Raw genomic sequence first — 97,294 nt, 5'->3', positions numbered from 1 at the left:
GCCACTTGACCATCCCCGCACCGCGGGAAACTATCCTACAGGCGGGTCACTTCTCAATGACAACCCCGGGTCAGTTCCAGGCGACAATCAACACTTTCAGATTGGGCCACGTCCAAGAATAGATCTTATCGGCAGGTTTTGCCGCGGTTGGTTTTACGCAGGCAACATCTTTGTAACCGTTTAACAGAAAATAGGGTTTTCCCTCTGCCTGAGCAATCTGAACCTCAGCGCTTACGCCGGTGGCGGTATTTGTGTGCCGGCCGCAGATCACGGCAACCACATCCACCGAGCGAATGCGGGTTGCGGCTTTCGCCTTCCAGTTCCCGTCTATGTGCTCCTTGATCGACCAGTCCGCCAATTCGAACGGACTGTCGGGAAGTTTCGCTTGTCCAACGAGGAAATTCTTCAGAATTTCATCGTGATCATAATCAAAACTAATAAAAACTCGCTTCACCGTGTCATTCCTCCCAGAGCACTGAAATCTATAAACGATAATTTGGTATAGTTCTGACGTTTCACAACACGCCGTCGTGTGGCTGAACGTTATTCCATCTCTGGCACCTCGCCTGTTCGAACAGCACCTCAGGCGGCACAAGTTCTCCAAGGTTAGATGTCGCGGTGCTCATCCACATAATCATGCCTGAATAGGACTTGGACAGGGGCAACGTCAGTCGCGACTTATTGTGGCCAACTGAAATGGCATTGTTGAGCTTCGAATGCTGCCCTGATTTCGCGATCTTTGCCTCTCGCGAAGGCTGCAAGCACGAATCGGTCGACGCTTGCCGCCGAGGTTTTGCATGGGCGACAACTCTCTTCGATGGAATCTAACCCAAATGACATTTAGAACAAAAAATGAACGCGGGCAATTTCTGCTATGAGAATGTACCCTAGAATCGTGAAGCTTGACGCGTTCAGACCCCAGTTTTTCCGGTGCATTGCCCGCGCTACAATCCTAGCGCTGAAATCGGTAAGGCAGGGATGCGGCGCTACTCTGACCAAGCTACCCTCCACGACGTCGCGCAACGGATCGCCGGAAGCGCAGGTGTATGGTTTCGGTCGGCAAACCAATGTGCACGTCGGATTCGCATAATATGTGGCCTGGAACCATGCCGGGGTAGAGGGGACTATGGGTGGCCGTCGCGCATCCCTGGCAATTAGATGATCGCGTTTCCGACGGTCGCCATGTCCTTTCGACACCATTGGCAAATGAGCTCACAAGGATAAGCTTTGCCGCCTGCAACCATACATCGAGCTTGGTCGCTGTCTTGGGCAATGGACAACGCTACCTAGCAATCACATCTACCGGCGACTAGTCGTGGTTTTGTGGGTTGATACAAAACGGTTCACGTTGTTCAATATCGCTCTCAGTTTGGCAGAGCGAGGGTGGTTCACATGCATCAGGCAAGGCTGGCGAACGGCCAATGTGCAGTTGTTGGAAAAGGTCAATCGCCTGACGCCCCGGTGGCCCCGGTGGGCCTTAGCGGTTCGGTGGGCGCGGGCGGGCAGAACCGTGCTCCTGACGTTCTGGCGGTGCAGAGCAGATTGAATTCGATCAGCGCTGAGGCCGGCGGGCCTCTGCGGCCCCTGGCGGAAGACGGAATCAGCGGGAGCAACACCAGGGCCGCGATTCTGAAGTTTCAGCGGCGCTACAGTCCGGAGCTGGTTAGCGACGGGCGCGTCGATCCTGACAAGAATACCTGGAAAAAGCTCATTTCGCTAACAGATGGTTCTGAGGCGGCTGGCGCAGGTGGGGCGCTGCCTAAGGTCGCTGCACCGGGCGCCGGACGGCGCCCTAATACCCCCGCGCGCGATTCTGCTGCAGTGCAAACGTTTCTAACCGCCGCAATGCACTTCGCGCAGTACCGAGTCATCGCAGCGATCCAGTCACTGGATCAGGCAGGGGTGGAACTGGTGCAAGTTCAGCAATTTCAAATCTTGAACTCCGGCATTAGGCCAATGACGCTGCACGCCGCGTACACCGCGCGGCTATCATCGCTGGTGGAGTTGCCCGAAGTCGACAGGTGCTTCCATTTGGTGCACCCCAGGATGACCATAGCTGGAGTTAAAGACGTCCTTCGCCGACTTCAAAAAGTGTACCGGGATATGCTCGACGTGATCGTGAAGACGATTATCACCACCCCGAAGGCGGAGAAATCGGATGTCAGGCGTTTTGTGCGCACTGCTTCCGATGCTTCGCTAAGGAGAACGCATCCACCAAGTGGGGCGATAGCCGACGCCGAAGTCGGGGGCTGGTGGAAGAAGAACGCCAATGAGGCTCATATCCGGTACAATGATACTTATATGTCCGCACCGGACATCTGTACTACGCTGCTTCACGAGATGTCACACTTCGTATCGCACGCGAGTTCTTACGAAATCGGCCCGCACCACAACTCCGGTCTCTATCAAGGTGCGTTCAACGACACCCATCATCAAGCCGTCAGGAACTCATTTTGCTACGAGTGGTTCGCCATGCTCGCGCAGTTCAAATTTCTCAGGTCAAAGCCAAACGCGGCACTTCCTAATCCGCTCTAGCTATTGTCGCTTGGCCAGCATGCGATCCGAATAAGCTCATCATTGGCCTGCGAAACGCCGTGCGACATTGGAAATGCGGCTCGATTCGCTGCCTCGGCGCTTTCGACGATAGCCCGAGCTGTTCCTTTTTGACGAGGGGTTTGCGCCTGCCGAGCAGTCCGAGCGGCGATCATCAGACGAAAGCCTTCGGTCAGGCTTAGCTCGCCGAAGTCTGAAGCTGGATGCCTTCAGTGAGCCCAGCTAGAAGACAGAACCGCCGCGGGCAATGAAATCTGCATGGCCTTGGGGGTCTTTCTCCTTGGCGAATAGGTTCATCGAAATAATGGTCCAGGTTCCGCCGCCGTAAGAGCCGGCATGGGCCGGCGAAATACTGCCATCAATGATATTTGAGGGCATCTTTTTGTGGTCGAGGTCCTGAAAGCGGTAAATCCAAAACCCGGTTGCGGCGTCGAACCGGCCAGTAATCGCGGGCAAGCCTATCTCTGAGGCGAACTCCGAGCCTTTTGAGCACAGTTGCAGCAATTTCTGAACGACCTTGACGTCGTCAACGCTATTGACCTGTTTTGTACCGACGCGGTCCAGAACATTGACCGCGCCGGTCAGACCGCGGAAAGGCGGATTGAGGGCTAGGATACGTGGCACTGACGCCTCCTGCATGCTCGTGGTAAAGTATCGCCGGCAAACACGTCGGCCTTGTCACAAGTTTAGCGCGACTTGCCGTAAAAAGTGAATAGTCCGCCCGCTGAACCTGCTGTTCCTTCTCACGACACCAAAAGCTCGCGGCTAGCCGTGCCGGGTTTGACATGATAAGCGCCGATGGCCTCTGAACGGCAACCTAGATTTGGCAGTCAGAAGGCGCTTGCGTCTTTTCTTGCAGGAGCACCTTCGCCGCGGAAGTAGTCAATGGTTCGCGCCAAGCCTTCATTGAGGGATATTGTTGGCGACCAGTTCAAGACCGTGAGCGCGAGGTTGATATCGGGGCGTCGGCGACGAGGGTCGTCCTCCGGCAGAGGACGCAGGTCGAGGCTCGACGAGCTTGCGATCGCGGCCACGATCATTTCCGCGATGCCGCGGACAGTGTGCTCCTCGGGATTGCCGATATTGATTGGCCCCGTCACCCCCTTCGGCGTGTCCATCAGGGCGATCAGGGCGGCAACCGTGTCATCGACATAGCAGAAGGAGCGGGTCTGGCTGCCCGTACCATGAATGGTAAGGGGATTGCCCGAGAGCGCCTGGACGATGAAGTTGGAGACGACGCGCCCATCGTCCGGCGCCATGTTGGGGCCGTAGGTGTTGAAAATACGAGCGATTTTGATTTTGGTGTCATATTGGCGGTGGTAGTCGAAAAACAGGGTTTCAGCGCAGCGCTTACCTTCGTCATAGCAGGCGCGGGGGCCGATCGGGTTGACATGGCCGACATAGGTCTCGATCTGTGGATGCACTTCGGGGTCGCCATAGATTTCCGAAGTCGAGGCCTGGAGGACGGGGACGCCCAATTTGCGGGCCAGCTCGAGGACGCTGATGGCGCCAAGGACGCAGGTGCGGGTGGTCTGGACCGGGTCGCGCTGGTAGTGAACCGGGGACGCCGGGCACGCGAGATTATAGATCTCGTCGACCTCGACAGTGATGGGCTCGGCCACGTCCTGAACCAGCACGCTGAAGTTCTTGTTGTCCAGCAGGTGAGCAATATTGGCGCGGTCGCCGGTCGAGAAATTATCGAGGCAGACCACCCCGTCGCCGCGATCGATCAGTGCCTGGCAAAGGTGGGACCCGATGAAGCCCGCGCCGCCGGTGACGAGGATCGTCCGGCTCATGAGGTGATCTCGCGATTGTCTTCGATGGGGGTGACCGCGGGGCGAGGACTGGCCCCGATCATCGTCGTGTAGAAGTCCCGAGGTGGCAGGCCGGCAAAGGTCGTGGGGCCGGATTGGCCCAATTGCCACCAGGTGCTCATGCCAACGGGTTCGGACGCCGGCGAGGTTCCGCTGGCGAGGGTCTCCCGCAGGGTGTTGAGCGCGTTGGCATCGTCGGACGCGAGGACGACCAGCATTTCGGCTTGCAGCCGGTCGTGCCAATCGGCTGCTATCGCGCCCGCGGCGCCATCGGGGGACCAGCCAAACACGGTGAGCGGAAATAGGCGGCCGACGGCATCGACCGAGGACATGATGGCGCCGCGGCAGGCAAAACCGAAAACCGCCTCGCCGAAGTGGAAATGCCAGATCGGGGCGATGAGATAGACGTCCCGCCAGCTTTCACCCAAGGCCGAGCGGCTCGCGGCCATGGCGGCCTCCAGCCACTGCTCGTAGGGACGCAGAATCGGCAAAGGCAGGTTAGCGGTGACGAAGTCTGCTTTTTGCGGGACCTTGCCGAAGATGCCGACCTGCATTGCTAGAGCCCGCCTGGGCATGAGAATTCCGAGAGCGCCGGCAGGAAGAAGGGATTGAAGATGGTGCCAACGCGAATGCCGTATTCGACGTCACGACCGTCGAGCACGATGCGCAGACGCAGCTCGTCGCCGCGGCGGGCCACAGTGTTCCGGTCGATCAGCCGCATCAGCGCCCAGGGTCCCGAAATGGTGACGGTCGAGCTGCGGCCGGGCAGTTCAGGGAGCATGCTCAGAGTCACCGCGCCGCTGCCCTGGCTGGTCGGCCATTGTACGGTGATTGGCGTGCTGCCCACCTGCTGGGATTGCAGTACCGTGCCATTGATATCGAGCATGGCCATATCTGCGGCAGGATTGAGCATGGTCTGGCCGATGGTCAGGCTGACCGATGGTTCGGCCGCGTTAGGCGGGAAGAAGGCGTCGCGGATCTGGGCGGCGCGCTGGAATTCCTTGATCGCATTGTTGGAAAGTTCCCGGCCAAGAGCGGTGTCGTCTCGCCATTTCCAATCGTCGCCGCTGAGGTCGGCGAGGTTGATGAGATTATCGGCGAAGAATTTGTCGAGCACACCGCCGGGCCGGAACAGCCGGGAAAAATCTGCCATAGGCACATCACGCGGACTACCGGGCGAGAATGGATAGAAGTCGGATGTGACCTGTTCGCACACCCGGGTGACTTCGCCGGCCAGCTTCTGGTTGAGCTGGGCCAATGACGTGCCGGCGGCATCGCCCTCCAGATCTTCGGCTGCGGCGCTCAGCATGCGGCGCATGGCGTTGGGCAGGCGCGAGGCATTGACTGTCAGGTTCGAGACCGCAAGTTGCGCGGCGGCGGCGCCTGCGGGCTGCGTCGGATTGCGGGCGGCGATGACGAGGTTCTGGTATATTTCGTTCAGGTTGGCGATGACGGCATCGATGGGCCGGGGCGTGCCCGAGACCAGGGCAGCATAATCGGCAAACTGGGCCTCAATATCGCCGCCGGGCAAGCTGGGCTGTTCGCCGGGGCGCAAGTTGGATTTATCCAGCGCCATGGCGATGCCGATCTTGGCGAGGCCCGAGGTGCGCGAGGCCAGCAGGTTGGTCGCGGCCGTGGCCAGGGGATCGGTGCCAGATGCAGCCGACGCCGGCTCTTCCGGCGCCACGTCCTTGGTCAGTGCCGATTCCGACGCCACCAGTTCGACCAGAGATCGGATGGGCGAGGTCGCCGGGTTGGAGACGATGGACATTACGGTGTAGTCGGGTTTTTCGCCCGGCAGGGTCCGCAACTTGAGATTGTTGAGCATGTTCGCCCAAGTGGCAACGAAGTCCTTGGAATAGATGCTGATGAGCTGCGGGCCGAGATGGGCGAAAGCATCGTCGCTCACCATGTCGCGGCCGGCTTCACCGCGCACCCAAAGTTCGCCCTGCAGGCGATCGGCGATGGAGGACAGCTCGTTGAGCAGGTGATCGTGGAAGCCGGAATAGGTGAAAAAGCCCGGAATGGTCATGGCGGAGAAATCGCTGGCATCAACCGTTTCGAAGATGGTTCTGGAATCGGGCCCCAGCCGGTCGGCCACGACGATATCGGGCACTTGCACAGTCGAGCGCAGATAGGAATAGGCCTGATCGGCGAGCGACAGCCGGGTGAGCGTGGTCCGCGCGGAGTCGATCAGCGTGCCATTGGGCTCGAACGATGGCGGCCTTGTGCGGGCCAGCGTCAGCATGGCGCGGAGGTGCCGTTCGAGGTCCTCGCGTAACGGGCGGTAGTTTGGACCCTGGTAGAGGTTCTGCTCCCAGTCGTGCTTCATCCACGCGACGATATAGTCGTCGTCGACAGTGTCGGCGGTCCCGCAGAGCATGAGGTAAACCTTGAGCGCCTCATAGACGGCCATGGGATCATCCATGATCTGGCCGAGTTGGGCCTCGAGGCGCAGGATCAGGCGCGACCGCAGCATGCGCTCGAGTGCGCGGTAATAGGTGGATTCCGCCGCTGCGGTCAGTTGCGAGCGCTGGCTGAGACCAAAGGTTTCTCCTACTGGGGTGGCAGCTTCGCGATTATCGTAGCCGACCGGCATGCTGGCCAGCAGGTCGAGAGCGGGGGTGACAGATTCCAGATCGAAATCGTTGACCGTGGCGGCGTTGAGCAGGTCGCCGGCCGCAACGCGGTAATTGGCAACCGACTGGTCCGTGACCGAAAGCAGCGCGTCATTGTTGAAATAGCTCCAACCCCAGGCGGCCATGGCGACGACCAGGCCCAGTCCGATCAAGCTCAGCACTGCGGTGCGCAGCAGGAACTGCGCCCGTACGGCGGCGCGATCGATCGACACCCAGCCGCTTTCGCCGAAAATAACCTGCGTCAGCAGGTCGTGCAGGAAGAAGCTCTTGCCGCCGCCGGAGAGCTGCCGTTGCCCGCCAGGACCGAAGGCCCGGCCCATTGCGCCCAGCACCTGGTCAATCGGGGTGCCTTCCTGGGTGCCGGAAGTGAAGTAGAAGCCGCGCAGCGTGGCAGGAGCCTGAAAACGGTTGGGCTCGAAAATCTGCGCCAGGGTCGTGGCAATCTTTTCGCGCAGCAAGGCGAACTGGCCGGGGAAGCCATAGATCGCAATGCGAGAGGCAGCGTCAGGTTCTTCCTGCAGGCGGTCGGCCAGTTCTTCGGTCAGGCGGCGGACGAGATCGTCCATTTCGCCCGGGACGGAGCCAACCATATTGGCGCGGCGATCCTCGGTCTGGAAGGTGGCACCCCAGACCTTACGGCGGCGGCTCTCGGTGAAATTGCCGAAATACTCGGTGAAGCCTGCCACCAGATCGGCCATGGTGAACATCATATAGACCGGAAAATCGATCTTGAGCTGATCGTGCAATTCGGCCAGCCGCTTGCGGATGGCGGTAGTCTGCTCGGCCAGCTCGGTGGGCGATTTCTGCATCAGCTCGACAAGGCTGATGGCGACGATGGCGCCGTTGATCGGCTGCTTGGGGCGGTTTTTCTTCAAGAGGCCAAGGAAGGACAGCCAGCTCTCGGCATCGGCATGCTGGTCGGAATCCTGGGTGGTATAACGGCCGGCGGTATCGATCAGCACCGCATCCTCGGTGAACCACCAGTCGCAATAGCGGGTGCCGCCAATGCCGGCGATGGGCGCGGGCTTGCCGGCGGGGCCGACGAATTTGAGCCCGGAATTGACCAGGGCGGTGGTCTTGCCGGTGCCGGGCGCGCCGATGATGATGTACCAGGGCAGCGAATAGACGGCGGCGCCCTTGCCGGACGAGGTGCGCAGCATGGCCAGCGCCTCAGTCATGCGCTCGCCCAGCACCTTCTCGTCGCTGTCGGCGCCGGTTGCCATGGCCGCTTCCAGCCGCCTGGCCGCGCGGCGGCGCAGCAGGAAACGGATCAGATAGATCACGCCGACGATACCCCAACCGACGGCGATGATGAGAATGCGGATCCATTCCGGCTCGAACGGCGCCACGCCGCCCCAGGCGATCAAGGGCAGGCCGAACCACACCAGCGCGGCGAAGGCGACGAGTCCAAGGGCGAGCAGGGCCAGGAAGAGCCAGAATTTCATAGGGGTTTCAAGGTCTCTTCGCGCGAGATCATGACCTCGACGCGGCGGTTCTGCGCCCGGCCCTCCGGAGTTGCATTGTCGCCGATGGGCTCGAATTCGCCGCGGCCCTCGACCTGCAACCGGCTCGGATCGGCGATGGTCGTCGCCAGCAGTTCCTTGACGCCGTCGGCGCGGGCGACCGACAACTCTTCATTGGATTTGAAGCGGCCCGTGCCCGAGACCTTGACGTTATCGGTATGACCCACGACCAGGATCGGGCCGGGCTCCTTGTCGAGCGCGGCGGCGATGCGCGTGGCGATCGGCTCGAAGTCCTTCTTGACGTCTGCCTTGCCGGAATCGAACAGCACGAGATTGTTGATCCGCACCACGATCATGTCGCCCACCATTTCTACCGCCATGCCGCCTGCGGCGATATCGTCGGCCAAAGCCGCGCGGATGCGCTCGAGCTGGGTCTGGTCGCGAAAGTCTTCTTTTGGCAGCGGGGAGTAGGAGGCGCGCTCCAGCGTGATCTGTACCGGCGGGCTCAGCGCCAGCAGCCGCGTGGTGACGGCGTCGGCATTGCCGGCCAGCAGGAACCGCAGCAGCAGGAAGAGAGCAAGGCCGAGTGCCGCGGCGATCGCTCCCAGAACCCAGATCGGCACGCGGCCGGTCAGCTTGGGCATGGCGAGATCAAGCCCGCGCCAGCGCACGGAGACGTCGTCATTGCTGCGGGCATTGAGTTGGCGCAGCGTCTGGTAGGTATCGCGCCGGGTGCGCTGCAGGTCATTCTGGCCATTGGGGGCAGTGCGATACTGGCCCTCGAAGCCCAGTGACAAGCAGGCATGCATCAGTTCGAGCAGGTTATAGTGCTGCGCGGGGTTCTGCAGGATGCGGTTGAGCTCGGTGTAGAAACCCACGCCCGACGTGCGGCGCTGGAAGAACTGCGCCACCATCGAATATTGCAGCCAGACATGGGTGTCGGTGCCAGGAAGGTTCTGCACGATATCATCAGCCGTGCCGCAAAGCGCGTATTTGGCCACGGCCACGTCATGTTGGTCAGCGCCGGCGGCGAGCGCATTGCGCTCAAACTCCATGATCTGGCTGGCGACCTTTTCCATCAGCGGCCTTGCCTGCACGTCGATGATCATCAGACGCAGGCGGCCGAGCAGGATGAGCAGCGGGCTCGCCGCGGCGGTCAGCGGATTGGAGGAGGCGATAGGGACGCTGTCTGGCGCGTTGAGCGCTACCTCCAGCGGGATTTTGGGGCGTTCGGGCTCGGGCGCGGCGCGCTGTTGCGGCGGCGGTGCAATGGGGCCGCGCAGCCAGTCGTCGCCACCGCGCGGCATCTGGTTGGACGACTGATCGAAGGGCGAATCATAGCCGGAGGTGACGCGCGGATTGTAGCCGGGCGAGGAATCGGCGGGCGGCCAATTGGGCGAGGAGGGCGGCTGTGGCTGGCCCGGAGACGGCCACGCCGGGCCTGGCTGGCCGGGCGGGCTGGCCGGCTGGCGGCCGCCCGGATTGGGCCGGATGACGGTCTTTCCGCCGCGCGAGAAAGGATCGTCATCCGAGCCGCTCATTGGCGGTCTTCCTGAATGGCCCACAGATCGAGGGCGAGGTCCGGCCAGTCGCCGGCGAAGTGCAGGCCGAGCGAGCTGGCGGTACTGAATTCGGGCCACAGGCTCGAGGAGCGGTCGAGATAGAAATAGACGTTCCGCGCAATGGTGCGGATCTGGCGCGGCGGCGTCGGCATGTGCACCAGGCGCACGCCGGGCAGATTGTTGGCGACGATCTCCTGCATACGGGTGCCGGGACCGATCTTGCACAACTCGGGGAATTGCTGCTGGATCAAGGTCGGCGGCATGCCTGCGGCCACCTCGATAACGAAGGTGGCATTGCGGAACAGGGTGCGATCGGTGACGGCAGCGACATAGGCGCTGGGGCCGCGCTGGATCAGCTCCAAATGCACGGCGCGGGCAATGTCGAGGCTCAGGAGGCGCTGGATATCAGCCAGCAAGGGCTCGATGGTGTCGGCCAGGTTGTCATGGTCGTAGGCGCCATATTCTGGCGCGCGGCGGCTCGGCGAAATGGTCCACAGCTCGCCGGAAAAGCGCAGCAACTCCTCGTAGACCTTGACCGGGTGAACGAATTTGGACGAACGCAGGTGCTTGAAGACGTTGATCTGCCGGTTGAGCGCCTGGAGCATATAGTAATCCAGCGCCTGCAGGCCCCCACCGGCGCCGGGGTCGGAGGCATAGCGAGCCAGCGTATCGAGCTTGGTATCGACCCAGCCGATGACGCGGTCGAGCCAGCCCGCCGCGACGCCGTGCCCGGTGGTGACCAGAACGGGGGGCGCGAAGACGGGGTCGAACTTGACCGACTTGTCGCGCACTTCGATGATTTTAGCGATCTTGAGGCAGTGGAAGCCCGGCTTGGGCGTGGCCCTGATATCGAGCGAGACGCGCAGGTCGGCGATCTCGATTTCCTGTTCGACATGCATCGCCGAGGTGCCGTCGACCACGGTCTCGATTTCGCGCACATAGCGGCTGCCGCTGGTGCCTTCGGCCATGTCGATTTCGCGTGCGCCGGGCGTGGCAATCGGCGCCACCAGCCAGATGAAGAGACGCTCGGCATCCTCCGGCACGTCGATGGGCTCGGGCAGGGGCGAGACCCCCGGCATGTCGAAGGGCGTGCCATCCTGGAAAATGCCACTGGCGCGGCGTAGGCCGAACTTGTGCCGTTCGGACAGGTCGGTATCGAAGACGAGCTCGGAAAAGCCCCATGGATAGGGCGTGACGTGACTGGTACGCCCTTCCAGCAGTCGCTCGACATACCGGTCAGACTGCTGGAAGTGGTGCTGGCGAAGGAACAGTCCCTCGGACCAGGTCACTTTGCTAAACCGGGACATTGGGACGAACACCCCCACAACGAAACGAGCGTATGCAGACCGTGTAAGTCTTTGGTCCATGCCCATGATAGCCGCTTCGGCCCGGCTCGCAAGGACAATCGCCTTGCCAAACCGTGATCGCTATGGTCGCTTGATTGCAAAATTGGCGAGGGTCTGAATTGTGAGCGTGGCGATTGTGACCGGCGCAGGCGGCCTGATCGGGTCGGAAACCACTGCTTTCCTGCTGGATCAAGGCTATGAGGTGGTCGGGATCGACAACGACATGCGGGCCCAGTTCTTCGGGCCCGAAGCGTCGACCCGCTGGAGGCTGGGCCAATTGTCGAGCCGGCGGGGCTTTGCCAATCTGGCCGCGGATATCCGTGACGCAAGCGCGATCGAGGCGATCTTTGCGCGACACGGAAGGGCCATTACGGCGGTGATCCACACCGCGGCGCAACCCTCTCACGATTGGGCGGCCAACGATCCGGCTACCGATTTCGCCGTCAACGCCGTGGGCACGCTGAACCTGCTGGAGGCAACGCGAAAGCATGCGCCGGAGGCGGCTTTCGTTTTTACCTCGACCAACAAGGTCTATGGCGACCGGCCCAATGGCCTGCCGATGGTCGAACTGGAGACGCGCTACGAACTGGCGCCCGAAAGCCCCTTTGCCGCGCAGGGGATCGACGAGACGATGAGCATCGATCAGTCGACCCATTCAATTTTTGGTGTGTCAAAGGCGTCGGCTGACCTGATGGTGCAGGAATATGGCCGCTATTTCGGTATGAAGACCGTGTGCTTTCGCGGCGGCTGCCTGACTGGGGGCGGTCATTCGGCTACCGAACTGCATGGGTTCCTCGCCTATCTGATGCGCTGCACCTTCACGGGGCGGCCGTATAAAATCTACGGCCATTCGGGCAAGCAGGTGCGCGATAATATCCACGCCAGCGATTTCGTCGCCGCGCTGTGGGCCTTCATGGCGGCTCCGACCAGCGGAAAAGCCTACAATATCGGGGGCGGGCGCTTTGCCAACTGCTCCATGATCGAAGCAATCGCGCTGTGTGAAGCATTGTGCGGCAGGGCGCTGGAACGCAGTTATGTGCCGACCGAGCGCATCGGCGATCATCGCTGGTGGATCAGTGACATGAGCCGGTTCGTGGCCGACTATCCCGGCTTTCGCATCACCTGGAGCATTGAGGACATCCTGGCCGATATCCTCGCGTCGGGGCGCCCGCGTTGGGCGGCGGAAAGCGCGGACTGACCGCATGGCAAATTGACGGGGACGGGCAGCCGGGGCATGCTGCTGCTGCAGCCGTCGAGCAAGGGTGGATGTCGTGTTCCGTTTGGCCGTCTACGCATTTTCCTTAGCATTGATGCTTGTCGCCGCGCCTATTGCGGCGCTCGCGCAAGGCGATACGGCGCGCGAGGCATTGACCGCATGCGTCGACTGCCCCGAATTAGTGCCTCTCGCAGCGGGCGTGGAAATCGGGAAATACCTCGTCACCGTCGACCAGTTCGCCGCTTTTGTTAAGGCGACGAATTACGAGACGGACGACGCCTGTACGCAAATCACCAAGACGCCCATCGAGAATTCCGGCAACTGGCGCGATCCCGGCTTTCCGCAGAAAGGCAATTATCCTGTCGTCTGCGTCAGCTGGCTGGATGCGACCGCCTATGTGGATTGGTTGAGCGAAACCACCGGTGACGCTTATCGCCTGCCCACGGTGGAGGAATCGCAGGAGGCGGCAGCGGGCGGCGCAAAAACCAAATTTCCCTGGGGCGACGATGTGGCTGTCGTCTGCGGCCATGCCAACGTGGCTGACGCCAATTTCAAGGCGACGTTTCCCAACGATCCCCGCCAAATCCTGACCTGCGACGACGGTTATGCCTATACCTCGCCGGTGGATGCGTTTCCGCCCAACGGGTTGGGCGTCTATGACGGCGTGGGCAATGCCTGGCAGTGGACCAATAGCTGCCTCAACGGCGATTGCGCCAATGCCGTATTCCGAGGCGCTAGCTGGACAGTGCCAAACCCGAAATTCTTCGCTTTGGACGGCACGTTCGGCGACCGGATACAGTTGCGCAATACGGCCATCGGCTTCCGAGTCTTGCGCGACTGATTGGCCTTACGGCGCCTCGTCGGCGACGACACGCAGACCATAGGTATAGAACGGAACTGGGTTGTCGTTGAAGATGAGCTTGCTCAGACGCAGGTCGGCCGGCGGGCTCGACCAGCTGCCGCCAATCAGGGCGTGACGCTGGCAATTGGTGCCGTCGCAGTCGCTGGTCCATTGCCAGGCATTACCGACAGCGTCGTCGATGCCATAGGCATTGGGGGTGAAACTGCCGACCGGCGAGGTCCCGTTGCCATCGAATGGCGATTTGCAGCCCAGGCAGTTGGCGCGGTTTTCGCCGATATCTTCGCCCCACCAGTAGTTGGTTGGCGCGCCAGTGCCGGCCGCCTCGCGATATTCATCGGCCGTCGGCAGGCGATAGGTCTGGCCGGCGCGGGCGCTCAGCCAGGCAATATAGGCCAGCGCATCATCATAGCTGATGCACACCGCAGGGTCCTCGTCAGTCTGCTTGATGTTGGGATAGTTCCAGGCGCAGCCCCAGCCATTGCGCTTGAAGCCGACATCCTTGGCAAAGACCGCAAACTGAGCCTTGGTCACGTGGTGCTGGCTCATCCGCAGCCCGGTGGGCAACGTCACCATATCAGGGCAGTCCTGGCAGTCGTTGCTGATCTGCAGTTCGGCGCGCGGCAGGCTGAAGCCCTGGGCATGGGCAGACAATGGGGCAAGCAGCAGCAAGGCGCACAGCGCCAGAAGACGCACAGGCATCATGTCAAATCCATCCCACGCAGGATTGTCGTCGCGTCGTCCGAACCCAGTACGACGGCGCGCTTGAGCAGAATTCTGGCACGGTCTTCGTCGGGTGGCGTGCCCAGCCCGTCACGATAGATCAGGGCCAGGTTGGTCATGGCATAGGGATTTTCCTGATTGGCCGAACGGGTCAACCACATGCGGGCAAAGGAATAGTTCTTCTGCCAGAAGATGCCATCGGCGAGCATGACGCCAACGGTCATCTGCGCGTATTGATCGCCCACAGCCGCCGCGGCGAGCAGCAGGTCGACGGTCTGTTGATCACTTAGACGTCCGGTCTGCGGTGCATCGATGCTGGCCTGATAGGCGCGCACGGCCTTGCGGGTGGGGCTATCGAACACGCCATTGATATTGTCGACGTTGAAGCCAAGCGCGACGAGGCCATATTGCACCATGTTGAATGGAATACGGTCGAGTTGCGCGGTCGCAGCGCGGCGGAGGCTCGCCTCGTTAGCCGTGCCTGTCCCCACCAGTTGCTGGACCACCTGACCCGCACGGTCCAGCGCGGTGATCCGCGCCCGCGCTAGATCGGCGTAGCTGCCATTGGGATAGCGCCGCAAATAGGCCTGGAAGTCCTCGGCCTTGTCGCTGTCCTTGATGGTCAGCCAATAGATCTCGTCGAGCGGCGCCGTTTCGAGCGCACGCTCCTGCTGGACCATATCGATGCTAGCGATGCGCTCCTTGGCAAGCGAATTGTAGAAATCGTCCTTGAACTCGCTCATGAACGCCTGATAGCCCGCAGTGGTATCGACGCTGAGTGCATGTTCATAGGCAACGCGAACCAGATTTTCGCTCGACTGGGGAGCAGCGTCGGTACTTGGCGCGCCGCTGAGATAGATTTCCTGGTCTGACAGCGTGCCGTAATAGACCGGCTGCTGCGCGTCGCCCGTCAGGGTGCGCACCTCGGCATTGACCCGGCGGAAGACGTAGTTGACCTCAAGGCCGGGGGTAGAGAGATGTCGCAGCAAGGCATCGGTATAGGGGCTGTGGTCGCCGACACCGTCATAGGCTGTGTTGCCGGCAGTCGCGGCAAAGGACACCAGGGTTGAGCCCTTGGGCTCGATGCGCGCAAGGCCCTTGCCGACGCTGTTTTCGCCCAATGTCCGCTTGATATCGAGCAAGAACGGGTTATTGCGGCAGGCGTCGAGCATGATCAGTTGCAGGCGGGTAGCGCCCTGCGTCGCCTCCAGTACGCGTTCCAGGGGAACCGCTTCGGTTTCGATATCGACGTCGCGCGATAGCACGGCATCGACGGGGATCAGGTAGTTGACGCCTTCAAGCTCGATGCCGTGGCCGGCATAGTAGACGGCGGCATAATCGGCGCCCTTGGCGTCTTCCGCAAAGGCCTGCAGCTCCGAAATCATGCCGGCCTGATCGAGGTTCAGCCGCACCCGGGTTTCAAAACCCAGGTCAATCAGGCTATTGGCGACGGCGCGAGCGTCGTTCTCCGGATTGGGCAAAGCGGGAACGGAGCGGTAGGCGCCGTTGCCGATCACCAAGGCCACCTGGCGCGCGTAGGCTGCCTCCGTGCCGCCCATGACCAGCACGACCAGCGACAGGACCACCCAACCGAGTTTCGTCAGAATGTTCGGCAATCGCGCCTCCGGTCCAAAAGGCCGGCCGGCGCCTAGGCGACCGGCCAGAACAGTAGTGTGCCGCGAAAGCTTAGCAAGTCGGTTCGTCATCGACCAGCCACAAGTCTTCAACTCTATGTTGATTGGTCCGGCAGAAGTTGACAGACAATAGGCCGGCTGGTCTATTGACGCTGCGGCGGAGGTCGAGATGACGAAAATGTTGACAGAACGGCGTGGCTCGGCGTTGCGGGCGCTGGTTTTGGGATCGTCTCTCGGCGCGCTCACCATCGTGGGTACGCCGATGGCCAGCCTGGCCCAGGACAGTTCGGCGGCGGAGGCGTGCGCGGCAGTTCTCACCTTGCGCAGCCCCGCTGCTATCGAGGGCATGCTCACCCAATACGCCTATAGCCCGTGCGTGCCGCTCCTGCTGGCGGCGCTCAATGCACGCCAGTTGTCGCGCATTTCGCCTGAACTGGTCGCAGAACTACCGCGCTCGCAGTTGCGGCGCATTCCCAGTATCGTGCTCGAGCAGTTGGGCCTGAATGGACGGTTGGGCGATCCAGACGGTGTTTCGGTGCTGCAGCGGCACGGCTCCAATGGGGCGCCGAGGGCGGTTCCGCGTAATTCGAGCCCATACGGAAATTGATCTACCGGTGAACTGGCCTGATGGTCCCCAATGAATGTGATGGCGCGGAACGCCTTTTCATGACGTGTCGGACCTAGGCCATTACCATGATCGCCGACCTGCCGACTGTCTCCATTATCATTACCAATTGGAACTATGCATCCTATCTGGCCGCCGCCATCGATAGCGTGCTGGCCCAGACGAGTGCGGTGCAGCAATGTATCGTCGTCGATGACGGTTCGACCGACGGCTCACGCGGTATCATTCAATCCTACGGCGACCGCATTGTGCCGGTATTGCGGGAAAATGGCGGACAAGCCGCGGCGTTCAATGCCGGCTTCGCGCTTGCCACCGGCACCGTCATCATGTTCCTCGACGCCGACGACGTGCTCAAGCCGGAAGCGGTCGCGACGATCCTGACCGCATGGCATGCTGATCTGGCGGCCATATGCTTCGGCATGGAAGTGATCGATCGCAGGGGCGTGCCCAGCGGGCTGTTACCGATATTGACGCGCGATATCGACAATCGGCCGCTGCTGACCGAGGTGGGCGCGTTCACCTTCATGCCGACCAGCGGCAATGCCTTTGCCCGCCACGTGATCGAGTTGGCGCTGCCGATGCCCGAGACACGCTGGAAGATCAGTGCCGACGCTTATCTGCTGCGGATCGCAGCACTCAGTGGGCGCATCATGCCGCTGAACCAGATCCTGGCGCAGTATCGGGTGCACGAGGCCAATAATTATTATCGGATTGGCGCGGCCCAGCTTTGGGCCAACCGCCGCGACGTGCGCGATATCGTCGATCTGGCGCGGTTTCTGGCCAGCGATGAGAGGGTGGCGCAGCGGATGGGCCTCAGCAAAGCCGAGCAGCTGGCGCTGCAGACCGCGGCCTTGCGCTTTGGCGCGCACCTCGTGCGCATGCGTGATCCCTCGGCCGACCTTGGCCACGATTTGCGGCGGCTGGCCCGGCTGGCCATGAGCATGCCGGCGCCAGTCGTGTCCAGGCTGCTGACCAGTGCCGGGCTGATGCTGACGGCGACGGGGTTTTGGCGCAAACCAAGCGTTGCTAACTGGCTACAACGGCGACAGGATCGACCCGCATGGCTGCAGGCGCTGGTCACGCTTTCGGGACGGTCGCGCATTTGGGACGCACGCCGCGCCGACCGGCAACCGCGCTGGCGCAGTCCGACGCCAGTTGGAAAGGCCCTGTCCACCGATGCCGACACGGCGGCCGACGAGGCGCTGGGAGGCGATATTCGCCGGCCACGTTTTGACGGGCCGCCGGTGATCATGGGGCGACACGGATCGATCGATCTCCAATTGGCTCCGACGCCGCTGCCGTTGAGCGTTGAAATCGGCCTGGTAGCGGAGGACTATACGGAAGCAGACGTCGAAGACGAGGCTGAGCCAGGCGAGCGGCAAGAAACGATCGGCATCGACGCCATGCTCGGCGATGAACTGTTGGAGCGGGTGTTCATCACCGGACGGGGTGTGGTAGCGGTGCAATTGCCACGCAATAGCGCGGCATGGGGCGGGCCGATCAGCATTGGCCTGGTGCCGCACATCCAGGGGGGCGGGCCATCGCTGTTCCGACCACGGTCGTGGTGGCAAGCGCCCCCGCGGTTGGCGGTGGAGACCATCACGGTCAGGCCGTTGGCGGGGGCGCTCGACCCCCCGGCGGCGCTGCCGGAGAGGCGCTTGCCGGCTGCTCATTTCATGCCCGCGGAAAATTCCGGTTGGGATGAACATGACGACGGCTCGATCGAAATGATCGGCAGCACGGCCAGACTGCGCTTCACCGGCATCGAGCAGGGCGCGAATCTGACCGTCGCCATGGACCTTTCCGATGAGCAGCCGAGCGGCTGGATGCGCATCCTGATGGCAGAGTTGTCGCTGTTTGAGGGGCGGTGGGAAACACCGGGACAGATCGTCCTGTCCCTGCCATCGGAGGCTGATGCCTATTGGATGACGGAGCTCGAATTTCGCTTCGCTGCCGACGATCCGATGGAGACACTGGGACCGCAGATTGCTTCCGTCGGTTTTCATAAGCAGGACGCCGACCCGGTGCGCTATCCAAAGGAGCAGGGGCATGGGCCGATCATAAATGCCGGGCAGCAACTGAGATTCGTGGAAGATGGAATCGGCGCAGGGGCGCTGGGGCATCAATTCACCACCGACGACCGTGGAGCCGCGGCTTTTGCCGGCAAAGGCGATCTCAACCTGCGCATTGCCGAGGGCACAAGCGGGGCGGTGCTGGTTCTCGATATCGAGCAGCCATTTCAACCACAAGAGGGATGGGTCCAGGTGGTGACAGTGCTTGCGGGCGAGCGGGTGCTGGCGCAGGTGGGTCTCAATGGATCGGCGAGCCTTACCGTGCCGATCGAGCACCAATGGGCGGGCGGTGCGTTGGTAATGGGTCTGGCGCTGATCTCGGTTTATGTCGAGCGCGGCGCGCTTGCCAATCCTGACGCGGAGACCATCCCCCCAGGCACTGCACCATTGGTGTTGAACGCTATCACCCTGGAAGGCAAACGGCCACGTCCGGTGCGGGATTTTCCACGCCCGGCCGCCAACTCTATCGATGGATTGCTGTCCTCGGCGCGTGAAAAGCTTGCGGCAGAGAATGGCGATCCTTGGGCCGGGCCGTTGCGGACCCGGCTGGTGGAGGCCATTTTGGCCACCGATCTGCGTGCCATGTTGTCGGTCCTTGCTGGCAAGGACACGGTTGAGCTGCTTGCCCGTGTGGGCCGCGCTGCGGGGCCGCTCGAGCAGGACGATCCGGTTGCCTTGCAGCTATCGACACAGCCTGCGCTGCCTGAGAATCGCGAAGCTGCTGTGCGGCACGTGCTGCTGGCCCTGGTCGGGCTGCCGGCATCCGCCGTACCCGCCCTGGCGGACCTGAGCACAATCCCCGCACCGTTCCATTGGTATCCCGAGGCGATAGCCGCCTATCTCGGAAATGATCCGGCGCTGCTGGTCGATATCGACAATTCGGGTTACGAGCGCTTCATCGGACGGCTGGTCGCCAGCGTGGATGCGGGATTATGCCGGCCGCCTGGTCAGCCGCACCGCGACCTAGCCCCGGCTGTCCTCAAGACCCTGCGGCCGCATTATCTGCTGTTCGGGTCCACCAATTGCCGAGCGGTGCTGCAAGCGCTGGGCCGGACGATCGAACGGCATCTGGTGCTATCGGGCAGGACGCTGGAGCATGCGTTCAATCGCGGCCCGCGCAGTGGGCCACGCAGGGTCGGCATCATTCTGCGCCATGACGGGGCCGGTCCCGAGGGTATGATCGTGGCGGCGATGATTAGGGGGCTCGACCCGGGCCAGTTCGCGCCGGTGCTCATCCTCATGGCGCGCGGGCCGAAAGGCACGGACAGGCTCGATGTCGATTGCGAAACCATCGTGCTGGGCGACCGAGGGCTCGACGCCAGCGTTGCCCTGATCCGCGATGCCGGCCTTGATATTTTCATGCTCGGTTCGTTCTTCATTGGGCTCGATCACCTGGCCGCCATCGTTGCCCATCGGCTGGCGCCGGTGCAGTTGGCGACGACCGCGATATCACCCGTAACGACGGGTCTATCCAGTTTCGATGCGATCATCTCATCCCCACTGATCGATACGGCTGATGCGGACGACTATGTCGAGCCGCTTCTGCTGGCAAAGGGCCAGATCCAAGGGTTCGACCGGCCCCTGCCCGCATCGTCCGACGCGGTTGTCAACCTGACGCGGCGGCGCCTCAACTTGCCTCTGGATGCGACGCTGTTCGTCAGCGGGGCGATGATGCGCAAGATCGGGACCCCGCTCATGACGGCCTGGGCGCAATGTCTGGCTGGCGTGCCGCGTTCGGCGCTGGTGCTCTATCCCTTCGCCGCCAATTGGCATCTCGACTTCGCGCCGGCCGAGTTCCGGCACTGGGCGGAGAGGATCCTGCTGGCCCATGGCGTGGCGGCTGATCGGCTGATCATCCGCACGGATCTGGGTTCCGGGGAGGTATCCCGGCTGCTGTCGGCTTGCGATGTCTATCTCGACAGCTTTCCCTATGCGGGTGCGACGACCGTGAGTGAGGCGCTCGACGCCAGCCTGCCCGTAGTGGCGCTGAAAGGCCAGCACCAGCGCGGCCGGCAGGGGGCGGGATGGTTGGAAGCCTGGGGAACGCGCGCCGATATCGTGCACTCGGTGCCGGCCTATATTCGCCGCGCCATTGCGCTCGGAACCGACGGAGCATTGCGCGCCGAGCGGCGGCGCGAGATTGCGGCGGTGGCCACGCCGCCGCACCGCGACCTGGCGGCGCTCGGCAAGGCCTTGGGCGATGTGCTCATTTTGGCCGATGGCGGCGAGCCGGCGGCGGAGCCGGTGGTCACGCCGGACTACCGCTATCTGTTCCACCACATGCCCAAGACGGCCGGTACCAGCAGCAGCAGGATTTTCCGCCAGTGGTTCGACGAGCTTCACTTGGACTACCGCGAAGGCTGGACCACGACGAACTTGCCGCCGCCGCTCGACCTCGACGCAATCGGGCCCAACGATCTGATCCTGGGCCATTTCGAACTTCCCGAACTGCGGCTCAGCCATCGCTATCCCCGGGTATGGTCCGGCAAGGAGTGGCGAATGTTCTCGATCGTGCGCGATCCGTTCGAACTGGCCCTGTCCAACTATTTCTTCGAGCACGTCCGGCGGGCCGATGACCCGACCTTTACGCCCATGACGCTGTCGGCCAGCCTGAGGCGGGAGAACGAATCCCTCTATTGCCTGCATTTCAACTGCACGGCGCAGAACTGGCGCGAGGTGCTCGACCGCTACTGGTTCATCGGCACCATGGAACGGCTGGATGAATCGCTGGCCTACGTCGCCGATACATTGGGCGTAGCCATGCCGGACATTCCGCACGAAAACGCCACCCCGCGACCGGAGGAGCCCGATCCCGAGGATATCGAGGCCTATCTGCGGCTCAATGAGCTCGACTACGAGATCTATCACGAAATTTGCTCGCGCCTCGACGCCCGGCTAAGGGCGCGAGACTAAGGCTGGCAGCCCTCAAACGAAATTGCTAGGCTGCCGTCAGGAGAACCAGGCATGCCCCCAGCCTCGCGCCTCAATGATCCACATGTCTGCCCGATGATCACGGTGCTCGTACCCCATGTCGGCGGCCCGATCGTGGCACCGGGCGCACCCACCGTGCTGATCGGCGGTATGCCGGCAGCGCGCGTGGGCGACATATGCGTGTGTGTTGGGCCACCCGACAGCGTCGCGGTGGGGTCGTCGACCGTTCTGATCGGCGGGTCACCAGCCGCGCGCATCGGCGACGCGACCGCGCATGGCGGGGTGATCGTGGGTGGCCTGCCGACGGTGATGATTGGCGGATGACGGCGGCCGGCGACTGATCGGGATCGCCATCACGCAAGGAAAGGCACGAGGCAAGATGGCGGACTATGAGCAGACGGAAAGGCTTGGTGAGCTGCTGACGCCCATCGGTTCGGAAAAGCTGGTGCTCAACCGCTTCGCTGGCGAGGAGGCGATCAGCGAGCCCTTCCGCTTCGAGCTAACCGCCATCAGCAAGGACAACAATTCGGTCAATTTCGATCCCGGGTTGGGCAACGCGCTGAGCGTGCGGATCACTTCGATTTCCGGGGAAGAGCGGTTTTTCACCGGTACGCTGGTGGAGGCGAGCTATCTGGGCGTGATGCATGCCGGCCACCTCTATTCATTGGTGCTTCGGCCCTGGTTCTGGGTGCTGACCAATTACGTCCGCTCGCGGGTGTTCCACGAGATGAGCTTGATGGACATCGTGCGTTACGTGTTCAGCAAGCATGGCAGCCTGGCCGATTTCGAGGATCGATTGCAGGGCAGCTACCCCCAGATCGAATATGCCGTGCAGTACCAGGAGTCCGACTTTGCCTTCATCTCGCGGCTCCTCGAAGCCCACGGCATCGGCTATTTCTTCGAGTTCGCCGACAAACAGCAGAAGATGATCCTGGCCGACGTGCCCGGCGCCTATCCCGTTGCTCCCGGCGGCAGCCGGCCGTTCTCGCCGATCGAAGACAGCGGCAAGGACGAGGAACGGTTCAGCGAGTGGTGGCCGCGCCGCAGTTTCGCCACGGCAAAATTCGTGCGCAACGACTATGACTTCCGCAATCCCAATGCCAACCTGCTGACCGAGCAGAGCGGATCGGCGGGTTACACTAGCCATTCGGGCGAGGAATATATCTATCCTTACAACCAGTCGATCGGCGAGAAGATCGGGGATAGCTGGGGCACCCGCTACAGCGAGGCCGGCCGCGATGCCGGACAGTCGCTTGACCACCGTGCCACGGGGCAGGGCGATTGCGTGACGCTGGCGCCCGGCATGAAGGTGACGGTCAAGGATTTTCCAAACAAAGGCGCCAGTCAGGAATATCTGGTGCTGCGGGCCATTCACCAGTTCTCCGGCAATGCCTATCGCTCCAATGACGGCGAGGCTGCCCCGTATGGCGGCCAGGTCGAGGCGCTGTCGACCAAGCAAGCTTTCGCGCCGCAGCGCGTCACGCCCCGGCCGCGCATTGCCAGCGTGCAGACGGGCCGCATTGCCGGCGACGACGAGATCGACACGGACGAGTTCGGTCGCGTTAAAGTGCATTTTCACTGGATGCGCGAAGACGAGGGGGAGGCTGAGGGACGTTCCATGTGGTGCCGGGTTGCGCAGGTTTGGTCGGGTCCCCAATGGGGTGGACAGTTCATCCCGCGCAAGGGCATGGAAGTGCTGGTGCAGTTCCTCGATGGCGATCCGGACCAGCCGGTCGTCGTTGGCACGCTCTACAACGGCGACAACAAGCATCCATTTGAAGTGCCTGCCGAAAAAGACACGTCGGGCTGGCGCTCGCGCAGCGTCTACGGCGGTCCCGACAACTTCAACGAAATCTCGATGCGCGACACCTTGGGCAATGAGCTGCTGTTCGCTCATGCCGAGCGCGACCTGCACACCGAAGTTGAAAAATCCGAGGAGCGGGACGTCGGAGCGAGCCGGACGACCAATATCAACGATAACGACACCACCGGTGTCGGCATCGAATACAAGCTCACGGCCGGCGAGAAGATCACCCTTGAGGTGGGCACCAGCAGCATCGTGATGGACCGCATGAGCATCACGATCAAGTCGACCAATATCCAGGTCATTGCATCGGGAAATCTGCAGACCACCGGCGGCGCCCTGGCGGAACACAAGGGCGGTGTCCTGGTGATCAGCGCCGGTCTCGTGCAAATCAACTGACGGAGCCGGTACGTGCAGGTCAAACCGCATTTTTCGCTGGCCCGAGAGCTGTTCGCGGCCATGCCGACCCTGAGGGAGGACACGGGCCTTGATCCGCAGGGTAGCGAAGCGGCGGTCGCTTATCTGTCGCAGGCGCGCGGCTCGGCGACCCCGGAGAATGCGCTGGCCTATGCGGCGTATCTGTTGCCGCGGCGCGAGGCGGTATGGTGGGGCTGCACGTGCCTGGGCCACGTCCTGGGGTTGTTGACGCCAGGGGACCGCGGCATGCTCGATCTTGCGGCGCGCTGGGTCGAGGACCCGGACGAACCTCAACGCAGCGCGGCCCTGGGCCAAGCCATGGCGGCGCCTGAAAAGTCCGCAGGTGTCTGGATCGCGCTGGCCGCCGGCTGGAGCGGGGGAAGCCTGGCCGGTCCCGAAGTGGCGCGCGTGCCGCCGCCTGCATTCCTGACCCCGCGTGCCGTTACCATCGGCACGCAGATGGCATTGGCCAAGGTCGGTCGCGCCAATCGCACTGCGGTGCTCGGCAGTTTCGTCGACAGTTGCCTGGCCATGATCGCGCGGTAGGATCAAGCGCGACTTCGCCAGTCTGGCTTTCGGTTCGGTTCGTCCCGTGTGGATTGCGGTTGCCCGAAGCCGATTGCGCGGTCGACTTATCCAATGCCGGCGGTGGGGCGCTGTTGCCAGCGCTGGCGCCTGCCCTTAGTCTGGTGCCGTTCGGCCCTAGCATTGGATGACAAAGTGGCGATTACGCTGCGCATCGAAAACCTCGACTCGCTTCCCGACGGTGGTCCCCTAGAATACTCGGCAGGCGAACGTGGTTTCGATATTGGCCGTGCCCAGCATCTGGACTGGTGCCTGCCGGACGAGAGCCGGGTCATTTCGAGCATCCATTGCCAGATTCGTTTCGAGCACGGCGGCTACTGGCTTTATGACGTGTCGCGCAACGGCACCTATCTCAACAATGCTCCCGACCGAGTGAAGAGCCCCCACCGCCTCACCAACGGCGATCGGCTGCTGATTGGCGATTACGTCATAGGCGTACAAGTGTCGGGCGGCGCCGCGGCGGGCGCCGGTGCGCCGCCTTCGGCCTGGGAGGCACCAGCGCCGCCGCCCAGACCGCAACCGGTGCCATATGCCGATATCTGGGCGATCGGGGAAGGCGTCAGCCCGCCGGTCGATCGCCGCTGGTTCACCGATGCCCACCAACCGGCGCCTGCCAACCGCTTGCAGGATTTCGTTGAAATGCCGCCGGCGCAATGGTCGGGCCCGATCCCCCTCGCGCCGCCGATCCAGGCGCCGCCCGTGCAGGCGCCTGTGGTATTGCAGGCGCCACAGCCGTCACCGTCAACGCCCGCCAGCGCGGGGCAGGGCAGCGTTTCGGGATTTCTCTCGACCGTGGCCAATGCCGCCGGGATGCCTGCCCAGGCGCTATCGTCGCGACCACCGGAGGCCATCGCCGAAGAAGTTGGCTTCGTGCTGCGCATTGTCGCCGAACAATTGGCGGCGCTGCTCAAGGCGCGGGCGGCCGCGAAGCTGATGACGCGCAATGCCGACCGCACCATGATCGGCGTCGATCGCAACAATCCGCTCAAATTCGTGCCATCGCCGGCCGAAGCGCTCGAAATTATGTTCCAACGCAACCGCCCGGGCTATCTGGGCGCGTCTGACAGCGTTCGCGAAGGTTTCGAAAACATCAAGCAGCACGAAGCGGCGACCTATGTCGCCATGCAGCAGGCGCTGCTCAAGCTGATGGACGACATCTCTCCTGCCGCCATCGAGGCCAAGGTGACCAGCTCACCGTTTGGTTCGAAAAAGGCGCGCGCCTGGGAAATCTACACTGAGCGCTGGCGCGAAATCGAGAAGTCCGACAATGGTTTGCTCGACGTTTACCTGACATATTTCCGTGAGAGCTACGAGGCTGCGGTCAATAAGGGTTGAGAGGCATCGAGCGTTGCGTTAGTCTAACGCGACGAATGCAAAGCCTTTGGCCACGGGGTTGCGATGCGCACAGCGATTGTCGCCTGTATTTTTGTCTTGGGTCTTGCTGCGCCGGCGATGGCGCAGGAGGCCTATTCAAGCAAGGATGTCGTCGATTTCTTTTCGAAAGAAATCGAGCTTGGTGCTTCGCGCGGCATCTGCGTCGGGACCGTCGAAGAATGCGACGCACAAAAGCCGGCGGCTTTCGACGTCTTGGTCACCTTCGACCTCAACTCCGCCGACCTAACCGAAGACGCCAAGAAAAACCTGCGCCAGGTCGCCGCGGCCCTCGACGATAACCGCCTGGCTTCCGCAGCCTTCCGCGTCGAAGGCCATACCGATGCGCTGGGTTCCGAGCGGTACAATGACAATTTGTCCGATGCGCGCGCCGCTTCTGTCGCCGATTTCCTGATGGCGGAAGGCGTATCGCAGCAGCGGATAACCGCTGTGGGCCTGGGGGAAAAGGATCCGCGGGTTCCCGATCCCTATGATCCGATCAATCGCCGCGTCGAACTGCGCTTGTCGCTGCAATAGACCACGGCGGCATCGGTCTCATGCGGTTTGATTTCCTGGCCGATCCGATCAGCGATAGCGCGCCAGCAGGGCCCGACCTTGAAGAGGCAGGCGACGAGGCCTACACGAACTACATGATGCTGGCGAGCAGCCGTTTGCCGCAGCGCTTCTTCCAGAATGCGGAGCCGGGTTCGGACCGCGCCGGTGCGCCGTTCGATAAATCCAGCATAGACCTGGCCAGTGAGACGGCCGCCATCGATGCGCTTTTGCAGCGCAGCCGCGACTTGCGGTTGCTGACACTGGACGCGCGTTTCCAAATCCTGTCCGGCAGCATCCCCGGCTTCGCGGAGGCCATCGCTGGCATCGCCACCGTGGTCGGCGTCTTCTGGGATACATTTCACCCGCTGCCCTTCGAGGATGGCGACCAGATCATGCGCACCAATTGCGTTGAGGGCCTGGTCGACTACGCCCAGATTATACTGCCGCTGCAGCACGCCTATATCGTTAGGGGCGAGCGGGTGCGACCGATCACATTCCGTAATTTCCTAGTCGAGACCAACAAGGTCGAAGCTCGTGCCGGCGAGGAGCGGGTATCGCTTGACGTCATCGAGCGCAATCTCGATGCCGATGCGGCCCAAAGCTATGTCACGACGGTGCGCGAGGCGGTCGATCTAGCGCGGAAGTCGCTCGACGCCATCCGAAACAGCTTCATTGAACATGCCGGATATGAGAGTGCGCCGAAGTTCGACGTGCTGTCCGGCGTGCTTGATGGGATGGCCGGTTTGATGGCCCGAGATGGTTCCAATGGCAAAGCGATAGTGCCGGCGTCGGGCGAGCCGGTTGAGGATTTCGCGGCACCGAGACCGGGCGCGTTGTCGAGCCCGACGCTCGCCCTTGCCTCGGTTGCCGCGGCCAAGGGCACCCTGCTGGCTGCCGAGAACTTTTTCAGAATTAAAGAGGCGTCTAATCCTGCACTAGTGCTGATTCATCAGGCGCGCATGCTGATCGGTCGCCCGCTGGTCGAAGCGCTTGAATCCCTGCTGCCCGATACCGCCAACCGCGCCACCTTCCGCTTCGAAACAGGGCCGTTTCCCTTTGAGATCGACTTAAGTCGCATGCGCACGGTCACCGAGGACCTGTTGGCCGAGCAAGGTAACGCTCAAGGTGATGAGAATGAGGAAAGCACTGTTGAGCCAGAACAGCTTCCGACAAGTCGGGAGGAGGCGGCGCAGCTGTTGACGGCAGTCGAGCAATTCTTCCGCTCGAATGAGCCCTCGAGCCCGGTGCCGGTTTTGCTGGCAAGAGCGAGGCTATTTATTAACAAGGACTTCAACTCAATTTTGGTTGAACTGATGCCGAAGGCGGATTGAGTTTCTGTCCGATGTTCTCGATCGGCATCTGGTTGACAGATGCAGTTTGGTCTGGTCATCTGAGAGGCGAAACTAGGAGGCTCCGATGAGTTCGGATTCCGGTCAAAAGTTCATTAAGCGAAACCGCCCGCCTCGCGTTCAGATATCCTACGAAGATCCCTATGACTCGCAGCAACAGATTGAGCTGCCTTTCGTCATGGGTGTTATGTCGGACCTGTCGGGCAATAGTTCCGCGGTGTCCAAACCGCCAATGGCGGACCGCAAGTTTGCCGATGTCGACATGGACAACGTCGACGCCTACATGGCTTCCGTTTCCCCCGGCGCGGCTTTCCGTGTCGATGACAAGCTTAGTCCCGAAAGCGGAAACAAGCTCGGCATCAACCTGACGTTCAAGAGCATGGACGATTTTAGTCCAGCAGGTGTCGCGCGCCAGGTTCCGGCGCTGAAGGCTCTGCTTGAGGCCCGCGAACAACTGGCCAATCTGCAGCGCTACATGGATGGAAAGGTGTCGGCCGAAGAGCAGTTGCGCAAATTGCTGGCCGATCCGAAGCTGATGGCGGCGCTGGAAGAGCGCCGTGCACAGGGACAATCCCAAAACGAAGATAAATTCGAGTAGTGGCTAAGCCATCTGGCGAAGCCGACGGGGGACGACATGAGTCAAGCTTCTGGTGTTGCCGGCACCGCTGAATCTGAGGCCAATGTTCAGGTCGCGGACGAATTTTCTTCGCTACTGAAGCAAACTTTCAAACCGCGCACCGAGCGAGCCGAAAGCGAAATCGAGAGCGCGGTCAATACTCTGGTGGCCCAGGCGCTCGCCGATTCAAGCCTGATCAAGAATGACGTCCTCGATACTATCGAGGAAATGATCGCCCGGCTCGATGAGAAGCTGACCGTGCAGGTCAACGAGATTATCCACGCTCCCGAATTCCAGCAGGTCGAAGCGGCCTGGCGCGGCCTCTATTATCTGACCAATCATTCCGAGACCGACGCCACGCTGAAAATCCGCGTGATGAACATCTCCAAGGAAGAGCTGTATCGGCAGGCCAAGGCCTATCCCGACGCCAAGTGGGACCAGAGCCCGCTGTTCAAGCGTCTGTATGAAGAAGAATTCGGCCAGCTCGGCGGCTATCCCTATGGGACGCTGATCGGCGACTACTATTTCGATCACACCTCGCCCGATATCGCGGTGCTCAAGTCCATTGCCAAGATCGCGGCGGCGGGACACATCCCGTTCATCTCCGGAACAGATCCGGCTTTGCTGGGTCTGGAATCCTGGACCGAGCTGACCAGCAAGCGCGATCTCAGCAAGACCTTCGAGACTCCCGACTATGCCGGCTGGAAATCGCTGCGCGATTCCGAGAATGCCCGCTATGTTGGCCTCTGCATGCCGCGTGTGCTATCGCGCGAACCTTATGGCGCCAAGACGCTGCCCGTGCCCGAATTCGCGTTCGAGGAGCAAACTGACGGACATGCGGGCAATAGCTACGCTTGGATGAACGCCGCCTATGCCATGGCCGCCAACATCAACCGGGCGTTTAAGGAATACGGCTGGACCGTCCGTATTCGCGGCGTACAGTCTGGCGGCGAAGTGATGGACCTGCCGGTGCATACTTTCCCCACCGACGATGGCGGCGTCGATCTGAAGTGCCCCACCGAAATCGCCATCAGCGATCGCCGCGAGGCAGAGCTGTCCAAAGCGGGCCTATTGCCGTTAATCCACCGCAAAAACACCGATAAGGCTGCTTTTATCGGTGCTCAGTCGGTTTATAAGCCCAAAGCATATGTCGATCCGGATGCGACCGCTTCTGACAACCTGTCGTCGCGTATCTCCTATATGTTCGCGGTTTCCCGGTTTGCCCATTACCTCAAGGTGATGGTGCGCGACTGGATCGGTGCGACCTATGAGAAGGAGGCACTGGAGCGTCGCCTCAGCGATTGGATCATGCAATATGTGCTGGCCAATCCTGAATCGGCAAGCGAGGAGGCCAAGGCGAAGCGGCCACTGGCCGGCGCCAAGATCGAGGTCTTTCCCGATGAGGAAAACCCGGGCTACTACGCGACGCGTATCTTTCTGCGGCCGCATTTCCAGCTCGAGGGCATGGATATTGGTCTGAGCCTGGTCTCGCGGCTGGAAAAGCCGGCGACTTGATCGAATAGTTCTGGGTTAGCAACGCGGGCCACCGTGGCACTGCGGATAGTCAGGGGTTTATCATGAGCGGCGACTATTTTCTGAAGATTGACGGCATCAAGGGCGAGTCGAAGGACGACAAGCACCCTGACGAAATCGAAATCGACAGCTTCAGCATCGGTGTAACCAATGCGGGCGCAATGAGTGCCGGCGGCGGCGGCGGCGCGGGAAAGGCATCCTTCAGCGACTTTCACTTCAGCAAGACGGTTGATAAGTCGTCGCCGGAACTGATGCTGGCCTGCGCCAATGGCAAGCACTTTGCCAAGGCCGTCGTAGTGCTGCGCAAGTCGGGCGAAGACAAGCTGGAATATAATACCGTGACGATGAGCGACGTGGTGGTCAGCTCGTATCAGAGCAGCGGGCACGGCGGTAACGGTGTGCTGCCGACGGATTCGGTATCTCTTAACTATGCCAAGATCGAATATGCCTATATCGAGCAGGACAATAAGGGCAAGGCCAAGGGCACTGTGACCACCAGTTGGAACGTGAAGAGCAACACGAAGTAGTCCATAATGGTCGTTCATCGACCTGCCAGCCTCGGCGGACAGGTTCCGCGAGACAATGCGGACGCCAGCGGTCGTGCGCAGGTCCCGCTGATGTTTGCTTTCCGCGATGCATTCGAGCGAAAAGATGCGACCGGCGTAGCGCCGGTCATCGTGGATGGTGAGCACTTGGTCGCCGATCGGGGTGGCCTTGGTCAACGTGGCGCCCGGCGCTCGGCTCTTAAGCGCGATCTGGGTCATGATCTGTCGATGCTGGTCGAAACGATCGCCCTGGAGTCGACGGAAGACCTTTCAGAGCTGCCGCATGTGCGCAAGTCCATCATCAACTTCGGGATTCCCGACGTTTCCAGCCTGACGGTCGGCAGCGATGCCGAAGCGGCTATGGCCGGGCAGTTGCAGGCCAGCATCCAGTGTCATGAAACGCGGTTGCGCCGCGACAGCGTCAGTGTCGAGCGCACCGAAGACGAGGCCGATGCCGAGCAGCGGACGCGCTACCGGGTGCGCGGCGAGATGGCCAGCAAGCCGCTGGACCTGCCGGTCGAATTCGTCGCCGAGATTGATGCGGCCCTGGGCAAGGTTCTGCTGTCGGGGTCTGGATCACAGTAATGAGCTCGGAGTTTCGTGAGTATTACGAAAACGAGCTGCGACTGCTTTACGAGCATGCGCGCGACTTTGCCGCCGAATATCCGGGTATTGCCGACCGGCTGGGCGGCCTCGACCAGGACCTGATGGATCCGGGGCTCAAGGGTGTGCTTGAGGGCAGCGCTTACCTTGCGGCCCGGGTGCAGCTCAAGCTCAAGAGCGAGTTCGGCGAATTCACTTCGGCGCTGCTCGAGCAATTGGTGCCCAATGCACTGGCGCCGACACCATCTTTTGCGCTGGTGGAAGCGCGGCCTGCCTATGACAATCCGAACCTGCGGCGCGGGGTGAAATTCGCCGCGGGCAGCAGCATGGACGCAGTCTATGTCGAGCGGGAGCAGCGCATTTCCTGCCGCTATAGCCTCGGCGCCGATTTGACGGTGTGGCCGTTGCATCTGGAAAGTGCGCAATATCTGAGCGGCACCGGCCCATTGCAGGCGCTTGGCCTTGAAGTGCTCAACGGCGTGGCCGCCGGGTTGCGGCTGAGTTTTCGTCATCGAACTATCGATCCGGACAAGGCGGTGGCCCTGCCACAGGGGGGTGAAGCGCCGATCAACCTCCTGCTGATCGACCAGTTGCCGATTCACCTGGTGGGCAACGCTGCCGATACCGACGCCATCTACGAGCAATTGTTCGCGCGTTGCCGACGCATCACCATCCGGGTCGAGGAGGCGTATGGCCAGACCCGCTTTATCGCGCTGCGCCCCGATGCCATCGAGCCGCTGGGTTTCGAAACCTCCTATGCCGTTACCCCAAGGGATCATCGTGCCTTTGCCGGGTTCGAGACGTTGCGATCGTATTTCGCCTTTCCGCAGAGCTTCTGCGGTTTCCGGCTGCGCCATCTGCAGGAGGCGCTGCGCCATATCGGCGCCCCGGCATTCGACCTGCTGTTCGAGTTCGACACGGCGGTACCCAAGCTGGCGACCGTGGTTACGCGCGACAATTTTGCGCTCTACGCCGCGCCGGCTGCCAACCTATTCGAAATGGCCTGCGCCCGCATTCCCGTCGACGGCAGCAGCGCCGAATATCCCGTCATTCCCGATCGCAGCCGATGGCTGGATTTCGAGGTGCACCGCGTCATTTCGGTCTTCGCGCATTACCAGGGCCGCAAAGATAAGGTGGCGGTCTATCCGCTCTATAGTCTGCCCGACGGCCAGGTCTCATTGCGCGACGCACTCTATTACGACAACCGGAGATTGCCACGCCAACCCACGGAGAAGGAGCGGCGCTACGGTCGTCCGGCCAATTATGCCGGTACCGAGACGTTCATATCGCTATCGGAGCCTGCCAGCATCGACGATCCCGATAGAGTACGTGAACTCAGCGTCAGGGCACTGGTCTCCAATCGCCACCTGACCGAGCATCTCCCAGCCGGCGCGAGTGGCGCCGATTTCCGTATGACCAGTGACACTTCGGTGGCGCTGCGCTGCATTGCCGGCCCGACCGAACCACGCGAATCCCTGGTGCTGTTCGATCGCAAGCAGCGCGCGGCAACACGATCCGGGCCGGTGCTGTGGCGGCTCATCAATGTTCTCTCGTTCAGCCACCTGAGCCTGACCGGCCGCAATGACGAAGAAGCGGCGGCGGGCCTGCACGAGGTCATGGCGCTGTTTGCCGATGTGTCTGACAGCTTTACCGAGCGGCAGATCCGCGGCATCGTCAAGGTGGAGACGCGCCCGATTGTGCGGCGCCTGCGTCAGCCTTCGGGCTTCAATGCTGCGCGGGGATTGGAGGTCACGGTGACCTTTGACGAGAAGAACTATGCCCGCAGCGGGATTATGGTGCTGGGCGCGGTGCTTGATCGGTTCTTCGCCGACTACACCGCCATCAACAGCTTTACCCAGACTGTGGTGGCCAGCGTGCAGCGCGGCGCCGTCATGCGCTGGCCACCTCGTGTTGGTGGCGGGGCGCTGCTGTGAGCCGCCGCGGGGATATCGAGGCCGAGCCGTTCCGCTTCGACATGTTCGACGTATTGCGCGAACTTGAGCGTAGCGACGCCAATCGTCCCCGGATCGGCGAAAACCTGCTGCGCTCCGAGGAAGTGGTGCAACTGGGGCAGGACCCGTTCCTCGATTTTCCGGCGGCGAACCTTTCCGGCTTCGGCCCGGCTATCGGGGCGGCGCCGCATTTGCGCACGCGCTTCCTGGGGTTTTTCGGCCCGCAAGGCGCTCTGCCGCTCAGCACGACGGTCGAGGCACGCGAATGGTCGCTGGGGCGCGACGACTCTTTCATCGCCTTCATTGACGTATTCGCCAACCGCTTCCAACAATTGTTCTTTCGTGCGTGGGCCGAAGCCAGGCCGGTCGCCCAGCACGATCGCCCGCAAGAGGACCGGTTCACCACCTATCTGGGGGGTTTTGCCGGTATCGGTTCGCCCGCCCATAAGGAGCGGGGCAGCCTACCCGATATCGCAAAGCTGCCGCTGGCAGGGCTGGCGGTGGCGCGCACCAAGAGCGCGACGCGGTTGGGGCAGATGCTGTCGTCGCTGCTCGGCATAAAGGCCGAAGTCATCGAGCATGTCGGCAGCTGGCTGCAATTCGAGCCGGACGACCTGTCCAAGCTGGGCCAGCGCGGTTGCGGTCTCGGCGTCGATGCGGTGTTGGGCGAGCGCACTTATAGCCTCGACGAAAAATTCCGTATCCGCATCGAGGCAAGCGATCTCGATCATTATTCGAGCCTGCTGCCCGGCGGGGTCGGTGCGCGGCATCTGGCCGACGCGGTCTTCTTCTATCTCGGCTTTCGGCACGACTACGACGTGGAACTGTGTCTTCCGGTCGAGGCCGTGCCGGAGCCGCGGCTGGGCGGCGGGGTCAAACTGGGCTGGACCACGTGGCTGCCGTCGGCGGCGGCACCGGAGCCGGGCACGTTCAAAGCCGATGCGCGGATCGATTTGCAACAACAGCCCTAGCGTCAGGCAGGGCGGGCGAGGGGTGAAATGAACGACATCAGTCTGGAAACCGTCACCGGCAAACTCAATCGCCTGGGCTATGACACCTTCATGCAGGCGCTGCGCCACGCCAAGAACGCGGGCAACCGCAATCTGGAGATCGCGCACTGGTTCTTCCACCTGGTGGGGGAAGACAAGTCCGACATCTCCCTGACCATTGACCGGCTGGGGCTCGACCGCTCCAAGGTGCTGACCGAGCTGGGCACCGCGGTCAATAATATGCGCCGTAACGAGACCGAGATGCCGGGGATATCAACCCAGATCACTGACGCGTTGGACCGCGGCTGGCATTATGCCACCCTGATGTTCGGGGAGGCGCAGATCCGCAGCGGACACGTCCTGTTGGCCATGCTTAAGGGCGTGGAACTGCGCCGCGCCCTACAACAGATTTCGCCAGTGCTGGGTGGCATCAGCCCCGATCGGTTGAGCGCGGAGGGCTCGGCTATCTGGGCCGATTCCAACGAGGAAACCATGCGGCCGATGGACGGCTCGTCCATTGGGCCGGCGGCTCCGGACGCCGATGCGGGGGGCGGTCCGGCCCGTGGGCAGACGGCGCTGGCGCGCTTTGCCACCGACATGACGGCGGTCGCTGAAGAGGGCAAGCTGGACCCTATCGTCGGTCGTGACGACGAGATACGCCAGATCATCGATGTGCTCCTGCGCCGACGCCAGAACAATCCGATCCTGACTGGCGAGGCCGGGGTCGGCAAGACCGCGGTGGTCGAAGGCTTCGCGCAGCGACTGGCATCGGGCGACGTGCCGCCACAGCTGAAGGGTGTGCGGCTGCATGCCCTCGACATCGGGCTGCTGCAGGCCGGCGCCTCGATGAAGGGCGAATTCGAGCAGCGTCTGCGCTCGGTCATCGACGAGGTCCAGGCCTCGCCGACACCGATCATCCTGTTCATCGACGAGGCGCATACCCTGATCGGGGCGGGTGGAAATCAGGGTACAGGCGACGCCGCCAATCTGCTCAAGCCCGCGCTGGCGCGTGGAACCCTGCGCACCATCGGCGCCACAACCTTCGCCGAATATCGGCAATATTTCGAGAAGGACCCGGCGCTGACCCGGCGCTTCCAGCCGGTGGACGTGGGCGAGCCGGGCATTGATACCTGCTGCTATATGCTGCGCGGTATTGTCGGGAACATGGAAAAGCACCATGCGGTGCGCATTGCCGACGAGGCAATCGTCGCCGCGGTCGAATTGTCCTCGCGCTATATTCCGGCGCGGCAATTGCCCGACAAGGCGGTGAGCCTGCTCGATACCGCTTCAGCGCGCGTAGCCATCAGCCAGAGCACGACGCCGGCCAAGATTGCGGATTTGCGGGCCAGCATCGCGCAGCACAAATCCGAGTTGTTGGGCATCGAGCGGCAGTCCGATATCGGCAAGGGCAATCCGCGTCGGGTTGCGGAGCTGGAAACGCTGGTGCCGGAAATCGAGGCCAGTCTGGCAGAATTCGAGGCCCTCCACACCCGGGAGGCGGGTCTGGTCACCCAGATCAATACCCTGCGTCAGGAGATCGCGGTGGTGACGGCGCCCGATGCCCCAGCGGAGGGCGAGGACCCGGCCGAGATGCGCCGCCAACTAGCGGATGCGGTCAACGAATTGACCGACATACCGCCGGAAAAACGCATGGTCTATCCCTTTGTCGACGAGCAGGCCATTGCTTCTGTGGTCTCCGACTGGACCGGCATTCCCGTCGGCAAGATGGTGCGCGACGAGATCGAGGCGATCTTGGCGCTGCCCGAAACGCTGAGCCGCCGCGTGGTGGGGCAGGATCATGGCCTCGCCATCATCGCCAAGCGCGTCGAAACCAACCGCGCCAAGCTCGATAATCCCAACAAGCCGATCGGCGTGTTCATGCTGTGCGGCCCGTCGGGCGTCGGCAAGACTGAGACGGCGTTGGCACTGGCCGAGGCTCTATATGGTGGCGAGCAGAACATGATCACCATCAATATGAGCGAGTTCCAGGAGGCCCACACCGTCTCGTTGCTCAAGGGTGCGCCTCCGGGCTATGTCGGCTATGGCGAAGGTGGTCGTCTGACCGAAGCGGTTCGGCGCAAGCCCTATAGCGTGGTGCTCCTCGACGAGATTGAGAAGGCCCATCCCGACGTGCACGAGCTGTTTTTCCAGGTGTTCGACAAGGGCATCATGGAAGACGGCAATGGCCGCGTGATCAATTTCAAGAACACGTTGATCATTCTCACCTCCAATGTCGGCACCGACGTGATCATGCATATGGCGCAGGACGGCCGCACCCGCCCGAGCCCTGAGGAGCTTGAACTGGCGCTCAAACCTTCGCTGCTCGAAGTGTTCCCGCCGGCGCTGCTAGGGCGCATCGTCATCGTGCCGTATTTCCCGCTGTCGGGCGATATGCTGGGCGGCATTGTGCGGCTGCAGCTCAACCGCATCGTGCGCCGTGTCGCGGACAACCACGATGCCGCCATGACCTATACCAATGCCGTAGTCGACTACATCGTCGCCCGCTGCAACGATCCGGATTCGGGTGGGCGCATGATCGACAATATCCTGACCAATTCGCTGCTGCCCGAGCTGTCGCGCCAGATTCTCAACCGGGTCATCGAGCGGCAGCCGATCGCCGAAGTCACGGTCGATGTGGTCGACGAAGCGTTTGCCTACGAGGTGAGGTAGCTAAATGTCGAAGGGGGAGGGCATGCCTGAGCGTCATGGCCGACCGGGGTTGGCGAGCATCATTGGAGGCGAGACAAAGTTGCCGATGTTGCTAATCGATACCCTTTTGGGGCATTAGGCGTTGTCCTCATCCGCCTGGGGCGCTTGTGGATCCTGCGTGCCCGCATCCGTGCCCGAGTCAGCGATTGGCGCGAGCAGCGTAGCAATGGCGCTGCGATAGGCGGCAAACTCCGGCGAGCTGGTCGCGACCATAGGTGTGGCAGGGGTAGCCGAAGGCGCCGGGCGCTTGCCGCTCATCTTGCGGTCGGCCCAGGCCTGTACATCGGCGACCGTCATGCTGGTCAGGAATGGATTGGCCTGGATAACTGAGGCCTCCAGCACTTGCACCAGCGGTAGCGACGCATCCGAGGCCAGTATGAGTGCGGCGCCCTGCATGCCGAGGAAATGGCAGAGATAGAGCCGCCCCGGCGTCACGGCGTGGCCGCGCGCCTTGAGGTAAGCTTCACCTTCCCGGGCCAGATTGCGTACCATTTCGCGCGAGATGGTCGGGTCACCGCGCAGCGCAAGCAGATCGGATCGGCTCATCGAGCTAGCCAGATCCGGTCGGTAGGTCTGCATCATCCGTGTCCAGGTGGACTGGAGGAATTGTCCCGCTCCGACTGCCGTGGACAGCGGATTGCGAGCGTTGGCGTTACCACCGCTCTCTACAGCAACGATCTGCTCGGTCAATTCGTCGACGGCCGAGCCGTCCGCAACCACCGCTTCGAGCTGATTGGTTTGCTGCCCCAGGGGGTCGACGGGTGCGCCGGCCAACCGCAACTCGAAATGCAGGTGCGGTCCCGTGGAGTTACCAGTGGTGCCAACAAAGCCAACGAGTTGACCGGCGGTGACTTGAACGCCCGGCGCGATGCCATCGGCAAAGGCCTTGAGGTGAGCATAGCGGGTCTCGCGGCCACCGGCATGACTCAGTCGCAGCAGATTGCCATAACCGCCCGCGTTGCCAGCCGAGATGACCACGCCATCATATGCGGCCATCACCGCCGTGCCGGCCGGCGCAGCCCAATCGACCCCGGTATGCACCCGTACTTCATGAAAAATGGGATGCATTCGCGGTCCGAACGTGGAGGTCAGCACACCGTTGACCGGGGTGAACATCCCACTGGGCACGGCGACCGCCTGACCGCGACTGGTCTCGGTGAAGCAGGAATAGTCCGCGTCGCTGCCGCCCTTGTAGACATAGCATTCCAGCCGGCGCTCCGGCCCTTCCACGGCGACGTAGAGCAGCCGCCCGCTGTCCATCGTCACGCTGCCCGGCCCATAGGCGAGGATCAGCCTGTCCTTGGGTGAGGCAAAAGCGCTCAAGTCGAAAGCGCGCGACATCAGCTTGATGGCTTCGCCCAAAACCGGCGTCGGCACGCCATTGCGCACGGCGGTGCTGTAGATTGCGTCGAGCAGACGGTATTGCCTGCCGGCCACAACTTCATTCTCGCCGGACTGCCTAGCGAGGAGATCGACGCCCACCCAAGGGTCCGCAGCCAGACCCACGCTGCCGTCATCCGCGCGGGCCAGTGCACCGACATAGCCGTCCACCCCGGAGATGCTGGCTTGCATCAAATCCATGTGGGTCGAGCCGGCCTTGGTTCGGCCGCGCAGGGCCACGACATCGCCCGGCTTGAGGCCGTCGCGGTTCAGGAGGGGCTTCAAGGCGGCGCCGAAGGCGTTGAGGTCCCGCGCCGAGAACGGCGTTTCCGATGCCAGGCTCGCCATATCGCGCTCGATCAGGATTTGCAGCACCACGTCCTGCCGCGCGGGGCGCCGCACATCGGAGGACAGCACCGGCAGCACCGTCGTCGTGTTTTCCACGACGTCCGGGGCAAAATCGGGCAGGGCTTTTTCCTCGCCGCTGACGGTTTCGCCCCAGCCGCCCTCGGCGTCGTCAACCAGCGCCTCATCTGAGCCAGTCGTGGTCGCCTCCGATGAGGCGGCGGTTGCATCAGGCATCGTCGTCACCGCCGCGACCGGTTGTGCCACGGGACTGCGCCGGGCCTGCTGCGCCTGGTAAAAGGCGAAATCCTGCGGACTCGAGGGCAGGGTGGCCATGAAGCGCTGGCTTGCCGCCACCATGGTGTCTTCCAGCAGCGAAACCTCGCCGCTGCTGCGTGTCGCCAGCGCCGCCTCCGCTGTTGGTACCTCCCGCAGCGCCGAGACGGCGCCGGACATGTCGCCTGCGCTGATGACCAGAGGGTCGCCGGCAAGATCGACGATCACCGCTTCATAGACATCGGGTGCGGGCTCCTCGATCGGCGCATCAGGCGTTGGCGGCGACCCACCCTGAAACAGCCCGGTCAGCAGGTTCGTGTTCAGGCTGAAAAATACGGCCAGGCCCGCAACCGCGAGCGCTCCCAGCAGCGTCAGGATCGAGCGAATGCGCGCGCTGCGCCGCCGCTTGGCAGCGGCAAGCTTGGCAAGCTTGAAACCCTCGTCCAGCCGATGCATGTGATGTGAACCGTAACGATAAGGCAGTCTATCAGGACCGGCCCCATGGTCCAAGCGACAGAGATTTGAACGGGTGGTGCAGCAGGTCCGACACCGTGGCTATCCAGTTTCTTGCGATCTGTTATTCTAGCCGGGAAATCGGGTGCCCAGTACGCAGGATGGACAGCGTTGGCGCAGTTTCTGTTCGATAGTTGGGCTGCAACACATCCCGGCAAGGTACGCGACGTCAACGAGGACAATTTCCTGGCCGAGCCCTCGGCGGGGCTTTGGGTCGTCGCTGACGGCATGGGGGGCTACGAGGCCGGAGAAGTGGCCAGCGGCGCTATCATCAGCCATCTGTCGACCTTGGGCCGATCGACCTCACCCGAAGACCAACGAGCCCGCTTCATCGATCGGCTCGACCGGGCCAATCGCGAGGTGTTCGATTATTCGACGGCCAAGGGATCTACGGTCGGTTCCACGGTGGTGGCGCTAATGGCCTATGGCGACAGCTACCAAGCTGCCTGGGTCGGGGACAGCCGCATCTATCAGATCCGCGATGGCCGCATTCGCCAGCTCAGCCGCGACCATTCGCAAGTACAAGAACTGATCGAGGCCGGTGTGCTCAGCCCCAGCGATGCACGCAGTTGGCAGCATCGCAACGTCATCACCCGCGCCGTGGGCATCGGTCTCGACCTGCATGTGGATTTTGTCGATGGCGTGTTCCAGCATTCCGATGTGTTTGTCGTGTGCAGCGACGGCCTGACCACGCATCTGGAAGACGAGGAAATTGAGGGCATTGCCCACGGCCGCCGTCCGCGCGAAGCCTGCGAACAATTGGTGGATCTGGTGCTCGAACGTGGTGCCAGCGACAATGTGACGGTCGTCGTGGTCAGCGTCTGGCAGGCGGATTTGACTGTGCCGCTGAGCGAGCGAACGGCGATCGTGGCGTGAGCGAGGGAGCTGGGCCACAGGATGCGCCACCTGTAACAGGCAAGATTGAGCGCCTCGAGGCGGGCGCCCTGCTGGGTGACACCTATGAGATAGAGGCCCTTTTGGCCACCGGCGGCATGGCCGAGGTGTTTAGGGCACGCAATGTGCACACCGATGAGCCCGTGGCGGTCAAGGCCATCCTGCCCGCCGTTGCGCGCGACGCGACCATGCTGGCTTTGTTCAAGAAGGAAGCTACGGTCCTGTCGCGGCTGCATCACGACGCCATCGTGCGCTACTACCACTTTACCGTCGACCGGCAGAAGGGCATCCCCTACCTGGTGATGGAACTGGTGAATGGCACTCCGCTCAACGAGCGTTTTTCCGCGTCGCCGCTCGATCCGGAACAGACCGCGCTGCTTTTGACCCGCATTGCATCGGGCCTCTCGGCGGCACACGGAGCCGGCGTCATCCATCGCGACCTCTCGCCGGACAATGTCATCCTGCCCGACAACGCAGTGGATCGCAGCAAGATCATCGATTTCGGTATAGCCAAGGCCGGCTCCATCGGCGGCCATACGGTGGTGGGTGATAGCTGGGCCGGAAAATACAACTATATGTCGCCAGAACAATTGGGTCTGGAGGGCGGGGAGATCACGCCGCGTTCGGACATCTACAGTCTTGGCCTGATCGCGGTGGCGGCGCTGCGCGGCAAGCCGATCGACATGTCGGGTGCGCTGGCGGAGGTGATCGAGAAGCGCCGCAGCGTGCCTGACCTCGCCGGTCTCGACATTCGGCTGCAGCCTGTCATCGCTGCCATGCTGGAGCCGCGCCCGCAGGACCGGCCCAATAGCATGCAGCAGGTGATCGAGCGCGTCGCCGCCGCCATGTCACGGCTGGACGACAGCGGCACCGTGGTCATCTCGCGACCGGCACCGCCGCCTCCGCAGCGGGCGGTGGAAAACAGCTGGCCGACGCAGTTGTCCCAGCGGCCGGTGAGCCCACCCTCGCGCCAGCCGGCGCTCGAAGACGATAGCCCGTTTGGTCCGCCGGCAGCGTCAGGTGTGGGGGAGAGGCCGACGCGGGCCGCAGCGGAAAACGTCGTACTCGCGCCGCCGCTGCCGAAGTCGCGAGGCAAGGGCGGGTATATGGCGATTGCCGTGGTCGGGCTGGTCGTGCTGGCTGGAGCCGCAGTGCTGTTGCAGCAAATGGGGATCGTGCCCTCGCTGTTACTGTCGGCGGGAACCAGCGCGCTGGCCATTCCCGAGGCTGACAGCACGGTCAGGCCGCCCGTTGCGCCGGAGCCGGATGCCGAATCGCTGGCCGGGGCCGAGCGTGACCGGACCGAGGCGCTAGCCGCGGAGCAAAGAGAACGCGACCGGGCGGCAAAGGAGGAGCAAGAGCGTCTGGCCGCCGAAGCGGCCGTGCGCAAGGCGGCCGAAGAGGCGGCTGCACAGCAACAGGCCAATCAGGTTCCATCGGGCGTGACGCTGCCCGGCACGCCGCCAGCCGGCATGACGGTTACGACCGGGAACAATGACACGGCGACGACAACACCCGACATTGGCGGCGCTGTCGACGACGCCGACTGGGTCAAGCGCTATCCGCTCGGGGCGTGCCAATATGCCACCATTACCAGCGTGGCCGAAAACGCGGTGGGCATCGATGCCATGGGCATGGACCCCCAGCCTTTCCGCACGCTGATGCGCGATTTTGTCCAGGAGCATGACTACGAGCCCGACATTATGCTCGGCCTGACCACCCCCGAACAATGCGGCGCCATAGATTTCCTGCGCGCTGCTGATCAAATGGCCAATACCGGGCCGCAACTGGACCTGTCGCGCTACAACGTGCCGACCGGCGAAACGGTAGAAGGCCATGTGAGTGGCGCCGACGGCTGGGTCGCCAACCTGCTGTTGGTCGATCCCAAGGGCGTCGTCAGCACGGTGTATCTGAAGGCGCAGGGTGAACTGGAGGCGTTTTCGCTGGCCGTGTCGACCGGGTCCGGCCAGGCCGCGCCGATGCTGCTGATCATGGTCGCCCAGCGCTCGCCGTCCACGCCGCTAACGGTCAGCGGCTCAGGCGGGGTGGCATTCGCCCCGCTGCTGCAGCGGATCAAGCAGCAGCCGCAGCAATTTGCGGTGCAATCGGCCTATTTCAAGGTTATTCCTGCGCCATAGACCTTGAAGGCCGTCATGCCAATGGCGGCGCTGATGCCGAGCTGGTTGAGTTCATCGAGCAGTTTCGGCAGCAGGTCGGCCGCTTTCCCGCTGAAGGGACTGCGCAAGGTGTCCAGCTCGCGTGACGATGTCACCGCTAGCAGCAACTGGTTATTGCCAGCGCCCGTACCGATCGCCACAACAGGGGCGTTCAAAACCACCTTGCCATCCACCAGTGCCAGGTGATCGCTGAGATCGGTGACCTCACCGTCGTCGTCGACCAGAAAAGCCGTCACCCACGAGCCGCCCTGATAGGCGATCTCGGCCCTGAGGTGGGTGCCGTTTTCCACCATGGCCTGGGCGACATCGACGCGCGCGACGACGCCAGGGCTGTTCTGCCACTGATCGAGCATGCTGGCCGCGGCACATTGATTGGGCGAGATCACCGTGGCGCGTGCCGAAACCGCCCTGGGAAAAGCCGCCCGCAAGGCACTGGCAAATTGGCGAGACGCCTCTGCGCTACCAAAAGTCGTCACGTCCGCATTATTGTCGACGACGCTGACCTCGGCGGAAAGGCACGGCGTGCCGCGATAGCCGGCGATGAAGGAGCGCAGGCTTTCGGCGAACGGCACGGTCGGCTGCAGGGGCGGCGGCTCGACCGGAGCGATATTTGCGAGGTGCATCGGGGCCTGTCCTGCGAGATGCGTGCCAGTCGCAATAGGCGCTGGCCCGTCGGCCACCGCGCTCTCGTTCGTCGGCGCGACTTGTGCTGACGTGCCGATCGCGACCGCTGTTGACGCTATCGCCGGCACGTCGGTCGCGGGGGTGATAGCGGTCGATGGAACGGTCAGGATCGCGGTTACACTTGACGTGGCGGTCGGCGCCGCACTGGCGCTGCCGCTCACTGGCAAGGCAAGTGACGGCATGCCAGCCGCGACCGCCGTGGAGGGCGTCGGTATTTCGGAGGGTACGATTGACTGCGGCACGATCGACTGCGGCACGTTTGGCGCGATGGCCGCCGCCGACGCCATAGTCGTCCCGATACTCCCTGCAACAACGGGCGCTGCGATGGCCGGTGCCGCCGTGGCAACGGGCAGGCTAGTGGCAGGTTGAACTGAAGCGGCCTTGCTTCGGTCAGCCGGCACCATCGTCGCTTTGACCGGGCCAGCGTCAACCGGCACGCTCTTGGCTGGCTGCAGGGCCGCAACGCGGGACTGCGCAGTTGCGGCAATGGCCGAGGAAGTGGCCACTGCTGTCGGCGCGCTATTGGGTGCAATTGGCTGCGTAAGCTCTCGCTCAATCGGCGGCAACGGCGTAACACTGTGGGGCACTATTGGCACTGCCGCTACGCTGGATGCCACAACGGTCTGTGCCGCTGGCGACGTTGCGGCGGCAACGGAAGTCTGCACCTCGGCGGCCTGGACTGCCAAGGAGGTAACCAATTCGGCTTCTGGCGGCGCCACGGCGCCAGCCACAACGTGGTCCGGCAAGGCGGTAGCCACATCCACGGTCAATCGGGCGATCGATACTTCCGTTTTGGCCTGCGCCGTTTCCACGCGCGGCACGAGAGCGACCGCAACGGCGACGATGGCCAAGTGTACGCCAACTGAGCCGATGGTCGAATAGATCCATATGCCGCGTCCGCGCCGGCTCACGGCGCGGTCCTGCGCAGCGTCACCAACTGCACACCCAGCCCGGCGGCTGCGAGCGTCGTAATCACGCCAGCAAGCTGCTGGGCGGGATAGTCCGCGGCCACCAGGACAGTCATGGTCGCCGCCTTCGTCGCCAATGCGGAAGATGCCAACCCGTCGTGTGCTACCTCAGATCCATTCAAATGCATGGCTCCGTCGCCGGTCAGCGTCAGCAGCGGCCGCGGCAGCCGGGACTCGATCGCGGAATTCGCTTCAGGCGGCAGCACCGTGGCTTCAGTGGGGTTCACCAGCGAGCCGGCCGCTACGAAATAGAGGATCAGCAGGAAAATGACGTTGATAGTGGGCAAGGCGAAGTCGAGCCGTGGCCGCGGCCGCGGCGGCAACAACGTTCGCCTCGCCGTTGGCCCGCTCAATTACCCCTCCCTGAAGCCGGGACGATCAAAACACTTGGGAAGCCTGCGCCTTTGAACGTGTCGATCACGTCCACCAAATCTTGCGCCGTAGCTTGGCGGGCCGCCGAGACATAGGCGGTGGTGTAGCCATCCGCGATCGCCTGAGCGACAGCCGTGCCCAATTGATCGCGTGCAAACAGCTTACCGTTGAACCGGGCGCTTGCGGAGCCGACCGAGACCACCAGTTCGCGTTGCACCCCGAGGGGGGTGGTCGCGGAGGTTGCAGTTGCAGTCTGTCCGCTCACGGCCAGCAAGCCATAGGGCGCCGTCTGGGAGGACAGCATGAAGAACAGCAGCAGCAGGAACATGACATCGACCAGCGGCGTCAGCATGAAGCTGAACCGCCGCTTGCTCTGGCCGCCCAGCCGGATTGCCATGATGCGCCTATCTTTCGTCCGAAAAACTGGCCAAAACTGCCTCCATGGCCATACGCTCGTTCTCGACCCGGCTCTCGAGCCAGGTCGAGAGAAAATAGAATGGGATCGCCACGCTCAGTCCTAATGCCGTCGTGCTCAAGGCCGTCCAGATGCCACTCGCCAAGACGGCCGGATCTGCGGCACCGCCCGATTGCGACAGCCGGTTGAACGCCTCCATCATCCCCAGTACGGTACCCAGCAGCCCCAGCATCGGTGCGGCCTGCACGACCGCCTCGATGATGCGCAAATGCCGCGACATCTCCGCCAGCAGGGTCGTTGCCAAGGAAATCAGCCCGCCTGGAGACGACATTTGCCGCAACCCGGCGGCGGTGACTTGCGATAGCGCCGCGGAGTCTCTCTGCACCAGCGCCAAGGCTGTGCCCGCGTCACCATTGCGCCACGCTGCCATGGCCTCCCTCGCCGGCCTATGCCGTCCCACGCCCAACCGTGCGAATTGCACGGCTTTGACGATGAAAGTGCTCAGTCCCACAATCGATGACAGCAGGAGGGCCACGAGGATGGGTCCGCCGATCGAGAAAAGTTGGCTTCGCACGAACTCGAGCATGCTCATTGGCTCCGCCGGGTCGTGGCTACAAGGACCATGGGAACTGGATCGTCGTCAGCGTTGACGCCTGCAACGCAGTTTCGCAGACCGGGCTCTCCTTTCCCTCGGCATCGAGGCAGGAGATAAAGTCGTTGACGGCAATGGCCGAGAGGCTATCGCAGGCCTGCCCGGCAAGGGCGAACTGCTGGGCCTTGGGGCGCCCCTTCGGAAAAGCGCCAAACTCGAAATTGGTCAGCGCTACGACATGGCCCTGGACGTCGACCACCGTCATGCTGAAAACGCTGGCTGAGACATCGATGTCGGTATCGTTTTGGGCCACGAAGGTCAGTTGGCACGACCCGTCGACCGTTTGCATATTGTTAAGTTGCAGTTTGATTTTGCCGCCCTCCGTGGCGGCCTGGGCCGCTGCCGGCTGGACAAGCAGCAAGCCTAGTCCGATACTTCCGATTACGCGCAAGACGTCGTCAAACATCGACTGCACCCATTTTCATTCTAGCTCGACAACCAGACTAACGCAGCCAAGCGTCACAGGAAAGGCGCGCTGGCCATGGCCGTCAGGAACTTTCGCTTGTACGCAATCCAAGGATCATCGCGCCGGATCGGCATATTTCTGCGGTGGCTCGTGGCGCCGGTCATTCTGGCCCTGAGCGCCATGCTCGGCACCAGTGTGGCTGTGCACGCCGAACTCTCGGTGTGCAACCAGACGTATGACGTGGTCAATCTGGCGGTGGGCTACCAGAGAGGCGCGGATTTCCAGACCTCGGGCTGGTGGACGATCGGCGTCAATCAATGCGCCAATGTCATCCGCGAAGACCTGCCAAGCCGGTATGTGTTCGTTTATGCCGAAGATGTGTTCGGCCAATCGCTGTTTCAGGGTGGTCGCAGCCTCTGCATCGGTACCAAGCGCTTTCAGACGAGCGCCATTGATCAATGCTGGCAGCGGGGCTTGATGGGCGTCGACTTCACCGAGATCGATACCCAGCAATCGCCACGCTGGACGCTATTCTTGCGGCAGGGCGGCATCGAAGGAAGTGCCGACTAGAGGGGGGCCGGTGGGGCGACGATGGCGCCAAAACCACCGTTCATGTGCTCGATCCAAGGTGCGCCGAATGGGTGGAGAACGACGTGGTCCGGAGCATGCCTCGCGACATCAGCTTAGAGGTTTGGATGGATTTGAGCACGACGGCCGCTCGGTTGACTACCGCCATGCCCAGTGAGTCATGCTGGTAGCGGATAAAGACATCCTGAGGCGAGGATCGGCACGCTTAGAAAGTTCGGGATGGTCGCGTCCATATTCTGTCGGTAGGGGCCGCGCCGCGCAGATCGGCTCACCTATTCAGCAAAGCCGAGTTCTCGGCATCTCTGGCCCTCTTTCTCGCACTGCCTCAGCGCTTCTTCCCGCGCAACTGTCAACGACACCTCGCCAGATGCGGCGCCACAGTTGTAGCCGTCTTCGCTGGCATAGAAGGACTTGGGCGAGCTTTGATCGTTCCAATGACGGTAGTCCAGGACGCATTCGCGGACGAGCACGGTGTTGGCAAATAGGGAGAACGCTGCCAGATTTTGGTCCTGTGCGACGACCACGCATCCGGCAATGCCGCAATCGGACAGGGCTCGCGAACGCGCTTCTTCTAGCGTGGCGTTGGACCAAGAGGATCCGCAATCCTGCCCTTGCTCACTCCAGGCGAAGGCCTTGGCACCGAATTGATCGTTCCAGTTCCGATAGATTTCGGCGCAACGTTGATCGAGATTGTCAGGCGAAAAATCGGGCGCTAGCGTGTCGGCATCGGCCATGGATGTAACTGGGCACGCCAGCCCGGCATTGTTCTGCAGCCAGGCCAGCATTTGAGCGTCGGGTAATTCCGGCGGTTTGCTGCCGGCTTCGGCGCCGTAGCGGGCCAGTGCCGCCTGGCTGAGAGAAGCCCAGTCGCCATCGACCGGGCCTGGATCGCATCCGGCATCGGCCAGCACCTGCTGGATCGACATCACCCGTTCGATCACGTCCGGCGACAGCTCAGCAGGCGATTCTGATCCAGCAACGGGCGCCGCCGCCTGCACGGTCGGCACCAACCCGACGTCGGCACTCGTGGGACCAGACGCGGCGCGGGCGACGTCCAGCGCCTGCATGCGCTCCAGGGCCGCCTCGATGTGGATGCCGCGCGGATAGGCATAGATGAACTGCTGCAACTGGGCTTGATCCTCGCTGTTCTGGACCAAGGACCAGGCGAAGTCCTCCTGCGCGGATGGAGCCGGAACTGGCTGGCCAAGATCGGCAGGAACAGTCGGGCCGGCGGCCACAGCCGCATCGGTGGGCGGGACGAGATAGATATATTCGCCCGGTAGCGAACCATAGACGAACGGCTCCTGACGATTGAGCGTGGCCGTCAACACCGAGTCTCGCACCTTTCGGAACAGGAAGTTGATCTCGAGCCCCGGCACTTCGATATTGTCGAGCAGCGCCTTGGCAAAGGGACTGTTGCGCCCATTGCCGTCGAGCGCCACGGTGCCGCCTTTGGCCGAATATGCAACCAGCGTGCCGCCACCGAGTTCGGGCGGCGTCAGGCCGCGGCCGACCGAGCGGTTGGCTCCGGTGACCGTCATCTGCGCCGCAAAGGGATTGTTACGACAGGCATCGAGCAGCACCATGCGAAGGGTGCGCGCGCCTGACACAGCCTCATTGAGGAGATCGATCGGGATGGTCTCAAAACTGACGTCTCGATCGCTTTCGAGCGCGGCATCGACGGGAATAAGATAATTCTGTTTGTCGATCTCGATGCCGTGGCCCGCGTAATAGATCATTGCCATGTCGGCGCCGGAAGCGGCGCTGCTGAACTCGTGCAGGGCAGCGCGCATCTGGTTAGCATTGAGGTCGTTGGCCAGAGTGACGGTAAATCCGATACGGCCCAGTGCATCGGCCACGTCGGTGGCATCGTTTTCCGGGTTAGTTAGTGGGGCCACGTGGGTATAGGCGCCATTGCCAATCACCAACGCAACGCGCTCTTGCGCCGCAGCGGAGGCCAAGCTTAGCGCCATGGCAATCGCGACTAAAACCCCTCTGATCATTCCCATCCTCTCGATCGTTGAATGAGATTAAGGGCAATCGTGAGGGCTTTCAAGGTTCGCGGCTAGTGGCTTCCGGGGCGGCAGCGTGACTATAGAAATCGCAGCAACGCTGATCCCGCTGATTTTGACTGCAAGCTTAATCGACTTAAACATTGCACCACAGTGCACGGCGCCGCGTGGCAAAGCTCACCCTGACTATCGGCTAAGTTCCGCGGCCAACGATGGGCTTAAGGTTCGGTTACGCGGTAGGCTTTCCCAAAGCGCGGGGTCTGCAAGCTTGGCATAGTAGTTGAACCAATAGACCACCCACGGAGTACCGGGCGCAAAATTCGCTCCTTTTGCAGGAGATGCAACACCGTCTACAACCGACATCTTACCCAATTGCTGCATCCGAAAAATGTAAAAGCCGAGAATCGGATCGAATATCGTATCGCGGTTGGGCTGCATTTTCGAACCATTGATCGCGACTTGCAACTGCGGCGACCTCTGGCCAATCACAAGCAGGACCTTAAGTAGCTCGACATCAGTGGGGCGGTTGGGACAACCCCCAGGGCCAACCCGGTCGGAGACGTTATACAGAAAGGGCATGTCCCTTGATTGTAGTTGAAGTTTGGCTGCCATGGAAAAACCCCGAGTAGCATGAATGGTATGAATTTGCATTCAGCCGGGCAAGAGGATTGTCGGCAAATGCTCATTGCTGTGCATCATTCATAAGTCTTGCCCTTTATCAGCGCTTGAGCAACGCTGCTTGGAGAGACACGGGAGCGCGGGCATGTCGAAATTCCCCGACGATCACAACGTGACCGATGGACTCGTCAACGGCATTGCTCCGTTAATTGGAAAGCTGGTGATCAGCTTCGCTTTGTTGGAAAACGCCGTCAGCGCCATGGTTAGGATTCTTGCTGAGGGCAGACGAGAAACCGGCAAGTTGTCCTTGATGCCAAGATACAATTGCTAAGACACCCTGCTGCGCATCCAGCCTTCGCGGCGATGGCAAAGTTGGACCAAGCCGTCAGTGACCCAAAGGGCTCTCCAAACACCGAGGAAAGCTGGTCCATTGAGCGCTGACCGAATACCTGCCAGCATCTGACGAATGTGTTTTCACCGATGTTGATTGCGATAGAGACGATCTGGGACCTAAAGACGCGTTCTACGCATCGCGAGGTAGTCTCTTTTGCCGCAAGACGCGAAGTGATCACGCACGTGATGATAAACGCCGCCATTGTCGCTTGGCAGTTAATCTGTTGGTTTCCACTGAGAAGTGACCCGCTAGGCCTGCGCTATTATCTGCCAGCCTTGATGCTGAGCCTGCTCGATCGCTACGATCCGTCGTCGATGAGGACTATCGGAACACTACACGGATCGCTTCCGAGCGCGGGTTATCCGTCAGATGTTGCCACCCACCGGTTTTCGCTGCTGAGCCCAATACACAAACGGGCAGTCGCTCGCTTTTTGTTTCTACTAGCCGATCTGGTCAAACTTGACTGTGAAGATGAGAAGACTGTGAGTCGAGCTCTCGAACGATACTGGGCAGTTTTTCTGGACCAGAATTCTTAATGTCGTGATGATCGAGCGCGCCGCAAATTATCGGCGCCAATCTTAAAATCGCTACTGTCGGCGAGTGTCTCCCCAAGCACAGCCGGACCTCATGCAACCCGCCCGCCGGGACTAGCAGGGCGTTCGCATAATATGCGGTATGGAATGCTGAGCGACCCTGAAGGTCTGACGGGTCAAAACGGCTCCTTACAAACCTACCCCCCCGAACTCGACAAGCAGATTGTGGTAGCTACCATCTAAGGGCAGGCGCCAAGGTTTGCCGGTGCTCGGCAAGGTTACCCCGTCGAGGGTGGCTGTTGAGGGCACATGGCGCGTCACACCGCCGTTGCGGACAATAAGATCATATCGGGTTCCCGCAATGTCTAGCGCCGCAGAAAACTCTGGCCAGGAGGATGGCAAACAGGGATCGACAACGAGGATGTCGCCCTCGCGTCTCAATCCAAGGATGCCTTCAACGCCTGCGCGATACATCCAGCCAGCTGAGCCGGTATACCAAGTCCAACCGCCGCGCCCGGCATGTGGTTCGACTGAATAGACATCGGCGGCGACGACGTAAGGTTCGACCTTGTATCGCGCGACGGCCTCTGGCGTGGACCCATGGTTGATAGGATTGACGAGGGCAAAGAGGTCGTGGGCCTTATCGCCCGCGCCAAGTTTGGCAAATGCCAGGATAACCCACATGGCAGCGTGACTGTATTGGCCGCCATTTTCACGCAAGCCAGGCGGATAGCCCTTGATATAGCCGGGGTCGCGCGCGGTTGCATCGAAGGGTGGGGTAAAGAGCAGCGCAAGGCTGTCATCCCTGCGGATCAAATGCTTCTCAAGCGACTCCATGGCCACCGTAGCCCGAATGGGGTCGCCGGCGCCGGACAGCACCGCCCAGGACTGCGCAATCGAGTCGATGCGGCATTCATCATTGTCCTTTGATCCCAGCCAGGTGCCATCGTCAAAGGTGGCGCGTCGATACCACGCGCCATCCCAGGCCTCGCGCTCCAGAGCTGCCTTGAGCTTTGCGGAGTGGGTTCGCCAGCGTTTGGCTCGCACTGTGTCACGGGAATCGGCAATCGGCAGGAACAGATCGAGGGCACCGAGCATTAGCCAGCCCAGCCAGACGCTCTCGCCAAGGCCGCCCTCGCCAACCCGGTTCATACCGTCATTCCAGTCGCCCGTACCCATCAGTGGCAAGCCGTGGCTGCCGGTCAGTTTGATTGCCTGGTCAAGACCGAGCGCACAGTGTTCGAATAGGGACGCGACGCGCTCGGAGGTCATGGGCTGGAAAAAGGCGTCATGCTCGCCCTTGGCGAGTCTGGGGCCTTCGAGAAAGGGCACGACTTCCTCAAGGATCGCCGCGTCGCCTGTGGTCTTGACATAGGTGGCGGTGGCAAAGGCGAGCCATACTCGGTCATCGGAGATGCGCGTGCGCACACCCTGACCGGAGTGGGGCAACCACCAGTGCTGCACGTCGCCTTCGACGAACTGCCGACCAGCGGCGCGCAGGATATGGTGGCGCGTGTCGTCGGGACGGGCGAATGTCAGCGCCATGCCATCCTGCAACTGGTCGCGAAAGCCATAGGCACCGCTCGCCTGGTAAAAGGCCGATCGCGCCGTGATGCGGCAGGAAAGCGTCTGATAGAGCAGCCAACCATTGAGCATGATATCCATCGCCCTGTCAGGCGTTTTGACCTGAACCTTGCCCAGTACCGACTGCCAATGTGTGGTGACCTCTGCAAGCAATGAATCGAGGTCAGCAGTGCGGTATTGCTCGATCAGAAGGCGAGCTGCCTCGTCCGAACTGGCCTGTCCCAGCAGCCAGACAACTTCGACGCTCTGTCCGGCGGCCAGTTCGATTTCGGATTGCAGAACCGAGCAAGGATCGAAACCCGCCCCGGTGCTTCCACTAAGAGGCGCGCGCGCGACAAGCGCTGCGGGTGCCTTCAAACTGCCGTTTCGACCGATGAACTCGGTGCGGTCGGCCGTCCAGCTGGTCTGACGTCCGGCCAGATCGGAAAAGGCGACGCGCCCGGGAAATGCCATGCCCCATTTGTTGCGGGCAAACATCGCCCCGGTTTGGGCATCGATGGCCGTTGTGATGAAAGGTCCGGTCGCACCGCGCTGGGTGCCGAGCACAAATTCGGCGTAGCTGGTGATCCCAAGTCTCCTTGTCTGAGCCGAATGGTTGGTCAGCGTCAGCCGCGAAATCCGGATCGGATCGGCAAGAGGCACATAGGCGAGCAGATCGCTCTCGATACCATGCGCGCGATGGGTGAAGCGGGAATAGCCGAAACCGTGGCGCGCGACGTACCCCCCCTTGTCCTGGATGGGTTGCGCGGTAGGGCTCCAGAGCGCCCCGGTAAGGTCGTCGCTGATATACATCGCCTCGCCAACCGGATCGCTGACTGGGTCGTTGGACCATGGGGTGATCTGGTTATCGCGGCTATTGTCCGCCCAAGTCTGGAAACTCCCCTCGCTCGACACCTGGAAACCGAAGCCTTCATTGGCAACGACATTGATCCAGGGAGCCGGCGTGGTTGCGCCGTTTTCCAGTATGGTGACATATTCGGTGCCATTCTTGGCGAACCCACCAAGTCCGTTGAAGAATTCCAGATCTGCAGGATGATCCACCGATTCCGCCGATGCGCGCTCGAACGGCAGAAACGCGCCCGAGCTAGTATGCGCGGCTGTCTTGGCTGGGTGGACAAGCTGGTCCGAGATCGCGCCCCAACGGGCCGTGAGCACCACGCGCGCTACCGCGTTCAACAGATTTCGTGTCTCCAGGCCCACCAGATCGGCCCTGAGGACATGCACTGAGCCCTGGGCGGGTGCATCGTCATACCGAGGACGGGATTGGCTCGTGCGCACCGCCGCCTCGATGGCATTCTGCAAGTCCTGCACGTATGAAGAGCCGCGCTCGTTGACGATCACCAGGTCGACCGCCAGCCGCTTGATGCGCCAATACTCATGGGCCCGCAACATCTGGCGCAAATGCGGAATGTCCTCGACCGCGTCGATGCGCAGCAAAACGATGGGTAAGTCACCGGAAATGGCTTGTGGCCACAAGGCCGATTGCGGACCCGCTCCTGACGCGATCCGCTCGGAGGAGGGCCGGAAACGCCGATCTGCATAAAGCACTGGCGCAGCCAGACGCTGGAAATCAGCCGCCTCATCGTGCGCGATGCCGAGATGGTAGAGTTGAACCTGGGCCTGAGTCCAGGCAAGGGTCTTAGCTCTCTCGAAGGCACTGCGGTCATGATGCTTGTCAACCAGTTCCAGCAGTTCCGCACGGGACGAGGCGACCAGCGTCCAGAACGCAATACGCGCCACCTTGCCGGGGGGGATGCGCAGTTGCCGACGGAGTGAGAAGATCGGATCAAGCACGGTGCCCACCGTGCCCGATAGCTTGCCGCCACCATAGATGGCCGCGGCAGTGCCGATGGAGCGGTTCCGCCCCAAGAACCGTGCCCGATCAGATTCGTGTTGGGGGTCGGCGATGAGTTCGCCCTCGACCACAGCGAAATGCGCCGCCCAGATTTCGGGCTCATTTGGCGCGCGTCGGCGCCGAGTTGCGATCAGGGCGTCAAATTCGGGCAGGTATTCGGTCTGGACGAACATTTTGGCAAAGGCGGGATGGGCGTTGTCCGTGGTTGGTGTCGTCAGCACCAGCTCGGCATAGGAGGTGATCTCGATGTCCCGCGCCTGGCGTCCACTATTGGTCAGGCAGACGCGGCGAACCTCTCCGTCGTCTTCTCCCGATACCAGAATATCCATTTCGGACGTCAGGGTCCCCTCGTGACGCAGATACTGGGCATGATCCTCCCCAAACACGACAGACGCATCGGCCTGGTCGTTCATCGGCTGCGCTGTCGGGGAAGATACAACGCCAGTCTGCAGGTCCTTGAGAAACACGAAGGCACCGCAGTCGTCGCGGGTGGCGTCTTCGCGCCAGCGGGTGATGGCAATGTCGCGCCAGCGGCTATAACCGCCCCCCGAGGCGGTCAGCATCACAGCGTACCGACCGTTGGACAGCAGGTGAGTAATCGGGGCGCCGTGATGAGGCAAAGTGATCCTCCGCATCGTGGGCGCGGGATCCAAGGCAACGTCGGTTGATGCTCTGACCTCTTCGGCGCGCGGGCGGGCAATGGCGACGTCGCGCGGCATCCGCTCTGAAAGGAGCAATTCACTTGCCTTGATGATCGGGTCGCGATGGAAGCGCGCGCGCATCCGTCCATCCTGCAGGACGTTGGCGATCGCGATGATGGTCATGCCCTGATGATGCGACATGTAGCTGAGCACAATGGCGACGTCTTCACCCTCAGGTAGTCGGGAGCGAGTGAAGTCGAGTGCTTCGTAGAATCCGTGAACACCCAGTGCGCCCATCGACTGGAAGCGGCGGAAATTCTCGGTTGCCGCAGCCGGGTCAACCATGGCGGCCAGCCCGGTAGCGTAGGGGGCGACAACCATATTGCTAGACAGACCACGCTTGAGCCCCAATCCGGGCACCCCAAAATTGGAATATTGATAGGTGAACTCAAAGTCGCGGGCATTGTAGGCGGATTCCGACACGCCCCAAGGGACGTTGCGCATTCGCCCATAGGCCTCCTGACGGGCCACGATCAGCCGGTTGGTGTCGTCGAGCAGGCTTCCTGCTGGTGCGCGCATCACCAACGAGGGCATGAGATATTCGAACATCGAGCCCGACCAGGAAATCAGCGCTGAACCATTGCCAAGCGGTGTAGCCGCCCGCCCCAGACGGAACCAGTGGCGCGTTGGGACGTCGCCCTTGGCGATTGCGAACAGGCTGGCAAGGCGCGCTTCGGAGGCGAGCAGGTCGTAGCAATTGGCATCGAGGCCATTTTCGGCCAGTGAGTACCCAATGGACAGAAGCTTGCGGTCGGGGTCCAGAAGGAAGCCGAAATCCATCTCAAGCGCCGTCTTGCGGGCGATCGCCGCCACTGCGCCGAGCCGCTGGTCAAACGCAGCCCTATCTTCGAGAAGCGCCTGGCCGTCCCGCGCCGCTTCCGCCACGGCGCGCCGCATGGCCAGGATCCAGAAGCCAAGTTCCGGGTCCGCGCCGGCCGCAGAAACGGGATCTGCCGCCGACACCAGTTTCTGCGCCTTTTCTGACAGACGCATCAGAGCCGGCACGACCATATCGAACGCTTGCTGGCCTTCGAGCAGGGACTCCATCTCGTCCAGGACCGATGCGAGGGGGCCGTCCGTGCCGCTGGACATATTTACCAGCGACATACGGGCCAGGGCCAGCGCGTCACCCAGGCCAAGGCGCGTTTCGGCCGGCGGGGCTGCAACCCAGTCTTCACAGGCATTTGCCAGCGCAATCAGGTGCCCGGCAAGGTTGCCACTATCCACCGATGACACATAGGCGGGATCAAGGGTCTTCAGGTCGCGCGTATCATACCAGTTGAAGAAGTGCCCCTTGTATCGGTCCAGTTTTGCCAGCGTTGCAAACCCGGCCTCCAGCCGCTCGATGGTTTCCAGCGTGCCCATCCAGCCAAAATCGCGCGCCGCAACGGCGGAGAGAAAGTACAGGCCGATATTGGTCGGAGAGGTGCGGTGGGCAATGGCGGGCGAAGGGGTTTCCTGGAAGTTGTCCGGCGGCAACATGTTGTCGTCCGGGGTGACGAACGTCTCGAAAAAACGCCAGGTGCGCCGCGCGGTCAGCCTGAGATAATCCGCATCGCTGGGGACGAGTGTCCTGCCTGATCGTGTTGGTGGTGACTGGCTGGCCCAGAGCGCCAGGGCGGGCGCTGCAAGCCAGACCAACGCCACTATTAGTGCGAGGGGCCAGGACTGGGGCGAAACAGCCATAGCCGCGGCGGAAATGATCACGGCCAGCATCGTTCCGCCAGCCATGTCGCCATAGAACCCACGTAGCGTGAGGCGCGCCCGCCCACCTACACTAGCCGCGGTGGTCCATTCGAGAAGATGCTTTCGGCTAACGAAGAGGCGAAATAGGGTACGGAACATCGCATCGCAATTCCGCCACGCCTGATCTGGCAGCAGGGCCAGCCCCAGTCCGAATTGCACGATGGCCATTTGCAGGTCGCGGGAAAGTCGACGTAGGTGGGTGCGCAATTGCATGCCCGGTCGACGCGGCAGAATGGCAAACACGAGTGGCATCAAAACGGGGATGGCAAGTGCTGACAGGATCAGCACCACCCCGGTCACGCCTGGGCGCAGCGGCATTAAGCAACAAAGCAGTAATGCCAGAAAAGCGGTCGGGGCGACCAGCGAGCGCCGCAGATTGTCCGCCATTTTCCAGCGTCCGATGGCTGGCAGATGGCCGTTCCCAGCAATCCAGGGCAGCAATTGCCAGTCCCCGCGTGACCAGCGGTGCTGGCGGCGGGCGGCCACGTCATAGCGGGCTGGAAAGTCATCGACGACTTCGATATCGGAAGCCAGGCCCGCGCGGGCGAAAACACCCTCGAAAAGATCATGGCTGAGAAGCGTGTTGTCGGGGATACGCCCCGCCAACGATGCCTCGAAGGCGTCGACATCGTAAATACCTTTGCCTGTATAAGAGCCTTCCCCGAACAGGTCCTGATAGACATCGGAGACTGCCGCCGCATAGGGGTCAATGCCCCCCGGCGCTGAAAACACGCGCTGATAAAGCGAGCCGTCACGGCCGATGGGGAGAGATGGCGTGACGCGCGGCTGGATGATGGCATAACCATCCACCACCCGTTTCTGGTCGACATCGAAGCGCGGATTGTTGAGGGGATGGGCCATCTTTCCCACCAGGCGCGCCGCCGCGTCGCGCGGAAGCCTAGTGTCTGCATCCAGAGTGATGACATAGCGCACATTTGGCGGCACCTGGGGCGTGCCACCATCTGGTGTGGAAAAGCTGGTGTCACGGGCGCCGCGGAGCAGCCGGTTGAGTTCGACCAGCTTCCCCCGCTTACGCTCCCAGCCCATCCACACGCCCTCCCCAGCGTTGAACTGCCGCCTGCGGTTCAGCATCAGGAAGCGGTCCCCATCAGGGCCTGGCGCGTGACGTGCGTTTAGCGCCGCTATGGCATCGCGCCCAATTTCAAGCAGTTCTGCATCGCCTGCGAGCGTTTCCGCATCTGCGTCGAGGCCATCGATCAGCAGGGCGAAACTGATATCGCCGCCAGCGCCGGACAGATGGTGGACCTCTAACCGTTCGATTTCTTCGAGCAGTTCCATCCGCCCGACCAGCAACGTTGGTACGACGACCAGGGTTCGCAGACGGGGTGGAACGCCGTCAGACAGATCAAGCCCAGGCAGGGTGGCGGCACCAACACCCCAGCCGATGGCGCGGTTGATCAGCGATGTAGCCAACTCGCTCGCCGGCAAGAGCGCCAGGCCCAAAAAAGGGTAGAGCAGTTCCCCCGCCAGGCCAAAGCCGGCCATCAGGCAGCCCAGCAGACCGACTACCGCGAGACTCAACCCGCCGATCGTGGCGCCGTACCCGCGAATGCCTGTCCGAGCGAACGCACGATTGAACGAGAGCTGGACAGATGGCCGGAACCCAATGCTGCGTTCGAGCGACGGGCGACCTTGGGCAATCAGGTGATAGCCTGGGTCGCCCACGCGCTCCGCTTCGATGGGGTCGGGCGCAACTAGCGCGGCTGCGCTGGCCGCCGAAAGCGCAGCGCCGGCGATGTCCAACTCCGAAAGCAGCGCGCCGCGTGCGAGGTATTCGATGGCATTGCGATAGAGGTCGCTCGTTGCGAAATCCATTGCAGTGAAGGAACCACTCTGACCGAGCCTGGCATCCACCAGACTGACGCTTTCAAAGAGATCGGCCCAGTCAATATCGGAGATCAGCCGCATGCTGGTGATGATGTTTCGCACACTGACATTGGACGCGCCCTGGCGCTGTTGAGCGTGCAGGACGACGTTTTCGATGGAGTTGCCCTGTCCGACCAGGCGATCCTCAAGCCAACCATATGCAGGAGTCGTTCGGGGGTCGTGATCGCGAAGCCGCTTGGCCAGCTGAGCCGCGAACAACTCCGGGAGTGGTTCGGGAAAAACGCCGGCAGTCAGATGAGCGTTCTCTCCACCGGCCAGCAGAGCATCGGCAACGGTGTCGGCCTCTGCGCGGACCTTGCGTCCGGCGGTGATCTGGTCGGCCAACCGACGCAGGTTTTCCACCAGTACAATGCGCAGCGTGATGGCCACGGCCCATAGCTCCCCGATGGTAAGGGGTTGGACCTGCTGATAGGCCACGATAAATCGGCTCAGCGTTTCGGGATCAAAGTGGCTGTCAGTGTGGGCGATGAACGCCCAGGCCATGCCGAAGACGCGGGGGTAGCCGGCGAACGGCCCCTCGGCGAGCTTGGGCAATTGTCGATAATAGTTGGGCGGCAAATCGGCGTGAATCTCGCGGATTTGCTCTTCGACAAGATGGTAATTGTCCAGCAGCCACTCTGCTGCGGGCACCATCGTCCGCTGGCTTTCAACCTCGACGGCGCTGGCACGATAGGCGGCCAGCAGAACGGTGGCGTTGCTTTTCAGCCTCTTGCGCAGCGATAAAACGGATGGTGGCCGCGTTGTGACTGACTGGGCAGATGCAAGACTTCGTGCGTGCTGCTCGAGACGTTCGACCCCAAACAGTTCCTCGCGCACCGGGGCCGGATCATGCCACGGACTGGCTTGACGCAAGCGATTTCCGGCGCGAAGTTTTTCGAGGACTGTCATGCTTGGTCTTCCTCGATGTGACTGGATGTGTGTCGGCGTAGCGGTCGCTGGCCGAAATCCCCTGCAATAGTCTGCTGTTATCCACCCTGGACGAGAAATACTTCGTCGGTACCTTCGACCTTGTACTCTCCTCGGCCAACCAGCTTGAGCGGTCGTCCGTCGGCCAGTTCGAACCGTTTGATGCCCGTTGGTGCCCCATCCGAAACGAGGGATGTATCTGCGCTGGGATATTGCTGAATTTCATAGATGGTCGCGGCGCCGCCATTCGGCGTTTGCGCCTCGTGCATCCCAACTATCTTTTCCATGACTGGTAACTCTACGAACTGTTTTCACGCGCCTAGGACCCGCGCCAAGCGCCGTCGGCACCCTAGGGTGTAGTCGAGATACGATGGTAGCGTCGGAAATTACCTAAGCGACCAGACACAACACGGACCTGCCTGGTAGAGGCTCCTGGTATGCGGTTTTGCCTGCACTGCCTTCCCAGCCTGGACGCGTTGTCATTTTGAAACGCTAAGTAAATTTAGTATCAGGGCCGCCGCCTGAGTATTTTCCGATCCTGCGCGCCCGTCAGTCACCGCGCTACCTTTTGCCCACCAGCCTCAAACTTCACGCTCAGCCATGCCCGGATAGGCGCTGGAACGGCTCTTGCTGCCAAGCAAAGGAACACGACGGATGGATGGATCAATCCCAACACTGGACGCGGAGGCGTTGCGCAAGACCGACGCATATTGGCGCGCTGCCAACTATCTTTCCGTCGGTCAGATATATCTCTACGACAATCCACTGCTACGAGAGCCTTTGACGCTCGATCACGTCAAACCACTGGTGGTCGGACACTGGGGAACAGTGCCGGGGCAGAATTTCATCTATGTGCACCTCAATCGGGTGATCAAGAAGTATGATCTTGACATGATCTACATCTCCGGTCCCGGTCATGGCGGCGCCGCGCTGGTTGGCAATACTTACCTTGAGGGCACTTGGAGCGAAGTCTATCCCGACGTTACCCAGGATGAGGCTGGGCTCAAGAAACTGTTCATGCAGTTCTCCTTTCCGGGCGGCATTTCCAGCCACGTTGCGCCAACGACGCCCGGCTCCATCCACGAGGGCGGCGAACTCGGTTATTCACTGAGCCACGCCTTTGGTGCCGCTTTCGATAATCCCGAGTTGATCGTCGCCTGCGTCATCGGCGACGGCGAAGCGGAAACCGGGCCGCTGGCGACCGCTTGGCAATCCAACAAGTTTCTCGATCCGATCACCGATGGCGCAGTGCTGCCGATCCTGCATCTGAATGGCTACAAAATCTCCAATCCGAGCGTTCTGGCCCGCATTGAGCCGGAAGAACTCGATCAATTCCTGCGCGGCAGCGGCTGGACGCCGTACTTCGTGGAGGGCGATGATCCGGCGGTGATGCACCAACGTATGGCTGCGGTTATGGAAAGCGTCATCGAGGACATCAAGCTGATCCAGCAGAACGCCCGGACCGGCGCAGGCTCGGGGCGTCCGCGCTGGCCGATGATCGTGCTGCGCTCGCCCAAAGGCTGGACCGGGCCGAAAACTGTCGACGGGCTGCCGGTGGAGGGCACGTTTCGCTCCCATCAGGTGCCGCTTGTCGTCAACGCCGACCATCCAGAGCACGTGCAGCAGCTCGAAACCTGGATAAAGAGCTATAGCGCTGAAGACCTTTTCGATAAAAACGGGTGTTTGTCACCCGAACTGGCCGAACTGGCGCCCAAGGGGGATCGGCGGATGGGTGCCAACCCCCATGCCAACGGCGGGCTGCTGCTACATGATCTGACGATGCCGGATTTCCGTGTTCATGCCGTCAGCGTGCCGTCACCGGGCGCCATCGATGGGCAGGATACGATGGTGTTGGGCAAGTTCCTGCGCGACGTGGTGGCCTGCAATAGCGATCAGCGAAATTTCCGCATATTCGGACCGGACGAAACATTGTCCAACCTGCTCGGTGCCGTATTTGAAAAGACCGACAGGCAATGGGACGCCCAGCAGGTTGAGGGCGATGAGTTCCTGGCACCGGCGGGTCGCGTGGTCGATTCCATGCTTAGCGAACATCAGTGCGAAGGCTGGCTCGAAGGCTATCTGCTGACTGGGCGGCACGGTCTGTTCAACAGCTACGAGGCCTTTATCCGCATCATCGATTCCATGTTCAGCCAGCACGCCAAGTGGCTCAAAGTTACCGCCGAGTTGCCGTGGCGGCGGCCGATCGCCTCGTTGAACTACCTCCTCGCATCCCATGTTTGGCAGCAGGATCACAATGGTTTCACCCATCAGGATCCCGGGTTTCTGGATCATGTCATCAACAAGAAGGCCGATATCGTTCGTGTGTATCTGCCGCCGGATGCGAACTGCCTGCTGTCAGTCTTCGACCACTGCCTGCGCAGTCGCGACTACGTCAACGTGGTGGTCGCCGGCAAGCACCCGCTGCCCCAGTGGCTGACCATGGAACAGGCAGTCACCCATTGCACCGAGGGCATTGGCATCTGGCAATGGGCCAGCAACGATCAGGACAGTGAGCCGGACGTGGTCATGGCTTGCTGCGGTGACACCCCGACGCTCGAAATCCTTGCCGCGGTGTCAATCCTGCGCGAGCACCTGCCGGAGCTGAAAATCCGGGTGGTCAATGTCGTCGATCTGATGCGGCTGCAGTCCAGTTCCGAGCATCCCCATGGCCTTACAGAACCAGAATACGATTCTCTGTTCACCAAGGACAAGCACATCGTCTTCGGCTTTCACGGTTACCCTTCGCTCGTGCACCAACTGACCTATCGCCGTACCAATCGCAACTTGCATGTTCGGGGCTACAAGGAAGAAGGCACCATCACGACCCCGTTCGACATGCGGGTGCAAAATGACCTTGACCGGTTTCACCTGGTGCAGGACGTGGTCGATAGGGTGCCAAACCTTGGAAGCAGAGGCGCCTATCTCAAGCAGATGATCCGCGACAAGCTGATTGAGCATAAGCTGTATATCCGCAAGCACGGCCAGGACCTGCCAGAAGTGCGGAACTGGAAGTGGGGCGTCACCAATTGAGCGCGGGGGCACTGATCGATATCGCCAAGCGCCTTGTCGCTGACGACAAAGGGCTGCTGGCAATGGACGAGAGCATCGCAACCTGCAACAAGCGCTTTGCCAAACTTGGCATTCCCCAGACGAAGGAGGCACGACAGGCCTATCGGGAACTGCTCATCATGACCCCTGGGCTGGGCGAAGCTATCGGCGGCGTCATCCTGTTCGACGAGACGATCCATCACCGCAGAGCGGATGGTACCAGTTTCATCTCGGTGTTAACCGAAGCCGATATCGTGCCTGGCATCAAGGTCGACATCGGCGCCAAACCTCTGGCTTTTTACCCCGGCGAGAAGATTACTGGCGGTCTCGACAGGCTGCGCCCCAGGCTCAAGACGTATTTCGATATGGGCGCACGGTTCGCGAAATGGCGGGCGGTAATCGCAATTGGCGATGCAAAGCCAAGCCGCGCCTGCATCGAGGTCAATGCCCAAGCGTTGGCACGCTACGCCGCGCTGTGTCAGGAGGCGGGATTGGTTCCCATTGTCGAGCCTGAAGTGCTCATGGCTGGTAACCATGACCTAGATCGCTGCCGCGAGGTGACCGAGGATGTGTTGCATGCTGTATTTGACCAGATCGACCTGCAGGGCGTGATGCTGGAGGGGATGATACTCAAACCCAATATGGTGCTGCCAGGCCTCGCCAGTCGCAAACGGGTGACGGCAGACGAGGTGGCTGACGCCACGCTGGCCTGTTTGCTCCGAACCGTGCCCGCTGCGGTGCCGGCAATTGCCTTCCTCTCGGGTGGCCAGTCTGGCGAACTTGCCTCGGCGCGGCTCAATGCGATGAATATCAGGTTCAAAGGCGCCAACGCGCCCTGGGCACTGGCGTTTTCGTTCGGCCGGGCTATCCAGCAACCGGCTTTGCAGATCTGGCACGGCGAGGAGGCGAATATTGTTGCAGCGCAGGAGGCGCTCTTGCACCGCGCGCGCTGCAACAAGGCTGCACGGCGGGGCGCTTATGATGCTGCCTTGGAAAAAGGTTTCGCCACGTGACCAGCCAGCCCGAAGGCCAACCGCCGCTGCGCATCTACTTCATTCGCCATGGGGAGACCGCCTGGTCATTGTCGGGTCAACACACGGGTCGCTCCGACTTGTCGTTGACCAAGCATGGTCAAGAGCAGGCGAGCGAACTGGCGCCATGGCTCGCCGCAACCCATTTTGCCCATGTGCTGACAAGTCCACGGCTTCGCGCGCGACAAACCTGCGATCTGTCTGCCCTGGGCACTGCAGCCGAGATCGAGCCGGCCCTCGCCGAATGGGATTATGGTGACTACGAGGGTTTGAGGTCAGAAGACATCCGGAAGGCACATCCGGGTTGGAACATTTTCCAGGACGGGTGCGCTGGGGGAGAAATGCCCCAGCAGATATCGGATCGCGCCGACCGGTTGATTGAACGGCTTCGGCAACTGACGGGCAACGTCGCCTTGATCTCGCATGGCCAGTTCGGAGCCGTCTTTGGCGCACGATGGACTCGATTGCCGATCATAGCAGGGCAGCACTTGCTGCTGCACCCCGCCTCCGTCAGCATACTGGGGGATAGTCCCAGACATGCCCATGTACCGGTGATCGAACTGTGGAACGCGCTGCCACCGGGCCGATCAGCTACCTTTGGGCTCACCGGCTGAAGCGAGCAGGTGGGTCACTGCTTGGGCAATGACCCGCTCCTCGTCAGTGTGAATGACCCGGACTTTGACGCGGCCGGTTTCTGACGAAATCACCTCCGCAGTCCTGTTGTTGCGCGCCGCGTCCAAATCGATGCCAAGAAAGCCCAGACCGTCACAGACTCTGGCGCGGACGGACGGCGCGTTCTCGCCGATACCTCCGGCGAAAACCAGTGTATCCAGACCGCCCAAGGCCGCAGCAAAGGCGCCAATGCGCTTTTTGACCTCATAACAGAACAGCGCCACCGCCTCCGCCGCGCGCCCATCGTGGGCTTCATTGTCGAGCAGCACGCGCATGTCCGAACTTGTCTCGGATATGCCGAGCAGACCGGAATGCGAATTGGCCATCTCGCTGAACTGCTCAGAACTCATGTTCTCAAGATGCGCCAGATAACCGGCAAGGCCCGGGTCGAGGTCGCCCGATCGGGTGCCCATCGGCACCCCGGCCGTTGGCGTGAAGCTCATGGACGTATCGACCGACTTGCCGTCATGGACCGCGGCAAGGCTTGCCCCATTGCCGAGATGGGCGAGGACGATGCGACGGCGCGCCGCCTTGGGGCCAGCGAGCTCGGACAGCTTTTCCATGAGGAAAGTGTAGGACAGGCCGTGAAACCCATATCGCCGCACGCCAAGCCCTTCATAGCGACGCGGTATTGGCAGCAACTGGGCAACACGCGGCAGGTCGTGATGAAACGCGGTATCGAAGCAGGCGAGCTGTGGCACATCCGGGAAGCGTTTGTGAAAGGCCTCGATGAGCCGCAGTTCCTCGGGAAGATGCTCGGGATCAAAGGCGCTGAGCGCGCCCAATTTGGCGATCATTTCCGCGTCGATCCGCTGGGGTGCGCTGTAAGTCGGCCCGCCATGTACGACGCGATGTCCGATGGCGGCGAGATTGCCCTGGCCTAGCCGGTCAGTGATGAAGTCGGTGAGCGCCGCCGCCGCAGCGCTATGATCCGCCACCTCGATCGATCGGAAGAAATTGTCGTCGGGCAGTGGGCCCTTGGCAACGAAGAGCGTCCCAGGCAAACCGATGCGCTCGATACTGCCATGCAGCTCACGGCGGGACAGATCGGTTGGGTCGAACACGGCAAATTTGATGCTGGACGATCCCCCATTGATCGTCAGGATGCGCTGTGCCGCGGCGTTCACCAGTGCCTCACAAGGCTCGGCCCATGCCGCGAAGACGTACTGAATATCGCCTTGATCGTGCCAAGCCAAAAAAGTGCATTCATCACCCAGCCTCCGGTCTTCGTTTGCTTGCGCAATCCTCAGTCGTCGAAGTCTTGCCCGAGCTGTTTGGTCCGGCCAGCCTCGGAAAATACCCAGGCAAAGGCGCACTTGTCCCTGTGGGCAGGGGTCGGCGAGTGCATCACGGAGCAGGTCGATGGCATCGGAAGGCGTTTCCGTTACTCGACGTTCGGCAAATGGGTCCTGCCACCATCTCGCTCTTGAGTAGATTCCGACCCTGATTGGGCTATCCGGCAGAGGCTACTGTTGCTGTAACGCGCAAATTTTCTTGGCGCTGCACATTCAGGAGAGCACCCATGCTGTTCAAAGCGACTTCAATCAAAGGCTACGCAATTGCGGCCACCGACGGCACGGTTGGCAAGGTGGTTGATCTCCTGTTCGATGACCTGAGCTGGCAAATTCGCTGGGCCGTGGTGCAGACCGGAGGCTGGTTTTCTGATCGCAAGGTGCTTCTGCCCTTCTCTGCCCTTGGTCATGCCGATCCCTTCACACAGCAATTCATGGTCAAGCTGACCATTCAGCAGATCAAGGCAAGTCCAGATATCAACACCGACCTTCCCGTCTCGCGACAGATGGAAACGGACATCTATGGTCACTATGGCTGGCTTCCATACTGGGGTGGGGGATCATATCTGGGGCTCTACGGCTATGGCGCTGGCCTGGGTCGATATTCTGCAATCGATCAGGATGTCGAGAACCGTCTGGAAAGCGAAGTCATCGATGCGCGTCGCGAGTCATACGACCCGCATCTGCGCAGCGTCACCGAAGTGATGGGCTATCACATCCACGCTACCGACGGTGAGATTGGCCATGTCGAGGACCTCCTGGTGGAGGAGGGCGATTGGGCCGTCCACTATCTGGTCATCGACACCCATAATCTGTGGCCAGGCAAGCGCGTGCTGATTTCCCCCCTATCGGGGCGCGATATCGGCTGGTCAGACAGGTTGGTGAATATCGGCGTGGACCGCGAAAGTGTGCGCAACAGCCCGGCCTATGATCCCGAAATGACCATCGACCGCGATTACGACGACGAATTCAACAATTACTATCGCGGACTGCCAAAGCCCAACCGGCCGGCGCCCGACGACATGTACAGTTCAGGCGCCTGAACCAGCCAACTGTCCCTATCGGCAGTTCTCGCCGGCCAGTTTGAGTAGTTTCCGAAGCTGTTGGCGTCGGTTCGCCTTTGACACGCTGCACGAACAGCGGGGCGAGCCGGGGCAACAATTGTCGGACCGAACTGAGGCTCAACCCCCCACCAAGTCTTCCGAACCACAAGGGCCGATCTTCGGCGTTGCACCATGACTATTTCTGCACCAGATCGCCCAGCTGCCAGGGCAAAAGCGGCCACGCCGCCCAAAGGGCCGGTTCAGGGCGTTCTGGGCCTCGGCGCGCTGACGGCAGTCGTGATCGGCTCCATGATCGGTTCGGGCGTCTTCAACCTCCCCCAGAACCTTGCCGCTGGCGCCGGCCCGCTCGCCATCATCATCGGCTGGACGATCAGCGGCATCGGTATTCTCGCCCTGGCCTTCGTCTATCAGGGACTGTCCACCCGCAAGCCGGATCTCAACGCGGGACCATACGCCTACGCCAAGGCCGGGTTCGGTGCCTTCGTCGGCTTCAACAGCGCGTGGGGATACTGGTTGTCCGCCTGGATCGGCAACGTTTCATACGCCGTGGTGATGTTCAGCGCGCTCTCGTATTTCTTTCCGCCGTTCGGGGAGGGCAATACATGGCCAGCGCTTATCGGCGCGTCGGTTGTGCTCTGGCTGATCCATGCCCTGATCCTGTCGGGCGTCAAACAGGCGGCCTTTGCCAACGTCATCACCACGATCGCCAAGGTCGCGCCAATCGTCCTGCTCATCGTCGTGGTGATTTTCGCCTTCAAGCTCGACGTCTTCACCTTGGACTTTAACGGCCTGGCCACACCCGCGCTTGGCTCGGTGCTCGATCAGGTCAAAAGCACGATGCTGATCACCCTGTGGGTGTTCATCGGCATTGAAGGCGCCAGCGTCGTGTCCGGACGGGCCCGCAAACGCAAGGATATCGGCATTGCCACCTTCGCGGGTTTTATCACCACGCTATCCATCTACGCGCTGGTTTCGCTGCTCTCGCTGGGTGTCGTCAGTCGTCCGGAATTGGCGGCGCTGAAGAACCCCTCAATGGCCGGCGTGCTTGAGCATGTCGTGGGGCCGTGGGGCGCAATCCTGATCAACGTTGCGCTGGTCGTCTCCGTATTGGGTGCCTTTCTCGCCTGGACGCTGCTGGCGGCGGAGGTGCCCTACGCCTCCTCCCGCGATGGCACGATGCCACGCTTTTTTGGCAAGGAAAACCGCAATGGTGCGCCCTCGACATCGCTGTGGATCACCAACGGGCTGGTGCAACTGTTTCTGATCCTGACCATGGTCGCCAACAGCACCTATTTGTCGCTGCTCTATATCGCCTCCACGGCAATCCTGATCCCCTACATTTTCTCGGGAGCTTATGCCTTGAAGCTGGCGGTCACCGGCGAGGCCTACAAACGGGACGAGAACCGGGGGCGAGACATGCTCGCCGGCGGAGTCGCCACGCTCTATGGCGCCTGGCTCGTTTATGCCGCCGGCCCCACCTACCTGCTGATGGCCGCCATGCTCTATGCGCCGGGCATTGCCATCTACGTCTGGGCCCGACGCGAGAACGGCGAAAAGGTCTTCACCCCCATCGAAATCGGCATCGCGGTGGGCATCGTCATCGCGGCAATCGTTGCCGCCTACCTTATCTGGAACGGAAGTATCAGCCCGCTATGAACGCCATAACCGCGACCCAATTGGGCGCATATTCCGAAGTCGGCAAGCTGCGCGAAGTCATCGTCCACCGGCCTGACCTGAGCCTGCAGCGACTGACGCCCGATAACTGTAAGGCCCTGCTGTTCGACGATGTGCTCTGGGTCAAGAAGGCCCGCCAGGAGCATGACGTCTTCGTCGATGCGATGCGCGAGCGCGGCGTCAATGTCCGCGACCAAGGCGAGATGCTGGCTGAGACTGTCGCAATCCCCGACGCCCGAGCGTGGTTGCTCGACCGTCGGGTCGATGGGGCCGCCGTCGGCGCCGATCTGGTCGGCGAGATGCGCGGCTGGCTCGATGAGATGCCAGCGGTGGAACTCGCTCGCTTCCTCGTCGGCGGCGTGGCCCGCGCCGAACTGCCATTCAAGCCGGCGGGACTCGCCGGGCGGACGATGGAGCCGCAGGACTTCGTGCTGCCGCCGCTGCCGAACCAGTTGTTCACCCGCGACAGCTCGTGCTGGATTTACAATGGCGTCACGGTCAATGCCATGTACTGGCCAGCGCGGCGGCCCGAAGCCATCAATCTTGCGGCGATCTACAAGTTTCATCCGCGCTTTGCCGGCGCGGCCTTTGAGACCTGGTGGGATGGCGCCGACGCCGCTCCGGGGATCGCCACGCTTGAGGGTGGCGACGTCATGCCGCTTGCCGATGGCGTGGTGCTGATCGGCATGGGTGAACGCACCACCCCACAGGCGGTCTCGATGCTGGCATCAAGATTGTTCGCTGCAGGGGCTGCCAAACAGATCATTGCGGCGCTGATGCCGCGCGATCGCTCGTTCATGCACCTTGATACCATCTTCACCTTTTGCGATCGCGATCTGGTGACGATCTACCCGCCCGTGGTCGATCGCATCCGGGCCTTTTCCCTGCGCCCGGGCAAGACGACGGGCGCGCTCGATATCGTCGAGGAGGCCAAACCCTTCGTCGAGGTGGTCCAGCAGGCGCTGGGTCTGGACAAGCTGCGCATCATCGCCACGGGTGGCGACGGCTACGAGGCCGAACGCGAGCAATGGGACGATGGCAACAATCTTCTCGCCCTCGAGCCCGGCGTGGTCGTTGGCTACGACCGCAACGTCTTCACCAATACCTTGCTGCGCCACGCCGGCATCGAAGTGATCACCGTCGAGAGTTCCGAGTTGGGACGCGGACGCGGCGGCAGCCATTGCATGTCGTGCCCGATCAGCCGCGACCCGCTCTGAACAGAAAGACAATTCATGCCCATCAATCTTCGCGGCCGCAGCGTCCTGACCCTCGACGATCTCACCCCAGGCGAGATTCGCTTTCTGCTGCAATTGGGCAGTGAGCTCAAGGCGGCAAAGGCGGCCGGGACCGAGCAGCAACGGCTACTGCGACGCAATATCGCCCTGATCTTCGAAAAGGATTCGACGCGAACGCGCACTGGCTTTGAAGTCGCAGCGTATGACCAGGGTGCTCATGTGACCTTTCTCGGGCCGAGCGGCAGCCACATTGGCCACAAGGAGACCATGAAGGACACCGCGCGGGTTCTTGGCCGCATGTATGACGCCATCGAATATCGCGGCTTCGGCCAACCCGTGGTCGAGCAACTGGCAAAATATGCCGGCGTGCCGGTCTATAACGGCCTGACCGACCAGAGCCACCCGACGCAGATCCTGGCCGATTTCATGACCATGCGCGAATTCACCCACAAGCACCTCTCCGATCTTGTGCTGACATTTCTCGGCGATGGCCGGGATAATGTCGCCCTCTCACTGGCCATCGGCGCAGCCAAAGTGGGCATGGAGATGCGGATCGCTTCGCCCAAGGCACTCTGGCCCGATGCCAGCTTCATGGCGCATTTCAAGGATCTTGCCAAAGATACCGGCGCCCGGCTCATGGTCACCGAAAGCGTGGATGAGGCGGTCAAGGGTGCTGATTTTCTTTACACCGATGTCTGGCTGTCCATGGGCGAAGATGAGGCCGAGTGGGGCAAGCGGATCGAGCAACTGACGCCCTATCGCATCACCAGTGCGGTTATGGCCGCCTCTGGCAACCCCTACGTCAAGTTCATGCATTGCCTACCGGCGTTCCACAATGCCGAGACCAGCGTCGGTGCCGATATTGTCAAGCGTTTCGGGGTCGATTGCATGGAAGTGACTGACGAGGTGTTCGAGTCCTCTGCCTCGATTGTGTTCGACCAGGCCGAGAACCGAATGCACTCGATCAAGGCGATCCTCGTCGCCACGATCGGAAGCTGAGCGCATGCGTCTGGTTGTTGCCCTTGGCGGAAATGCACTTTTGAAGCGCGGCGAACCCATGACCGCACAAACGCAGCGCACCAATGTCGCCCGCGCCGCAAAATCCTTGGCGGCGCTGATCGGCGCTGACCATCAGGTTGTGGTTACGCATGGCAACGGGCCACAGGTCGGATTGATCGCGCTTCAGGCTGCGGCAGGCCCGAAGGACGGTGCTTATCCCCTCGATATCTTGGGTGCGGAAAGCGAAGGAATGATCGGCTACCTGATCGAGCAGGAACTGCGCAATCTGCTGGGCGAGGGCATCTCCCTCGCGACCTTGCTGACCCAGGTTCGTGTCGACTCCGCCGATCTCGCATTTCAGAAGCCGAGCAAGCCCATCGGACCGGTCTACGATGAGGCGACGGCCCGCCGGCTCGAAAGCGAACGCGGTTGGACCGTCAAGCGCGATGGCGACATGTGGCGTCGGGTTGTGGCCTCGCCCGAACCACTCGAAATCCTTGAGCTCAAGGTCATCGCAATGTTGGTCGAGCGTGGCGTGGTTGTTGTCTGTGCCGGCGGTGGTGGCATTCCGGTGATCGCGCGGCCGGATGGCAGCCTCGTCGGGATCGAGGCGGTTATCGACAAGGATCGCGCCAGTGCCTTGTTGGCTCAGCAGCTGGATGCGGACATGTTGCTGCTGCTCACCGATGTCGATGCTGTCTACAGCGATTTTGGCACCACGCGGTCACGCCCGATTGCTCGGGTAGGCGCCGAGGCGCTGTCGGCGGATGAGTTTGCGGCAGGTTCGATGCGCCCCAAAATCGAAGCGGCAGTGCGCTTCGTCTCGCAAACCGGCAAATCCGCTTCTGTCGGTCGGCTGGAGGATGCGGTGGCTATGCTGGCCGGAAAAGCCGGCACGCTCATCGAAGCCGGAGCGTTGGAAGCCCAGTATCGTGGCTGAACCCCGCTCAAAAATACGGCCTGATACTGCGCAGCCAACCAAGCCGAATACCGGGGTGATCGCCGCCGTTCGCGGCAGCGTGGTCGATGTTCGGTTCGAGACCAATTTGCCCGCGATTTATTCGGTCCTTCATATCGATGCGGCTCAGCCCGTCGTGATTGAAGTGCTTGCCCAACGCGATACTCACCACGTGCGCGGCATTGCCCTGACACCGACCCAGGGTCTGGCGCGCGGCATGGTGGTCACCGACACCGGCGGGCCGCTCAAAGCGCCTGTCGGCAAAGCCATTTTGGGCCGGATGTTTGACGTGCTGGGCAATGCGATCGATCGCAAGCCCGCGCCAAAACAGCTCGAGTGGCGCTCCGTGCACAACGCGCCGCCGTCTCTGGTACGCCGCTCGACCAAGTCAGAAGTATTTGAAAGCGGCATCAAGGCCATCGACGTGCTGGCGCCGCTTGAACGGGGTGGCAAGGCCGGGCTGTTCGGCGGCGCCGGCGTGGGCAAGACGGTGCTGCTGACCGAGATCATTCACAACATGATCGGTCATCATGACGGCGTCAGCATTTTCTGCGGTATCGGCGAACGTTCCCGTGAAGGGGAAGATCTCTACCACGAGATGGAAAAGGCCGGCGTGCTGCCCAAGATGGTCATGCTGTTCGGCCAGATGAACGAGCCGCCTGGCGCCCGGTTTCGCATCGGCCACGCGGCCCTGACCATGGCCGAATACTTTCGCGATGACGAGCACCGCGACGTGCTGCTGCTCATCGACAATATCTTCCGCTTTATCCAGGCCGGCTCGGAGGTTTCGGGCCTCATGGGCCAGATGCCGTCGCGCCTTGGCTATCAGCCGACCATGGGCACCGAACTTTCCGGCCTCGAAGAGCGCATCGCCAACACTGAGAGCGGGGCCATCACCTCGATCCAGGCCGTCTACGTTCCCGCCGACGACTTCACCGATCCAGCGGCCGTGCACACATTCTCGCATCTTTCCGCTTCGCTGGTGCTGTCGCGCAAGCGGGCGAGCGAGGGGCTCTACCCGGCGGTCGACCCGCTGCAGTCGAGCTCGAAAATGGCCACTCCGGGCATCGTCGGTAAGCGCCACTATCACCTGGCGCAGGAAATCCGCCGCACGCTGGCGCAATACTCGGCGCTCAAGGACATTATCGCCATGCTTGGTCTCGAGCAGCTCTCGCCGGACGACCGCAAGACGGTTGCACGGGCCCGCCGCCTTGAGCGCTTCCTCACGCAACCGTTTTTCACCACCGAGCAGTTCACGGGTCTCAAGGGCAAGCTGGTGCCCCTTGCCGATGCGCTTGATGGCTGCGAACGCATTCTGGCGGACGAGTTCAAGGACTATCCGGAAAGCGCCCTTTACATGATCGGCACGATCGGGGAGGCAAAAGCCAAGGCGAAGCCAACCGCCGACGCACCGTCCGCGCAGGAACCGAAGTCCGGCGCCGACGCCAAGGATGTCGATCATGCAGCTTAGGATCCTGCTGCCGTTCCGCGTTTTTGCCGAGGTCGAAGCGGTCTCGCGCATCGTAGTGGAGACAACGGCTGGTTCGACGGGATTGCTGCCACAGCGGCTCGACTGCGTTGCGTCGCTGGTGCCTGGCATTCTCGAATATCAGACCGAAGCGAATGGCATCGTCTATGTCGCGCTCGACGAGGGCGTCATGGCTAAAACCGGTGCCACTGTGCTGATTTCGGTGCGCCGGGCCATTGCCGGCTCGGACCTTGGCCAATTGCACGCCCAAGTGGTCAAAGAATTCCTGACCCGCAGCGACGAAGAGCAGGCCACGCGCTCTGTCATGGCAAAACTTGAAGCCGGCTTTCTGCATCGGCTCGCGAGCCTGCAGCATGAGTGAACCGGACGACGACCCGCGTGCGGCAAAGGACAGTTTCGCAAGCCGCGTTGACGCGCAGGCGCGGCGGCGCCTGAGTGCACGGCGCAATGCCGGCAAAGGCGTCTGGTTTGGCCTGGGCATGATGGGGCTTGTCGGATGGTCGGTAGTCGTTCCGACACTGCTCGGCGCCGCGCTCGGCCAGTGGCTAGATTACCAGCATATCGGCAACCGCTCATGGACACTGGCGCTGCTGATTGCCGGACTGGTGCTTGGCTGCTGGAATGCCTGGCGCTGGGTATCCAAGGAAGACAAGGCGATGCAGGAGGACCTGAGCGATGACGATGAATGATACGATGATGGCGGTTCTGTCGGCTTTTTCAGGCGGCGTTCTGGGGGCAGTCTTTTTTGTCGGCCTGTGGTGGACGGTCCGCGAAGCGATGAGATCGCAACATCCCGGCCTGCTCGTGCTGGCCAGCATGCTCTGGCGAACTGGCCTTGTCGTGGAAGGGTTCTACCTTGTCAGCGGCGGTCAATGGCAGCGCCTGTTGTTCTGCCTGGCCGGATTTATCTTCGCGCGCATGATCCTGCTTCGCGTGCTGCCGAAAGCCGACAATTTGCCTGGCCCTTTGGCCACGGAGATGGGGCTAAATGCGCCTTAGCCCCGATCAATTGATCTTCTGGCAGTTTGGCCTGGTTCAGCTCAACGCCACCATTGTGTTCACCTGGATTCTGATGGCCGTGCTGGTGCTCGGCGCAGCGCTCGTGACCCGCCGTCTTTCGGATGGGGAAAACCGTTCGCCTTGGCAAAACCTGCTGGAGATATTGGTCACCGGCATCAACCAGCAGATCACCGATATCGGTCTCGCCCAGCCGCTGAAATACCTGCCGTTTCTCGGCACGCTTTTCCTGTTCGTTGCTGCATCCAGCCTTTCCAGTATCGTCCCGATGTTCGAACCGCCAACTGGCTCGCTGTCAACAACCGTCGCTTTGGCCGTGTGCGTTTTCGTCGCCGTGCCCTTATACGGAATCGAGGCCCGTGGGGTCGGCGGTTATCTCAAATCCTATATCGAGCCGACATTCATCATGCTGCCGTTCAATATCATCAGCGAGGTGTCTCGCACGCTGGCGCTGGCGGTTCGCCTGTTCGGCAACATGATGAGCGGCGCGATGATCGTCGGCATCCTCATCAGCATCACGCCGCTGCTGTTTCCCATCGTCATGACAGCCCTCGGGCTGCTGACGGGCATGGTGCAGGCCTACATTTTTTCCATCCTGGCAGCGGTCTATATAGCTGCCGCAGCGCGCAAGTCCCAAACCAGGCCGATCCCGAAAACAAAACAGCCGGCTGCAGCCTGACACGCCGCGGTTGAAGAAAGGAATATGTCATGGACTATCTCGGACTTATCGCAATTGTCTCGATCGCTATGGCCGGCATCACCACCGGTTTTGGAACAATGGGGCCGGCGCTCGCCGAGGGGCGAGCGGTGTCAACTGCACTAACGGCATTGGCGCAACAGCCGGACGCCTCGCCAACCATCACCCGGACGCTATTCGTAGGCCTGGCCATGATCGAATCGACGGCGATCTATTGTTTCGTCGTTTCGATGATCCTGATCTTCGCCAATCCATTCTGGAGCTATGCCCTGACGCTTGCGACCGCTCAGGCAGCGGGGAAGTAGCTCATGGTCATCGACTGGTTCACCGTCGGCGCTCAGATCCTCAACTTTCTGGTGCTGGTGTGGTTGCTAAAGCGTTTTTTGTATCAGCCCGTGCTTGATGTAATCGACAAGCGCGAAAAGCGCATCGCCGCGTCGATTGCCGACGCGGCGGCCAGCAAGGCACAGTCTGCTACCGAACGGGATGCCCTGCAGGCCAAGAACGATGCCTTCGACAAGGCACGCGCTGGACTGCTGGCAAAGGCAAAGCAGGCCGCAGACGAGGAGGGCAAGCGGCTGACTGAAGTCGCGCGCAAATCTGCCGATGCCCTGAAGGAAAAGCAGCGCAGGGCACTGGCCAGTGATGCAAAAGCGCTCGGCGTCGAGATCAGCCGTCGGGCCGAGGTGGAAGTCTTTGCCATCGCGCGCAAGGCTCTGGCGGACTTGGCCGATGAAAAGCTGGAAGAGCGAATGAGTGCGCTGTTCATTGGTAAGCTCGGCGCGCTCAAGGGCACGGCAAAGGCCACGATCAACAAGATGCTGGGGTCGCCGACCGATCCGGCGACCATCCGCAGCGCCTTTGACCTGCCGGCCAAACAGCACGCGGCGATCCAGAAGGCGATCAACGATGCCTTTGGCAGCGCGGTCAATCTGCGCTTCGAGACCGCGCCAGAACTGGTAAGCGGCATTGAACTGGTGGCAGGTGGACAGAAACTCGCGTGGAGCATTTCGGACTACCTCAAGACGCTGGAAAAGGGCGTGACGGAACTCACAAAATTGAAGACATCGGACGCCAAGGGTGCTGCATGAAGACGATTGGCAACCTGGCCAAGCTAGGCGTTGAGCCCGTTTTTTCGGCAATCCGCGAAGCGCTGGCAGGTACTGCCCCTCAATTTGTCCCGCGTGAGACGGGGCAGATCATCAGCGTGTCGACTGGTATCGCTTCGGTTTCGGGGCTCAACGGTGTGGGCTCGGAGGAGCTTCTTGCCTTTCCCGGAGGGGCCTTTGGCATCGCGTTCAATGTTGATGAAACCGAAATCGGCGTCGTTCTGCTCGGGGACTATGCGCATCTTCGTGCGGGCGACGAGGTCGAGCGCACCGGGTGCGTCATCGATGTAGGCGTTGGCGACGGCGTGCTTGGCCGCGTCATCGATCCGTTGGGCCGGCCACTCGACGGCAAGGGTGCCGTTCTCACTGCATCACGGTTGCCAATCGAGCGCCCGGCAGCGGCCATTATGGATCGGGCGCCGGTTGTCGAGCCATTGCAGACCGGCCTCAAAGTCATCGATGCCCTCATTCCGATTGGGCGCGGCCAACGCGAACTGATCCTGGGAGACCGGCGCACCGGCAAAACCGCAATTGCTCTCGACACCATCCTCAACCAGCGGGGCAAGGATGTGGTGTGCGTCTATTGCGCCATCGGTCAGCGCGCTTCGGCCATTGCCAAGCTGATCGATGAGCTGCGCGAAAATGGCGCGATGGATTATTCGGTCGTCGTCGTGGCCGAAGGCAATGACCCTCCGGGCCTGACCTATATCGCGCCCTATGCCGCGACCAGCATCGCCGAGCACTTCATGGAAGCAGGGCGCGACGTACTAATCGTCTATGACGATCTGACCCAACACGCGCGCGCTTATCGCGAACTCTCATTGCTGCTTCGACGCCCGCCTGGGCGCGAGGCATTTCCAGGCGATATCTTCTACATCCACTCGCGACTGCTGGAGCGCTCGACGCATCTGCGCGATGGGCTGGGTGGTGGGTCTCTGACCGCTCTACCAATCATCGAGACCGAAGCTCAAGACATCGCGGCTTACATTCCCACCAATCTTATTTCGATAACGGATGGGCAGATCTACCTTTCGCCCTCGTTGTTCGAATTGGGCGTGCTGCCTGCGGTCGACGTAGGCCGCTCGGTGTCGCGCGTTGGCGGCAAGGCGCAACGCGCGTCTTTTCGCGCTGTGGCCGGCGATCTCAAGCTGGCCTATGCCCAGTTCGAAGAACTCGAGACCTTTGCCCGGTTCGGGGCGCGTCTGGACGAGGAGACGCGAACGACCATCGAACATGGCAAACGCATTCGCGCCTGTTTGAAACAGAATGAGCTGAGTCCGGTCCCTGTAGCCGAGCAAGTGGCAATCCTGCTGGCACTGAGTGAGGGTCTTTTGGATCACGTCCCTGTTGAAAAGATGGGGGAGGCCCAAAGTGCGTTGGGCAGGGCCGCGGCGACGATGCCTGGCGAGTTGCAGGCTCGCCTTGAGAGCGCCAACAAACTCGATGACGCCGATCGCGCCGCAATCATCGCAATGGCCCGCAAGGCCGTGCAGTCGTTGGCATCAGCCAATTCTGGCGCAGCATGAGTCAGGGATCATGAGCGCGTCCATCGCGGACCTTCGCAAGACCATCGGCAGCGCAGAGGATCTGCATTCCGTCGTTCGCACCATGAAGGCGCTCGCCGCGTCCAGCATTGCCCAATACGAGCAGTCGACAAGCGCCCTCGATGACTACTATCGCACGGTCGAACTTGGCCTGAGCGTCTGCATCCGCACTGAAGGCAGCGGTGTCCTGCCCGACGAGCGAGGCGGAGGCGGAGCCCAGGTAGTGGTGTTCGGTTCCGATCAGGGTCTTGTTGGGCGCTTTAACGACATCGTGGCCGATCACGCCATCGCCATGCTAGCCAACATGCCTAAGGCCGAGGTCTGGGTCGTGGGAGAGCGAGTAAGTGAGCCCTTGCAGGATGCTGGCCTGACTATGGCCGGATTGCTGGGCGTTCCATTGTCGGTGGCGGGCATCACGCCGCTGGTGGGGCAGATCCTCGTCGACTATGAGGCAGCCCTCAGTCGGGGCGAGGTTTCGCAACTGCACCTGGTTTATAACCGGCCTGCCGCCGGAGCGGTTTACGAGCCAGTGACACAACGGCTGCTGCCGCTGGATGAGACGTGGCGCAGCGATCTCAAGAAGGTTGTGTGGCCAACCAAAGCACTGCCCGAGGTGATGGGTGAGGTTAGAGCAACGCTCAGCGAGTTCGTGCGTGAATACCTATTCGTGTCCGTGTTTCGGGCATGTGCAGCGTCGTTGGCGAGCGAGAACGCCAGCCGACTGGCGGCTATGCAGCGGGCCGACAAGAACATCGATAGCCTGCTCGAGGAGCTGAGCGCCAAATTTCACCGCTTGCGCCAGGACGAAATCGACGAGGAATTGTTCGATGTCGTCGCTGGCTATGAAGCGATGAGATCGTGACCGGCGGGAATATCTTGCAGTTTGTGTTCGGTTCTACGCGGAGATTGACATGAACCTCCCGCTTATTGGCGCTGCTGCAGTTCTTCTTGTCATCGTCCTGGCGCAAGTGATTGTGTCCAATCAGTTTGCTGGCAGTATCGAGGGCCTTCGGCGCGCTGCCGTGAACGAGCAGTTGCCGACATCCAGCGATCACCAGGTGCTGCCTGAAATCATGCGCGCCTTTGCAGTTCGGAACGGCGCGACCATAGGCGGACCGATGGCGATCCTGGCCCATCAGAGTGCAGAAATGCGCCTTGGACCCGATAAGGCCTACTTTGCCATCACGGCGACCCAGCTGTCCGGCACCCGCCAGCCCGCATTTGTCTGGGACGCGTGGGGGATGATCGCAGTGATCGTGCCGGTGCATGTCGTGGACTCTTATGTTGATGGGTCGGGCCTGCTTGAGGCCAGGCTTGCAGGGTCCATTCGGGTGTCACGGGGGGCCGGACCTGAAAGCGATAAGGGCGAAATGATGCGGTTCCTGTCCGAGATGGCCTGGAACCCCGATGCCATCCTCAATACCAGCGGACTGTGTTGGCATCAGATCGATCCGCAGACGGTGGATGTTTCCGCTCCGACGGCAGGCGGGATTGCGACGGTGAGGTACTTGTTCGATACCACCGGCGATATTGTCGGTATTGAAGCCGATGACCGACCTTACGTGGTCGATGGGAAATTTGTGTCGACGCGATGGGTCGGTCGCTTCCGCGATTATGCTCAGTTTGGAAACTATCGCCTGCCGAGGCGGGGTGAGGTCGCCTGGGTGCTGCCGGAGGGGGAGTTCATCTACTGGCGCGGCCAGATCACCAAATTCGAAGCGCAATAGTGGACACGATCAGCCGGCACCATTTGCGGCGATGACGAGCCGAGCCAAAGCAGGCAGCGATTTCGTTCCGGTCCTCTCCATGATGGCTGCGCGGTGATTTTCCACCGTGCGCTGACTAATATTAAGGTCGGCGGCAATGTTCTTGCTGGGGTGTCCGGCCATCACCATGTCCATGATCTGGCGTTGGCGCTTCGTGAGGCCCGCCAGATGGCCGGCCGCTTCGTCGTGCCAGTTCGCGATCCGGCTGGCGTCGCGGCATGTGTCCAGTGCCCGTCGGACCCCGGCAAGCAGTTCGTCAGCGCTAACCGGTTTCTCGATGAAATCCATAGCGCCTGCCTTCATTGCATCGACAGCCATAGTTACATCGCTACTGCCGGTAATCATGATAGTCGGCACGCCATGGCCCAACGCCCGCAGCTTGTGGATTACCTCGACGCCATTGAGCCCGGGCAGATACGCATCGACGAGAAGGCATTCATCCCCAGTCGGCGAATAGGCGAGCAGGAAGGCTTCTGCAGTAGCGAAGTCCAGTACCGATAGGCCTTCGGATTCCAGCACTTCGCGCAAGCTGGAGCGGATACTCAGTTCGTCGTCAACAATGTAGACGACCGAGCCTACGGCCTTTGCTTCTGCCTCCACCTTAGCGACAGCCGGTGCCGCGCTCTCAGCAGCGAGCAGCCGGTTGATGGCTCCGACCAACTCGATGGCCTTGACCGGCTTGCTGAAATGCAGGCAGTCCGTCAGGCCAATGCTCTGCAGAGCACCGGTCGAAATGTCTCCGGTCAGAATGATGGCCGGGACCTTGCGATGCAATTTGCCACGGAGGTCCGCTATGACCTCAATGCCGTCCATACCGTTGGGCAGGTTGAAATCAGCCATGATGAGTTGTGGGTCAAAGCCCTGGTTGCCGACCATGTCAAGGGCCAGTGGACCGTCGGCGGCGGTCTCCACTTCATGGCCCTCCTGCCTGAGCAGGATTTGCATCAAGTCACGGATTTCGGGATCGTCTTCGACAACCATAATTCTGGCGACGCGCGCCTTTGGGGCAGTGTTGGCGAGGGTAGTGGGCCGAGCAGCAGCAGCTGTACCCACCATTGGGACGGCTATAGAAAAACAGGATCCCCGGTTCGGCGTGGACTGGACGCCGACATGGTGATCGAGCAGGTCGCCGAGACGTTTGACGATGGATAGACCCAGCCCCAGCCCCTGACTTCGCTCGCGCGCCTCGTTGTGAAGCTGGTGGTATTCCTCAAAAATGGCCGCCTGTTCCCGTTTGGGAATACCGATGCCGGTATCGATGATCTCGATGCTGACCTGATCCCCCCGCCGGCGGCAGCCGATAATGACCTTGCCCGTCCTGGTATATTTCAGGGCATTGGCGAGCAGGTTGCGCATCATCTGTTCGAGCAATTGTGGGTCGCTGAGGACGACGAGGCTTGAGTGTACGACACGCAGCTTGAGGCCCTGGGACTGGGCCACATAGGTGAACTCACCGCGCAGCCGTCGCAGGATGTCGTCGATGGGAAATGCTGTTTTGTGTGCCTGGACGGTGCCCGCTTCGATCTGGTTGATATCGAGCAAGGTGTTGAGCATACCGGACATGGCGCCGACCGTATCATCCAGCCGCGCCAGCAGTTTTTTGGCCGCCTCGTCGTGCATCGACTTGGACAGCATTCCTTGGACCAGTTTGAGCGACTGCAACGGCTGACGCAGATCGTGGCTGGCGGCCGCGAGGAATCGGGACTTGGCGATATTGGCGGAGCGGGCAGTGCGTTCGGCGATTTCGAGTGCTTCGGCGGTGTGGCGGCGTTCCGTGATATTGGCAAAGGTGATAACGACGCCCTCGATTTGACCGTTCTCCGCCCGATAGGGCAGGATGCGTCGGATGAACCAGTCGCCGTTTAGGGTCTCGATTTCCCGCTCGATGGGAACTTTGGACTTCAGAACTGCCGTAGCATCGGTGAGCAACGCGGTGTCACTGGCCAATGCGTTGAGATCGGAAAGCGGTCGACCGACATCGCCGGGAATGACACTGAACAGCGCCTTGGTTGCTGGGGTGAAGAAACGGATGTTGAGTTTGGTGTCGAGAAAAATGGTGGCAAGGTCGGTGCTATAAAGCACGTTCTGCAAGTCATTTGACGTGGTGCGCTGGCGCTCCAGCGTCTCCTGTAACTGGCTGTTGAGCGCGGTCAGTTCCTCGTTAAGGGACTGCAGTTCTTCCTTGGAGGTGAGCAATTCCTCATTAGTCGATTGATATTCTTCGTTGACCGAGAGCGCCTCTTCGTTGACCGCCTTGTGTTCCTGCCCGGAAGTCTCGAGGTCGCGCAAGGCATCTTGCAGGTCCGCTTTTGTCGCCTCCAGTTCGCGCTCAAGTTGGTTGGTCCCGTCTGTCCGGTCTGCCGAGCCCTTGGCCGACCGTGCAGGCGCGATGGTGTCGATGAAGCAGACGAGGCAATAGTCGATCCCTTCATGGATGACAGGTTGCACGTCAATCTTGAACGCCGTGCCGTGCTCGCGACTTCTGCCGCCATCGGCGACGATACGCTTGTTACCCTCGCGTGCCTTTTGCAAGGCCGCGCGTAGTTTGATCTTGAGGGCGGGCGTCGCCATCGCCAGCAGGTCGGTCGTGGGATAGCCCGGCGCGATCCGCAAATAGCGGTCGGTCGGCCCCATCGAAAAAACACAGCCATTGCCGGCATCAATCAGCGCGGCGGCTGGCGCATAGCTATCCATGACCAATCTTCGGCAAAGATCGGACAGAGATATTTGCCGCGCCATGCCGATCATCGGTTGCTTGCTAACGGACGACGCAGCCTTGGTTTTGATGGTCACGCCGATGTCTCCGTGCCGAATGGGGCCAATTTGCCGATAGAGCTTTTCAGGCTTGGATATGAGTTCGAATTGTCCGGGGGCGTTGCCTGCAGTCTCCGCCGATCCCAGCAGCAACACGCCGCCAGCGCGCAGCGCAAAATGGAAAACTGACATTACCTTGGCCTGGGATTCTGGACTGAGGTAGATCAGCAGGTTGCGGCACGAGATGAGGTCCAGTTTGGAAAACGGCGGATCGCTCAGCACGTTCTGGACCGAGAATGCGACCATCGAGCGAAGCTCAGGCAGTACACGATAGCTCGAACCTTCCTGAATGAAGAACCGCGCAAGACGCTCAGGCGCCATCGTCTGGGCGATGGTGTCGTCATAGGTTCCCAGCCGTGCAGTCGCCACCGCATCCTCATCGGCATCGGACGCAAAGATCTGGACGGGGATGTCCCTGCCAGAAGCATCGATAGCTTCCTTGAGGAGCATGGCCAGCGAGTAGCTTTCCTCGCCGGTGCTGCAGCCTGCGGTCCAGATGCGCAGCTTTTCGCCGTCCCGGCAGTCAGCGATCAGACCCGGCAGCACATTGGCCGCCAGGTAGTCGAACACTTTTGGATCCCGGAAAAAGCTGGTGACGTTGATGAGCAGGTCGCTCGCCAACAGGTCCTGCTCGGCCGGGTGGGAACGGAGCATCTGGAGATACTGCGCCATTGCAGATGGCAAAAGCCCTGCCAGCGCCATGCGTCGCTCGACGCGGCGCAGCACGGTACCAAGCTTATACCCGTTGAAATCGTGGGTGCTGCCAGTCTTGATCGCGTCGAGAATGTCGGTCAGCAAATCGTCTGGCGTGACGGGGGCTGCCACAGTCTTTTTCGTGGCGTGTCGCGAGCCTCCTAAATGGCGCTGGATCACCGCTGGTATGGCGGCAGCTGTGGCGATCACTTCGATTGCACCGGTGGCGATGGCGTTTGACGGCATGGCGTCATAGCCAGCTTCCTTTGGGTCCTGGGCGATGCAAAAACCCCCGGCGGCTTTTAATGCCTGCAGTCCCGCGCTGCCGTCGGTGCCAGTGCCAGACAGAACGACGCCAAATGTTTGCTCACCGTGTTGAGTGGCCAGGGATTCCAGCAGCGTATCGAATGGCAGACGAGCTCCCTGGTGGTCGGGCGGGGATTGCAGGTGCAGCTTGCCCTGATTGACGGTGAGGTAGGCGCCGGGTGGAATGACGTATAGATGATCCGCCAAAACCTCGGCACCTTCAACGGCCTGTTCCACGGCAAAGCCGGTACGGGTCGCCAATAGCGCCACCATCAGGCTTTCGTGGCGTGGGTCGAGATGTTGCACAAGAATCATGCCGATCCCTTGCCCAACCGGCATCGCGCCGACAAAGCGCGTGCAGGCGTCGAGTCCGCCAGCCGACGCACCGATCGCTACGAGCGTTCGGGCAGGCGTTGCATGGAGCAGTGCAGATTTTGGGTCGAGGATCATAATTTCCCCTCTCGGAGGGTTGCTGCCCGCGCCTTTGGCAGCTCAAGGGACGCTGTTGTCGAAACTATCGAACGTGCGACCCGATCAGCTCGAAGCTGTCTGGAGAGAACCTAACACGTTATCTGGCTTTGACTTAGGGCCTTCCTGCCTTCGTTATTCCGGTAGGTCCACGGAATGGATGGCGCCTCATCGCAGCGCTCTCAGGGCATTAAGAATGACGGCAACGTCGATCACCTCCTGCAACAGGGCGCCCTCAACGGGCGGCAACAGCCCAAAAGCCGCGGCCACCATCGCGATGAGCGACAGGCCCAAACCAACGAAGACACTTTGCAGTGCAATGAGGCGCGTTCGCTTCGCAATGAGAATGGCTTTCGCCAGTGGTGCCAAGGCGTCTACCAACAGAACGACGCCCGATGCTTCCGAAGAGGCAGCCGCGCCGCGCGCGCCCATCGCCACGCCAACATCGGCCGCAGCCAAGGCCGGCGCGTCGTTGACCCCATCCCCGACCATCATTACCGGTCCGTTCACGGCCTCATGCTGGACTACCGACACCTTCTCGCTGGGTGTTAGTTGGCCCAACGCCAAGTCGACGCCGAGATCGGTGCCGACCGCAAGAGCGATATCGTTTCGATCGCCGGACGCCAGAACAATTCGGGTGATGCCTGCAGTGCGGAAAGCGTCCAGCGACTGCTGCGCGTCTTTGCGAACCCGGTCCTGCAACACGATCAGTCCGGCGGGTGATCCGTCCACTGCGACGGCGACGGTCATGGCGTCGCCCGGCACACCCCGGGACAACTCCGCGAACCCGCCACCCGTCAGCGTACCGCTCACGAATTCGGTTCCTCCCAGGGCGACACGGTATCGCCCACCAACCCCACCATGCCCTCGCCAGCGGTTTCCACAGCCTCTTTGGGTGCAGACAGCACCAGCTGGCGTTGAACGGCTTCCTTGAGCAGAGCTCCGGCCACGACATGGCTTGAGGCCTGATCCAGACTTGCTGCCTGGCGCAGCACCTCATCCTCGGAAAACCCCGATGCCACATGGATCGCGGTGACGACGGCATTTCCGCCGGTCAGCGTGCCGGTCTTGTCGAAAACTGCGGTCTCTACCTGAGCGAGAGCTTCCAGCATACCGCCACTCTTGACCAGAACCCCGATCCGCGCCGTGCGCGACATGCCCGAAATGATGGCGACAGGAACGGCCAGAATCAGCGGGCAGGGAGTTGCAACGACCAGTACGGCCAGCGCGCGTATCGGGTCCATGGTCAAGGCCCAGGCCGCACCGGCGAGCGCGACTGTGAGCATCAGGAAGGCCATGGCATAGCGATCCGCCAGGCGAGCCATCGGCGCCTTGCTGTTTTGGGCAGCCTCCACGAGACGTACGATGCCGGCATAAGTGCTCTCGGCAGCAGGCCGGGTGGCAATCAGATCGAAGGGTGCGCCAACCAAAGTAGCCCCGCTCAACGCCTCGCCGCCGGAGCAAACCTGGACGGGCACCGACTCGCCGGTCAGGGCTGACAGGTCGAGTTGAGCTTGGCCACTGGCCACACGCCCGTCGACGGGCAGCACCTCGCCCTGCCGGATCAGCAGGCGGTCGCCCGGAACGAGTTCGGTAATGGGCACTTCGTGCAACGTCGAGCCAACGTAGCGCATGGCCGTACGCGCAACGCGACCGAGCAGCGCGCTCATTTCCTGACGTGCCCGCCCCGCGGCGAAGGTCTCCAGCAGTTGGCCACCCGAGTACATCAGGGCGACGACATTGCCTGCGAGAGGTTCGCCAAATGCCAGAGCTGCAGACATCGAAAGGGCGGCAACGATATCGAGGCCGACATCTCCGCGCCGGAGGGAGCGGGCAATCTGTAACAGCAAGCCGCCAAGCACTGGCGCGGTGCCCGCCGCCCAGGCAGCGTTTGCACCTGAAGCGCCACTCAGGAACAGCGTCGTGCCGAAGGCCAGCCCGACCAGTGCAATGCTGAGCAGGATGGCGTCATAATTTGATTTCAATACCAACAAGATACGCGGCATTGCTCAGACCTTTGTGCTGAATTGTCCGCGCGGGATTCGCCAATGAAAGGCCCGTCAGCGCATCCTACCCGACGAGCGGTTTAGCGTTGTTGCTCTGGATCAAGCAGCGCTGGCTTTCGGCTTGGCGTTGATCGCGCTGTGGCTCTCCACGCTCGTGGCATTTGCGGTCGCGAGGATCGCCTTGGCGCGGGCTGCTTCTTCGCTCGAACCATGCACCATGACGATGAACCCGTCCGCCTTGATGGCAGCTTCGTAGCGGACGACGCTGTCCTTTGGGATCCCGATGCTGTAGAGCGCCGCGCCCAAGGCGCTGAGCCCGCCAACGACGATAGCGCCTTCGATGGCAGCGATGGCCGTTGCCGCGAGATAGCCCAGGGCGATGACCGGTCCGATCACTGGGGTGGTGATGAACAAACCGCCAAAAAATAGCGCCCAGAGGCCGCCCCAGAACGCGCCGCGGGAGCCCCAGAATTTCACCCGGTCGCCGGTATTGTAAAAGCCTACGGCGTTTTCCTCGGTGTGGTAGCCCTTGCCGACGACACTGAGTTTCCTGATATCGAAATTGGCCGCCGTCAGCTTCTTTATGGCAGCATCAGCGTCGGGGTGGGCGGCAAATGTTGCCACGGTTGCGTCAGTATAGTCCATGTCGATGTCCTTGAGTGCTAATGAGATCATTAGCTGTTCTAGGCAGCGGACCGCCTTTCCGGCAGGGTCGGAAAACACCCAGTGTCCGGCAGGGTCCAAGCGTGACGGCAGGTTCGTGACGTGTGGGGCTGAGTAGTTTCCGTCCCTACTTGGTTGAGGGCCAATAACGCTATTGTTGGCCTGACTAACGGGGCGATCGTACGCTGCTGGTGCCACTATTTGCGTGGTGCCATCGTGCGGCGGCGTCGCATCAGGACAAGGCTTGAACCAATGCGTGCGTCACACAATTCTCTTTCGGAAATTATCTTTGCGCGTTCGGCGGACCCGCTGCGGCGCCTCGATTTCAGCAGAAACGAGGGCGGCGCAGAACGCCGTCATCCCTCATGAGGAGCCTGCGCGTGCTAGTGGTTGAGGACGAGGGGATGATTGCCATGGCCATCGGCGATGTGCTGGACGAGATGGGGCATCACGTGTGTGCAAACGCTGGCACCGAGACCGATGCAGTCGCCGCGTCCCATCGATCCAATCCCGACCTGATTATCATCGATTGCCGGCTGCGCATTGGCAGTGGCATCGCCGCGATGAGCAAAATTCTGTCCCACGGCTATGTCCCGCACATCTACATCAGCGGCGACAGCCTGGTCGCCGAAACGCTCGATCGTGGAGCCGTGGTGCTGCAGAAGCCGTTCAGCGATATCCAACTCGCCGATGCCATCGCGAGCGCTATGGAGAGCCGCACCGTTCGCACGATCTCCGGTGGCGATCCTCAAAGCAGTGCAAACGGCGGATATTAGTAACGCAACTATGCCGGCTGTTTCGCAGGACCACCACAGCGCGGATACCGGGGCTTGCAGATCCAATCTGCGGTGCTCGATGACGGGTTTTGGACGCCGTCAATCAGATCCTAACCCCGTTTGGCTTTTGAAGGTGAGGACCGCAGGTGCGAGGCGGCTCCAGCAGCACGAGCGGCGTACCGGCGAGACGGTCCGATCTGCGCTAACGGCGCGCGGATTACCGGTTACGATTGCGTGTGCAGGTATGCCGAGCCGCAATGCGGCCCGGCGGAGCGGCTACCAGACCACGGCGAGATTGTTCTCGACCGAGGTAGCGCCGGGAGCGGCCCAGGCGGTGGTTTCGGCTTCTTCGCGATCGTGCCAGGAGGTAACGGTACCGCTCAGTGTCACCTTGCCACCATCGGCGCGCACGGTGATAGTCTTGGGATCATACCAGGAGCGATGCAAGGCGTGACTGATATCACTGCTGACAGTGGTGATATTGACGCGTGGCTTGATTTTGATCTGGTCGGAAATACCGATCACGCCAGCAAGATCACGGATTTCGCGGACTGCGGCGGCCTTTTCAAAATGCCAGTTCACTTCGCCAGACAGCGTAACCCATCCCTTCTCGACCTTGACCTTGAGCGAGTCGTGCGGCACGGCATTGGACCATGAAAAACGATCGACGGCCGCCGCCGCGATGGCTTCGTCGCCCTTGTTGACGTGGCTTGGCAATTTGACTTCAAGTTCTTCGACGATCGCCCTGACGCCCTTGACACGACCGGCCGCCGCTTCGGCGGTATACTTGGCCGCGTAGTTGTCGACGTGGCCGGTCAGCGTCACGACGCCGGCATTGGCCTCAACGCCGACATGGGCCGCGGTGATGCTGGGCTCCCAACTCAGTTCGGCCAGCACGGACTTCTTTAGATCGCTATCGCTCGTCATGGTTGAAACGCTCCGAGTCCTGGTCCGTTGGCGCGGGATGCGCTTCCTACATATCCAGGCATTTTGCTGGCTGAACGAGGACGCGACGCGCCTCCCAGTGTCGCCAGTCACCTGAAGGTGAGCGAAACTGGGGTGCTGCGATAGCATCGGAAATTACCCAAATTGTCGGCGATGGTCTGCGGCAGGCCTGAGGAGTTGGCTGTTGCCGCGATGCAGACCGGCAATCTATAGTCGCAGAGTTGTAGCCTTGACCACCAAGTCTGGGACTTCACCCCGCAATCGAGCGCGGCGGGCCGTGGTGGACTTGCAGAGCTGAGTAGATTCCGAGGGTGCAGGTTGGGCAGGCTTGGCACTACCTGTGTTTGCCTGCGTCAACATAAGGCAACGCCGTGGAAGACCCCTATGTGACTCTTGGCCTCAAACGCGATGCGAGCCAGGACGACATTCGCGCCGCCTATCGCAAACTCGCCAAGCAGCACCACCCGGATCTCAATCCCGGCAATGCCGCAGCCGAGGCAAAATTCAAGACCGTTGCCGCAGCTAACGAGCTGCTTTCCGATCCGGACAAGCGCGCCCGCTTTGACCGCGGCGAACTTGATGCCGCTGGCCAGGAGCGGCCCAGCGGTCCCAGTTATCGTGAGCAAGCCGAAAGTACTGCAGGCCAGCGCTACAGCCGCGCGGGTCCCCAGTCCCAGGCTTGGAATGAGGCTGACTTCAGCGATCTATTCGGGTCAATGTTCAATCAAGGCCGCCGCCCCAACAACGGGCCCAGGCCGGGCGAAGACCAGCGCTACACCCTAACCGCCGCGTTCCTGGATGCGGTGAACGGAGCCACACGGCGTCTGACTTTGCCCGATGGACGCACACTCGATGTCAAAATCCCGGCCGGAACCGCCCAGGGTCAGGTCTTGCGGCTCCGGGGGCAGGGCGGCAACGGTGTGGCGGGCGGGCCAGGCGGCGATGCGCTCATCGAGATCGATATCGCGTCCCATCGGTTCTTCGAGCGCCGGGGCAATGATATCAGTTTCGTGCTTCCCGTAACCCTGGCCGAGGCGGCCCTGGGCGGTTCTGTGCAAGTGCCGACTCCCGCGGGCCCGGTGATGATGCGTATCCCGTCGCATTCCGATAGCGGCAACGAGCTTCGGCTGCGGGGGCGGGGTGTTCCCAAACACGGCGGCGCTGCGGCCGGTGATCTCCATGCCACGCTGCGCGTCATGGTGGGACCATCGGACCCGGCCCTTGAGGCGTTCCTCAAAACCTGGAAGCCAGCCCAGCCATTCAATCCCCGCGCAGAAATGGAGGAATCGTCATGATCACCATCGATGTGCTGGTGAGCCAGACGGAAGGACTCAACCGTGCCGACGTGGAACTGTGGGTTCGCAACGACTGGGTCAAGCCCGAAGCCGTTGGCAATGTCCTCAGTTTTGGGGAGATCGACGTTGCCAGGGTGATTCTGATCCACGAACTGCGCGATGATCTCGAGGTCAACGACGCCGCTTTGCCCATCGTGTTGTCGCTGATCGACCAGCTCTACGACCTTCGCCGGCATGTTCGGCAATTGGGTGAAGTCATCCAGGAGGCGGTCCCAAGCGATCTGCGCGCCGAGGTCTTACAGGAACTGGCCGCTCGAAATCGCTAGGATGCAGGGAAAACTACCCTACCGCATCCCCCTGGGAAATGTGGCTTGAGTAGTTTCCGTCCCTGATGTGCTCATCGGGCTCCCGATAGCCTCCTGCCAGAACGATTGGGTTTCAGGTTCCCCGCAATGGGCGTCGTTGACCCGCAACTCTGGAGCGATCAATGCCAGCCCACGACCAACAGCAGCCGGCAGAACCCGAAGTCGAGACCGGTCCGGCAGGTTACCCTAAAGGCGACGATCTGACGTCCCAACTCGCCGAGATGCGGGACCGCTGGATGCGTTCGGAGGCCGAGATCGTCAATGTCCGGACGCGCGCGCGGCGCGACGTCGATGACGCACGAAACTTCGGCATGCAGAAGTTCGCCATTGACATGGTGGAAGCAGCGGAAAACCTCAGGCGGGGTTTGGCCAGCCTTCCCCCGGCAACGTCGGACGAGCCAACGAGCCTTTCCGGTTTGCGCGCTGGTCTGGTCGAGATCGAACGCGGCTTTCTGGGCATGCTGGAGCGCAATGGCGTCAAGATGGAAGACCCGACGGGCGCCGTGTTCACTCCGGATTTGCATCAGGCGATCGGCCAGCGCGAGGTATCGACCCAAGCGGCCGGCACTGTTGCCCATACCGTGTCGCCCATCTGGACGCTGAACGGCCGCCTGTTGCGTCCTGCAGTCGTGCTCGTGGCTTCAGCGCCAACAGAGCCTCTAGCGACCGAGCCGCGGGCCTGACGACCGAATTCCACCCCTTCCCCTTATTTTCAGGAGCCTGGCTATGAGCAAAGTTATCGGCATCGATCTTGGTACTACCAATTCCTGCGTCGCCATCATGGATGGTAAGGACGTTCGCGTGATCGAAAATAGCGAAGGCGCCCGCACCACGCCGAGCATCGTCGCCTTCGCCAAGGGCGGCGAGCGTCTTGTTGGCCAGTCGGCCAAGCGCCAGTCGGTGACCAATCCCACCAACACGATCTACGCCGTCAAGCGCCTCATTGGCCGCCGGTTCGATGATCCGATGGTGGGCAAGGACAAGAGCCTGGTGCCCTATGCCATCGTGCGCGCCGACACTGGAGATGCCTGGATCGAAGCGCAGGGGCAGAAGTACCCGCCATCGCAGATCAGCGCCTTTATCTTGGGCAAGATGAAGGAAACTGCCGAGGCGTTCCTGGGGGAAACCGTGACCCAGGCAGTCATCACCGTTCCGGCCTATTTCAACGATGCCCAGCGCCAGGCCACCAAGGATGCCGGCAAAATTGCCGGACTCGAAGTCTTGCGCATCATCAACGAGCCTACTGCGGCCGCTTTGGCCTATGGCATGGACAAGAAGAAGACCGGCCGCATCGCCGTCTATGATCTCGGCGGCGGTACCTTCGACGTTTCCGTACTGGAAATCGGCGACGGTGTCTTTGAAGTCAAAAGCACCAATGGCGATACGTTCCTGGGCGGAGAAGATTTCGACGCCCGCGTTATCGATTTCCTCGCTGCAGAATTCAAGCGCGAGCAAGGGATCGATATCCGGTCCGACAAACTGGCCCTGCAGCGCCTGAAGGAGGCCGCCGAGAAGGCCAAGATCGAACTGTCCTCGGCCAAGGAAACCGAGATCAACCTGCCCTTCATCACGGCAGACGCCTCCGGGCCCAAGCACCTGCTCATCAAGATGACGCGCGCCAAGCTCGAAAGCTTGGTGGAAGACCTGATCGCGCGCACCATGGAGCCCTGCAAGGCGGCGCTGAAGGACGCTGGCGTGACCGCCGACCAGATCGATGAGGTCATCCTGGTGGGCGGCATGACGCGCATGCCCAAGGTCATCGAGGTGGTCAAACGGTTTTTCGGCAAAGAGCCGGCCCGTAACGTCAATCCCGATGAGGTGGTTGCCATCGGGGCTGCCATTCAGGGTGCCGTGCTCAAGGGCGACGTCAAGGATGTGCTGTTGTTGGACGTTACGCCATTGAGCCTTGGCATTGAAACGCTGGGCGGCGTATTTACCCGCCTGATCGAGCGCAACACCACCATTCCGTCCAAGAAGAGCCAGACGTTTTCCACTGCCGAGGATAATCAGGGCGCGGTCAACATTAGCGTTTTGCAGGGCGAACGCGAGATGGCGAGCGACAACAAGTCGCTCGGACGCTTCGAACTGACGGGCATTACTCCGGCGCCGCGCGGCACGCCGCAGATCGAGGTCACATTCGATATCGACGCCAATGGCATTGTGTCGGTGCAGGCCAAGGAGAAGGCGACCGGCAAGGAACAGCAGATCAAGATCCAGGCCAATGGTGGGCTCAAGGACGAGGACATCAAGCGCATGGTGTCGGAGGCGGCGGCCAACGCTGAGTCCGACAAGGCCCGCCGGGTCTTCGTTGACGCCAAGAACCATGCTGACGCGATGGTCCATCGCGTGGAGACCGCTCTTCGTGAACACGGTTCGATCATTTCGATCGCCAACCGGGAAGATGCCCAGGCGGCACTTGCAGGCATGAGGTCGGCTGCGTCTGGCAGTGACCTTGCGGCACTGACCACGGCGACGGAGCGACTGTTGGCGATCGAGCAGATGGTCACGACCCTAGCCGCCGAGGACAACGCTGGTGGGCCATCCCCATCGAACGGCCACGAGCAGACCGACGCATCGGCCGGCGAGGACATCGTCGATGCCGAGTTCGAGGATGTCAGTGGCAAGGGCAAGGCAGCATGAGCATCGCGGTTCGAACAGTTTGGCGATAGTCGCTGTCTGCTCTGTATTGGCCGGACTCTGCGGCATGGCCACAGCGGACGAGTTTGACCCGGTTTCGACTGGCCACAACCTCGTCAGCACGTACTGCACGGATTGCCACGCGACCGAACGGACGGGCGACAGCCCGTTCCCCACCGCCCCTCGCTTCCGCGACCTGCACCTGCGCTACGACGTCGAAAATCTCTCGGAAGCCTTGGTCGAAGGCATCGTTACTGCGCATGACGAAATGCCGGAATTCGAATTTGACCCTGACCAGGCCGCGGCGATCGTTGCCTATCTGAAGTCGCTTGAGCCGCTTCCGAAATAAAGAAGAAATGCGCCGACTTATGCTCCGATCCAAGTCCGGGCGCTTCGACAACCATACAAGGACCGTTGAATGACCAATGATTTTTCCAACAAGGTTGCGTTGGTGACCGGCGCCGCGTCCGGCATCGGTGCCGCGATCGCCACCCGCCTTGCTTCCGAAGGCGCAAAGATAGTCCTTGCTGATCGTGATGCCCAAGGCGCCGGGAACGTACTCAATGCCATCAAGCAGACCGGTGGGGAGGCTTCGATCTTCGAGATCGACGTCGCCGATCCCCTGGAAGTCGAGGCCATGGTGGCCTTCGCCGAGAAAACCTATGGCGGGCTGCATCTGGCAGTCAACAATGCTGGGATCGGGGGACCAAGCGCTCCCACGGCGGACTATCCGCTCGATGGTTGGCACAAGGTCATCGACATCAACCTCAATAGCGTCTTCTTCTGCATGAAGTACGAGCTGGCTGCCATGGTACGGGCAGGGGGCGGGTCGATCGTCAACATGGCCTCGATCCTTGGTTCGGTCGGATTTTCCGGCTCGGCAGCCTATGTCGCGGCCAAGCATGGTGTCCTCGGTCTCACCAAGGCAGCGGCGATCGAGTACGCCGCCCATGGTATCCGAGTCACCGCAGTTGGCCCGGGCTTCATCGATACGCCGTTGCTCTCCAAGACCCTGGATGACGCTGCGCTCAAGCACATCGCGGGCCTGCACCCGATCGGTCGCTTGGGTCGATCGGAGGAAGTTGCCGCACTCACGTGCTTTCTGCTGTCCGAGCAGGCGTCGTTCATCACAGGCAGCTATCACTTGGTCGATGGCGGCTACGTGGCACAATGAAGTCGCAGGATCATCTGCGACCTCAAGCGGCACAAGCGTCGCGCGCAAAGGAAATCCGAGGAGGGTCGAGACCATGACCGAATCGAGCACAGACTTGACCACCCACACCGGGTTCAAGTTCCACGTGCGGCCCGTGCAGCCGGAAGACGAAGCAGCACTTGGCCGGTTCTTCGAACAGGTCACGCCCGAGGATTTGCGGTTCCGCTTCCTGAGCAGTCAAAAGCGGGTCGGGCATGACCAACTCCTGGCGATGACCCGCGTCGATCATCGTCGAACGGAGAGTTTCCTTGCGATTGCGGGCAACGGAGGCCCGATCATCGCGTCAGCGATGCTCGCCTGCGACGAAAACCTGGATGTCGGCGAGGTGGCGATATCCGTCAGCGCCGACCATAGGAACATGGGGCTGGGGTGGGAACTGCTGGGTCACATAACGCGCTACGCCGAGGCCAAAGGCGTCCGGCTGCTGCAGTCGCTCGAGAGCAGGTCCAACCACTCCGCGATACAACTGGAAAAGGAATTTGGCTTCACCACCCAGAGCTATCCGGACGACCCCGCGTTGGTGATGGTCCAGAAAATCCTTCGCCCTAGCCTGTGATCAAGGCTGTCCATGTTGTTGCCGACAAAATCGCCACTGCGGAGATGCATAGCCGCGCCGGGACGTTAGTTGCGTCTGCCTTTGTGTTATCGAGCCCAGGAGCCATAATGAGGCGTAGGACTGTCATAATCTGTGCCGCCGCGACGATGGCTGGAGGCGACGGATATGCGCTCGCTCTTTGGTCCGGCATTCGGCACGCGCATTGTCGTCCCCAACAACTCGTATATTGGGCATTATGCAGAAACAGGCTTGACGGTTGGTTGCAGTTGCACGGTAATGCGTTGCCCGAGAAGGGAACCCGCACCGAGCTGGCGACCGGATAATTGCTGCGGCGAAGTTTTTGGTCATGTCGAATCTTTTTGAAAGAATGGGGCATGGCGGTTTCACGCCGAAACTAGGGTCAGGACCTATTAAATTGGTTGCGAGGTCTGCCGAGGATTGATTCTATGGTGGCGGAGGTGTCGCCATGGATGACCTGCTGTTGCTGTCGGAGGCGCAGATGCGCCGGATCGAACCGTATTTTCCGTTGTCGCACGGTGTTGCGCGGGTCGATGATCGGCGTGTCCTGAGTGGCATCCTGTTCGTGATCCGCAACGGCTTGCGGTGGCGAGACGCACCTGCGGCTTATGGGCCGCCCAAGACGATCTACAATCGTTTCATCGGCTGGAGCCGGCTCGGCGTGTTCAACCGGATTTTCGCCGAACTGGCAGGAGGCAGCGATACTTCGGACCGACTGATGATCGATGCGACGCATCTCAAGGCACACCGTACCGCCGCCAGCCTGCTCAAAAAGGGGCTCTACCCCGATGTATCGGACGCAGTCGGGGTGGTCTGACCACCAAACTCCATGCCGTTTGCGATGGCAGCGGTCGGCCCATCCGCCTGGTGCTGACTGAAGGGCAGACCAGCGACTACAAAGGCGCTGCCATGCTGGTCGATACGCTGCCTCCAGCCAAAGCCATGCTCGCCGACAGGGGATATGACGCCGACTGGTTCCGCAAGGCGCTTGCCGAACGCGGCATCGCCCCCTGTATCCCCTCAAAGATCAATCGCAAGGTACAGATCTCACACGACCGAACGCTTTACCGCCAACGACACCGCATCGAGAACATGTTCGCACGTCTCAAGGATTGGAGGCGCATCCACACCTGGTACGATCGATGTGCTCACACTTTCCTATCCGCAATCGCTTTTGCTGCCAGCTTTATCTTCTGGCTCAATCAATGAGTCCTGACCCTAGTTGTAGCCGCAGAAATGATCGCTATCCCCATGGTGTTAGGGTTGGTCTGGGTCGCCGCGGTGTTCAGCGTGCTTAATGCGGCCATGCTAACACTGCGCATTATGGTGGAGAATCGAGGGCTAAATAAATTTCCCGATGGAACGGGCGCGCGTGCAAAAAGGCGCGCTCGTTAGTCCGTAATTTCGCTTTCAACATCGGTTAACACCGATAATATTGTGAGCTAGACTTCGGCCACCAATTAATGCGCCGGTCTAATTTCAGAGGCCAACAATTCTAATTCCGGCCAATATCCCATTATTTTATATGCAAAACCGTTACGCAGGCAATATTAGCCACACAGGCCGAGGTTCTGGTATCACCTCAGCGGTGGCCCTGCTCCTTCTGTCGGAATCTCATATCGCTTCCTAACGACACCTAGAGCCAAGATGGACAAAATCGCCCAGGCACCGCCCAATGACCAACCAGCCACGACATCTGAGGGGTAATGCACGCCTAAGTAGATGCGAGTGAGGCCGATGCAGAGCGACAGCACCAGCGCGACAGCGATAATCGCACGGCGCACGGTTGGGTCTTTGGACAGGTCGTATAGTATTACTCCCAGAACCAAATAGACGATGGCCGAGAGAGCCGAGTGTCCGCTTGGAAAGCTCGCGCTAACCATGTGCGCCACGCCCGGAATGTCCGGTCTTGGCCTATCGAAAACAAACTTCAGGATCGTACTCACAATAGCGCCGCTGGCAACTGAAGCAGCGAGCAGCATGGCAGTCGACCGCCTGTGAGACAACGTCAGAAACAGTACCGCGATTAGGACGACTAAGCTAAGGACGGGGACGCCACCAAGCGCGGTGACGTCACGCGCGGCTTCCGCCAGCCATGCAGGCCCAATGGGGTGGGCCAGGTCATTGGGCTGCCTTAGGGAGAGAAGGATGGCTTGGTCGAATGCGAAGGTGCTACCCTCCGACACTTCGTCTGCTAAAATCCCGAAACCACCAAGGAGCAGGGCGACCGCGCCAAAAGCAGGATATTGCCAGTGCTTCATATTGAGATACCCAATTGCCTTAAGGCCCGCCTAGATCGCCGTAAGGTAGAATAATGCGAAGTGACTTGTCATGTGTTCTGATGCAAAGCGGCAGCGGTCCCGCGACATCGCCGTCAACCTGCACCGCAGTGTTCCCATCCCCCTCTATTAGCACCCAGTCAGCGGATTTGAGGGTGGCCCCGGGAGCATTTCGCGCTTGGCCTATGGCAAGTGCAGAGAGCTGGCCAATGCGCGCTACTAAGCTCCCTGTCATCGAGAGCACGTGGAACTCGGATCGTCCCAAATCCGCTTTAGGCGCCAGCATTAAGCCTGCTGCGTAACGCCTTGCGCGAGTGACAATGACCCATTTTACCTCTCCATCGGAACGCTCAGTCTTAACCCGCACCGCGCCGTTGGCATTCATCAGGGCGGTTAGAGCGGGCCAGACCAGCCCGAGTCGACCCAATCTCCTTGCGCCGCGCTCTTCAAATAGTCTCACAGCGTCCGCGTCCAGTCCCACACCTACAACAAACAGAAATGGCCGCCCGTTTACCTCGCCTACCGGCATAGCACGTTCTGTCCCGTGCAAGATGAGATGCACTAGGTCGCTGGGGAAGCGTGGCACTCCGAGTTCCCTGGCGTAGACATCGGCGGTGCCAGTTGGGATGATGCCCAAGGGGGTGGAACTGCCGATAAGGCCCAGGGCAACAGCGTGCACGGTCCCATCCCCTCCCGCTGCGATGACGGCATCAAAGCGTTTGGTGCTGGCTGCAGAAGCAGCGGCCGTCGTCCCTTCGTCGGCGCTTCGTGTCTCGACAATATCAACGGCTGCCCCGGCTTCTTTAAGCAAGGCGATGCAAATTAGATACCTGCGCCTTGCCCCGCCACCGGCACGGGCGTTGTGTATGACCAGTAGCCTAGTTCTCGCGGCGACTATCATTGCGCACCAAGCCGAACAGACTGCACCAAAATCGGCTACGCGCTTGCTTTTGGTTCACCAAGTGCCTCGTTGCGAACTTAGAACTGCAATGCGCGATATCCATCCTCGATGTCCCTCATACACTGCCATCACCGAACCAACGAGACAGTCGCCGTCTATGGCACCCAACCTAAATCGGACTGAAACCTGATTTCTCAGGTATCGCCCTATCAGCGGCATTCCAATACCCATCATTCGGGCACGCCTCTTTCCAGAGGGGTCTAACTCAGAAAAATGCTTGGTCTCATATGTTGATATCGATGCCAATCGATCCACCTAAAACGCTTGTTCAGTAGGCAGAATATGTCTTAGCGGTCACGATTGTTTTTGGGAACTAGGTTGGATCAACCTCCAGCAGGCGCGACGACTTCGGCAGTCTTGTCGCACATGGATGGCCTCTGGAAAGAACCATCGGGCCTTCGGCGCCTAAGCTCCCAGGTCTCGCGCTGGCTGCTGTACAGTGTAGTGTCCCACGTTCAGCCCTTGCTGGCGTCGATCTTCTCGGACAGCCAAGTCTTGATGAGGGACTGATAGGGTACGTCGCGCCTGTTCGCGGCGACCTTGATCCGTTCAAGCAGCGCGTTCGGCAATCGCAACGAAATCGAGGTCGAGGACGGCTTAAGGTTCGGCAGCCGAACCCGCTCCGCCTTGCGCCAGTCGATGTGATCGGTGGAATCATGAGCCTCCCAGAAGGCTCGTTCTTCCGCCTCGGTTGCGAAAGCCGGAACCGGCTTAGGTGCTTTGCTCATAGTAACTGCGCTCCTTGCGGCTCATGTCGCGGGCCGAAATAACCCGTAATTTCGTTTCGCTATCCCGAAGCGTCAGGGTGATATGAAGCAGCCTTCCGTCATCGGTGCATCCGAGCGCGTGTATTCGCGCCTCGCCCGCGCTGTGCTTGGTATCGGGAACCGTCAGCAGCGGTTCGTTGAAAAACACCTGCTCGGCTTCGGCTTGGCTAACATCGTGTTTCTCGACGCTCTTGCGGGCATTCCCCGCGTCCCATTCAAAGCCGGTGATCCGTTGCCAGTCGATCATTGCTGTATATTGCCATAATATACAAAAACTTCAAGCCTTGTTAGCCGAGCCTCCAGGCGGCCTTGGTGTGATGTGCTTGAGAGGGATGGAAGCCGGGAAAAGCAATTGGGAAAAATCGGGTTCGCGGATCGCCCGAACCGGTGACGCTGCCGCTCAACCGCCGCCATCGCAGTCCCGGCCGCGTCGTCCTGCACAGGGCTAAAGGTGTTGATTGCCACTGAGAACTGACCCTCTGAGGGCGTAAATTTTCACTGAGATTTGACCCATGTTTTGATCGTTCCCAGGCTGTTTGCCGGGG

Annotated in this window: 82 protein-coding genes; 53 read left to right on the top strand and 29 right to left on the bottom strand. The window is 61.4% G+C overall.

Annotated elements, in window-relative coordinates; genetic code table 11:
- Nucleotides 1-70: 70 nt before the first annotated feature.
- Nucleotides 71-454 (bottom strand): TIR domain-containing protein, encoded by a 384-nt coding sequence (locus tag ABIB57_RS24430; RefSeq protein WP_354043917.1) that lies wholly within the window; start codon nt 452-454, stop codon nt 71-73.
- 938 nt (nt 455-1,392) lie between these two features.
- Between ABIB57_RS24430 and ABIB57_RS24425 the strand changes: the two genes are divergently transcribed.
- Entirely contained in the window at nt 1,393-2,535 is a 1,143-nt protein-coding gene (locus tag ABIB57_RS24425) for a peptidoglycan-binding domain-containing protein (RefSeq protein ID WP_354043916.1), read from the top strand.
- Between the two features lie 240 nt (nt 2,536-2,775).
- Here the strand turns inward: ABIB57_RS24425 and ABIB57_RS24420 are convergent, their stop codons facing one another.
- The 6 genes from ABIB57_RS24420 to tssK all read right to left on the bottom strand — a co-directional run bounded on the left by ABIB57_RS24420 (nt 2,776) and on the right by tssK (nt 11,338).
- Nucleotides 2,776-3,177, bottom strand: a complete 402-nt coding sequence (locus ABIB57_RS24420; protein ID WP_354043914.1) for a hypothetical protein — start codon at nt 3,175-3,177, stop codon at nt 2,776-2,778.
- A gap of 206 nt (nt 3,178-3,383) precedes the next feature.
- Entirely contained in the window at nt 3,384-4,349 is a 966-nt protein-coding gene (locus ABIB57_RS24415; RefSeq protein ID WP_354043913.1) for a UDP-glucuronic acid decarboxylase family protein, read from the bottom strand.
- Nucleotides 4,346-4,921 carry a type VI secretion system-associated protein TagF gene (gene tagF / locus ABIB57_RS24410; RefSeq protein WP_354043912.1) on the bottom strand — a complete coding sequence of 192 codons (576 nt, stop codon included), beginning with the start codon at nt 4,919-4,921 and terminating at the stop codon, nt 4,346-4,348. Before tagF ends, ABIB57_RS24415 begins: the two co-directional genes overlap by 4 nt.
- Before the next feature lie 2 nt (nt 4,922-4,923).
- Nucleotides 4,924-8,451 (bottom strand): type VI secretion system membrane subunit TssM, encoded by a 3,528-nt coding sequence (tssM, locus tag ABIB57_RS24405; RefSeq protein WP_354043911.1) that lies wholly within the window; start codon nt 8,449-8,451, stop codon nt 4,924-4,926.
- On the bottom strand, nt 8,448-10,010 hold the full coding sequence (gene tssL / locus ABIB57_RS24400) for a type VI secretion system protein TssL, long form (protein WP_354043910.1): 1,563 nt from the start codon (nt 10,008-10,010) through the stop codon (nt 8,448-8,450). Before tssL ends, tssM begins: the two co-directional genes overlap by 4 nt.
- Nucleotides 10,007-11,338, bottom strand: coding sequence for a type VI secretion system baseplate subunit TssK (gene tssK, locus ABIB57_RS24395; RefSeq protein WP_354043908.1), 1,332 nt, complete (start codon nt 11,336-11,338; stop codon nt 10,007-10,009). Before tssK ends, tssL begins: the two co-directional genes overlap by 4 nt.
- 160 nt (nt 11,339-11,498) lie before the next feature.
- On the opposite strand from tssK, the gene ABIB57_RS24390 reads away from it, so the two are divergent.
- Complete coding sequence (locus ABIB57_RS24390) at nt 11,499-12,575, top strand: NAD-dependent epimerase/dehydratase family protein (protein WP_354043907.1); 1,077 nt, start codon at nt 11,499-11,501, stop codon at nt 12,573-12,575.
- 73 nt (nt 12,576-12,648) lie between these two features.
- Nucleotides 12,649-13,434 carry a formylglycine-generating enzyme family protein gene (locus ABIB57_RS24385; RefSeq protein WP_354043906.1) on the top strand — a complete coding sequence of 262 codons (786 nt, stop codon included), beginning with the start codon at nt 12,649-12,651 and terminating at the stop codon, nt 13,432-13,434.
- Between the two features lie 6 nt (nt 13,435-13,440).
- Here ABIB57_RS24385 and ABIB57_RS24380 read toward each other — a convergent pair whose 3' ends face one another.
- Together ABIB57_RS24380 and ABIB57_RS24375 are read right to left on the bottom strand one after the other, a co-directional pair.
- Nucleotides 13,441-14,154 (bottom strand): formylglycine-generating enzyme family protein, encoded by a 714-nt coding sequence (locus ABIB57_RS24380; protein ID WP_354043905.1) that lies wholly within the window; start codon nt 14,152-14,154, stop codon nt 13,441-13,443.
- A complete protein-coding gene (locus tag ABIB57_RS24375) occupies nt 14,154-15,791 on the bottom strand; it encodes a caspase family protein (protein ID WP_354043904.1) in 1,638 nt (545 codons plus the stop codon). The genes ABIB57_RS24380 and ABIB57_RS24375 overlap by 1 nt, the downstream gene beginning before the upstream one ends.
- Nucleotides 15,792-15,978: 187 nt before the next feature.
- Between ABIB57_RS24375 and ABIB57_RS24370 the strand changes: the two genes are divergently transcribed.
- The 15 genes from ABIB57_RS24370 to tssH all read left to right on the top strand — a co-directional run bounded on the left by ABIB57_RS24370 (nt 15,979) and on the right by tssH (nt 36,426).
- Nucleotides 15,979-16,416, top strand: coding sequence for a hypothetical protein (locus tag ABIB57_RS24370; protein WP_354043902.1), 438 nt, complete (start codon nt 15,979-15,981; stop codon nt 16,414-16,416).
- A gap of 86 nt (nt 16,417-16,502) precedes the next feature.
- Entirely contained in the window at nt 16,503-21,419 is a 4,917-nt protein-coding gene (locus ABIB57_RS24365) for a glycosyltransferase (RefSeq protein ID WP_354043901.1), read from the top strand.
- Between the two features lie 51 nt (nt 21,420-21,470).
- Nucleotides 21,471-21,761, top strand: coding sequence for a PAAR domain-containing protein (locus tag ABIB57_RS24360; protein ID WP_354043900.1), 291 nt, complete (start codon nt 21,471-21,473; stop codon nt 21,759-21,761).
- Nucleotides 21,762-21,816: 55 nt separating this feature from the next.
- Nucleotides 21,817-23,640: a type VI secretion system Vgr family protein gene (locus tag ABIB57_RS24355; RefSeq protein WP_354043898.1), complete on the top strand. Its 1,824-nt coding sequence runs from the start codon at nt 21,817-21,819 to the stop codon at nt 23,638-23,640.
- Nucleotides 23,641-23,652: 12 nt separating this feature from the next.
- Nucleotides 23,653-24,204: a DUF6931 family protein gene (locus tag ABIB57_RS24350; protein WP_354043897.1), complete on the top strand. Its 552-nt coding sequence runs from the start codon at nt 23,653-23,655 to the stop codon at nt 24,202-24,204.
- 174 nt (nt 24,205-24,378) lie between these two features.
- On the top strand, nt 24,379-25,578 hold the full coding sequence (tagH, locus tag ABIB57_RS24345) for a type VI secretion system-associated FHA domain protein TagH (protein WP_354043895.1): 1,200 nt from the start codon (nt 24,379-24,381) through the stop codon (nt 25,576-25,578).
- 63 nt (nt 25,579-25,641) lie between these two features.
- Complete coding sequence (locus tag ABIB57_RS24340; protein ID WP_354043894.1) at nt 25,642-26,151, top strand: OmpA family protein; 510 nt, start codon at nt 25,642-25,644, stop codon at nt 26,149-26,151.
- Nucleotides 26,152-26,171: 20 nt separating this feature from the next.
- Nucleotides 26,172-27,500 (top strand): type VI secretion system protein TssA, encoded by a 1,329-nt coding sequence (locus ABIB57_RS24335; RefSeq protein WP_354043893.1) that lies wholly within the window; start codon nt 26,172-26,174, stop codon nt 27,498-27,500.
- Between the two features lie 85 nt (nt 27,501-27,585).
- The gene (gene tssB / locus ABIB57_RS24330; protein WP_354043891.1) at nt 27,586-28,116 is read left to right on the top strand and encodes a type VI secretion system contractile sheath small subunit; all 531 of its coding nucleotides are present in this window, start codon (nt 27,586-27,588) and stop codon (nt 28,114-28,116) included.
- A 36-nt stretch (nt 28,117-28,152) separates the two neighbouring features.
- The gene (gene tssC, locus ABIB57_RS24325; RefSeq protein WP_354043890.1) at nt 28,153-29,649 is read left to right on the top strand and encodes a type VI secretion system contractile sheath large subunit; all 1,497 of its coding nucleotides are present in this window, start codon (nt 28,153-28,155) and stop codon (nt 29,647-29,649) included.
- Nucleotides 29,650-29,711: 62 nt separating this feature from the next.
- Complete coding sequence (locus ABIB57_RS24320) at nt 29,712-30,194, top strand: Hcp family type VI secretion system effector (RefSeq protein WP_354043888.1); 483 nt, start codon at nt 29,712-29,714, stop codon at nt 30,192-30,194.
- A gap of 90 nt (nt 30,195-30,284) precedes the next feature.
- Entirely contained in the window at nt 30,285-30,797 is a 513-nt protein-coding gene (locus ABIB57_RS24315) for a type VI secretion system baseplate subunit TssE (RefSeq protein WP_354043887.1), read from the top strand.
- Complete coding sequence (tssF, locus tag ABIB57_RS24310; protein WP_354043885.1) at nt 30,797-32,749, top strand: type VI secretion system baseplate subunit TssF; 1,953 nt, start codon at nt 30,797-30,799, stop codon at nt 32,747-32,749. Before ABIB57_RS24315 ends, tssF begins: the two co-directional genes overlap by 1 nt.
- The gene (tssG, locus tag ABIB57_RS24305; RefSeq protein ID WP_354043884.1) at nt 32,746-33,738 is read left to right on the top strand and encodes a type VI secretion system baseplate subunit TssG; all 993 of its coding nucleotides are present in this window, start codon (nt 32,746-32,748) and stop codon (nt 33,736-33,738) included. The genes tssF and tssG overlap by 4 nt, the downstream gene beginning before the upstream one ends.
- 27 nt (nt 33,739-33,765) lie before the next feature.
- A complete protein-coding gene (gene tssH, locus ABIB57_RS24300; protein ID WP_354043883.1) occupies nt 33,766-36,426 on the top strand; it encodes a type VI secretion system ATPase TssH in 2,661 nt (886 codons plus the stop codon).
- A 114-nt stretch (nt 36,427-36,540) separates the two neighbouring features.
- Here the strand turns inward: tssH and ABIB57_RS24295 are convergent, their stop codons facing one another.
- Nucleotides 36,541-38,922 carry a peptidoglycan DD-metalloendopeptidase family protein gene (locus ABIB57_RS24295; RefSeq protein ID WP_354043881.1) on the bottom strand — a complete coding sequence of 794 codons (2,382 nt, stop codon included), beginning with the start codon at nt 38,920-38,922 and terminating at the stop codon, nt 36,541-36,543.
- A 168-nt stretch (nt 38,923-39,090) separates the two neighbouring features.
- Here ABIB57_RS24295 and ABIB57_RS24290 point away from each other — a divergent pair, with 168 nt between their 5' ends.
- On the top strand, nt 39,091-39,855 hold the full coding sequence (locus tag ABIB57_RS24290) for a PP2C family protein-serine/threonine phosphatase (protein WP_354043880.1): 765 nt from the start codon (nt 39,091-39,093) through the stop codon (nt 39,853-39,855).
- Nucleotides 39,852-42,011 carry a serine/threonine protein kinase gene (locus tag ABIB57_RS24285; RefSeq protein ID WP_354043879.1) on the top strand — a complete coding sequence of 720 codons (2,160 nt, stop codon included), beginning with the start codon at nt 39,852-39,854 and terminating at the stop codon, nt 42,009-42,011. The genes ABIB57_RS24290 and ABIB57_RS24285 overlap by 4 nt, the downstream gene beginning before the upstream one ends.
- On the opposite strand, the gene ABIB57_RS24280 is transcribed toward ABIB57_RS24285, so the two are convergent.
- Nucleotides 41,984-42,673 (bottom strand): hypothetical protein, encoded by a 690-nt coding sequence (locus ABIB57_RS24280; protein WP_354043877.1) that lies wholly within the window; start codon nt 42,671-42,673, stop codon nt 41,984-41,986. The two genes, ABIB57_RS24285 and ABIB57_RS24280, sit on opposite strands and share 28 nt — an antisense overlap.
- 91 nt (nt 42,674-42,764) lie before the next feature.
- Between ABIB57_RS24280 and ABIB57_RS24275 the strand changes: the two genes are divergently transcribed.
- A complete protein-coding gene (locus tag ABIB57_RS24275; protein ID WP_354043876.1) occupies nt 42,765-43,103 on the top strand; it encodes a hypothetical protein in 339 nt (112 codons plus the stop codon).
- Nucleotides 43,104-43,220: 117 nt separating this feature from the next.
- Nucleotides 43,221-43,616, top strand: a complete 396-nt coding sequence (locus ABIB57_RS24270) for a hypothetical protein (protein WP_354043875.1) — start codon at nt 43,221-43,223, stop codon at nt 43,614-43,616.
- A 25-nt stretch (nt 43,617-43,641) separates the two neighbouring features.
- Here the strand turns inward: ABIB57_RS24270 and ABIB57_RS24265 are convergent, their stop codons facing one another.
- From ABIB57_RS24265 to ABIB57_RS24250, 4 genes are all read right to left on the bottom strand, one after another.
- The gene (locus ABIB57_RS24265) at nt 43,642-43,989 is read right to left on the bottom strand and encodes an ExbD/TolR family protein (RefSeq protein WP_354043873.1); all 348 of its coding nucleotides are present in this window, start codon (nt 43,987-43,989) and stop codon (nt 43,642-43,644) included.
- A gap of 62 nt (nt 43,990-44,051) precedes the next feature.
- A complete protein-coding gene (locus tag ABIB57_RS24260; protein WP_354043872.1) occupies nt 44,052-44,471 on the bottom strand; it encodes a biopolymer transporter ExbD in 420 nt (139 codons plus the stop codon).
- Nucleotides 44,472-44,478: 7 nt separating this feature from the next.
- Nucleotides 44,479-45,081, bottom strand: coding sequence for a MotA/TolQ/ExbB proton channel family protein (locus tag ABIB57_RS24255; RefSeq protein WP_354043870.1), 603 nt, complete (start codon nt 45,079-45,081; stop codon nt 44,479-44,481).
- 19 nt (nt 45,082-45,100) lie between these two features.
- Entirely contained in the window at nt 45,101-45,547 is a 447-nt protein-coding gene (locus tag ABIB57_RS24250; RefSeq protein ID WP_354043869.1) for a hypothetical protein, read from the bottom strand.
- Nucleotides 45,548-45,643: 96 nt separating this feature from the next.
- On the opposite strand from ABIB57_RS24250, the gene ABIB57_RS24245 reads away from it, so the two are divergent.
- Nucleotides 45,644-46,117, top strand: a complete 474-nt coding sequence (locus tag ABIB57_RS24245) for a DUF1036 domain-containing protein (RefSeq protein ID WP_354043868.1) — start codon at nt 45,644-45,646, stop codon at nt 46,115-46,117.
- Between the two features lie 290 nt (nt 46,118-46,407).
- Here the strand turns inward: ABIB57_RS24245 and ABIB57_RS24240 are convergent, their stop codons facing one another.
- A complete protein-coding gene (locus ABIB57_RS24240) occupies nt 46,408-48,138 on the bottom strand; it encodes a caspase family protein (RefSeq protein WP_354043866.1) in 1,731 nt (576 codons plus the stop codon).
- Nucleotides 48,139-48,333: 195 nt separating this feature from the next.
- Nucleotides 48,334-48,759: a hypothetical protein gene (locus ABIB57_RS24235; RefSeq protein WP_354043865.1), complete on the bottom strand. Its 426-nt coding sequence runs from the start codon at nt 48,757-48,759 to the stop codon at nt 48,334-48,336.
- Between the two features lie 151 nt (nt 48,760-48,910).
- Between ABIB57_RS24235 and ABIB57_RS24230 the strand changes: the two genes are divergently transcribed.
- Both ABIB57_RS24230 and ABIB57_RS24225 read left to right on the top strand, forming a co-directional pair.
- Nucleotides 48,911-49,096, top strand: coding sequence for a hypothetical protein (locus ABIB57_RS24230; RefSeq protein ID WP_354043863.1), 186 nt, complete (start codon nt 48,911-48,913; stop codon nt 49,094-49,096).
- A gap of 149 nt (nt 49,097-49,245) precedes the next feature.
- Nucleotides 49,246-49,695: a DUF6714 family protein gene (locus ABIB57_RS24225; protein WP_354043862.1), complete on the top strand. Its 450-nt coding sequence runs from the start codon at nt 49,246-49,248 to the stop codon at nt 49,693-49,695.
- A 186-nt stretch (nt 49,696-49,881) separates the two neighbouring features.
- On the opposite strand, the gene ABIB57_RS24220 is transcribed toward ABIB57_RS24225, so the two are convergent.
- On the bottom strand, nt 49,882-57,855 hold the full coding sequence (locus ABIB57_RS24220; RefSeq protein ID WP_354043860.1) for a GH36-type glycosyl hydrolase domain-containing protein: 7,974 nt from the start codon (nt 57,853-57,855) through the stop codon (nt 49,882-49,884).
- A 27-nt stretch (nt 57,856-57,882) separates the two neighbouring features.
- On the opposite strand from ABIB57_RS24220, the gene ABIB57_RS24215 reads away from it, so the two are divergent.
- Entirely contained in the window at nt 57,883-58,209 is a 327-nt protein-coding gene (locus ABIB57_RS24215; RefSeq protein WP_354043859.1) for a hypothetical protein, read from the top strand.
- Between the two features lie 242 nt (nt 58,210-58,451).
- Here the strand turns inward: ABIB57_RS24215 and ABIB57_RS24210 are convergent, their stop codons facing one another.
- Nucleotides 58,452-58,679 carry a hypothetical protein gene (locus ABIB57_RS24210; RefSeq protein ID WP_354043857.1) on the bottom strand — a complete coding sequence of 76 codons (228 nt, stop codon included), beginning with the start codon at nt 58,677-58,679 and terminating at the stop codon, nt 58,452-58,454.
- 367 nt (nt 58,680-59,046) lie between these two features.
- Here ABIB57_RS24210 and ABIB57_RS24205 point away from each other — a divergent pair, with 367 nt between their 5' ends.
- From ABIB57_RS24205 to ABIB57_RS24195, 3 genes are read left to right on the top strand one after another with little or no spacing between them, the layout of a single operon-like run.
- A complete protein-coding gene (locus ABIB57_RS24205) occupies nt 59,047-61,422 on the top strand; it encodes a phosphoketolase family protein (protein WP_354043856.1) in 2,376 nt (791 codons plus the stop codon).
- A complete protein-coding gene (locus ABIB57_RS24200) occupies nt 61,419-62,453 on the top strand; it encodes a class I fructose-bisphosphate aldolase (protein WP_354043855.1) in 1,035 nt (344 codons plus the stop codon). The genes ABIB57_RS24205 and ABIB57_RS24200 overlap by 4 nt, the downstream gene beginning before the upstream one ends.
- The gene (locus ABIB57_RS24195; protein ID WP_354043853.1) at nt 62,450-63,085 is read left to right on the top strand and encodes a histidine phosphatase family protein; all 636 of its coding nucleotides are present in this window, start codon (nt 62,450-62,452) and stop codon (nt 63,083-63,085) included. The genes ABIB57_RS24200 and ABIB57_RS24195 overlap by 4 nt, the downstream gene beginning before the upstream one ends.
- Here ABIB57_RS24195 and ABIB57_RS24190 read toward each other — a convergent pair.
- Nucleotides 63,059-64,270 (bottom strand): acetate/propionate family kinase, encoded by a 1,212-nt coding sequence (locus ABIB57_RS24190; RefSeq protein WP_354043852.1) that lies wholly within the window; start codon nt 64,268-64,270, stop codon nt 63,059-63,061. The genes ABIB57_RS24195 and ABIB57_RS24190 overlap by 27 nt on opposite strands.
- A gap of 395 nt (nt 64,271-64,665) precedes the next feature.
- On the opposite strand from ABIB57_RS24190, the gene ABIB57_RS24185 reads away from it, so the two are divergent.
- The 15 genes from ABIB57_RS24185 (at nt 64,666) to ABIB57_RS24115 (ending at nt 77,948) form a co-directional block, all read left to right on the top strand.
- Entirely contained in the window at nt 64,666-65,478 is an 813-nt protein-coding gene (locus ABIB57_RS24185) for a PRC-barrel domain-containing protein (RefSeq protein ID WP_354043850.1), read from the top strand.
- A gap of 192 nt (nt 65,479-65,670) precedes the next feature.
- On the top strand, nt 65,671-67,155 hold the full coding sequence (gene arcD / locus ABIB57_RS24180; protein ID WP_354043849.1) for an arginine-ornithine antiporter: 1,485 nt from the start codon (nt 65,671-65,673) through the stop codon (nt 67,153-67,155).
- A complete protein-coding gene (arcA, locus tag ABIB57_RS24175) occupies nt 67,152-68,390 on the top strand; it encodes an arginine deiminase (RefSeq protein ID WP_354043847.1) in 1,239 nt (412 codons plus the stop codon). Before arcD ends, arcA begins: the two co-directional genes overlap by 4 nt.
- Nucleotides 68,391-68,405: 15 nt before the next feature.
- Nucleotides 68,406-69,407 carry an ornithine carbamoyltransferase gene (gene argF, locus ABIB57_RS24170; protein ID WP_354043846.1) on the top strand — a complete coding sequence of 334 codons (1,002 nt, stop codon included), beginning with the start codon at nt 68,406-68,408 and terminating at the stop codon, nt 69,405-69,407.
- 4 nt (nt 69,408-69,411) lie between these two features.
- On the top strand, nt 69,412-70,347 hold the full coding sequence (gene arcC, locus ABIB57_RS24165) for a carbamate kinase (RefSeq protein WP_354043845.1): 936 nt from the start codon (nt 69,412-69,414) through the stop codon (nt 70,345-70,347).
- Nucleotides 70,340-71,836 carry a F0F1 ATP synthase subunit beta gene (gene atpD, locus ABIB57_RS24160; RefSeq protein ID WP_502914475.1) on the top strand — a complete coding sequence of 499 codons (1,497 nt, stop codon included), beginning with the start codon at nt 70,340-70,342 and terminating at the stop codon, nt 71,834-71,836. Before arcC ends, atpD begins: the two co-directional genes overlap by 8 nt.
- A complete protein-coding gene (locus tag ABIB57_RS24155) occupies nt 71,826-72,215 on the top strand; it encodes a F0F1 ATP synthase subunit epsilon (protein WP_354043844.1) in 390 nt (129 codons plus the stop codon). Before atpD ends, ABIB57_RS24155 begins: the two co-directional genes overlap by 11 nt.
- Nucleotides 72,208-72,543, top strand: a complete 336-nt coding sequence (locus tag ABIB57_RS24150) for an AtpZ/AtpI family protein (protein WP_354043842.1) — start codon at nt 72,208-72,210, stop codon at nt 72,541-72,543. The genes ABIB57_RS24155 and ABIB57_RS24150 overlap by 8 nt, the downstream gene beginning before the upstream one ends.
- Nucleotides 72,530-72,853, top strand: coding sequence for an N-ATPase subunit AtpR (locus ABIB57_RS24145; protein WP_354043841.1), 324 nt, complete (start codon nt 72,530-72,532; stop codon nt 72,851-72,853). Before ABIB57_RS24150 ends, ABIB57_RS24145 begins: the two co-directional genes overlap by 14 nt.
- A complete protein-coding gene (locus ABIB57_RS24140; protein WP_354043840.1) occupies nt 72,843-73,550 on the top strand; it encodes a F0F1 ATP synthase subunit A in 708 nt (235 codons plus the stop codon). Before ABIB57_RS24145 ends, ABIB57_RS24140 begins: the two co-directional genes overlap by 11 nt.
- A 29-nt stretch (nt 73,551-73,579) precedes the next feature.
- The gene (locus ABIB57_RS24135) at nt 73,580-73,873 is read left to right on the top strand and encodes a F0F1 ATP synthase subunit C (protein WP_354043838.1); all 294 of its coding nucleotides are present in this window, start codon (nt 73,580-73,582) and stop codon (nt 73,871-73,873) included.
- Between the two features lie 3 nt (nt 73,874-73,876).
- Nucleotides 73,877-74,659, top strand: coding sequence for a F0F1 ATP synthase subunit delta (locus ABIB57_RS24130; protein ID WP_354043837.1), 783 nt, complete (start codon nt 73,877-73,879; stop codon nt 74,657-74,659).
- Entirely contained in the window at nt 74,656-76,203 is a 1,548-nt protein-coding gene (locus tag ABIB57_RS24125; protein WP_354043836.1) for an alternate F1F0 ATPase, F1 subunit alpha, read from the top strand. The genes ABIB57_RS24130 and ABIB57_RS24125 overlap by 4 nt, the downstream gene beginning before the upstream one ends.
- 10 nt (nt 76,204-76,213) lie before the next feature.
- Nucleotides 76,214-77,083, top strand: a complete 870-nt coding sequence (locus ABIB57_RS24120; protein ID WP_354043834.1) for a F0F1 ATP synthase subunit gamma — start codon at nt 76,214-76,216, stop codon at nt 77,081-77,083.
- 49 nt (nt 77,084-77,132) lie between these two features.
- Nucleotides 77,133-77,948, top strand: a complete 816-nt coding sequence (locus ABIB57_RS24115; RefSeq protein WP_354043833.1) for a DUF6544 family protein — start codon at nt 77,133-77,135, stop codon at nt 77,946-77,948.
- Nucleotides 77,949-77,957: 9 nt separating this feature from the next.
- Here the strand turns inward: ABIB57_RS24115 and ABIB57_RS24110 are convergent, their stop codons facing one another.
- From ABIB57_RS24110 to ABIB57_RS24095, 4 genes are all read right to left on the bottom strand, one after another.
- Nucleotides 77,958-82,250, bottom strand: a complete 4,293-nt coding sequence (locus tag ABIB57_RS24110) for a CheR family methyltransferase (protein WP_354043831.1) — start codon at nt 82,248-82,250, stop codon at nt 77,958-77,960.
- Between the two features lie 186 nt (nt 82,251-82,436).
- On the bottom strand, nt 82,437-83,081 hold the full coding sequence (locus ABIB57_RS24105) for an HAD-IC family P-type ATPase (RefSeq protein WP_354043830.1): 645 nt from the start codon (nt 83,079-83,081) through the stop codon (nt 82,437-82,439).
- Nucleotides 83,078-84,274, bottom strand: coding sequence for an HAD-IC family P-type ATPase (locus tag ABIB57_RS24100; protein WP_354043829.1), 1,197 nt, complete (start codon nt 84,272-84,274; stop codon nt 83,078-83,080). Before ABIB57_RS24100 ends, ABIB57_RS24105 begins: the two co-directional genes overlap by 4 nt.
- A gap of 99 nt (nt 84,275-84,373) precedes the next feature.
- Nucleotides 84,374-84,949, bottom strand: coding sequence for a hypothetical protein (locus ABIB57_RS24095; RefSeq protein ID WP_354043828.1), 576 nt, complete (start codon nt 84,947-84,949; stop codon nt 84,374-84,376).
- A 353-nt stretch (nt 84,950-85,302) separates the two neighbouring features.
- On the opposite strand from ABIB57_RS24095, the gene ABIB57_RS24090 reads away from it, so the two are divergent.
- On the top strand, nt 85,303-85,713 hold the full coding sequence (locus ABIB57_RS24090; RefSeq protein WP_354043827.1) for a response regulator: 411 nt from the start codon (nt 85,303-85,305) through the stop codon (nt 85,711-85,713).
- 276 nt (nt 85,714-85,989) lie between these two features.
- On the opposite strand, the gene ABIB57_RS24085 is transcribed toward ABIB57_RS24090, so the two are convergent.
- Nucleotides 85,990-86,640, bottom strand: coding sequence for a BON domain-containing protein (locus ABIB57_RS24085; RefSeq protein ID WP_354043825.1), 651 nt, complete (start codon nt 86,638-86,640; stop codon nt 85,990-85,992).
- A 389-nt stretch (nt 86,641-87,029) separates the two neighbouring features.
- Between ABIB57_RS24085 and ABIB57_RS24080 the strand changes: the two genes are divergently transcribed.
- From ABIB57_RS24080 to ABIB57_RS24045, 8 genes are all read left to right on the top strand, one after another.
- Nucleotides 87,030-87,953 carry a DnaJ C-terminal domain-containing protein gene (locus tag ABIB57_RS24080; protein ID WP_354043824.1) on the top strand — a complete coding sequence of 308 codons (924 nt, stop codon included), beginning with the start codon at nt 87,030-87,032 and terminating at the stop codon, nt 87,951-87,953.
- A complete protein-coding gene (locus ABIB57_RS24075) occupies nt 87,950-88,279 on the top strand; it encodes a chaperone modulator CbpM (RefSeq protein ID WP_354043822.1) in 330 nt (109 codons plus the stop codon). The genes ABIB57_RS24080 and ABIB57_RS24075 overlap by 4 nt, the downstream gene beginning before the upstream one ends.
- Nucleotides 88,280-88,440: 161 nt before the next feature.
- Nucleotides 88,441-89,001 carry a nucleotide exchange factor GrpE gene (locus ABIB57_RS24070; RefSeq protein WP_354043821.1) on the top strand — a complete coding sequence of 187 codons (561 nt, stop codon included), beginning with the start codon at nt 88,441-88,443 and terminating at the stop codon, nt 88,999-89,001.
- Nucleotides 89,002-89,044: 43 nt separating this feature from the next.
- Nucleotides 89,045-90,958, top strand: coding sequence for a molecular chaperone DnaK (dnaK, locus tag ABIB57_RS24065; RefSeq protein WP_354043820.1), 1,914 nt, complete (start codon nt 89,045-89,047; stop codon nt 90,956-90,958).
- A gap of 64 nt (nt 90,959-91,022) precedes the next feature.
- Nucleotides 91,023-91,304: a c-type cytochrome gene (locus ABIB57_RS24060; RefSeq protein WP_354043819.1), complete on the top strand. Its 282-nt coding sequence runs from the start codon at nt 91,023-91,025 to the stop codon at nt 91,302-91,304.
- 69 nt (nt 91,305-91,373) lie between these two features.
- A complete protein-coding gene (locus ABIB57_RS24055) occupies nt 91,374-92,129 on the top strand; it encodes an SDR family NAD(P)-dependent oxidoreductase (protein ID WP_354043817.1) in 756 nt (251 codons plus the stop codon).
- Between the two features lie 73 nt (nt 92,130-92,202).
- On the top strand, nt 92,203-92,724 hold the full coding sequence (locus ABIB57_RS24050) for a GNAT family N-acetyltransferase (protein ID WP_354043816.1): 522 nt from the start codon (nt 92,203-92,205) through the stop codon (nt 92,722-92,724).
- A 466-nt stretch (nt 92,725-93,190) separates the two neighbouring features.
- Nucleotides 93,191-93,951 (top strand): IS5 family transposase gene (locus ABIB57_RS24045; RefSeq protein WP_354043815.1). Its coding sequence is split into 2 segments (ribosomal slippage): nt 93,191-93,524 and nt 93,524-93,951, totalling 762 coding nucleotides; the frame shifts between segments, so codons are not numbered across the junction.
- Nucleotides 93,952-94,319: 368 nt separating this feature from the next.
- Here the strand turns inward: ABIB57_RS24045 and ABIB57_RS24040 are convergent.
- From ABIB57_RS24040 to ABIB57_RS24025, 4 genes are all read right to left on the bottom strand, one after another.
- Entirely contained in the window at nt 94,320-95,003 is a 684-nt protein-coding gene (locus ABIB57_RS24040) for a phosphatase PAP2 family protein (RefSeq protein WP_354043814.1), read from the bottom strand.
- Between the two features lie 19 nt (nt 95,004-95,022).
- Nucleotides 95,023-95,922 carry a diacylglycerol/lipid kinase family protein gene (locus ABIB57_RS24035; protein WP_354043813.1) on the bottom strand — a complete coding sequence of 300 codons (900 nt, stop codon included), beginning with the start codon at nt 95,920-95,922 and terminating at the stop codon, nt 95,023-95,025.
- Between the two features lie 515 nt (nt 95,923-96,437).
- Complete coding sequence (locus ABIB57_RS24030; RefSeq protein WP_354043812.1) at nt 96,438-96,710, bottom strand: BrnA antitoxin family protein; 273 nt, start codon at nt 96,708-96,710, stop codon at nt 96,438-96,440.
- On the bottom strand, nt 96,694-96,996 hold the full coding sequence (locus ABIB57_RS24025) for a BrnT family toxin (RefSeq protein WP_354043810.1): 303 nt from the start codon (nt 96,994-96,996) through the stop codon (nt 96,694-96,696). The genes ABIB57_RS24030 and ABIB57_RS24025 overlap by 17 nt, the downstream gene beginning before the upstream one ends.
- Nucleotides 96,997-97,294 lie beyond the last annotated feature (298 nt).

The organism is Devosia sp. UYZn731, assembly GCF_040546795.1.
GTDB lineage: Bacteria > Pseudomonadota > Alphaproteobacteria > Rhizobiales > Devosiaceae > Devosia.
Note: the sequence above shows the minus strand (reverse complement) of the source record. Positions and strands in the feature narration are given on the sequence as shown.

Excerpts from the sequence above, each read along its gene's own strand:
- argF (WP_354043846.1), top strand. The coding sequence starts at position 68,406 with ATGCCCATCAATCTTCGCGGCCGCAGCGTCCTGACCCTCGACGATCTC.
- dnaK (WP_354043820.1), top strand. The coding sequence starts at position 89,045 with ATGAGCAAAGTTATCGGCATCGATCTTGGTACTACCAATTCCTGCGTC.
- ABIB57_RS24070 (WP_354043821.1), top strand. The coding sequence starts at position 88,441 with ATGCCAGCCCACGACCAACAGCAGCCGGCAGAACCCGAAGTCGAGACC.
- ABIB57_RS24415 (WP_354043913.1), bottom strand. The coding sequence starts at position 4,349 with ATGAGCCGGACGATCCTCGTCACCGGCGGCGCGGGCTTCATCGGGTCC.
- ABIB57_RS24280 (WP_354043877.1), bottom strand. The coding sequence starts at position 42,673 with ATGCACCTCGCAAATATCGCTCCGGTCGAGCCGCCGCCCCTGCAGCCG.
- ABIB57_RS24075 (WP_354043822.1), top strand. The coding sequence starts at position 87,950 with ATGATCACCATCGATGTGCTGGTGAGCCAGACGGAAGGACTCAACCGT.
- ABIB57_RS24090 (WP_354043827.1), top strand. The coding sequence starts at position 85,303 with ATGAGGAGCCTGCGCGTGCTAGTGGTTGAGGACGAGGGGATGATTGCC.
- ABIB57_RS24050 (WP_354043816.1), top strand. The coding sequence starts at position 92,203 with ATGACCGAATCGAGCACAGACTTGACCACCCACACCGGGTTCAAGTTC.
- ABIB57_RS24025 (WP_354043810.1), bottom strand. The coding sequence starts at position 96,996 with ATGATCGACTGGCAACGGATCACCGGCTTTGAATGGGACGCGGGGAAT.
- ABIB57_RS24140 (WP_354043840.1), top strand. The coding sequence starts at position 72,843 with ATGCGCCTTAGCCCCGATCAATTGATCTTCTGGCAGTTTGGCCTGGTT.
- ABIB57_RS24130 (WP_354043837.1), top strand. The coding sequence starts at position 73,877 with ATGGTCATCGACTGGTTCACCGTCGGCGCTCAGATCCTCAACTTTCTG.
- ABIB57_RS24085 (WP_354043825.1), bottom strand. The coding sequence starts at position 86,640 with ATGACGAGCGATAGCGATCTAAAGAAGTCCGTGCTGGCCGAACTGAGT.
- tssM (WP_354043911.1), bottom strand. The coding sequence starts at position 8,451 with ATGAAATTCTGGCTCTTCCTGGCCCTGCTCGCCCTTGGACTCGTCGCC.
- ABIB57_RS24110 (WP_354043831.1), bottom strand. The coding sequence starts at position 82,250 with ATGATCCTCGACCCAAAATCTGCACTGCTCCATGCAACGCCTGCCCGA.
- ABIB57_RS24205 (WP_354043856.1), top strand. The coding sequence starts at position 59,047 with ATGGATGGATCAATCCCAACACTGGACGCGGAGGCGTTGCGCAAGACC.
- ABIB57_RS24380 (WP_354043905.1), bottom strand. The coding sequence starts at position 14,154 with ATGCCTGTGCGTCTTCTGGCGCTGTGCGCCTTGCTGCTGCTTGCCCCA.
- tssF (WP_354043885.1), top strand. The coding sequence starts at position 30,797 with ATGAGCTCGGAGTTTCGTGAGTATTACGAAAACGAGCTGCGACTGCTT.
- ABIB57_RS24320 (WP_354043888.1), top strand. The coding sequence starts at position 29,712 with ATGAGCGGCGACTATTTTCTGAAGATTGACGGCATCAAGGGCGAGTCG.
- arcA (WP_354043847.1), top strand. The coding sequence starts at position 67,152 with ATGAACGCCATAACCGCGACCCAATTGGGCGCATATTCCGAAGTCGGC.
- ABIB57_RS24100 (WP_354043829.1), bottom strand. The coding sequence starts at position 84,274 with ATGCCGCGTATCTTGTTGGTATTGAAATCAAATTATGACGCCATCCTG.
- ABIB57_RS24240 (WP_354043866.1), bottom strand. The coding sequence starts at position 48,138 with ATGATCAGAGGGGTTTTAGTCGCGATTGCCATGGCGCTAAGCTTGGCC.
- ABIB57_RS24115 (WP_354043833.1), top strand. The coding sequence starts at position 77,133 with ATGAACCTCCCGCTTATTGGCGCTGCTGCAGTTCTTCTTGTCATCGTC.
- ABIB57_RS24095 (WP_354043828.1), bottom strand. The coding sequence starts at position 84,949 with ATGATCTCATTAGCACTCAAGGACATCGACATGGACTATACTGACGCA.
- ABIB57_RS24135 (WP_354043838.1), top strand. The coding sequence starts at position 73,580 with ATGGACTATCTCGGACTTATCGCAATTGTCTCGATCGCTATGGCCGGC.
- tssC (WP_354043890.1), top strand. The coding sequence starts at position 28,153 with ATGAGTCAAGCTTCTGGTGTTGCCGGCACCGCTGAATCTGAGGCCAAT.
- ABIB57_RS24060 (WP_354043819.1), top strand. The coding sequence starts at position 91,023 with ATGGCCACAGCGGACGAGTTTGACCCGGTTTCGACTGGCCACAACCTC.
- ABIB57_RS24360 (WP_354043900.1), top strand. The coding sequence starts at position 21,471 with ATGCCCCCAGCCTCGCGCCTCAATGATCCACATGTCTGCCCGATGATC.
- ABIB57_RS24260 (WP_354043872.1), bottom strand. The coding sequence starts at position 44,471 with ATGGCAATCCGGCTGGGCGGCCAGAGCAAGCGGCGGTTCAGCTTCATG.
- ABIB57_RS24145 (WP_354043841.1), top strand. The coding sequence starts at position 72,530 with ATGACGATGAATGATACGATGATGGCGGTTCTGTCGGCTTTTTCAGGC.
- ABIB57_RS24235 (WP_354043865.1), bottom strand. The coding sequence starts at position 48,759 with ATGGCAGCCAAACTTCAACTACAATCAAGGGACATGCCCTTTCTGTAT.
- ABIB57_RS24230 (WP_354043863.1), top strand. The coding sequence starts at position 48,911 with ATGTCGAAATTCCCCGACGATCACAACGTGACCGATGGACTCGTCAAC.
- tssK (WP_354043908.1), bottom strand. The coding sequence starts at position 11,338 with ATGTCCCGGTTTAGCAAAGTGACCTGGTCCGAGGGACTGTTCCTTCGC.
- ABIB57_RS24125 (WP_354043836.1), top strand. The coding sequence starts at position 74,656 with ATGAAGACGATTGGCAACCTGGCCAAGCTAGGCGTTGAGCCCGTTTTT.
- ABIB57_RS24225 (WP_354043862.1), top strand. The coding sequence starts at position 49,246 with ATGTTGATTGCGATAGAGACGATCTGGGACCTAAAGACGCGTTCTACG.
- ABIB57_RS24035 (WP_354043813.1), bottom strand. The coding sequence starts at position 95,922 with ATGATAGTCGCCGCGAGAACTAGGCTACTGGTCATACACAACGCCCGT.
- ABIB57_RS24365 (WP_354043901.1), top strand. The coding sequence starts at position 16,503 with ATGATCGCCGACCTGCCGACTGTCTCCATTATCATTACCAATTGGAAC.
- ABIB57_RS24150 (WP_354043842.1), top strand. The coding sequence starts at position 72,208 with ATGAGTGAACCGGACGACGACCCGCGTGCGGCAAAGGACAGTTTCGCA.
- tssL (WP_354043910.1), bottom strand. The coding sequence starts at position 10,010 with ATGAGCGGCTCGGATGACGATCCTTTCTCGCGCGGCGGAAAGACCGTC.
- ABIB57_RS24185 (WP_354043850.1), top strand. The coding sequence starts at position 64,666 with ATGCTGTTCAAAGCGACTTCAATCAAAGGCTACGCAATTGCGGCCACC.
- tssB (WP_354043891.1), top strand. The coding sequence starts at position 27,586 with ATGAGTTCGGATTCCGGTCAAAAGTTCATTAAGCGAAACCGCCCGCCT.
- ABIB57_RS24315 (WP_354043887.1), top strand. The coding sequence starts at position 30,285 with ATGTTTGCTTTCCGCGATGCATTCGAGCGAAAAGATGCGACCGGCGTA.
- ABIB57_RS24040 (WP_354043814.1), bottom strand. The coding sequence starts at position 95,003 with ATGAAGCACTGGCAATATCCTGCTTTTGGCGCGGTCGCCCTGCTCCTT.
- ABIB57_RS24250 (WP_354043869.1), bottom strand. The coding sequence starts at position 45,547 with ATGTTTGACGACGTCTTGCGCGTAATCGGAAGTATCGGACTAGGCTTG.
- ABIB57_RS24335 (WP_354043893.1), top strand. The coding sequence starts at position 26,172 with ATGCGGTTTGATTTCCTGGCCGATCCGATCAGCGATAGCGCGCCAGCA.
- ABIB57_RS24055 (WP_354043817.1), top strand. The coding sequence starts at position 91,374 with ATGACCAATGATTTTTCCAACAAGGTTGCGTTGGTGACCGGCGCCGCG.
- ABIB57_RS24120 (WP_354043834.1), top strand. The coding sequence starts at position 76,214 with ATGAGCGCGTCCATCGCGGACCTTCGCAAGACCATCGGCAGCGCAGAG.
- arcC (WP_354043845.1), top strand. The coding sequence starts at position 69,412 with ATGCGTCTGGTTGTTGCCCTTGGCGGAAATGCACTTTTGAAGCGCGGC.
- ABIB57_RS24255 (WP_354043870.1), bottom strand. The coding sequence starts at position 45,081 with ATGAGCATGCTCGAGTTCGTGCGAAGCCAACTTTTCTCGATCGGCGGA.
- ABIB57_RS24370 (WP_354043902.1), top strand. The coding sequence starts at position 15,979 with ATGACGAAAATGTTGACAGAACGGCGTGGCTCGGCGTTGCGGGCGCTG.
- ABIB57_RS24425 (WP_354043916.1), top strand. The coding sequence starts at position 1,393 with ATGCATCAGGCAAGGCTGGCGAACGGCCAATGTGCAGTTGTTGGAAAA.
- ABIB57_RS24355 (WP_354043898.1), top strand. The coding sequence starts at position 21,817 with ATGGCGGACTATGAGCAGACGGAAAGGCTTGGTGAGCTGCTGACGCCC.
- ABIB57_RS24270 (WP_354043875.1), top strand. The coding sequence starts at position 43,221 with ATGGCCGAGGAAGTGGCCACTGCTGTCGGCGCGCTATTGGGTGCAATT.
- tagF (WP_354043912.1), bottom strand. The coding sequence starts at position 4,921 with ATGCAGGTCGGCATCTTCGGCAAGGTCCCGCAAAAAGCAGACTTCGTC.
- ABIB57_RS24210 (WP_354043857.1), bottom strand. The coding sequence starts at position 58,679 with ATGGAAAAGATAGTTGGGATGCACGAGGCGCAAACGCCGAATGGCGGC.
- ABIB57_RS24155 (WP_354043844.1), top strand. The coding sequence starts at position 71,826 with ATGCAGCTTAGGATCCTGCTGCCGTTCCGCGTTTTTGCCGAGGTCGAA.
- arcD (WP_354043849.1), top strand. The coding sequence starts at position 65,671 with ATGACTATTTCTGCACCAGATCGCCCAGCTGCCAGGGCAAAAGCGGCC.
- ABIB57_RS24340 (WP_354043894.1), top strand. The coding sequence starts at position 25,642 with ATGCGCACAGCGATTGTCGCCTGTATTTTTGTCTTGGGTCTTGCTGCG.
- ABIB57_RS24030 (WP_354043812.1), bottom strand. The coding sequence starts at position 96,710 with ATGAGCAAAGCACCTAAGCCGGTTCCGGCTTTCGCAACCGAGGCGGAA.
- ABIB57_RS24295 (WP_354043881.1), bottom strand. The coding sequence starts at position 38,922 with ATGCATCGGCTGGACGAGGGTTTCAAGCTTGCCAAGCTTGCCGCTGCC.
- tssH (WP_354043883.1), top strand. The coding sequence starts at position 33,766 with ATGAACGACATCAGTCTGGAAACCGTCACCGGCAAACTCAATCGCCTG.